We start from the raw sequence: 113,943 nt of genomic DNA on the forward strand, positions 1-113,943 counted from the left end.
CCATCCGCGGTCGAGGAGAATCGACGGTGGGCGGAGGAGATCCTGGGCCGCAAGATTCCGCGACACCCGCAGTTGCTGAGCATGCCCGCCGCGCCCTGCGACAGCGGCGCACCACAGGTTTCGAGCTCAAGAATCCACGGAATTCGTTTCCTTGTTGGTGGACGGCAACGTGGGCCGCTGGTCTGAGTCCGGACTCTGGTGCCTTGGCTGTGCTGCGTTGAGAAACATGACGGTATTGACCGTGACCAGCAGCAGGCAACCGCCGGCACGACCCCGATGATCGCCGATGTCGTATCAGCGAATGAAGGTTGTGGAGATCACGATGATGGCCCTTGACGACCATACTGGGCTGGTCCATGTCCACCAGTCGTTCAAGACAACGCCGTCCCGTGGCTGGCAGCTTTGTAGTGAGTGCCGCCCACCCGATGAAATCGGTCGTGCGGGGCGAGGTGAGGCCGCTGTTACCGCCACCGGATCCAGTCCGAGCTGCGCAAACGACCAAGCCAACCCTGTCGCCGCCAAATGCCTGGAAACTGCGGCCACCGCTCGGCGGGACGAGGCGTCGCGCTCGAGCCGCCTACCCCCATGCTTGATCACCTCCATCGTCGGAGTAGTTGTCGTCCTCAGGGGAACCACCCTGTCCATCGACCGAGCTGTCGCTGTCCGGTGGGCCGGCAGGTTCGTGGGTGAGGGCATCGTCGGTCGTCCCGGTCGCAACGGCCGATCGCGCGAATGTCGTTGCGGCCGCGACAGCTTCGCCCAGTTCGAGCGCGCCGACTGCGGCGATGGCTGGCGGGGCAGCCAGCACGACACCGATGCCAGCCGCAAGAGCCGCCGCGCCGATGGCTATGCCCGGTCCGGCTTCGTCCGTCATGCCGGAGCCGGTGTTCTGCTCGATGCCGGTTCCACCGGGTAGGAGGTTGTTCGCTCCCGGCTCGCTCGCTCCCCGTTCTCCGGTACCGGCGTTCGGATCCGCGTTCGGATCACTGGCCGACGGTGCGTTCGCCCCATCGGCACCCGCGTCTGCGTCTGCGTCCGGATAGTGGTGACGGAGCCCTGGTCGACGATAGTCGCTGGTCGGAGGGTGGGGTTGGCGAGGTTCGAAATCCGGGGGCAGCGGACTGGGCGGCCTGTCCGTCAGCGTATTCGGTTCGGTGTGGGGATCTTCGGTCGTCGGTGTGGTCGGCGCACCGTACTGCTCATTCCCGCCCCGGGGCTCGGGTGTGGTCTGGGGAGGTGAGTTCACCTCTCGGATCTTGTCTATGACGTTCTGCCACCACGTGGGCATTTCAGCCTCCTGGTCGTAGGAAATCGATGTGGCGCATCGGTCACATCCCGAGGTATTCGAGATCGCCGGGGCCGCTGTCGAGACCGTCATCGAGCACCGATGACGAATCATCGTCCCCGGACTCGCCGTCTTCATCGGGCGGCCCGGCAGGCTCTCGCCCCGGCTCGTCATCGGTCCCGGTGTCGGCGTCGTACATTCCGTCGTACCCGTCACCCGCAGTGGTGGTCGGCTTATGGTCGGTCCAGGGCTGGGCCGCGAAACTGAAGGCGACCATCGGACCCGATACGTGGTTGCTCGCGGGGCTGGCGTCGGCACCATCCGGGGCCGGATCGGCCGGAGTCCGAGACTGGAGATCTGCGGCGGAGTAGCCGGTTTCGGCGTGCGTTATCGCGGATGCCGGCTCGGCGCTGGGTACGTCCAGCGTCGAGCTGTGGCCGCCGCCGTGCGCCGGCGTGCTGTGAACGGGGGTGCCATCGGCGTTCGCGGGGGTCCACGTCGGGTCGTCCAGTCCCTTGACCCAGTGTCGATCGCTGACGTCCTGGTAGGACCGTCCGTCCGCGGTCCTTTCGATTCTGTCGGTGTGGACCGATTGGTGGAATTTCCCGTCCGCGGATTCCCACAGGGTGATTTCGGTGACTCTTTCGTGTTCGACACCGTTGTCCCGGTATGAGTTGACCGTCCCCTTCACATGAACGCGGTTGTCGGAGCCTGTCCACTGCTCGGTAGATTTGGCCTCGGTCACCCTGCCGACGGCGTCGTATTTGAAGGTCGCGTTGACGTCATGTCCCTTTTGGGTGTACTCGTAATGCTCCACCACGTCATGGATATTCGTCGCCAGGTCTCTGTGGACCGTCGATGTATGGGTTCCGCCTCGGATCTTCTCGGTCGACACCTCCACCGACCCGATGGTGTAGCCCTCGGAATCCTTCCAAGCTTTGACCGTCGTTTTGGACATCTGTTCCCTCCCTATGGGTTACCTCGAAGTCGTCGGGCCCGCCGACGCGGTTCGTTCGGGCCGCGACCGGGTGCTCACAGTGGCCCTGGTTTCGTCGCTGTGGGTTGTCTCGGCCGCCGTGGTTTCTCGGCGCTCGGTTTCGCGGTGGTGCGCCGAGCGGTCGGTGCCGTCGTTCTCGGCGGCACGTCCGTGGTGTACGTCCCTGCTGGATTGCTGTCGTTCTCGACGCTGGTGTCGGCGCTCGTCTGCCCAGTCCCGCGTCCACGGGGTCAGCGGCGGTGGCGCGGGCGATCAGGAACACGAGCACTGCCGAGACGACGGCTCCGGCCAGGAACATCGCCAATGAGCCTCGGTACCAAGGGATCGGCTGGTTTGCCACGGGCATTGGGCGCAGAGCCGATCCGGTGGGTTGTCCCATTCCGGAACGGACGGGCGACGACGGCGGCGCGAGCGAGAACGGGTCCCGGGTTGGGGAGCGCCCGGGTCGTCGGGCGGCGGAGTCCGGCGCGGTTGTCGGGGTCGGCGGGTGGGCCAGCGAGGGTCACGGTGGAGCTCCAATGTTTTCGGGTCAGCAGCCGGGCGGGTTGTCCCATCCGCCGTTCTGGGCGTCCTGGCACCACCATGACGGGGAGTTGTGTGTGGATGGGTCTGGTGATGCCACCGTCGAGTAGATGAAGCCGCCGACGATGAAGACGACGATGGCGAAGAACAGCAGGAAGAAGACGGTGTAGAACGCTTTCGTGAGTCGGCGGCCGTACATGGTCTCGGCGACCGCCATGGACCCTGTTACCCCTTTGCGCATCCGCACGAGAGATTCGGTACTGCGGTTGTAGAACTGATCCGCCTGTAGGAAGCTGCCGCGCATCCGTGTGGAGGGCACTTCGACGACGTCACCGTCGGCGAAGAATCCTTCCAGGAGGAATCCACGCATCTGCACGACCACTGGGGCGGACTCCAACGGTTCGAGCCGGAACTCGACGGTTTGCAGTGACCCGAAATCCGACAGTTGCTGCTGACGTTGGATACGCCGCGCGTACCCGACGATCGTGCCCGGCAGTGCGGGGTCCCGAAACTCCGCCGCCGCGGGGGCTTCGGCTGCTTGGGCTGCGGCGATACCCGCTGCAGCGGACTCCTGGCTGGAGGCTCCGCGGACGGCCGCCAGCATCGCTGCGTCGACTGCAGCCTGCCGCTGTGATTCGTTGCCGTCGATGTTGCGGCGTGCCCACGCCTCCCACTGTCGGCGCTTGTCGGTCGTCTGCTGCTGCGGGTTCATTTCGTCACCGCCCTGCGCACAGACCGAGCGGGCCTGCAGAAATTGCCGTTCATGGATCGACTCTCCTGTCCCATGGAAGTCGCCGCTGGTCAGCAGCGTGAAATTTCGACGCCTACCGCAGCCGCGCCGGAGCACAGCCACTCAGGCTTGTTCGAAGACGGAGCCCACACTGTGGCGTAAACGATCGCGCCGACGATTACCGCCATGACCAGGAATACGGCCCACAGGATGGCCCGCCGGACGACCATCAGGCCGCTGCTACCGTGATATCTCGTCTCGTTCAATCCGCCCTGGAACGTGTGGGGGCTGTTGAAACTACCGACGTCGTGGGGGACGAGAGCCCGATCGATGGTTCGGCTACGTCGCGGGGACACACCGGCACCGGGACGCCTGGATTGTTGCCTTCGCGACCGCTCCATCGTTTCCTGATGGCTTTTCATCGCACGAGCATGATGATTCACGGCGGATTTGTGGGTGGCCTGATGTGCATTGCGGACATGGGCGGCGTGCGCGTTCACTCCGGCTTGATGCCGGTGCTGCGACGCCTTGTGCGCGTTCATCGCGCCCTGATGCGCTGCTTGATTGTGTTTGTTCATGGCAGTCACGCTCCGTGTGCTCGGTGATTGAGTGCGTGTCCTTCGCGCTCGTCGTGTGTTGTGGGGTTTCCTGGTTTGACGTTAGGGCTGGATTGATCGGTGCCGCATCGGGCGATGTTTGTATCCCGGTTGCTCGAATCCCAGGAGCGCATGGGTGTTTCGCCCCATGGCCGGTGATCAAGCAGGTGGACTGTTTGTCGGATGTGACGTGCTCGGTTGGGTCAAGATGTCCTGGGTACGACCGCTGCGACGACTAACCAGTGCGCGGCCTACACCCGTCTGCCGGCAGCCGCGGCTTCGATCAGCTCGCGCAATGCCGCAATGTCGCGGTTGAGATTGCGTTGCAGCATCCGTGCCAGCAGCCGCCCTATCGGCCGCTGCATGCCGTGCGGTGTGATGCAGAGGTCGAGGCGAACAACGCAGTGGTTGGGCGATGACACGGTTACCGTCCGGGCGCCCTCGGCATCGGCACCGGCGACGGTGCGCCAGGTCATCCAGGCACCGGGTGTGACGGTGGTGACCTCGCCGAGGTTGTGCCAACTACGCCCGGCGAACCGGAGCTGCTCGGTGGTGCGGGCCCCGGCAGTGACGACGCCGGGCGGGTCGGCGGTCATCGCCACTACCCCGGTGCGCCACGACGTGTCGTTGGTGTAGTCGGCAAGTACCGCCCAAGCCTGCGGGGCGGGCCGGTCGACGGTGGTCTCTGCGGAAAGTTCGAAGACGGTCATCGCCCAGCCCCCAGTGTGGCCGGCATGGCGGGGGTATCGATGTAGGCGTCGAAACCGACTACCCGGCCCTCTCGCAGGCTCCAGACGTGGACCTCGGGGACGTCGAAAGCGGTCCCTGCGGTTCGGGTGGTACCCGAGGTGCGTCCGCTCTGTACCACGGCATCGCCAACGGCGAACAGGTGCTCGCAGGTCACCTTGCTGTCGATGTGGGCCAACAGGGTGGTGAAGAACTCGACTGCGCCCCGGTGGCCATGATGGTGGCCGCCCCAGGGCAGTTCGGCGGCCTGGTTGATCTCGATCTCGGGATCGAAAACACGGGGAATCACGCTGTAATCCCGGTCGTCGAAGGCCTGGTAGGCCCGTGCGATGAGATCGAGGTTGGGATGAGACGTATGAGACATGGTTCGGCCCTCGCAATGGAGTCGGCGGATACGGTTCGAGGAGCGGCTCTAGCCGACTATCGCGCGCCGGTGTTTCAGTCCTGCTACAGCGGCTGTGTTCCCGCCCCCAGCTCTGGCCGATCAGTTCGCGTGACCGCACCGACCAGCTCGATGATGGCGGTCCAGCTCATCTCGCGACCGGTCTGCGGTTCGGGTGAGCGCAATTCGGTGGCCAGCAGCCGATCCATCCGCGCGACGACGGCGGGGTGGGCGAACTGTGTGTAGCGGCGCGGGTCGGCGCCGACGCGCGCGGAGTGGTGCAGCGCTGCCGCGCGCAGCCGGATCGCCTGGTCTGGAGCACCCCGCACGAGTAAGGCATAGGTTGCGGCGTACACGGCGCCCAGCGCGTCGGAGATGTTCGACTGTCGGGCGAAGACGGCCAGCGCACGATCGATGGCGGTGAGGGCTTCGCTGGCGCCGTCGGTGTCGTCTGGGTCGGCCAGGATCGCCCAGGCCAGCACCACATCGGCCATGCCCTCGCACCACAGGTGACCACAGTCGGCGCTGAGTTCCCGCGCTGATCGCAGCCAGCGCAGGGCCTCGCTGCGGCGACCTTCCAGCAGCGACACTGTTCCCTGCCCGAACTGCGCACAGCCGCGGATCCAATCCGGCGTGGGTAGCCGGTCGACTTCGGCTACGAGCTCATCGACCGCTATCCGTGCGGTCGGCGGGTCGCCGAGCGCGGTCAGCGCCAACGCCCGGTACATCAATGCGTGCAGCCACAGTTCACGCTCGTCGGCCGGGCCACCGAGCAAAGTCATGGCGTCATCGGCGCACTCCAGCGCCTCGTCGGCATCACCGGCGTGGAACAACACGATCGACAAGCCGAGCAGCCCGAACGCCTGCTCGGCGGGGGTTGCGTCGGTCGCGGCATCCAGCGCGGCGCGGAGGAGGGCGCGACCGAGTGCAATGCTGCCGAGTACGCTCCACGCGAACTGCAGCGCCGCCACCGTACGCAATGCTGCGGCCGGATGGTGCGCGAGGTCGTAGGCGATGCCGGCGCGCAGGTTCGGCAGCTCCGCAGCCAGCGCACGATAGGCCTCTCCGGCGTGATGCCCAGTCAGCAACACCGACTTCTCGGCAACGAATGTACGCACCCACCGCGCATGGGCGGCCTGAGTCGCCTGCGGGTCGGTATCGACGTCGCGGCAGTAGCCACGGATGGTTTCCAGCAGGCGATACCGGGTGCCGGTCGCGGTGCGATCGATGGTGACCACGGACCGCTCGACCAGCGACGCCAGCGGCGCAAGCACACCCGCGCCCAGGTCGTCCGGTTGCGTGGCCGCAGCCGCCTGCCAGGTGAATCCGCCCTCGAACGGCCACAGCCGCAGCAGCAGGGCCCGACCTGTCACGCCAAGGTTGTCGATACTCCACCCAAGGGCCGCCTGCAGATCGGTGTGCCGCGACAGCGATCCGCGCGGCGTGGAGCCGAGCACATCGCGCCGGTCGCGAATATGGGCGGCGATCCCCGCCAACCCGAACGCTCGCTCCCGCGCGGCGGCCAGCTCGATGGCCAACGGAAGCCCGTCCAACATCGCGCAGATATCGTGCGCAGCAGCCCGCTCGGCCGCGCTGGGATGCCATCCCGGACGGCCCGCCCGCACCCGATCGAACAGCAGACGCACCGCAGCGCCGTCGTCGCCGTCGCTCTCGCCGTTGACCACCGGCAGCGGTTCGAGGATCAGCACATGCTCGCCATCGACACCCAGTGGCTGTCTGCTGGTGGCCAGGACTCGCAGTTCCGGGCAGGCGGCAAGCAACCTCATCACGAGGTGAGCCACCGGCTCGACCAGGTGTTCGCAGTTGTCGAGCACCAGCAGTCCGGGCTGCATCATCAGCGCCCGGCACACTAGAGTGAGGGGATCGCCGGAGTACTGGACCAGCGACAGCGCGGTCGCGATCGCGGTCACCGCGGCGTCGCCGTCGTTCACATCACCCAGACGCACGAACCACCAGTCGACTGGGGCGCCGACCGCTGCGCAGTACTCGACCGCCAGCCGGGTCTTGCCGACCCCGGCGGGACCCACCACGCACACCATGCGCTCGTTGGCGAGCAGCTCGCTCAACAGCCCAATGTCGTGATCGCGGCCGAGGAACCTGGACAGCGGCCGCCGCAGCGGCGGCCGCTGTCCAGGCGGGGAAACCGACTGCACGCGCGGCGATTCCGCCAGCAGCCCGGGATCGTGGTCGAGCATCCGGCGCTCGAGCAACCGCAACGCGGGCCCGGGTTCCACCCCCAGCTCCTCGACCAGTAGCTCGCGCACACGCCGCAGTTCGGCCAGCGCCTGGACTTGACGGCCGCTGCGATACAGCCCCAGCGCCAGCAGTTCCCAGCGCCGCTCCCGGAACGGTGCGGCGGTCACCGCCTCGCTCAGGTCGGCCACCGCGGTCGTGTGATCGCCGCACGACAGCCGGGCAGCCGCAAGCTCCTCGACCGCGACCTCGTGCAACTCCACTAGCCGGGTTCGTTCCACTACCGGACTGAGATCCTGATCCAGCTCCGGCCACGGCTCACCCCGCCACAGCGCGAGCGCCTCGCTCAGCAATCGCACAGCTGCCACGGGGGCGCCGGCGGTCAGCAGACGCACCCCGTCGGTAGTCAGGCCGGTGAACCGGCCGTGATCGGTCTGCTCCGGCGGCACCACGAGCAGATACCCGGTCCCGCTGCGCTGCAACAGCTCTCGCGCGGGACCCAACGCCGAACGCAGCCGCGAGGCGATGACCCGCAGCGTCCCCGATGCCTGCCGCGGCTGGTCTTCACCCCACACCAGCTCGGCAAGGACCCCGTCAGAGACCGGGGTAGCGCCCGCCATCGATAAGGCCGCAAGAAACCGCCGCGGCACCGGGCCGCCCAGATCCACGACACAGCCGTCCACCTCGACCGTGATCGATCCCAGTACCCGCAGGAAGAGCACGTCGAAAGCCTAACCGGATCCAGGCCGGGAACCTGGGAGTTCGCCGACGACGCCCGCAGGGATCGATGACAGGCGATGCGGAGAGTTCTGCGCTGAGGTGAGCCAGTTCTGTGAAGCCCGGTGGATGGAATCAAGGTGACACCGTACTGGTCATGGACGGCTGGTCCGTGTGCGGAATGGGGTGTGCCATCTCGGCGACACCCACAGCCGAATGATCGCGCGCGAGTTCCGCGCCCGACTACAAGGGGTCGCGATGCACCACCCCCGACCCCGGTACAGCCGCCCGGATGCATAGGTGATCGACGACTGGCGTTAGGCGAGCCCCTGCTGGTACGCGTACGCGGTGGCAGCGGCTCGAGACGACACGCCGATCTTGGTGAAGATGTTGCTCAGATGGCGCGAGACGGTCTTCTCGCTCAACGAAAGCGTCTGTGCGATAGCTTGATTCGTCATCCCTCCCGAAACGAGACGAAGCACTTCGACCTCACGAGCGGTGAGACCGTCCGGAAGGCGTGCAGGTTCGCGATTCCCGAGGAGTTCGTCGGTCGCCGTCACGTCCGGGATGGCACCCAGCCGGGCGAAAATCGCATGGCACGTTTCCAATTCCAGACGCGCACCATCCTCATCACCGATCGCGCGGCATGCCAGACCGATCAACCGGCGACTACGCGCGAGCTCGTACGGCACATCCAGCTCACCCCAGCTGCGCGCCGCGGCGCGCAGCTGGGGCAACGCCGCGGCCGGATCTCCTTCGGCCAGGCGCAGCGCACCGGTTGCGAACGCTGCGGCAGCGCGGACCCCTGTCCCGATGTCGGCCAGGGTGCAAAGTTCAGTCACCGTGGTGTGCGCGAGTTCCGAATCTCCCTTAGCGGTTGCCAGTTCCGCCCACGCGGGCAGCAGTTTCGCGCGCGCGATACGGTCAGAGGGCCGTTCCGCCAACGCTCGTGCCAGACCCGCCGAGGCCGAGTCGGTACGCCCCTGCGCCGCCCGCAACAGCGCCATACCGGGCTGAATCTCGTAGCCGTAGCGGCCCGCGTGGGCGAACGCCTCCTCAGCCGCAGCGAAATCGCCGACCAATCGGCGGACCTCGCCGATCTGGTACCAGGCTTGCCCCGTGTCCATCGCGACGGTGCCATTTTGCTCCTGGCACGCCAGCCGTGCCTCGCGTTCGGCTTCGGTCCACGCACCGTGCAGCAGCAGGATCGACGAGCGGTGCATTCGGCACGACCCAGAGATGGGTGTTCCACCGCGTTGGGTGCACAGCCACTGCTCGAACGCTGATGTCCACGCCTGCGCCCGACCCAACTCCGACATGCCTATACACGCGGTGATCGAGCTGCAATAGATCCACACACGGTACGTCGGATTCTGCACCTCGCCTGCCGCGACAGCGAGCATCGCCTCGTCGAGCAACGCGATCGCTTGCGATATCTGACCGAGCGAGGCAAGGGCACGACCTTCTTGATGCAATCCGAGGTTGAGCAGATCACGATCGCCGAACCGGTTACCGATATCGGTGACCCGCCGGGCGAGTTCGAGTGAACCGTCAAGGTTGCCACCGAAAAAATTCCCCGCGGCCTCGGCCAGGCACAGGTATCCGTGCACCACGCACTCAGGTTGCGCCTCCAGCAACCGCTGCGTGCGGGCCAACCAGCCCATCGCCGGGGGCATGTCGCCACGCAGCATCAACACGATGTGGATCCGATACGCACACAGTGCGGCGTCGCGATTCGCGCCGTCGCGCACATATGACGCATACAGCCGGCTGCGAACCTCGACGCTCTCCTCGGTTCGCCCCAGCAGGTGAGCGCACTCCGCCAGCACCTCCAGATCGGCCGCGTCGAGTGCCGCGACCCCAGACGCACGACCCAGCAGCGTGTACGCCTCATCCCAGGCACCTCGCCGGAACGCAACGCGGCTCAACCCGACATCATCGACCACACTCACTAACGCTCTCCCCTCATGCGTCCGCAAAGCTCGTGCGCGGGTGGCGGCTGCGACCCTATTACGTCATCGATGGTGCGCGCCGAGCCGCTCGTCTTCCACCGTGACCAAAGCGTCGACAGTAGTGGCCAACTCGCACACACTGATCGACTGCGCCCGGTGCACCACCGATGCGGTGACGCACGAGGTCTTTTACGGGTACGACGATCAGATGCAGCAGCTGACCCGCACCGACGATAAGGGTGTCACCGAGCTGCACATCACGGGTGCCTTCGACCAGGTTTTTCGCGAGATGCCGTGACGCGGAGGCCATCGCGGCTCACACTCCCGGTCGGTAGCCGAACACTCGAGCAAAAATGTCGTCGCCGTGGCTGGTCGACTCCGGAGCGCCGACGGTCAGGCGATATGTTCGGCGGCCGTCCGCGGCGCGCTGCGCGTGCAGGAACAGATCGACAAAGTGATCGGCGGCGTAGCGCTGCCGCACGAAATCGAACAGATGCGTCACCAGAACGATCTTCGTGCCTGCGTCGACCAGCGCGGAGAAGATCGGTTCGGCGATAAGCGATGCCTCTCGGTCGTTGGTGGAGGCGAAAGGTTCGTTGCACAGCAGCATTCCGCCGGGGCGCAGTTGGTCGGTGATCCCCCGCATCCGGGTGAGTTCCTCGTCGAGCCTGCCGTGTTTCATGGTGGCGTCCTCGCTGCGCACGAAATGCGTGAACACACCATCGCGCACATCCGCGGTGAAGTCATCGGCCACAACGAACATTCCCGCTTGCATCATCAGTTGCGCGAGACCGACACTACGCAGAAATGTCGACTTGCCACCGCTGTTAGCGCCCGTGACTACCACGAAGGAACTGCCGGCACCCTCGATATCGTTGCCGATCACCGTCTTCGCCGACAGGCACAAGGCCGCGTCGCGCAGATCGCTGCACCGCAACATCGCGTTGCCAGCTGGCACCGGCTCCGGCATGCACACTGGGGCACCCGCCCGGCTGAGCCGCTCGTGCAGGTTCAGGCAGCCGAGATAAAACGCCAGCTCAGCTCGCAGCTGGCGGAAGAAGTTCTGCACATTGTCGGTCGCGCGGGAGATCACCTCGGCGACCGAATCGAGCGCCGGTTCCACCACAGCTGCCAGTGGATCGTTCTGGATGTCGAAGTCGCTGGTCGCCTCGAACACCCGGCCGGACCGGCTACTGAACAGCGAGCGCTTCGAGTTCTTCGGCGGCTCGTGCAATATTATGCGGTCGGCCTTGTTGCCGGGCCCGAGTCCGGCGCTGAACAGCACGCCGTTATCGAAATACAGTGTTGCCAAATGGGTTTCGAGCTCGGCGAGATAGTCGTCGCGGAGCTTGTCGGCCAGCACCTCGCGCAACTGGCGCAATCCCTGCGAACGGCCGGAGCTTGCGTTGCTGTCGCAGGTCTCGCGCAGTCGGCGCAGATAGCCGACGAGCGCCTCGAGCGGTTGCAGCGCAAGCCCGAGCTTGGTTCGTGGCGTACGAGTGCGGCCCGCTGTCCAGCGGCGCACCGACGTCGCCTCGGCGGCGATGTCGTACAGCGAGCGGAGCATATCGGGGTTGTCGCGGCAGTCCGCGAACACGTCCTGCCGGTACCGGATCACCGCGATGTCGGTCAGACTGGCGGGGACAACGGATTTCACCACCGTCGCCACGAATTCGTCGTTCGCCGCCATCGCCGCATACAGCTCGGTAAGGCCGAGATCCTCGGCGATCGAGTCACCGTTGCGCGCGAGGTGCGGGGCGTGGCCCGGGGGGTGCAGCAGACCGACCGGGATCATCGGACCCTGGCCCGGATCGCGTCGTAGGTCAATCCATGCCGCTGCGCGACCACCGCGGCATGCGCCAGCCCGTCGGGAGGGCGCCGCGCGATCCGGAATGTCCGCAGCGCGTCGTCGCCCGGTTCGACACCCGCGACCATGCTCACCACCTCCGGTCCGAGATCGGCGAGCTCTTCGAGGAATGTGACGTAAACTGCTACCGCGCCGCGCTCGATGATCTGCCGTAGTACCTCACTACCGAGCCGGGTGGCGTCGCCGACGGTTGTCGTGCTCAGACTTTCGTTCAGCACCACCAGGCTGTGCTCGCTGATGCGTGCCAGGATGTCGTGCAGGCGGGCCAGTTCGCGCGCCAAGCCGCCGTCCGGATCACTGACGTCGTCTTCTCGAACGAAATGCGTGAAAACATTGTCGGTCAGCGGCACGCGGGCCCTGGCGGCGGGCACCGGGCACCCGAGCGCGGCCAGATACGCCAGCTGGCCGCACATTCGGGCGAAAGTACTCTTTCCACCCTGATTGGGACCGGTGACGACGAGTACGCGCTCCGCGCCGTCGAGCCGGAAGTCGTTGCGCACCAAGGGAGTTTGCTCCCGAATCAGCTGCGGTGCCAAGGCCGCATCGTAGGCGTCCTCGGCATACATTCCGCGGAAGCCGGTCGTGACCTCCGGAATGCAGAACGGGAGACCGTGCTCGTCCAAGTGCCGGACCAGCCACAGGTAGTCGAGATAGAACTGCAATTCGATCTGGAATCGGTCGATCACCGGATCAATGAAGTTCTGGTGTCGTCGCGCGTGCGCCTCGAGCTGCCCGAACACCTTCGGATGCTGCTCGGCAACCAAGGCGATGACCTGCTCCTCCACCTCGTTCATATCCGGCCACGGCTCGGTGAAGCGCTGGCGATCCAGATTGTCGTCCACGGCGAAGCGGGCGAAGGCCGCGGCGATGACATCGCTGTAGTCGGGCTGATCGTCGAACCGGTCGATAACCAGCTGACGGCCCGCCACTCGCACGGTGTACCGCACCGAATCCAGCCCTGCGCGAACCCGCGCCCCATCGGCCATGAGTGCGCGGAAATCCGTGCCGTCGACGTGGTCGGCCAGCCACCTCCGCCACTCCTGAAATCCGTTGGCGCTCAAGGGTAATTCACCCAGGGCCGTGTGCAGATCCAGCACGGTGCGGCAGTACAGCATCTCGGCATCGAGCTGACACCGGTCCCGCTGCTGCGGATTGCGCAATTTCTGCCAGCGCTCCCGATGTTTGCGCACCGAGTTCATTCCCGCCACGAACACCTCGAAAACAGCGCGTACGGCGTCGTCCCGAAGATCGATGAACACCTGCTGGCGGTAGTGCACAAGTTCCAGGTCACGCAGCGGACGGCGGTGCGCCGCTTCATGTTTCGTTGCGCCGGTAAGGACGAAGATCTGGTCCATATTCAGATCGGCAACCGTGTCGGCCCCGACAGCGACCGCGCTGTTCTGGCCGCCACCACCCCAAAGGATGCTTCCGAACCTACTCAAGTCGCATTCCTTCCCCAACCGTGCGCCGAAGATAACTACGGAACAATGTCGAAATAGATGATCAACTTATCGCCGGCATGCTTTTCGAGGTCAAGCTCTTACCTTGCCGGTCGTCGTGTCGGCCGATGGACCGTCAAATCGGTCTGCAGCATATCGAGGCTCGATCGCGGTCATTCGCAGCAGCTCATCGCTCCCGTTTCCGCAGGTCGATCCGTGTGGTTAGCGCATGTGTCCCCTCCGAGCACAACCAGCAGCTGGTGACCGCGGCCCACCAGTTCCCGACTGGTGCGGTGGCTTCGGCGCAGACGCGGGCGGGGTTGGTCGCGTGGGCCACGGAGCACGATGCTTTGGTCATCGAGGACAACTACGACGCGGAGTACCGGTACGACCGCGAGCCGATCGGCGCCATCCAGGGACGCTGGAACGCGGCCTCGGGGTCTACGGCCTGGCGCCTTACTGGGTGGGGAAGGCGGGATCCGAAGGTCTGGTCTTCGGGTATGGCAGCCTGACCGAACCGGCCGTCGTCGATGGCATCGACCGGCTCGCCGAGGCCATCGGCTCCCTCCGCCATCCGTAGCCGGCTACGCGAAATCGCCTATGGACCATGTGTGGCAGCAACCTATTCGAGCAGCAACAGAGCCCAGCAGTTGACATCAGGAGCCCGACACAGATACGGCGATCAGTAATACTGAATGGCCATCGCGACAAGGCCGTTCGGCCAGAGGCTTGGCGATGACGTGCCGGAACCCTTCGGGCCACCGACGACCACCCGTGGGTTGCGAGCAACGGCGAACCACGCCTTGCCGAACTCCGCGGTGAGTTCTTCGGGGTGCTCGAGCCAGCGACGGGTGATCTGCACTGTCGATCAGTGTGACGCGGGGGGGATGCTCTGCTCGTACTGAAAGACGTTGTGGGGGTCGTACTTCGCCTTGATCCTGCGCAGCCGCTCGAAGCGCTTGCTCCCCCAGTAGGCGGTCTCCCACTCTTGCATTCCGACGTTCGGCACGTTGACGTAGGCGCCGTCCGCGTAGGGCCGCAGCGCCTGGCTGAACTCAGCGGTCCAGGCCTGGGCCTGCGAGGTCAGCGCGTCGCTGACGCCTGGTTGTGTTGAACGAGTCCCCCAGGCCGCGCCGATCTCACCGTAGAAAAGCGCGTCGCGATGCGCGAACGCCGTGCCGCCGGGGGGCTCCCGCGTGATCGCCCCACCGAAGGCATCGACGAAGTAGTTGCTGTCCTCTGTGGGAGCATTTCGCATGAAGTCGCCGATGATGTCGATCGCCTGCTTCGGGAACGGCTCTTTGACGAACTGCGAGAAGAACTTCCAGTTCGCGCGCTCTTGCGCGAGCGGGACCTGGGCTCCGGCAAAGAAGTCGCCCCAGTTACCGACCTGCACCGTGACATCGGGCGTGCCGATCGACAGGATCGGAGCCAGCATCTCTGTGGCCTGTGCCGCTGCCCCGTCCGCAAGCCACGCGGACAGCAGGATCTGGGACTTGTGGATCTCGAGTTCGGATCCCAGACGGTCGGCGGCGGACGGTACCGTACGCTGCCATGCTTCGAAGACCCCGTACAGGTTCCCGAGTCCGTCCCATGTCGCCTGCACATAGGCGAGATGGGAGAGCGGATACACCTTGTAGGTGAGTTGTGTGACGATCCCGAAGTTGCCGTTTCCCGCCCCGCGCAGCGCCCAGAGCAGGTCCGAGTGGTGCCGCAAGTCCGCGTTGATCACCTCGGCGCAGTCGTGACCCGACGCGACGACGACCTCGGCCGCCATCAGGCTGTCGCAGGCCATGCCGAGCCAGCGGTTGAGGGGCCCGAGACCACCGCCGAGCGTCGCACCGCACAGGCTTACGCTGCCCTCGCTTCCGGTTGTGACCGCAAGGTTCTGCTTCGCGAGCGTCGTCACGGCTTCCAGTTGGTTCAGCCCGGCACCGACCGTCGCCATACGAGCGCCAGGGTTGATCTGGACCGATTTCAGCTGGCTGACGTCGATTACGATGCCGTTGTCGACGTTCGACCAGCCTTCGAGGGCGTGGCGGCCGCTGCGCACCCGCAGCGCGATGTCGTGCTGCCGCGCCCACGTGAGGGCGTTCACCACGTCCTTGGCTTCCTGTGCGAAGGCGATGACCAGTGGATAGTGAGAAAAGAGCTGGTCCCAGCCGAGTCGTGCATCCGTGTACGACTCGTCACCGGGGCAGACGATGTGGCCGGTCAGCATCGCGGCCACACTTCCCCGGGTGCTTGCGTCCGCAATATCCGGCGTGTCCGCGGCCGTCAGGCCCGCGACAACGACTGCTCCGACGCCAGCGGCCGCCGACGTCCTGAGCAGGTCACGGCGAGAAAAATCGCTCAAGGTCCAGATCCTCTCCGCGCGAGTATGCCAACACTTACATCTCCAGCTTCCTCGAAGCCTGTATCGCTCGATGCGCATGTAAAGGATTTGATCGTCCTGGTGCCGCAGTGGCCCCGTCGACTACTGAGCTGCGGCAGGCTCTCGATTCGGAGGAATCCGATATCGCAGCCCTGCTCTCAGCGGTCCGCCTGGGCGACGGAGTCGCCCAATTGCCGTGTGGCAGTAGGAAATCGACTGCGGGCGGCCCAAACCGCACGAGTGCCTCATAGGTCTCGACCGGGTCGTTCGCCGGGAGATCCTGCACAGCAGGCCCACTGTGCGGGAACCGCCTTCAGTTAGTCGCAAGTAGGGTGCAAGCCACTCCAGGCACTGTCTCAAGTATGCCGATACACACCACTGCGCCCGACCTGCTGGGTATGCGCCTGGCCCACCGCGCCATGCTCGCCGACACCGCCCGCCTGGCCGGCCTCACCGCCGACATCGCTGCCGGGCACACCGCCTGCCCACCTACCCGGGCCGCAGCCGTCACCGAATACCTGCTGCTGCTCTGCGACAGCATCCACCATCACCACGACATCGAGGACACGGTGCTGTGGCCACTGCTGCGCGATAATGCCGACAGCACGATCGACCTCCGCGAACTCGAAGACGACCACGCCCAGCTCGACCCGCTCCTCGACGGGCTGCGCGTCACCGCCCGCGCCTTCGCCCGCTGCGCGCCCGAGTCGGCCGCCGAACTCACCACCGGCCTCGGACACCTGCACACGCTGCTCACCGAACACATCGGTGACGAGGAGGCGACCATCTTCCCGGTCATCACGGCCCAGCTCAGCGCCGAGCAGTGGAATCGAGTCGAAGCCGCCGCTCGCCGGGGCGCGAGGATGAGTTTCGAACTACCCCGCATGTTCGGGATGTGCACGCCGGAGGAATGGGAACGCGCCAGCGCCGAAGGCGGGCTGATACTGAAACTCATGCTGCGCTGGTTCGGGCGCGCCCACCGCCGCCGCGAACGGCTCATCAACGGGCTGTGACCGCGCGACACTACTCGATTCGACGCGTCTTCGATGCGGATCGGCCGTTGCGGCCGACGAGTTCGATGACGAGGGCCTCCGCACGCACGCGGATCTCGTCGCGAATGCGCCGGAGCGCGTCGATGGCCTGGGTTCGCCGGGTCGTCGGGCCGCCGATCGTGATAGCAGGCGCGGTCGCCGATCAATCCTGCAGCTCGTCCAGCTGAGCGGCGATGTGAGCCGACAATGCGGCGGCGTGGGCGCGGTGGTCGGCGGCCTCGGCCGGGTCGCCAAGAGCGTCGGCGAGTTCGGCGAGCACCGTGTCCATGGGGCCGTAGACCACCGAACCGGTATCCAGGCCCGCCATGGTGCCCGCCCGCTGCAGCATGTCGCGGTAGCACTCGGTCATGGCCGCACAGTCGTTCAACCGGATCGCGGCCCGAGCGCGAAATACCACCATGACCGACCAGTAGTGGTCACGTTTGATCGGCGCGGCCTTGACGAAAACCTCACGGGCCCTGTCGATCTGACCCGCATCCCACAGCGCAAGCACATACGGGAACGCCATGGCCTTGGGCGCGACCGCGTACACCGTGGACATCGGCTCCACCAGTGCCGACAGGTCCCCGCGCGCCCAGCCCAGCACCATGGCGGACACGATCAAGAGTTCGGCGCCGTTCGCGGTGCCGGAGGCGACCATCGCCGCACTGCATTCGGCGTAGATTCGCTCGGCGGCGGCCAACTCGCCGCGCAGGAGCGACAGCACCGCCGAGAACGTCGACAGCACGGTCAGCATCTGACGCAACTGCCCACCGGTCGCGCACTCCAATCCGCGTTCGGCCTCCGCGCGCGCAGCCACCAAATCATTGGCGCTGCACGCGATCAGACAACCCAGGAAATGTGCGACCGCCTGGAACTCCACCAGCCCCGCCGCCGTGGACACCGCGAGCAACTCGGCCACCAGCGGAGCGCGCTCCCCCCACAGATCCGGCCCCAAGGCCAGGAAGGCCCGCGCATTCACCGCGGCACAAAGCAATTCGGCATCACCGAATTCCCGCGCCAGTGCCACCGCCTCCGCCGACGCCGCGAAAGCCAGCCGATTGTCGTCTCCCTCCACCTCGAACACCAGCGTCACCAGCAACCGCACCCGATCCGCCACCGCCAACGGGCGATCCAGCGTAGAGCGCAACGCACCGATCATGCGCTCATCCGGCAACCGCTTGTCCCGCGTTGCCCAGATCAGCGGTGCGCGCCAGCACCCGAGCGCGAACGCGACCGGATCCGCTGCGGCACTGGAACTCCGAGCGTCCGAGATATCGAGACCTGATGGGCTCACCGTGCCGAATCCAGCTTCGCCAGGAGTCGGTACGCTGGCGGAACCAAGGTTCCGTGCACCGGCGAAACCGATGTTCTGCGTGCCTTCGGCGACACCAAGGTTCTGCGCGCCTTCGGCACCGATGTTCTGCGCGCCCTCGGCACCGATGTTCTGCGCGGTTTCGGCATCGATGTTCTGTGTGCCGGCAATCTCGAGATTCTGTGCGCCGTCGAACTCGAGCCCATGTGCTTGCGCGATGCCGATAAGTGGCGACGCCGAGTCGCCGGAAGCTGGTGGCCTCACCATTCCCGCCGTAGGCCCAGCGGCGCGCAGGGGTGGGCCGGAGGGCCTTGCCAAGCGTTCGGCAAGGTCGAGGGCCTGGGCGCGCAACAGGCGGGCGGCGACGTCGTTTCCGCCGTAAGCGAGGGCGGCGACGCGGGCGCAGCGGGCTTCCAGGATGGCGATGCCGGCATCACGATGGGTGCCGTCGTCCGGGTGACCGGCCAGGGTGTGCAGGTCCAGCACGGCGCGCCAGAGCGGTTCGGATTCGGCGAACCCGCGGCGCGCGATGCGGTGACGGGCCGCAGCGAGCACATGCGCGAGCGCCTGTTCGGCATTGCCCGCGTGCGCGCCGACAAGGGCGTGATGGGCCAGTACGTCCAGGTCGGGTGCGGGTGCGCGCTCGGCCACTCCGAGAGCCGTCCAATGCATGCGGGCGCGTCGCAGCACGGGAATTCCGTCGTACACGGCATCACGAGTCAAGGCGTGTCCGAAGCGGATTCGCCCACCGGTTCCGTCGATCCGCAGTAGCCCCGCCACCACCGCCGTATCAACCAGGTCGATCAGCGTCTCCTCGCTCTCCCCCGCCAGTTGCAGCAGCGAATCGATATCGGCCTCGTCACCCCACACCGATAGCAGCCGCAGCAGTCGCGCCGCCTCGGCGGGCAATCGGGCGATCCGGCGGTGCAGCACATCGCGCACCCCCGCCGGCACCCCCAGCAGATTCCCTTCCGCCGCAGCCAGTTTCGCCAACTCGGTCACGAACAGCGGGTTTCCACCGGTCCGCTCCCGCACCGATTCCGCGGTACTATCCTCGATCCCGGCGACCCCGGCCGCCGCAAGCACAACCCGCACCGCCACCGCATCCAGCCCGCCGAGTTCCAACCGCCCCGCCGTCACCGCCGCCAGCGCCGCCGACGTGGCCCGCACCTCCTCCCCCGCCTCCGACCCGCGCAACGTCACCACGAACAACACCGGCTCCCCCGCCGTCCACGCCACCACCTGCCGCAGAATCTGCAAAGTCGCCCCCTCCGCCCGATGTGCGTCCTCCAGCACCACCAGCAGCGGCCCCACCCCGACACACCGCCGCGCCACGGCCCGCGCCAACTCGAAAGGGGTCGAATCCTCCTCTGCCCCCGGCGAAACCCGCGGCGCCGCAATTCGCACCACCACTGGCGTATCCGCCACACCCCTGCGTGAAATCCGCGGCAGCTCGGCCCCGACCGCCGCGGGCGAACCTGCTTCCACCTCCGGCAGCACGCTTGAAGCCACCGCACTCGCCGCCGTCGACACGGCCGTCTCGGCTACCGGCGGCACCCACCCGGCTCCGGCCTCCTCCGCCCGCCACTCCGCGAGATCATCGGATTCCCTTGCGACAGTGCCTAATTCCGCGTGCGCCTGCCGCCAGGCCCAGGCCGCGGGCGCGCCGTCCACCTCTGGGCATCGACCAGTGACCACGTTCCAGCCGCGCCCGGTCAGCTCTGCGGCAACTGCTGCGACCAGTGTCGATTTCCCGGCACCGGCTTCACCCTCGACCCACACCAGTCGCGCCCGGCCCGCCGACGCCTCCCGCGCCGCTGTCAGCAGTGTGGCCCGCTGCTCGGTGTAGCCGACGACCTCCGGCATCGCGCCCGGCGCTGTGCCCACAGGTGCCGAATCCGGTGGAGTCGGAGACGAATCGAGGTGCCCGGTAGTCGCATCGGTGATGGTCGTCACGACGTCGGGCGCGACCCCGGCCGGATTCGACCGTCCGCGCTCTGGTGAACCGGTCGTGGCGGGCAGCTCCGGAGCCGAGAGCACCGGAGCGCCTGGGGAATCGAGAGTGGTCCGTTCATCCGATTCCCACCGGTGTGCGGCATTCGCTGTCGCCGCGATCGGGTTGTCTCGCACCGGTGCGGAAGGAGTCGAGCCGCTGCCATGCGAATCGGTGCTGCCGACTTCGAGATGGGTACGGAGCGAAGGCATCTCGGCTGACTGTCGGGCTGATCCGAGGTCGGAAGTGAAGGTCAGGGCCGGGTCGTGGGTCAGGATAGCGGATTCCAGATCGCGCAGGGGCGGACTGGATTCGACGCCGAATTCGGTGGCGAGATGGGTGCGGATGCGGCGGAGGACGGCGAGAGCTTCGAGTGGGCGGCCCAAGCGGTAGAGGGCCAGGGCCAGCAGGCGGGCGGCGGTTTCGCGTTCGGGATGGTCGTCTACAAGGCGGTGTAGCGTGGTGGCGGCCTCGGCGGGGCGGTCCAGACGCAGGGCGGCGTCGGCGCGCTGTTCCATGGCGGTCCAGCGCATATCGGTGAGGCGGGTGATTTCCGGTGCGGCCCAGTCGGAGTCGGCGTAGGCGGCCAGGGCGGGTCCACGCCAGAGGGCCAGTGCGGTGTCCAGGACTCCGTAGCGGGTCGATGGGTCGATTTCGGTGGCGGCGGCGGCGAGCAGGCGCTCGAAATGCCAGGCGTCCACGTCGGTGAGGTCGGCGCGCAGGGCGTAGCCGGGGGCTTGGGATATCACCACGCGGGCCGGGGCGCGGGGCGGGCGGCGGGGTTCGAGGGCGCGGCGGAGGTAGGAGATATGGGCTTGCAGTGCGCCGGAGGCTTTGGGTGGCGGTTCGCCCTGCCACAGATCCTCGATCAGCCTATCGGCCGACACCACAGCGCCAGCGGCCACGACCAGCCGCGCCAGCACGGCGCCCTGCATGGGCCCCCGCAACGTCGCTGGGCGGCCGTCCACCGTCACACGCAGCGCGCCGAGTACGTCCACAGTCACCACAGGGGGTACATCGACTGCGACAACCGGTTCGGTAACTTCACGGCCGGATCGCATTGCTCCAGCCTAAGTCCCGACCGGCCGCCACACCCACCGAGCCGGGTCAGAGATACCCTCGAGAACAGCGCGACCGACGAACCGGTGACCGCATCGCACTCGGAGAACGCTGAAACGACGCGGACCGGGCCCGATGAGACGTGGTCGGTGAGGTTCAGTCGCGCAGGGCGCGCACTCCGGCGGCGGCGAGGACCAGGCCCATCACGATGGTGCCGGGAATGACCCACAGGCCCTGCGCACCAGGCAGACCTTCCGCCCCGGCCATGGCCAGGACCGCGAGCACGATCAGGGCTCCAGAGGCGCGGCCCATGCGGGGACGCGGCGCGAGCAGGGCGCAGACCGCGATCAACAACGCTCCCAGCAGGAAGGCGGCGGCGAGCGGACCGGTCACGGGCAGCGCGGCGTCCTCGATTCGATGTTGCTCGTGGTGCGAAAGCTGCGGGGCCACGTAGATCTCGTGGTAGGCGCCGATCGGAATGGCCAGGGTCAGACCGAGATACAACAGGACCCCGGCGGCGGTGGCGACCTTCGCGATCGCGCCGCGTGTCGGCGGCGGAGCGGTGGCACCCGATCCCACGCCTTCCGACACTCGCCGGTCGGTGGTTGATGCTCGATGGTCGGCGCCGGTCCAACCCGAGGTCACCACCCCGAGCCCGACCGCGAGCAGCACCGCACCGACAGTGAAGGTCAGGTGTGCGGCCGCCCAAGTGCTCGCTTGTTCGGCGGCTTCGGAATGTTCCAATGGGTGCAACCCATTGCCCACCGCGAACAGCACACCCCCGGCGATCAGTGCATAAGCTTGCCACCGGATGTATCGATCGGTCGCGGGCGGTACTTCGGTCCTAGTCATGGAACGCACTCTCCGCCACCGGCATTCACCACGACTTGCCACCGACTTGCGAACCCGGTGGCACCGCTTGCCGAGCGGCCTATGCGCCGACGACCCGGCACCCGCGACCGCGGTGACCGCCTGAGCGATCCGGATCAGCCGCGCGGGGATGCTCTCGCGGTCCGGCTGAGGCTTCTCCGTCTGGTGCCGCGCCGCCTTCGCGTCCGGTGGCGGCTCGATCCATTCCCATGCGACGTATCGTGGCTGCGAGTTCGCCAGCACGTATGTCACGGGTGCGCATCGAAGTATCTTCTAAAGGTTCGCGCTCCGCCCGGATCGCCTGGTAGCCAGCGGTAAGCTGTTGTTGACGCGTTCCGCAGTACCGAACGACGTCTTGTCCGGTCCGGTCGCTGCTACAGCTGTCGGTCGGCCCGAATGCGCGTTCCGATCGGGACGCATCATGTACTTCACCAAGTAACGAATCACGTGTCGCAAAGTCGATTCGGCACGTAACGCATTCGCAGCAGCCCCAGTCCGGTAGCTCGGCAGCGCGGCCCACTACGCGGACTCATAAAGTTCGTTGTAAGGAAGCAAAATGTCTAGCAAGATCGTGAAAACTCTAGCCGCGACTGTTATCGCCGCGCCCCTGTTCGTCCTCGCGGCACCGGCAGCCACTGCCGATTCGACTGCCGCGGCGCCTCCGGCGTCCTCCGTCGCTCCGGTCGACGGATCATTCGGATCGGCTACGTGGTGTTTCCCCCTCGGCAGTGTCGTCTGGTGCATCTGAGTGAGCCTCTGAGCTAGTCCGAGAACCCGGGCTGCCTTTCGTCGCGGGCCAGCATGCGACCGATGGCGACCCAGTGGATCGTGCCCCGGGCGGCCTGGGGCACTGGCATCTCAACGGTCAGCAGGCTGATCGGGTGGGTATTCGCAGTGGTTGTGTCGAGGTGACGGTTTTCAGGCCTGCGGGGGTGTCGAAGGTTATCGGCTCGCCGGAGGTGAGGGTGAGCGTCGTGGTGTCCGGGGTGATGCGGACGGTGACGGTGCCGGCGCCCACCGAGAGTCCGCGGATGGTTATGCCGTGTGGGAATCCGTTGGGCAGCATGGGGTGCAGTCGCGGATTCGTATCGGTCCAGCGCAGACCGGTCGGGGCGTAAAGCAGTCCCTGCAGGAAACCCGCCGCGCCGGTAACGAAGATCCAGGCCGCCTGGCCGACTACGTTGGCGCCGGAACGGTCACCGCGGGCTTCGGAGTGGAAATTGTAGGGACCGCGTACGTATGGCTGCACCGATCGGTCCAGGTAGTACTGGGTACGGCAGGGATCGTATTCGGCGCTGAGGATCGCGCCGACGGCATTACTCATGTTCGGGCCGTCGGGGTCGGTCCGGTCGAAGTAGTAGTGCAGGGTGTCGACCGGCGAGTACCCAGGTGTGGCGTAGGAGAACGGGTAGCTGAGCAGGACGGTATCCGCCTGCTTGATCGGTGCGCCCGCGTATCCGAGGTATTCGGCGGGTACGCCGGGAGCGATGTCGGGTGGCATAGCCATGTTGGCAGCGATGTCGGCCCAGCGTGGGTCGACCGGCAGCCCCGCCGACCCGGCGGCCTGGGCAGCGATGCGCATCGTATTCATCACGCCGCCGTTGGTGAGAGCATTGTCGATAGTGACGGCGACGTACTCGTCGGCGCCGGCGGCGGGCACGTAATGGTATTTGCCGTCGGGCATTTTCGGGCCTACTCGGGCGGTGAGATAGTCGGCGATCGCGGTGATCACCGGGGCACCGCTGCTGTGCAGCCATTGCCGATCGCCGGTAGCGGTGTAGTACTGCCACTGTGCCAGGGCGATTTCGTTGTGCAGGTGTTCTTCGGTGAGCCCGCACACCCACGGTGAGGCGCACCGCTGGGCAGGGCCGTCGTTCCACGGATACAGCGCACCTGGGAGCCCGTAACCGCGCGCGTTGGCTCGCGCCGCCGGCAGGGCCTGGCTACGGAAGTCGACTATCGTGCGGGCCAGGTCCGGGTACAGCGCCAGCAGTGTCGGGAAGATCCAGGTGTCGGCATCCCAGAACGTTAAGCCACCGTAGTCGTCGGAAGACAGTCCCGCGGGCTGCACGGCCCACCGATCGCCTGCACGGACGCTGGCCAGCACCGAATACATGGCCGCGTGAATCCAATGGGTGTAGTCGTCGCGCCCGGCGATCTCGATCCCTTTCTGCCACAACTGGTCCCACGCGGCCGCATGCGCGCCGTATGCGGTGTTGTAACCCTCCGCACGGCCGGACTCGGCCGCGGTCGTGGCAGCGGCCTGCGGATCGGGACCGTAGTTGGTCGACGAGATCCCCACATACTTGGTGAAGGTGTAACTGCCACCCTCGGTCACCGGCGTGGTGTAGCGGATCCCGCAGGTGGCGGGCAGCGCTGCAGCCGCGGTGTGCGGTGGTGTATCGACGGCCGAAACCACGAACGCGGTGTCCGGCGAGCCGTCCGCGCGCACCCCTGCGACACTTTGCTTGCGAGCCGGATCGGCGAAGGCGGTGACCGGGGACGCCCGCCGCGTGGCAGCGGTGTCGATCAGATCGGTGACATCGAGATCTCCCGAGAAGTCCGGGGCGACGGTCAACCGCTGCACCGCCAGATCGGGTCGCGAGCGGGACACGAACGTGTCGTAACGCAGCCGTACCCGATGCTCGGGGTCCGGGGTCCAGGTGACTTGCGTTGTCGCCGTGGCGGTCCGGTAATCCAGCGTCTGCCTGTAGTCGTGTACGTCCGCCGGATCCACATCGGCTCGATATTGCTGACCGGCGACCCCGACGGTGAGCCCAGACCAGGCCGGTAACGCCGCGATCACCTGCGTGTACTGCGGCGAGGGACCCCCTTGAGCGTAGAAACCCGCCAGATACGTGCCGGTATACCGAGGCTGCTGCAACGGAAACGCGGTACGTGCCGTGTCACCGTAATCGTGATACCCGCCGCCGCTGGGAGGTAGCATCGTGCCGATCCGCCCATTGCCCAGATATGGGGCGGCTCGAAAATCGTTCGGCGCGAACGTATCCGAAGTGGCCGACCACTCCGCATCCGCGCCGTCGTTCGCGCCTCCCGTACCGGGCACCAGCGTCACCGGGACTACCACACCGGCCAGTACGACCAACACCATCCACAGCCACCCACCCCGCGCCCGCACGGCGCTCCCGATCCAGGTCACGCCGCCCATCCTCAGAACCGGGCACGCGTCGGTCAACACGACACGCACAACTAGGTGTCGTGCGTCAACCTCTTGCCAGGATTTGGCTGCTCACGCGGTTGACGCCACGGTCGGCCCGGTCATCCGAGGATTGTGTTCTCTACCTTCACTTTTCGATGGCGGCGCGATGCCTGGCTGGTCCTACGGGCTCGGCCTTCAGCCGGTTTCGAGTGTGTTGCCGGGTCGATGCCGCGAGAGGGCGGCTGTCCGACTATTAGAATCACGATGTGCAGCGCGCTGCAGTGACCGATCCTTCGCGTGTCGTGGTTCTCGGGTCCGGGTTCGCGGGTCTGTGGGCGGCGCTCGCGGCAGCCCGGCGGCTCGACGAGCTCGGTGTGGCGGTCGGAACCGTCGATATCACGATGATCAGTTCCACGCCGTACCACGACATCCGCGTGCGCGACTATGAGACCGACCTGAGCACTTCCCGCATCCCACTGAGCGATCTTCTCGATCCGGTCGGAATCGAGCATATCCTCGGCGAAGTGACGGCGATCGACGCGTCGGCACGGGTCGTGGAATCCACCGCGGGCGCTCACCGCTACGACCGGCTCGTGCTCGCGGTGGGCAGCCAGGTGGTCAAGCCCGATATCCCTGGCCTGCGGGAGTTCGGTTTCGACATCGACACCCATGACGCGGCGACCAGACTGCAAGCCCACCTGTGCCGACTTGCCGAGGGCCCCGCTGACCCGGCGGCCGCGACAGTAGTCGTCGTCGGGGCAGGTTTGACGGGGATCGAAGAGGCGACTGGGCTGCCCGCGATGCTCGCGGCCGCCTTTACGACGCGTGCTGCCGCACCGCGGGTCATCCTGATCGACCGCAACCCGCTCGTCGGCTCGGACATGGGTGCATCGGCGCGGCCGGTCATCGAGGCGGCGCTGGCCTCCAGCGGGATCGAGACCAAGTTGGGTGTCGGGGTGGTCGCGATCGATGAGCGTGGGCTGACGCTGTCCTCGGGTGAAGTGGTGCCCGCCGCCACCGTCGTCTGGTGTGCCGGCATGCGGGCCAACCCGCTGACCGCGGATTTCGGGGTCGACCGTGACCGGCTGGGTCGACTTCCCGTCGACGATTATCTGCGGGTCCGCGGTGTGCCCGGGGTATTCGCCGCCGGTGACGTCGCCGCGGCAAAAATGGACGACGAGCATATGTCGGTGATGTCCTGCCAGCACAGCCGCCCGATGGGCCGTTGGGTCGGCTACAACGTCATCGGCGATCTTCTGGGCAAGCCCGTGATGCCGTTGCGGATCCCTTGGTATGTAACGGTTCTCGATCTGGGACCGGCAGGCGCGGTGTACACCGAGGGCTGGGATCGCCACGTGGTCGCGTCCGGCGAGGAGGCTAAAGACACCAAGCGTGCCATCAACACCCGGCGCATCTATCCTCCGTTGAGCCGCGACCGCGACGCATTACTGGCCGCCGCCGCGCCCGAACTGCAGGCCGCGCCCGAGCACGGACCCGAGTCCACCCAATGACTACCAACGATCTCGGTGGTGACGGGTATCTCCGAAATGAGTTGAAGGCAAACCGGTTTGTTCCTCAGCGGTCGCCCAAGACCTCGATGGCGGCCCGGAGTTTGGTGGCGGCCTCCGCCGCGATCGGTTCCATTCTCCCGATCCATACCCGCCATCGACTGCCACAACCCGGGTGGCAGCAGCCGCCCGCCCAGCTCGGACAGCAAGCTGGCCTGCGCGGGTGCCAGCGGCTCGACAGCGGGCCCCGATTTTCGGACGGGCCTCTGGTCACAGGGTTACCGGCCGTTTATCCGGCCATGCTCGGGGCAACCGGGAGACGACACGTCGTCTACCCCGGAGGAGTCGCCATGGTTGATGTACCTGCCACCGTCGTGCGAAGCGCATTCGCGGCCGGCGCCCGGCTCCGGCACGCGCGGGTCTTCCATCCCAACGGGGTGTACCTGTCGGGCCGGTTGCACGCCGAATACGAATTCGAGCACCTGTTCGGCAGCGGTGAACGAGCTGTCATCGCTCGCCTGTCCAAGGGCACCGGCCTGCCCGGACCGGTGCCGGACGTGCTTGGCTTCGCGTTCCGCGTGCTCGATCGCGACGACAACCCGTGGGACTTCGCGCTCGCGACCACGGGCCGCAGCACCCTCGGCCGGTTCGTGTTCACCGTCGCGACCGGCTGGTCGCGTGCCAGGTACGGCGGTCTCATGCCGTACCGCTTCGGCGATTCGATGCCGACCTGGGTGTTCGCCGAACCCGATGCGGCGCAACCGAAAACGGCGTCCATCGACGTACTCGAGGAGTACCTGCTCGCACACGAAGTGCACTTCGACCTGGTCGGCAGCCCCATCACGGGCCCGACCCGCAAACTCGCCGGGATCACCCTGCGCTCGGCTCAGGGTGCCGAACACCGGACCGACTACTTCGACCCGATGCTCAACCACCCCGCCGAAGTAGCGATGGTCCCGAAGGCGGTGCGGCAACTGCGCGAGTTCGCCTACGCGGGTAGCCGCCAGGGGCGTGGCGAGGCGGATTGACCGGCGTCAGTGGTGATCACCTCGTCGAGATCCGCGACCACATCATCCGCCCGCCCCGCGCAGCAGTCTGTCGATCTCGAACGGCGCCAAACGGGTAAGCTCTCCGAGCTGATCACAGTCGGCTCAGACCCCTCCACCGGAGGATTTCACCCCACCATCGGTCTCTGGTGGAGTGAATCCTACTGTGGTAGCCGATTCATGGAGGATTTCCGCTATAGCGGTGCGCTGGAATGACCGAGCTCGCCATGATCGCTACGTTGGCGAGCATGCGCACCGATGGAGACTCCTGGGACATCAATACCAGCGTGGGATCTACGGCGTTGTTCGTCGCGGCGGCTCGCGCGCTTGGCGGCCGCGCGGCCGACGCGCTGGCGGAAGACCCGTTCGCCGAGCTTTTCGTGCGGGCCGCGGGCGGCGAGTGGGCCGAGCTGCTCGATGGTCGAGTGCCCGCCCATCCGTTGCTGACCGCTGAGTTCGGCATTCAGTTCCAGCAGCACCAGGTCGCCCGCACCCGGTACTTCGACGATTACGCACACGCGGCCGCGGCCGCGGGCATCCGGCAGGTGGTCATCCTCGCGGCCGGCCTCGACGCCCGCGCGTACCGGTTGCCGTGGCCCGACGGCACAGTCGTCTACGAGCTGGACCGGCCGCAGGTACTGGATTTCAAGCGCGAAACTCTCGACCACGCTGGTCGAGAACCGATCGCCGAGCGCCACGAGGTGCCGGTGGACCTGCGTGAAGATTGGCCGAAAGCGTTGTGCGACAGCGGCTTCGATCCTGCCCTGCCGACAGCGTGGCTGGTGGAGGGTCTGCTGATCTATCTGTCGTCGGCTGCGCAGGATCAGCTGTTCGACGCCATCGTCTCGCTCAGCGCGCCCGGCAGCCGGGTCGCGATCGAGCAGATGGATCCGCTGCCCGCGGCGGCCGTCGCCGAGATGGCCGAGCACGATGACGCGGGCGCGGACTGGGTGCGGTTGATCTACAACGACCCCAGCGGTGAGGTCACCGAGTGGTTCACCGACCGCGGTTGGACCGGCGAGCGCGTCTACCTCACCGACTACATCCGCGGCATCGGCCGCACGCCCGCCGCCGATCGGTCATCGATCAGCCTGGCCACCGTCGTACGGCCCTGAGCTGGCTTATCGGCCGACCATTGCGCGCCACCGGACCGTCAGCGTCCGGGTTTCACCGACCGCAAGCGACCGAGTTACGCGAACCCGGATCCGATCGAGGAACGGTATCGGTTGTGCGACGGATCGGTGGAGATCCTGGTCGTCGGTGCCACGGCGCGCGCGTAACTACCGCATGCTGACGGACAGAGGTCGGCCCAGCACCCCAGAGAAGGGAGATGCACGGTGGCATTGGGACGTCGTCGGTTGCTGATCGGTTTCGGTGGTGCGGGTGGCCTCGCCCTGGCCGGATGCGGGTGGCTGCGAGAACCCGCGCCGCCACCCAAAGTCGCCACAATCGGATTCGATCCCCCGCCTGGCACCCGCGATGTCGATGCGCGCAGCCTCGGCACGATCACCGTCACGGACGGGACGCTGCGGTCGGTCGAATGGATCGATGAAACGGGCAGATCACTGCCGGGCGCATCGGCACCAGATCTTCGAACCTGGACCAGTGCCGAGCCACTCGGCTACGGACACACCTACACGGTGAAAGCCGTGGCTCACGGCGAATCCGGCGACGTCACCGCGACGACAACCTGCGCCACGGTGCGACCGCAACAGCTCGTCGACGTCTCTCTGCGCTCCGCCAATCTCGTCGATCTGGCCGAAAACGACACCTACGGAGTAGGTTTCGTGCTCGTCGCCCATTTCGACGAATCTGTCGATCGGGCAGCCGTGGAACGTCACCTGAAGGTCACCACCGAGCCCGCCGTCGCCGGCGCCTGGTACTGGCTCGACGATCAGAACGCGCACTGGCGGCCGGAGCACTATCACGCACCGGGAACCAGGATCACGATCGCGGCCGAACTGTTCGGCGTCGCGCTCGGCGAGGGCCGCTACGGCCTGCGCAATCAACGGGTTTCGGTGATCGTCGGGCCCGCGCACGTCGCGATCGCCGACGACGACACCAAACTGATCGAGGTCTTCGACAACGGAAACCTGGTGCGCACCATGCCCACATCGATGGGCAAGGGCGGTACCACCGTCGTCGGTGGCAGAGCCATGTCGTTCTGGACCCGCCCGGGCATCTACACCGTGCTGGACCGAAATGACCCGGTGATCATGGACTCCGCCAGTTACGGCCTGCCCGCCAGCTCCGGCGGCTATCGCACCAGCATCAACCATGCGGTGCGCATCAGCCACGACGGAATCTTCGTGCACGAATTGGCCGCAACCATGTGGGCCCAAGGCAACACCAACGTCTCACACGGCTGCCTCAACATCTCCCCTGACGACGCCGCATGGTTCTACGACTTCGTCATCCCCGGCGACGTAGTCGAGGTCCGCAACACCGGCGGCGACCCCCTCGACATCTGGCAGAACGGCGACTGGAGCATGTCCTGGTCCGACTGGCTTCTCGGCAGCGCCCACACATGACACGAACGAGAAAAGAGGGCTATCCCCCGCGGACCTGTCGTGACCTTTACAGGGGCGTCGCCGCGGGGTGGACCGGACTCCATCGGTGGAACCCACCCGAAGCCGATTCGAGCCGCCACCACGCCAACCGCTCGGCGAGTTCGGGTAACCAACTGGCCGGCGCATCGCAGAGATCGTGTCGTGCGCGTGCAGCCGCGGCGTGCAGAACGTCAGCGGCGACAGCGGGAAAGTCGTGTCGGAGGTGCTCGATCGCATCGGCGACAACGATGTCGTGTGTGGCTCTATCCGATCTCACCGATGTCATCTCGTACCCTTCGTACCGGCTCGTTCGTGGATGACTTTGTCGGCCGACAGTATTTGCTTCGATCGTGGCGGGCCAGGGCCACTGGTCCCACTCTCGTGGGCCGATAGGCACCGATGGCCCCCACCATCCGGTCCGACACCGTCACAATCGTGAACGAGACGATAGATCAGAACGAGACAACTTGCTGCAACACGCTGCTCAGCAGAAATCAGGATCTACGGTGGAGTCATGACCGCCTTGGAGTATCAGCATCTGCTGGTCGCGCGGGATGGCGACACGGTGCGCATCACCATGAACCGGCCCGAGCGACGCAATGCGCTGTCAGGCGAGCATCTGGCCGAACTGCTCGCCTGCTTCCGGGCCGCCGGCGAGACCGACGCCACCGGGATAGTGCTCGGAGCGCACGGTCCGGTGTTCTCCGCGGGACATGATTTCGCCGACGTGGCCGGACGCGACCTGCTCGGCGTGCGGGAACTGCTCACACTGTGCACCGAGCTCATGTCGACCATCGAGTCGGTGCCGCAGGTGGTGATCGCCCGGGTGCACGGTCTGGCCACGGCCGCCGGCTGCCAGCTGGTGGCCTCATGCGATCTGGCCGTCGCCGCCGAATCGGCCGGGTTCGCGCTCCCCGGCGGCAAGGGCGGCTGGTTCTGCCATACCCCCGCGGTGCCGGTGGCGCGCGCTGTCGGCCGTAAACGCCTGATGGAACTGGCTCTCACCGGCGATCCGATCGATGCCCGCACCGCCGAACAATGGGGCTTGATCAACCGCGCGGTGCCAGACGCCGAACTGGATACCGCCGTCGAAGAGTTGCTCGCCCGCGCCACCCGGGGCAGCCGGGCCAGCAAGGCACTCGGCAAACGCACTCTCTACAGCCAACTCGACCGCCCCGAAGCAGATGCCTATGCCCTCGCGCTGGAAGTCATGGCCGCCGCCGCCCAACTTCCCGGCGCCCGCGAAGGGATGGCGGCCTTCCTGGCGAAGCGCCCGCCCGTCTGGCGCGATTAGCGGGCGGGAGGGGCTGCCGGAGTCGATAGGGGTTGGTTCGATGTCCAGAATCGACGAGTGTGCGAGCCGAGTGGCCGCAGCCGCCCTGCGGTCGGGACGGACAGTGGCGGTCGCGGAGTCGTTGACCTGCGGGCAGTTGTCGTCGGCGTTGGGTGCTGCCCCGGACTCGGCACAGTGGTTGCGGGGTGCGGTGGTTGCCTACAGTGCGGATGTCAAACGGCAGGTGCTGGGCGTTCCCGAGGTTCCTGTGGTGTCGGAGACCGCGGCCCGAGCCATGGCGGTCGGCGCGCGGACACTACTCGGCGCGGACGTGGCTGTGGCGGTGACCGGAGTGGGCGGCCCCGATCCCCAGGACGGTGAACCGGCTGGATCGGTCTGGCTGGCGGTCCACGCCGAGGACGGGACTCGGGCACGGCATGAGCTCTTCGATGGCGACCCCGAAGACGTGCTGGGGCGAACGGTTGAAGTCGCGCTCGACATGGTGTGCGAGGCGATAGGCGAAACCCCGAGCTGACCGCTACCGATATCTACGCGGCAGACGGGTAGCCCATCGATATCCACCGCCGAGCGAAGGAGCGACAGTGACCCGATTCGGATACACACTGATGACCGAGCAGAGCGGCCCACGCGAACTCGTCCGCTATGCGGTCGCCGCCGAGAAGGCGGGATTCGACTTCCTGGTCAGCAGCGACCACTACGCGCCGTGGCTCGAGGAGCAGGGACACGCACCGAATGCCTGGACCACTCTCGGGGCCGTCGCACAGGCGACACGGCGCATCCCGTTGATGACCTACGTGACGTGCCCGACCATGCGCTACCACCCGGCGATTGTGGCGCAGCAGGCGGCGACGTTGCAGATCCTGGCAGAAGGACGGTTCACTCTCGGGCTCGGAAGCGGCGAGAGCCTGAACGAGCACGTCATCGGGGCGGGCTGGCCGGGCCTCGAGGAACGGCTGGAGCGACTCGCGGAGGCCATCGGCATCATTCGTGACTTGCACGCGGGCGGGACGGTCAGCCGACTCGGCCGGTGGTATCGAGTCGACGCCGCAAAGGTCTGGGACCTGCCGGATCAGCCGGTACCGATCGCGGTCGCGGTATCCGGACCACGATCGGTGCAGCGACTGGCCCCTCTGGCCGACGAAATGGTCAGCACAAGTCCCGACGCCGAACTTGTTCGGTCCTGGCATCGCATCCGCGCGAACGACTCCGCCGCAGCCCGGTCGCGCGTGACCGGACAACTGCCGATCAGCTGGGATACCAACCGCGACAAGGCAATTCAGCGCGCCCATGAACAGTTCCGGTGGTCGGCGGGCGGCTGGGATGTCAACTCGAACCTGCCGACGCCGGCGAGTTTCGCGGCCGCGACGCAGTTCGTGCGTCCGCAAGACGTCGCCGAGACGATCCAGTGCGGCCCCGATCTCGACGCCATCGCGGCGGCGGTGCGGCCCTACCAGGATGCCGGCTTCACCGACATCGCCGTCGTCGAGATCGGCGACGAGCAGCAGGACCGGTTCCTCGCCGAGGCCGCCGAACCGCTACTGGCGAAACTGCGTGCGGCCGATACCGGTTAGGCCGTCCACACTGGTTGCCGTCTTCTCGAGCGGTTGCGGCAATTGTACGGGTTGACCGGAGCCGAAGCCCGCGTCGCGGCGGCGGCATTACGCGGCGAAGGCCTGCGGTCGATCGCGGAAGAACTGGCGGTTTCGGCGAATACCGTGCGCACGCATCTGCGACGCGTCTTCGAGAAGACCGGCACGCATCGACAGGCCGAACCGGTTCGGGTACTGACGGGCTGTGTTTTCCGGAACCGGTCAGTTCGTCGAACACCGCGAGGATTAGGCCGCGCCGGTGGACCGACCGACCGTGTGCAGGTGACGCAGCGCTTGGCCGTATGAGCCCAGAAGGCTGGTGTGACAATAGGGAACACCGATTTCAGCGCAGAATGCGGCGACCATCGGTTGGGCCCGGCGCAGGTTGGGCCGGGGCATGGACGGGAAAAGATGGTGTTCGATCTGGTAGTTCAGGCCACCGAGGGCGGCATCGGTCAGCCACCCGCCACGGACATTGCGGGACGTGAGCACTTGACGGCGCAGGAAGTCGGTTGAACCGGGCGTCGGCAGTACCGCCATCCCCTTGTGGTTGGGTGCGAAGGTGCACCCCATGTAGAACCCGAACAGGCCTTGCTGCACGGCGATGAAGACAAGTGCCTTAGCCGGAGACAGCACGAGGAACACCGCGGACAGATACAAGGCCACGTGGGCGCCCAGCAGCACGGCCTCCCGGCCCCAGTACGGCGTCGACCGCCGCACCAGGGCTCGAACACTGGCGGTGTGCAGGCTGCCCGCCTCCAGGAACAGCATCGGGAAGAACAGCCATCCCTGGTAACGGAATATCAGCCGCCGGATGCCACGGCCGGCCCGCGCCCGCACACTGGAATGCGCGAGCACGCCCATGATGTCGGGGTCGGCGCCCTCGGTGTTGGGGTTCGCGTGGTGCCGATTGTGATTGCCGACCCACCAGCCGATGCTCAACCCGATGCCGAGATTTCCGCAGATCATGCCGAACAGTTGGTTGGCCCGCCGGGTGCGAAAGATCTGCTGATGCCCGGCATCATGGCCGAGGAAAGCGAACTGAGCGAAGATCACTGCCAGAAACATCGCAGTGCCCAGCTGCCACCACGAGTCGCCGATGAGAACGAACGCCGTCCATCCCGCGGCCAGCGCCGCCACCGTGACCGCGATCCGCCAGCCGTAGTACCGCAGCTGCCGGTTCAGTAGTCCTGCTTGTCGCACTCGGCGAGACAGCCTGGCATAGTCGCTGCCCCGGTCCGCCATCCGGTCGGGCTCGACACGCGGGTCGGTCTCGGTCAGTGTCACGCGTTGGGCCCCTATCGATATATCACCGGCTGCGAAGGTTGTCCGCAAACCTACCGGTGTCAACCGAACAACACCCGCACACAACCCGAACGCTCGGGGTCGATATCGTGGTCAGACTCCGGAACGGATCATACCTTTCGTGCGCATCAGGAATTCGGCGAGGTAGCTGTCGTGGGGTACGCCCGGACGCAGCCAGGTGGTCGGGTTGTCGCCGAGGTACAGGTTGGTGATGGTCGGCTCGTCGAGGAGCGCTTCGATCAACTGCCGTCGCTGCGTCATCGCGGTCAATACCAGTGAGTTCTTCAGCGGCGCAACGCCATCCGATGCCGACCAGGGGCCGACCCAGACGCAAGGGAACGGGAGTTCGACATCGAGTTGTGCTGCGGCGCTGTCCGCGACGAGGTGTACCGAGGGGCGCAGGACCGCGCCACCGGTATCGAGTTCGTCGACGATGGTGTCGCCGCCGAGGATCGGGTGCGCGTCGCCCGCCACCTTGTGCAGGTAGGCGTCGATCGCCACCACGGCATCGGTGGGCTGCACGGTCAGGATCGCGGCCGGATCGTCGGCGGGCAAGCTCGGAATCCGGTCGAGCACTTCGGCCAGCGCTCGAGCCAGGGGTGCCGGGTCGCCTTCGACGAGCACCGCGGTCGTGCACGTGCATGCGGTGCCGCCGAGGTGGCTCACCGAGTCGGCGATCAACTCGACATGGTCGCGCCAATCCACGTCCGAGGTGACCAGGATCTTGGATCGTCCGGGGCCCTGAGTCAGCACTCGCGGGTTGGTGCCGTACTTGTCGACCACATCGTCCCCGCCGTAGACGATAGCGAAGTCCGCTTCGGCCAAGATGACGTCGGCGGCCGCGTAGTCGGTCGGAAGCAACGTGACGACGTCCGGTGGGAACCCGGCCGCACGCAAGGCGCTGACCAAACGAAAGGCCGTGAACGGTTCACGGGTGGATGGTCGTACCGCGACCTTGTATCCGAGCGTGAGAGCCTCGGGCCAAAGTCCGTGTACCGCAGGCGTATTGCCCGCAGCGTGCACGGCGAACAGGTCTCCTTTGCGAGTCCAGACGGCCGAGCCCGCACTGGTCTGTTCATCGTGCCAGTCGCGCACGGCTCCTCTGGGCATGGCGAGTTCGACGGTTGCGGGCTGCTCGCGCAGCACGTCGGCGACCCAGTGCACTGCCTGATGCACGACGGCCAGCGGCACACCGGAGGTGACCGAGACCAGGCGTGTGTAATCGACAAGGTCCAGACCGTCGATGACGCCGTGCAGGAAGAGGTCGGCGGCGCGCAGCAGTGCCCGCGAGCGCTCGGTTGCGGGCATGATCGGTGCTCTGCGCATTGCCGCCATGGTGCGCCGCACGTAGAGGGGCGGGACCTGACTGATCTCACCGATCTGGTCGCCGGACACGGTGGTCAGCGGCTTGCGGGCGTGTGCGCGGTAGGGGCCGTCCGGGCCGAGCGCGTCGATCTGGATGAACTCGCTCATCAGTACACTCCCTCGATGACCTCGACGTCGTCGAAAGTTCGTACCGGTCCGACGTCGGCGACCGAACAACCGAGTGTGTCCGCGGGCGGCTCGACCTTCAATGCGATGTCGCGTTCCAGGTTGTTCGGCAGTAGTGCATATTTGGTGAGATGGTTCATCACGACCTGTCCGCGCTCGCCGTAGTTCACTTCGGCGCCGGTTGCCGCGTCGACGACACGGAACGCGATGTAGGGGCTGGGTGTGTCGAATACCGCCAGCCCGTCCGGCCGATCCTCGTCACGTTCGCGCGACATGCCCAGGATTGTGGTACTGCCGTAGAGACCTTTGAGTGGAATGCCGGGAAAGATGTCGTGGCGGAACATATTCCGGGAATCGGCGTCCATGTGGGCACCGCTCCAGCAGATGAACCGGATCTTCTCGCGTACGAGGTCGACCAATTCATCACGCTGCGCGATCCGTTCGAGGATCGGCGGTGTGGTGATGAGGATGCCGATCGATTGCGTCGCCAGCAGGTGGGCTGCCTGGTCGACGATGTGATCGGCGTAGCGTTCGGTGCCGGCCGTGTCGCCCCGGCCGATCATCTGCTTGATCCACCGTGGGTCGAGATCGACAGTGAACTTCACACCGTTGTGCCTGCGTGCCCGGCGCTCGGCGAACTCTCCGAACATATGCGGCCCACTCGGCGTCACCGCGAGCACATTCGCAGCGCCGATTCCGGTGTAGTGGTGCTCGTCCCAGCGCAGCGCGAAGTCCATCCACCGGTCGAACATCACGAAACGCTTCGGATCGCCCGTGGTGCCGCCACTTTCGTAGATCCCGGCGATGACTCGATCCGCACCGGTCAGCCCGCGCGGAATCATATCCTCGACGGGCACCTCGCGGAATTCGTTGACGACGTTGGGAAAAAGGCTCAGATCGGTGAATGTCCGCACATCGGAGAGCGGATCGAAATCGAGTGTCTTCGCACGCCGCAGCCAGAACGGGCTGGCCGTATCTTCGTTGAAATGCCAATGCATGAGGGCGCGGATATAGTCGTCCGGGTTGCTTGCCGCGAGTTCGCGGCGGGAGAGGTCCAAAATTTCAGGGAGCACTTAGCGGCCTCCAGATAACGCCCCGAATCGGGGCAATTCGCTCGAATGGGGCAATCTTCCCGCGCCTGACCGCGGTCAAACCGGCGACCGACCCGGTTCGATCCCCCGATCGAAACCGCCTGTCGGGCTTGCGGGAACCACTACGGATACCGCAGGAGCGACCGCGTGCGCCCCTAGCAGCATTCGCAGTCGGGGCTGCGGGGCTGGCGGGCGTCAATGCTGAATTGAGTTGTGGGACTGCAGGTGTCGCCGTGCCAGGCGTTGACGCCTTCCTTGACCGCGATGGATGACGAGGGCTGCGATGGGGTCGGCCCATGACCAGCCGAACAGGCTGTTGAGCAGCAACCCGACGAGCAGAACCGCCGAAAGGTAGGTGCAGAGCAAGGTCTGTTTCGAGCCTGCGACGGCGGAGGCGGAGCCGAGTTCGCGCCCCGCGCGGCACTGAGCCAAGGACAGCACCGGCATGACTACCGAACTTGTTGCGGCCAAACCGATTCCGATCGGGGAATGCTGGGTTTCGCCGATACCGAGCAGGCCGCGAACGGAGTCGGCGGTGACATACAGCGCGAGGCGAAGAAGGACAGCGCGATCATCCGCAGTGCGGTCTTCTCCCGCTTGTGCGGGTCGCGACCGGCGACTTGCCAAGCGAGCGGCGCGGCCAAGGACACCTCGATCACCGAGTCCAGGCCGAATCCGATCAGCGCGGTCGCGGAGACACGGGTGCCCTCGGTGAGGGCGATGCCCGCCTCGATCACGTTGTAGGAGATGGTCGCGGCGACGAACCAGCGGATGCGCCGCGACAGCACCGTTTTCCGCTGCGACGAACCCGAGAACACCGCCGACGGAACAGACGGCATGCCCAACGACTGCGACCGGTGCGCAGGCATGTATTCACAAGAGGCTGAACTGTTGTCTGCCGTGTCGCCAGCCGGTCGCGGGCGACGCGCACATGCCGAACCGATGGTGTCCGTGAACGCCCAATCGCCGAATCTGTCGAACTGGAGACAGTCCAGGGCGTGAGAAGTTCCGCCTGACCAGCCATTAACAGGATAGTTATCTTCTAAATGTTCTCGTTCCGGCTGATTTGTCGGATAGCCAGCGGTAAGCTGTGCTCGACGCCTTTCAGCGGTACCACAGGAGGTGTCCTGTCCGGTTCGGTCGATGGCGCAGCTGTCGGCCAGCCGGAATACGCACTCCGGTCGGGGGTAAATTGTGCGCGCTTCACCGAGCAACGAATCGGGTCACAGCAGCCGATTCGGCAGGTGACACATTCACAAGCGAATCCAGCGGCTCGGCAGCGTGGCCGAGCACGCGGACCTCACAAAGCTCGGTCCTGGCCGACATCACCGAATCCAGTGGCCCACGTCTGACAGACCGCGGGCACACATCAGCCCAACAGGGCTATTGCGGAGATGTCGAGAACAATTCCTCGATTCAGCATTTAGTTGGAGGATGCAAAATGTCCAAGAAAATAAAGACCGCTGCCGCGACGGTTATGGCCTTGCCCCTGCTCGTCCTCGCAGCTCCCGCAGCTTCTGCCGACTCGACTTCCGCAGCCACTCCGGCCGGCGGAGGATCTGTCGCAATATGCTTCCCTCTGGGTAGTGTCGTCTGGTGCATCTGATACCACTTCAGGCTTCCGGTGCGTCGCGCACGACGCACCGGAAGCCGATGTGGCAGGTAGCGGTGTCCTCGGTCTGACCCTGTCGGGCAGCGGGCCGGTATCTCAGGCAGTAGTCGGCCGCGCACAGATATGATCCGCCCTTGATGACGCGGCGTGGAAAACGTTGCGGCGCTGTTGGTTCGGGGGTGGCCACGCGTGGGTTGCGTGGAGCACAGCAGGTCGGTGTGGGATGCTGAGCGTGGAAGTAGTCCACGGTCCACTCCCACACGTTGCCGGTCATATCGTGCAGGCCGTAGCCGTTCGGTGAATAGGTGCCGACTTTCGTGGTGCCGGGTGTCCCGGCCTGCCCTCGCCCAGGGTGGAATTGCCACGGAAACGCGCCGCCCCAGATGTTGGCCATACGACGGCCGGTGGGTTCGAACTCGTCTCCCCAGGCGTAGGGGGCCCCATCCAGTCCGCCGCGGGCGGCGTACTCCCATTCGGCCTCGGTCGGCAGCTGTTTGCCGACCCAGGCCGCGTATGCCGCCGCATCCTCGTAAGCGACCTGGGTGACCGGGTGGCGGTCGAGTCCGTCGAGTGTGCTGCCGGGTCCGCGCGGATGGCGCCAGCACGCACCCGGCACATACCGCCACCATCGGCGCCAGTTGTCCAATGGCACCGGTCCCCCGGTGGGCCGGAATACCAGTGCGCCCGGAATCAGGTTCTCCGGCTCCGCATCCGGATAGTCCTCGGCTGCGGGACTACGTTCGGCGACGGTGACGTATCCGGTCTGCTTCACGAAGCCTCGGAACGCGGCGTTGGTCACCGGGTGCGGGTCGATCCAGAACTCATCGACCTGCACCCGGTGCACCGGACGCTCCTCGGGGAAGAAGTCCGGCGATCCCATAGCGAAGCTGCCGCCGGATATCCGGACCATGCCTCGCCGGATATCGTCACCGATCGAGGTCACCGGACCCTGCCTCAATCGCGCGAAAATGCCGCGGCCGCCGCCATTTCCAGATCCTGGTAGGGCTTTCCGCTCACGTCCTCGATGACCTGGTGCATGGTTCCCCCGGTGAACGGGAACGGTGAGCGGTAGCTCGCGGATACGGACTGGCCGCTGTCGCGGCCGACGCGGATTCCTTCTCCGACGCCGGAGAAGACGATGGGCTGGGTCCGCATGTCCTCCAGGGAGCCGACCGGGTTCTCATCGATGTACAGGACGGCCTCACCGGTGGGTGTGAAGTTGTCGGGGCGGGTGCCGCGGCGTTCGTACCGGATCCCGAGGATGTGGTCGCCCAGCGGTACCGTCCGATCCGAGACGATGGTCTGCTCTTCCTCACCGAGGAAGTTGTAGGTGTAATAGAGGTGGCCGTCCTTGACGTACAGGGTGTGTCCACCGAGTCGCCCGCCGTGGGCGAACAGCACCCCCTCGGCATCGGCACTGTCGATCGTCGCCTCCGCGAGCAGCGCGAACGAGCGTCCCTGAATCTCCAGCGCCGCACCGGGTCCCACCTCCGCGACGTCCGGATAGTAGACGGCACTGTCTCGCTGCGAGCCGTAAGTCGGGCGTTGGCGGGTCATCATGGAGACGACGTCGAGATCATTGAGCGGCATGCCGTTGTACTTCTCGGCCTCCGAGAACCACAGCGCCTTCATCTCCTCCAGCTTCTCGGGATGGACCTCGGCCAGGTCGTGCATCTGGCTGCGGTCCTGCTCGATATGGAACAGTTCCCAGCGGTCTTGGTCGAAATGCCCCCAGCCGGACGGGCATGCCGCGTGAATAGTGTCGGCGAACCACCCGCGATGCCAGATTCCGCGCGTTCCGAGCATCGAGTAGAACTGCGTGTGCTTGCCGACGTCCGCGTTCGCGTCATCGAACAGCGCACGGAAACTGATCCCTTCCAATGGACGCTGCTGCACGTTCTTGACCGTGTCCGGAGGTGTGATGTCGAGCAGGTCGTAGACGGTCGGGGTGATATCGCAGACGTTGAGGTACTGGTGGCGCACCTCGCCGCGGGCGGCCACCCCGGCGGGCCACGCCATGAGGCACGGGTCGGCGATGCCGCCTTCGTGCGAGGCATATCGCTTGTACAGCTTGTACGGGGTGTTGAACGCCATCGCCCAGCCGATGCTGTAGTGGCTGTAGGTGGTGGGCGAACCCAGCTCGTCGAGCTTGGCCAGACTGTCCTCGACCGTGTCGATGTAGCCGTTGAAGAACTTCATCTCGTTGGCGGTGCCGTTCGGGCCGCCCTCGCCGCTCGCACCGTTATCCGAAAAGGCGACGATGATGGTGTTGTCCAGTTGGCCGCTTTCTTCGAGATAGTCCAGCAGTCGGCCGATCTGGGCGTCGGTATAGGACAGGAACCCGGCGAAAACCTCCGCCTGTCGTCGGAACAGCCGTTTCTCGGCGTCAGACAGCGAATCCCACGCTCGCACCGTGTCCAGCATCGGCCACGGCTTGCCGTCGGCACTGGTGACATTCGCATACGGGTTCATCGACGACAGCTCGGTGTTCTCCGGCACCAGCCTCATGCGCTTCTGGTTCTCCAGCACGATCTCGCGATACTTCTCATAGCCCATGTCGAACCGGCCGCGGTACTTGTCGGCCCATTCCCGTGGCACGTGGTGCGGCGCATGCCCGGCCCCTGGGCACAGGTAGGTGAACCAGGGCTTGTCGGGGGCGACCACCTTCGAGTCGCGGATGAACTCGATCGCCTTGTCGGCCAGATCCTTCGACAGGTGATATCCGTCTTCCGGTGGGTACGGCTGTGAGATCGGGTGATTGTCGTACACCAGATTCGGATACCACTGGTCGGCCTCGCCGCCGAGGAAACCGTAGAACCGCTCGAACCCACGCCCCAGCGGCCAATGCCGCTTGGACGCGGCCAGATTCTCCTCTTCCAGTGGTGTCATATGCCATTTGCCGACCGCGTAGGTGTTCCACCCGCGCTCGGCGAGAACCTCCGAGCACAGCGCGGTTTCGGCCGGGATCCGACCACACATACTCGGGAAACCATCGGTGAATTCTTCGATGGTCGCCATACCGACCGAGGTCGCATTCCGGCCGGTCATCAGGGAGGCACGAGTCGGCGAGCACAGGGCGGTGGTGTGGAACTGTGTGAACTGCACACCGAGATCGGCGATGCGCTTCATGTTCGGCATCTCGACCAGACCGCCGTAGCAGTCCCAGGTTCCGATCCCGATGTCGTCCCACACCAGGTACAGCACATTCGGCGCGCCCCGTGGGGCCGTCGGCTCCGCGTAAGGGCCCCAATCGGGGACCGAGTCACGGATATCCAGCGCGACCTCCCCCTCGAACTTCCTGGCCATCATCCACCTCCGGTGCGAGAGCTGTTGGTTTGCCATTCGTCCTGTTTTCCGGGCTGCGGACCTCATGCCGAGTTCACGCGCGAACGCCGATCGGTGCGGCTGTCGTGTTGGGATGTGCCCTCCCAGCTCCGGCGATACCGCCGGAGACGGGCTCGGATATTCGATTCGACGTGTACTGGTCGTGCTCTCCCGGACATGATGTCGGGAAGTTCGCTGATCAACGCCTTCCGTACAGAGAGTACGGCGGCCTACCGCGATGTGTCACGAGTTCGGCGGCAGAGGCGGCCGAGTTCGGAAGAGGTTGCGTTCGTGCGTAATCACCAGCGGAGTCCAGCCGATGACCGCAAACCCATAGCGCTAGCGGCGCGGCCAGGTGCGGGCGACCGCGGCCCGGGGTATGGCGAGGTGCGCGATTCACGCAGGGGCATGTCGCCCGGATCAAGGGCTCTTCTGAAACGCGGATCTTGCGGCGATCACGGCTCGACTGCGCAGGACGGCGGATTCTTCGCCTGCCGATTGCGCCTCCCGTTCGCTGTCGGGTTCTGGTGCACGCTGCAGCAGCCGACTGTGCGGCCGAGGCGATTGAGCAGAAGTCCCGAGTAATCGAGGTCGAGAAAACTGTCGGTCGTGAAATGCGCCTGATAGCAACCCAGGTGGTGGTTGCGGCGGGATTACAGACCCTGCGAAATACGCCACGCGACATCCAGTTTGCCGACGGACTGGATCGACTGGTGGCGTCGCTGCGCTGACTCGGCCAGCGCAGTGCGGGTATCTCCAGGTGAGGCTCAGTCGACGCCGAGGGCGACTTCGGTTGATTTGATGAGAACGGTGACTCGGGAGCCGTCGCTGAGCTCGAGGTCGTCGGCGGCGTCGCGCGTGATGGAGGACGTGATTTCGTCGCCGCCGGCCAGCCGGACGCGCACGACGGCCATCGCTTCGCCGCGGGTGACCGAGACGACCGTTCCATCGAGTTGGTTACGTGTGGATAGTCGCATGTCAGTGATCCTACGCAGTCCCGGCGCCGATTCATCGGATGTTCGTCCACGCCGTAAGGCGTTGGTTAGCCCGCGCAAATGCCGCTGGTCGTGCCTATGCGCATTCTGCGCCGAGGTGGCAAATTCGACTGGGGTGTCGAGTGCGGCGCGGAGGCCGACGGTATTCGGAATGCTCATTGTCGCCGCGCCCTTCGTGCTGGCGATTCTCGACACCGTCAGGTTCTAGCCTCAGGTGGTGCCCGCGCTCATGCCGCCGGAGATGGTGATCGCTTCGCCGTTGAAGTGGCGTCCGGATTCGCCGACCAGAAGCAGGATGGCTTGGGAAACCTCTTGTGGCACAATCAGATCGCCATTCGGCGGACCGGCGGCGAACATCGCCTCGACATCCTCGAGGGTGGGATTCTCGATATCGGGCACCATCGCCGAATACATTGCCGGGTTCATGATCATATCGGTGCGCACACCTGCCGGTAGTACCGCGTTGACGGTGATGCCGTGCGGAATTACTTCGTGGGCAAGTGATTTCACCAAACCGATGACACCCCATTTCGCCGCCGCGTAGTGGCCGGAATTCGTCGCTCCCATGCGGCCGACAATGGACGAGGTGGCAACGATTCTGCCCCACCGGCGTTCGATCATATGTGGCAAGACCGCGCGGAAACTGTGGAAGACGCCGGTGAGATTGACATCGATCATGTCCTGCCACATCTGCTCGTCCATATCGGCGACCGCCGCGCCCGAGGCGATACCCGCGTTGGCGAGCAGGATGTCGATCCGTCCGAACTCGGCGATGGCTCGTTCGGCCAACCCGTCCATCGCCGAGCGGCTCCGCACATCGGCCTGCACCGCGACGCAATGCCGCCCGGTCTCCTCGACGAGCTTGACGGTCTGGGCGAGATCGTCTTCGGAACTCAGCGGATACGGCACGCTGCCGATAGGTTCGCTGATATCGCACAGCACGATATCGGCGCCTTCGGCCGCCAAAGTGACCGCATGCGAACGCCCTTGACCGCGAGCGCCGCCGGTGATCACCGCGACCCTGCCCTCCAACTGACCCACGCCCATCCCCTTTCGACTGGTCAGCCCATGCTGTCACGACCCGTATCATCCGTGCATTCGAAATAGGAGTTGCAACAGCCACGCGCCACACCGCGAGGATCAGCTCGCGGACCACCCCGACCAGCGGGTGACATCGATGGCGAGCACCGGACCGGGTGGCGGCTGGGTGCGGTACACGGGATAACGTGCGGTCAGCAGGTCCAGGGCCTGCTGGGCTTCGGCGTCGTCGAGGATTCGTGCGGTGCCGTCGGCCCTGGCCCACCACAGGTGCGTCCAGTCGTCGGTGTAGCGGTCGGCGAGTACGGCTACGGCCGGGTTCGCGGCGATATTCGCCAAGCGGCGTAAGGCGGTTGTCGTCTTGGGCTTCGCATCGACAGCGGTGTAGATGGTGTCATCGGTGACCGCGAATACGATCGGCACGATGTGTGGACGCAGGTCGTTGGATACGGTGGCGAGTCGGGCTACCGGTTCTGCCACGAACCGTTCCCGCGCCACTTTCGCATTCAGTCGCACCGCACCTCCGCATTACGATCGGCAACGGCCCCATTCTCGCCTGATCGGTGACTCTAGACGCGGACGAACAACGGCCGCGCGGGGTCCACGGGTATCGGTATGGCAGGACCGATTCCGAACAGGATGAAGACCGCGGGCTCAGGACTGTCGCGCAAAGTGCCGTCGTAGTGTGGCCTACCCGCTGTGCGCGTGGCGAATTCGCCCGGGTACATGGGCAGGGTGGTAGTCAGGTCGATGGTGGGTCCCGCGCCGACGGTCCAGATGCCGGAGAGCATGACCGCGTGGCGGTCGAAGGTGTAGGCATGCGGGGCGCTCATCCAGCCGGGGTACCAGCGGGCATAGCTCGCGTAGAAGCCGGGGGCTCGATAGGAACCGAGCACGTCGGCGGTTTCGAAGCTCTGCGGTGGTGCGCCGGGAGCAGGCTGCCAGTTCAGGTCGGCCATGCCGTGAATCGTGGTGCCCGGACCCGCGGACCGGTCTTGGACGGCCGGGAATTCGGCGGTCGACGGCTCCGCCGCGTCACCGTTCGAGCCCTTCCAGACCACGGGCAGCGCCAGCCCCAGTGCGGGCAGCGCCAGCGCGATTCTCCGGCGCATTTCGCGCGTCGTTTCGTCTTCGTCGTCGACCAGGTATCGGTTGTCTTCCACGCGCATGACCTCCTGGACGTCATCGCAGCAGGGCAAACCGAATTCTTGACGCATCATACGGTGGTGTGCCGATCACTTGCTGGATATCCGGCAAGATCAACTCGACCGGCCCCGCTCATCGCATGGGCTGCGATTGGTCCGCACGCTGTTCGACCGTACGATGCGAATTGATCCCGTCATTCGAGTTACGAAGGGGCGTCATCGATGCCGACCGACCAGCTCGTCCAGAAATTCCGGGCCGTCGATACGACGGCGATCTGCGATGCCGATAAGTCGATTCGAGTGCTGGACAGCGCCATTCGCCTGCGCTCGGCCGAACCGCGGATTCTCGGCCCCGCCTTCACCGTGCGCTGCCGGGGCGACTTCCTCGCCGTGCTGCGCGCCGTCGAGACCGCCGCGCCTGGCGACGTCATTGTCGTCGATGGCGCTGGTGCCGAAATCGCGCTGGCAGGAGAACTATTCGCCCGCGGCGCGCTGGTTCGCCATCTCGGCGGCATCGTCATCGACGGCGGGTATCGCGATATCGCCTATGTCCGAGGGTGTGCGCTGCCGGTGTACAGTCGCTTCGTCACGCCCATGGCGGGCACCACCGCACAGCTCGGTGAGCTGCAGATACCGGTGATCTGTGGTGGTGTCGAGGTATCCCCGGGTGACCTGATCCTCGCAGACGAGGAGGGCGTCATCGTTGTCGAACCCGACCGCATCGACTGGCTCCTCGATGCGGCGGCAGCGGTCAAAGACGCGGAGGCCGAACTGGTCGCTCTGCTCGATGCCGGGTCCACACTCAGCGAAGGTCTCAACCTCACCGAGCACACCGCAGCCCTGAATCGCGGTGAACCCTCGACCTTGCGGTTTCTGTCCTGATCCTGAAACACCTTGCACTGCAGGTAGATTCAGTGTTGACTGCGGCGCATGATCCGGCGCCACCAACGGGGTTCGGCAGGCGCGGGCCGAGGACTCGACACGCTCGACTCGGGCCGAGTCACTCGACGTGTGGCTGCACGGTCGGCCCGCCACTGCGTGACGACCTCCTCGGTATTCAGCGGTCCGACCGGCACAAACGGCCCGTGCGGCATTCGCAACCACTCGACGATGCGCTCGTTCAGCTCCGATACCGTTTTGCGGACCTCGCGTTCGGAGGTCATATACCGCACCGTTTCCGGAAGTTCCTCGATATCGCGGCGCAATATGAGGGACGGGGGCAGTAGGCCGTCGCCACGCACGCCCTCGCGGCGCAGGTAGTTCTGCAACCACCAGTTCTCGTCGTCGACGGAGTTCGGGATCGGTTTGCCTGTGCCACGGAGGTTCTCGAATTCGCCGCGTTCGGTGGCCTCGCGGACCTGTTTGTCGATCCACGATTCGAAGGTGACGCCGAGGGGTTTGCGCTCGGTCATGGCAACAGCTTCGACGGAACGTCCATAACTCCAGTCTACGGACGGTAAAGATATTCCCATGACCAGCCATGTCCTCGCGATCGATCTCGGCAAGACCGGATGTCGCGGTTCGCTGCGTATCGATGGAGGACAGGTGGGATATGCGGAAGCGCCCGGTGCGCCGGGGCTGGCGGACAGTGCGGGTGTCGATGCGGCTGAGCGAGCGATCCGCGGTGATCGATCAGATCGCGGCGCTACCGACAACGTTCACGCTCTCGGTGGGCGCGGCGGGCGCCGCATCGGCACCGGACGCGGCTGCGGCACTCGCCCGGAGGCTGGCCGAGATCCCCGGCGCGGACGCGGTCGCGGTGACTTCCGACGCCGTCTCCGCACATGCCGGGGCGCTGGGAGGATCGCCGGGAGTGGTGCTGGCCATCGGGACCGGAGCCGTTGCGACGGCCGTCGACGAAGCGGGCCGGTTCATTCGGGTCGACGGCTGGGGGCCGCAACTCGGCGATGAGGGCAGTGGTGGCTGGATCGGCCTCGAAGGTCTGCGTGCCGCACTGCGTGCCCATGACGGCCGCGGGCCACGCACCATCCTGACCGAGAAGGTCCGCGAACACTACGGCATCGAACTGGACGCACTGCCGAAATACCTTGGCGAACACGATAATCCAGCTCTTGTCGCCGCCGAATTCGCGCCCGTTGTTGCCGCTGCCGTCGACGATACCGCGGCCGCGATCATGGTGGCCGCCGCACGTGCGCTCGCCCGCACCGTCTTTGCCGTGATCGAACGATCCGGAATTCGCCCACCGGTCCCCTATGTCATCACCGGCGGCCTGGCCAAGCTCGGCGCACCACTCCTCGAGCCGCTCGACAACCAGATCGTGCACGCGATCGACGGTCGCGATCCGCTCGGCGACCCGATCGACGGTGCCGCGCTACTCGCCCTCGACCCGACTACCGTGCTCGAAGCGCTGGTCACTCGAATCTCTGGCATTTATTGACAGAGTCGTCGTTGAATCTGACACTTAGTTGCATTCACTCCATCGCGTCACCGGGGAGCTGCGTTGAACGCACTCGATCTCGCCGTCATCGTCGTTTATCTCGTCACCGTCGCGTGGATCGGCCTGCGGCTGTCCGGAAAACAGAAGTCCAGCAGCGACTATTTCGTCGGTGAGGGCCGAATGCCGTGGTGGACAGTATGTTTCTCGGTGGTGGCCACCGAAACCAGTGTGCTCACCGTCATCTCGATTCCGGGCGGAGCGTACACCGATCAGGCCTTCGGAAATGTCGAACTGGCCATCGGGTACATCATCGGACGCACGGTCGTGGCGATCGCGCTGATCCCGCTGTACAAGCGCGGTGGGTTCGTGAGCGCATATCAGTACCTCGAGCTGCGCTTCGGTCGCTACCTGCAGGGTGTGGCCGCGGTGACCTTCGTGTTCACCCGGCTGCTCGCCGAGGGCGTGCGACTGTTCGCCTCCGCCATTCCGATCAAGTTGTTGCTCAGCGAATTGGGACTCGACTTCGGCTACGACACGATCATCGTGGCGCTGACGCTGCTCACCGTCGTGTACACCTACCTGGGTGGCATCAAGGCGGTGATCTGGACCGATGCACTACAAATGGGCCTCTACCTCACCGGCGCGCTCATCGCGATCTGCGTGCTCACCGGCCATGTCGGCGCGTCCGGCTGGTCGGATGCGTTGCATGCGGGCAAGTTCGGTGTCTTCGATACCGATTTCGGTCTCGCCCACATTCTCACCAGCACCTTCGCCCTCCCGACCGCGATTATCGGTGGGGCGATCTTCGCGATGGCCTCGCACGGCTCGGATCAACTGATCGTGCAGCGCATTCTGGCGACGCGATCGCTGCGCGACAGCCAGAAGGCGATGATCGGTTCGGGCATCTTCGTGGCTATCCAGTTCGCCGCATTCTCCCTGGTCGGTGTGCTGCTGTGGTCCTACGACGGCGGCAAGACGGCCAAGGAACTCGGATTGGCCAGCGCGGACAGCTTGTATCCCAACTTCATTCTGCACGGGTTGCCGGTGGTGGTCTCCGGACTGCTGGTCGCCGGAATCCTCGGCGCGGCAATGGGTTCACTGTCCTCGGCATTGAATTCTATGGCTAATTCGACGGTCGCCGATATCATTCGCAGCTTCTCCCGGCACACGCTCGCCGACCACACGTTGCTGCGCCTGGCGCGCGTGATGACACTGGTGTGGGCGGCACTGATGGCGGTGTTCGCAATGGGTTTCAGCGCAACGACGGGCAATGTGTACCTGACGGCCCTCACTATCGCGGGGTACACCTACGGTGCACTGCTCGGTGCTTTCCTGCTCGGGCGACTGGTCGCGCGCGCCAACCAGTTCGACGCGATCGTCGCCTTCATCACCACGGTGATCATGATGACGTTTGTGGTGCGGGTGGTCAAGATCGATGTGACCGTCGCGGGGATGGTGGTGGAAAAGGGTATCGCGGCACAGTGGTTGGTGCCGATCGGCGTGCTCGTCACCTTGATCGTCGGCGGTATCGCAAGCCTGTTCCATCCCGCGTCCGCACCGGATGAGCCGGAACCCGTTGCGGCGGTGGCGTAGTGCGCGTCATCGGGCTGATGTCGGGGACCTCGCACGATGCCGTAGATATGGCCACCGTGCGCAGTCTGGATACCGGCGACAAGCCGGCCGCCTTCGATACCGGACCCGGCAACGCCCTCATTGTTGCGGCTGTCGAACTGTGCACCGGCGGTGCCGAGCATTTCGACCGCGCCGGAGTGCGGGCCGCCCGTGGCGGTATCGACACCGATCTGCTGGAAACCCTTGTCGCGGAAACTTATTACCGCGCTGCGGCACCCAAGAGCACCGGGAAAGAGCTGTTCAACCGCACCTACTCGGAGCGCGTGTTGGACGGCCGTTCGGCCTCCCCGACGATATTGTCGCCACTGTGACCGCGCTGACCGCCCGTACCATTGCCGATGCCCTCCCACCACTGTGCCCGACCGAGGTCATCGCATCGGGCGGCGGTACACACAATCCCAGCCTGATGGCAATGCTCGGTGCACATCTCGGTGTCACGAAGTTGCGCACGTCCGATGAACTCGGCCTACCGTCGGCGGCGAAGGAGGCAACCGCATTCGCGGTGCTCGGCTTCCTCACCGCACATGCTCTGGCGGGTAGCCATCCCGCCTGTACCGGAGCGAGTCGCGCGGCGGTGCTCGGTTCGACCACACCGGGTGCGGCCGGACTCGCGCTGCCCGATGTGCCGACTTCCGTGCCCCGACGACTCACGGTGACGAGGTGAACCATGCCCGAGGCTGATGACGTACGCACTCGCCTGCTGGGGGCACTGCCACGACTCACCCCGACCGGACTGCGCGTCGCGCAGGTGATCCGGCACGACCCGGCCGCCGCCGCACAGCTCACCGTGAGCCAACTCGCCGACCGGTCGGCGACCAGCACCTCCGCCGTCGTCCGCCTGGCGAAAACCCTTGGCTACGAAGGCTATCCGCAGCTGCGGCTCGCCATGGCCGCGGTCGGAGGTGATGACGGCTCGCCGGTATTCGCCACCGATATCGACGCCGACGACGCGTTGTCGAAGGTGCTGCACAAACTCACCGCCTTCGAAACCGAGGGCATGATGGCGACCGCCGAACTCGCCGATCCGGCGACCATGGAGGCCGTCGTCGACGCATTGGTGGGCGCGCGACGGGTGCACCTGGTGGGTATCGGCGCGTCCGGACTCGTCGCGATGGATATGGCGCAGAAGTTGACCCGCATCGGAATGTGGTGCGGCGCATGCACATCCGAGGATGACGCACTGGTTCAGGCCAGTCTGCTGCAGGCCGGTGATGTAACCGTCGCGTTTTCGCATTCGGGCGAAACCGCCGCGATCATCGAGGCCGTGCGCCGTGCGGCAGACGCGGGCGTGACCACGGTAGCCGTGACGGCGGGGGCGCGATCCGGACTCGCGAATGCCGCCGTGCACACGGTGCTCGTGGCCGGACGTGAGGACGGGTTCCGTTCCGCGGCCATGGCGAGTCGCATGAGTCAGCTCCTCATCGTCGACGCACTGTATGTCGGCGTCCTGCAACGCACGCCGTCGGCGGCCAGGGCGCTGCGGCGAACATACGACGCCGTTGCCGATCGCCGAACCAAGGAGACCGAATGAATCACCCGGTGCCGCCGTGACCGAAATCGGTTCGCTGACCACCGAAGCGTCGAATCCACGCACCACCACCCTGGATTCGATGCCGATCGACGAGTTGCTGCGCACCATGAACGCGGAGGATATGGGTGTGGCTTCCGCTGTGGCACAGGCGATTCCAGAGATCGCGCGGGCGGTCGAACTGATCGTCGCTGCGCGGCGGCGCGGCGGTCGACTGATCTACCTCGGCGCGGGCACCAGCGGCCGCCTCGGCATGCTCGACGCGGTCGAATGCCCACCGACCTTCGGCACCGATCCCGGCGAGGTTCTCGGCATAATCGCGGGCGGACCGGACGCCTTCCTGCGGGCTGTAGAAGGTGCCGAGGACGATCCCGTGCTGGCCGTCGCCGACCTGTCCGCCATCGCACTCACCGGCGACGATGTGGTGGTCGCGCTGGCCGCCAGTGGCCGAACCCCGTACGTCGTCAGTGCGCTGCGGTATGGCCGCTCAGTCGGTGCCGCGACGGTCGCAATTTCGTGCAACCGCAATGCCGAAGCCAGCGCACACGCCGACATCGGCATCGAAATCGATACGGGCCCAGAGGTTTTGACCGGCTCCACCCGGCTGAAGGCAGGCACCGCACAGAAGATGGTGTGCAATATGCTCTCCACCGCCGCCATGGTGCGGTCGGGCAAGGTCTACGGCAACCTGATGGTGGATGTGAAACCCACCAATGCCAAACTCGTCGACCGCGCATGCCGCATCATCGCCGAGGCGACCGGTGCCGATCCCGCCACCGCCGCGGCACTACTGGACGCGGCGGACGGTCACGTGAAAACCGCGATCGTCATGCGCCTGGCCGGAGTAGACGCGTCGGCGGCCCGCGCACTGCTCCACGATGCGGACGGACGGGTGCGCGACGCAGTGCGTCACTGATATTCCGATCGTCGAATCCGCGCGCGGCCAACCGCTACCCTGACCCATAGTTCCGCGCCCCGGCGGAACGCGCTGTGTCGGCAATTCGGAGGCGTCATGCTGTCCCTGCAGGAGATTTCCGACCGCCTGGAGATCGAGGACCTCATGGTCCGGTACTCACATGCGGTCGACACCCGACAGTGGGATCTGCTCGACGAGATATTCACCGCGGATGCGCATATCGACTATTCGGCCATGGGCGGCGCGGTCGGTGATCTCGAATCCACCAAGAAGTTCCTGGCCACCGTGATGCCGAACTTCCTTGCATTCCAACATCTGATCAGCAATTCGTCCATCACCGTCGACGGTGACAGCGCCACCGGGCGCACCATGTGTCACAACCCGATGCTGGTCTCGACCGGCGAAGGTCAGCAGAGTCTGATGCTGTGCGGGCTCTGGTATCACGACACATTCGTCCGCGTCGACGGCCGATGGCGGATCAAGCAGCGTGTCGAGGAGAAGAGCTTCATGTTCGTCGCGCCGAGCACCGCCTGAAGACGAATCGAGGCTCCCGGATTCGGGAGCCTCGATCGGTCATTGGTGTTGGCATTTGTCTCCGCACGAGCACGTGCCGCCCTCCTGGCAACCGCACCGACAGTCCGGACCGCAAGCACAGGGAAGAACGCTGGGAACCATCGCAAACCTCTCCGAAGTAGGGATTGCCGCCTGAGCTATAGCCGGGAAGTATAATCAGGCGCTCAGCTGGTCTTGTGTGCCACGGCGAAGACTCGTCGGAACGGCAGCCAGGCGGTGCCGTCGAGTTGGCGCGGGTAAGCCGCACGCAAGAGTGGCGCCAACTGTGCGGTGAACTCATGCCAGGCGGTGTCGTCGAGTGTGTTGCGGACAGGACGCAGCGCGGTTCCGGTGACCCATTCGAGTACTGGATCCTCCCCCGACAGCCGTTGCAGGTAAGTCGTTTCCCATGCGTCGACCGCACAGCCAGCGAGGGTGAGCACCTGGGCATACCCGCTGGGGTCGAGGACATCGCGCGGCTGCAGGATGCCCGCGGGTGCGAGCCGGTCGCGCCATTCGTCGCGGCCCGCGAGTTCGCGAATAGCGAGGTGCGACGGAGCGTCGAAATTGCCGGGCACCTGGAATGCGAGCCAGGCGCCCGCAGGTAGCGCAGCTACCCATTGGGGCAGCAGCGTCGTGTGCGTCGGCACCCAGTGCAGTACCGCGTTGCTGATCACGACATCGGTATTCGGTGTCGGTCGCCAATCCTGCACTGTGCCGAGTTGTGCGTCGATGCCGAGACTCCTTGCCGCGGCGACCATTTCAGGCGATGAATCCGAGGCTTCGACAACTGCTCCCGGCCAGCGCTCGGCCAGCGATGCGGTGAGATGTCCTGGGCCGCAGCCGAGATCTACGACGCGGCGCGGATCCTCGGCCCCGATTCGATCGAGTAGTTCGAAGAATGGACGCGAGCGGTGGTCATCGAAGGCCAGATACTTCTCGGGATCCCACATCGGCTGCTCCAAGTCGACTCAACCAAACCGTACGCATGTACTGTATTCCGCATCGACCGGTCCGACAAGAAGCGGCCGGAATTTCCGGCGCGCCGCGTGGGTTGGTGCGGAAAACAATCGATGGGAGTGCAGTGAACGACTTCAATGCGCAGGTGGTCAATGAGTTCCGCGCCAATGCGGGCAAGGTCGGCGGGATGTTCGACGGTGCGGCGATGGTGCTGATCACGACGACGGGCGCCAAATCCGGCCGCCAGGTCACCAGCCCGCTGGTCTACCTCCCGGACGGCGAGCGGATCGTGCTCATCGCCTCGAACGGTGGTGCCGATAAGCATCCGGCCTGGTACCACAACCTGCGCGCGAATCCGGAATTCACCGTGGAGTTGGGCACCGAGACCTATCCGGCGAAGGCCGAGGTGGTGACGGGATCCGAACGCGACGAACTGTATGCGCGGATGGTCGAGATCATGCCGGGATTCGGTGAATACCAAGCCAAGACTTCCCGAGTGATTCCGGTTGTCGCGGTGTATCGCCGAGAGGCCTGATACCGCCGGCCCGGTCGATGACGGCTGGGCCGGCACCAGCCCATCAGGATTGGTCGCCGAACCAGCGCCGTAGAGCCTCGGCAAGTCCATCGCGCTCGCCGGAATCCGCGGCCCAGGCCACGTAGCCGTCCGGTCGGATTAGCATCGCGGAGAGATCGCGTGGTGCAACAGGTTTCGCGGTCACCACGCGCACCCGATCCGACCACGGTGCGGCGATCGTCCTCAGCTCAGCGGAATCGGTCAGATCCAGCAGGATTGCCCGACCATCGGCGAAGTGCGCACCGAGGCGACTGCCATCGGACAGTTCGATATCCGGCGCGACCGCGCCGATCAGATCGTGGCCACCGCCGAGGTCGTAGCGATGCAGCACACCGGAGATCCTCTTGAAGATCGCGGTGCTGCCGTCGCGGGTGGCGAGCAGATCGGTCATAACTTCGCGTAACGCCTTGCTGCGCTGGTCGAGTCGCATCAGCGCGACCTGTGCGCGGGTCCACTCCAGTACCCATGCGCCGACCGGATGACGTTCTGCGGTATAAGTGTCGAGCAGCGCTTGGCTCGCATTCCCGCGCACGACGGCGGCCAATTTCCAGCCGAGGTTGACCGCATCGCCGATGCCCAGATTGAGGCCCTGCCCGCCGAGCGGTGAATGCACATGGGCGGCGTCGCCGGCCAGCAGCACCCGGCCCTTGCGATATTCGGTGACCTGACGGGTGTTATCGGTGAACCTTGTTGCCGAGTGCACGGCGGTGATCTCGACCTGCACACCCGACACCGCGCGCAGGCTGGCCTGCAATTCGGCCGCAGTGACCGGCGTCGTCCGGTCGGACGGCGGGCCGTCGAGTTCCATCGTGACGATTCGGCCCGGTGTCGGGCCATTGGTGTAGATCCCGGACTCAGTGGTGTTCCAGCCCGGCCGTAAACCCTCCGCACCGGTCATGTCGACAACTGCCTGATGGCCGGTGATCTCCGGATCCAACCCCGGAAAATCGAATTCGGCCAGCTTACGAACGGTGCTGCGGCCGCCGTCGCAGCCGACGAGCCAGTCCGTGCGGACGCTGTTGTTACCGAGCTGCACGGTGACACCGGTGTCGTCATCGTCGAATTCGGTCAATTCCACACCGCGGCGAACCTCGATGCCGAGGCCGGTGGCGCGTTGAGCCAGGATCGCCTCGATGGCCTGCTGCGGCACCAGCACCACGCCGGCGCTGGGCCCGAGGTCGGCGAAAACCGGATCGCCGAAATCGATTTCGTCCATGCGGAGCACGATGCCCGCGAAATGACCGGCCATCGGCAGGCGCTGGTTTCCGGCATTCGGGAATAGACCCGCCGCGCGAATGCGCTGCAACGTCGCATTCTGCTGTTCGCGCAGGTCGGGCAGCATGCCGCGACGGTAGAACGCCTGTACGGTCGGCACATTGATCCCACCGGCCTTGATGGTCATATCGGGTTCGGTCAACCGCTCGACTACCAGCACCTCGGCGCCGCCGAGGCGAAGTTCGCAGGCCAGCATGAGCCCGACCGGTCCGGCACCGACGACGATCACATCGAATGTCTCGTTCATGAACTCGACTCTGCCGATGGGCGATTGCGGCGGACTTACGTCGCCTTACACGCGCCTTGCGTCGCGCCGGAACTCACCGATGTCAGTCGAGCTGATTGCTCCACGACCTGCACGCCACCCCACTGCTGGCCCTCGGCGCTCCCGGCGCGATCCTCGCGAGCGCCCACCTGGCCACCTCTGCCCCCGACATTCTTGCTGGCCTCATGGTTGATTCGGCGCGGGCTCGGACGGGGATTCGCGCCAGGCGGGACGGTGGCCGTTGGTGATCCAGCGGAGGATCCATTCGGCGGGGCCGTAGCGGAACCAGTGCAGCCAGAGTGCGCTCAGGGCTAGTTGGAGGGTGAAGACGAGCACGGCGGTGGACATGGTGGCGAGCGGGGAGAAGGTGCCGGCGGCGGCCAGGCCTATGCCGGTGAAGATCAGTAGGCCGATTGCTGACTGAGCGAGGTAGTTGGTGAGGGCGATGCGGCCCGCGGGGGCCAGGGCTGTGCGGATGAAGGACGTGCGGGGGCTGTGCATCGCTCGGAGCAGGGTTGCGACATAGGCGGCGGTGAGGAATGGGGCGGTGGCGACGCTGATCGCTACCGGGAGGGTGTGACCGGTGCCGCCGCCGATGGCGAAGAGGATGCTGCCCGCGAGGCCGATGGGGAAACCGATGAGTTGGATTCGGCGCAGGACGGGTTCGTCGCCGTGAACATGGGTGAGCAGTTTGCGTCGACCCGCGACCAAGCCGAGTAGGAACATGGCCAGAGCGGTCGGTCCCTGCAGCGTAAGAGCTTGCAGGACAAGGAGTCCGAGGCCGTCGAGGTGTTCGCCGATAATGTCGCCCCAGCCGCCGAGCATAGCCTGGGTGGCGTGTTCGGCATTGGCTCGAGCCTCGGCGGTGGAGGGCAGCAGGGCCGACGCATCCATGAATACAGTGCCGAGCAGCAGGCTCGCTACGACCAAGCCGTACAGAATCGCCGCGACGCGCAATGCGGTTCGGTCGCTCACCCGCCGCATACAGAACAACACCGAGCACGCCACCGCGTAGGTGGTGAGTACGTCGCCCGCGTACAGGAACACGATGTGCAGCACACCGAGGACGAACAGGCCGCCGATGCGACGCAGCATCCGCGGTTCGAAGGCGGCTCGCGCGGCGGCCGCCGATTCCATCTGCAGCGTGAAGCTGTAACCGAACAGGAATGAGAACAGCAGGTAGAACTTCATATCGACGAAGACCTCGGACAGTGCGCGCACGGCATCGTCGAGGGACGAAGTGTAGTCGGGGTCGATCACCAGGTTGCCGGGATAACCCGAGGCCATGAAGGTGATATTGACGATGAAGATGCCCAACAGGGCGAAGCCGCGCAGGGCGTCGACGTCGTGCACCCGGGATCTGGAGGCGACCAGCTGATCGGTCATTAGCGTTCTCCGAAAGTCGATAGTATCCAAGGGATACTATCCAAGATATACTATATCTCGGGCTAATATCCGCCAAAGGCATCGGCAATCCTGAGGAGGTAAGGACATGGCCGACGAGGCGGTGCCCGCCGACCTGGGCAGGCTCTGGCGACTCCCGACACCCGCACGGTTGGGCCGACCGGCGGAACTGGACGTCGACCGGGTCGTGCGCGCCGCAGTGGATCTCGCCGATCGCTCGGGGCTGGGCGCGGTCACGTTGCTGCAGGTCGCGCAGACACTGGGTTTCACGAAAATGGCGCTGTACCGCCACGTCGGTTCCAAAGACGAACTCTTCGAGCTGATGGCCGATTTCGCGATCGGCCCGGCACCGGATCTCGGTACCGCACCCATCGAGTGGCGGGCCGGGCTACGGCAGTGGGCGCATGCGATGCGCGCGGTCTATGCCGAGCATCCGTGGTTGCCGCAAGTACCGATCGCCGGGCCGCCCCGCGGTCCGAACACGATCGGCTGGATGGATGCCGTGCTGCGCGCACTCGCCGACACCGAACTCACCTGGGCCACCAAGGCGGGCATCCTGATGCTGGTGAGCGGGCATGTGCGGCAAGCGAGTCTGCTCACCCAGCAGCTCACCGAGGCACGACGCGAGACGGGGCTCGACGAGGTGCAGGCCAATCGGAACTACCGCCGCACTCTCGCCATCCTGGTCGATCCGGACCGCTTCCCCGAGGCGGCCGCACTATTCGCCGGCCCGCTGTTCGAATCACCGCCGGATGGGGATATCGATGCCGCCGACCAGGACTTCGTATTCGCGCTGGAGTTGATCCTCGACGGGGTGGCCGCCGCGATAGACGGCGCATAGAACTCAGTCGAGCAGACGCCAGGCCCAGGTGGTGGACAGTTCCAACGGATCACTCGCGGTGACCGGCCGCGGGTGGGTGTTGATGCCGTTGGGCGGACCGGATTGTGGCTCGACACAGGCGGCTTCGGGTTGCTGATCGAAGACGACGACCCATTCGGCGGGACTGGTGATGGTCAGCTGCAGGGCGTGAGGCCAGGTCAGTGTGACAGTGGTGCCATCGGGCATGCCGAAACAGTCGTCCCAGGGTCCGGGTTGCGGGGCAATGCGGCGTCCGGTCGGGAGGTAGTCGGGGCCGCGCTCCTCCTGCCAAGCCGGGGTGACGTCGAGCTCGATGTCCTTGCCGGAGCCCAGATTTCGCATAAACCACGGATGCCAACCGACCTGCGCGGGAAACGGCTCGCCCGCTGTTTCGACCCGCATGGTCAGGGTTATCGAGTGCTCGGAGAGCTGGAACTCCTGGGTGACTCGTCCACGATACGGCCACGGGTCGGTGAGCTCGCAGCTCAGCGCGGCAGTGGATTCCGTGGTGCTGAGGACGTGCCAGGCCCTATCGCGCGCGGTGCCGTGAATAGCGTGTGGATCGGCGTTGATCGGCATCTGATGCAACGCGCCGCCATACCGGAACTGTCCCGATCCCATTCGACCACACCAGGGCGCCATCGGAAACGCGCCGTACCGTGCGCCCTGCCGCAACAGCTCCAGCTCACCGATCCGCAAACTGGTCAGCCGCCCGCCATTCTCCGGTGCGATGCTCACCTGCGCGTTCCCTGCGGTCAGCACAACACTGGAATTGCCTGCATCGGTCATGAGCGCTCCTCTTCCGACTATGGGTCCGGTACGACACAGTGCCATGACCAGCCCGGGGCGGGCACGCCGACCGACGCGGCGCGTCCGAAACACCGGAGGTGACTTACCTGGCGTGACGGGCGAGGGCATGCTTGGGTTAGGGCGGCATCGGCGGTCGGAAACGTGAGGTGACAGATTTGCTGGATATAGTGCGGGGCGTGTCCTTCGTCCAGCTTGCGCTCGACCGGATTCCGGAGCCGTACCGGTCGTATCTGATCCAGCGGCGTGAGCTGCTCAAGTTCGCCGTCGTAGGTGGGATCACCTGGTTCATCGATACCGGGATCGTCTATGCGCTGAAGTTGACGGTGCTCGGCGAGAAGCCGCTCACCGCGCGCGTGCTCGGTGTGTTGATCGCGACGATCGTGTCGTATGTGCTCAATCGGGAGTGGTCGTTCCGGACCAGAGGCGGCCGGGAGCGGCACCACGAGGCCGCGCTGTTCTTCGCGATCAGTGCGCTCGGGATCGGTGTCACGCTGTTGCCGCAGGCGGTCGCGCTGTATGTGCTCGATATCCGGGTGCCGGACGTCAGTCCGGTCACCCAGGCCGTCTCGAACTTCATCACCGGTCAGATTCTGGGTGTGCTGCTCGCGATGGCGTTCCGGTACTGGGCATTTCGGCGGTACGCCTTCCCTGACGATCTGGTCCAATCAGAGCTCGAACCGCGGTAGGTCGCTTGCCTGCGAGGTTATTGCCCGGTATCGGCGACCGGGGCGACGATCGCCGGTATGACACAGATCGGCCTGCTGCTCCCCAGCCGCGAAACCTCGATGACCGGCGAACACGATGCCGCCGGCTTGGTCCGGTTCGCGCGGCCGCCGAGAATGCCGGGTTCGATTCGGTGTGGATCGGCGATTCCCCGTCGGCGCGAATCCGAGTCGATCCGCTGCCACTGCTCGCCGCCGTCGGTGTGCCCTTCGACCAGCGCGTCGGCCGTCTCGACGAAACGGTCGCCATCTGGCGTCGGAGTTGGTCCGGCGGAACCGAATTCGACGGCCGCACTACTCCAAACGGCTCGAGCCTCAGCTCTTCATCTGGGCGATCTGAATCAGGTTGCCGCAGGTGTCGTCGAGTACCGCGGTGACAACAGGCCCCTGATCGAGCGGTTCCTGAGTGAATCGCACGCCGAGCCCGCGCAACCGCTCGTACTCGGCGTACAGATCGTCCACCGCGAACGACGTGAACGGAATTCCGTCCTCGACCAGCGCCTCCTTGAACGGCCGGACCGCCGGATGCCCATCGGGCTCCAACAGCAGTTCGATGCCGTCCGGTTCCTGTTGCGACACGACCGTCAGCCAGCGCGCCTCGCCGAGCGGAACCTCGGTCTTCTTCACGAAGCCGAGCACCTCGGTGTAGAAGCGCAATGCTTTGTCCTGATCATCGACCAGAACGCTGGTGATATTGATGCGGATCATCGGTCCTCCGTAAGCCAGCGGTGGGTGAGCCGCCGAAGCGGTTCTCGGTTCAGATGGTGGAATTTGTACCGGCCGTCCCGGCGCGTGGTCACCAGACCGGCGGCCGCCAGCACATCCAGATGCTGCGAAATCGCCTGCCTGCTCGACGTTAGTTGGTGGCCCATGGTGAGCCGGGTGCAGAGCTCGAACAAGGTCTGACCGTCGCGATCGGCCAGTTCGTCGAGGATCGCCCGACGTGTGGGGTCGGCCAGCGCCTTGAAGACATCGCCGCTCACACCCCTCACTATAGGCAAGTAGCCACTTGCCTATCAAGTGGAGTTCGGATCGGAAAGCAGGGCGGGCGAATGTGTCGGGGGCCGAGTTAGATTGGGTTGATGAGCTATGAGTTCGTGGTGCTGCCCGCGGGCGCGGCGGCATCGCCGGGGGACGTACTTCCTTATTTTCGATCCAGACGCGGGCAACCCGCCGATGACCACCTCTACCAGACCGTCATCGCCGGACTGCACGGCTGGAACAGCCGAATTCCGGCCGCCGCCCGGCATGCCAGGCTGCGGATCGAGGCGGCCGGAGATTCGGTGCGGGTGACCGCCGCCGACAGTGTGGATCGCCGCAGGACTCGCGGCTCCGCGATGGACTACGCCGCACCGCGGGTACGCGAACTCATCGAAGCCCTCATCGCGGGTTTCGCATATGAAATCTACGATGCGCGGACCAACACCTTGACCGGCTCCGAAATTCGCCGCTACGCCTCGATCGATATCGGCGGTGAACGCAAGTTTTCCTCACTCACCCAGCGCGAAGTTTTCGACTGGATCCGCCAACTTCATCTGCTGGCCGCCGCCCCGTATCTGATCGCCGAAAAGCGAAACGACGCAAAGAGTTTCATCCGGGCCCACCGCAACTTTCCGATCGACTACACCCTCGAAATCCACCACCCGATCCGGGACCAACGCCTCCGCGCCACAATGACCGACGGCGCTACCGTCGCCCAACTCATCTGGGACTGGGCCTGCGACGAGTGGAGCCGGCTGGACGGCATCGATTGGGCAGCGTTGGACTGAATCCGTCAGCACCACTGGGTAATTCGCGCTAAAGGCCACTTGCCGGACGATCCGTTCGATACGCGGACATGCCGGCCGCCACTCGAGCCGCAGGGACGCACACAGATCGTGGTCCAACCGGGCGCGCAGGTCAGCTACGTGTCAGCGGCTACTTCGAGTACATCGTCGAGCGAGCCGTCCGCTCAGTGTCGGCCCCGCGAAAGGCAGCACGCGCGCGAGAGTCCGGTCGAGATCGCGACCCGAGCGCAGGTAGTGGCGCAATTCGGTCACCGCGGCCACGCTGGAAAGTTATTTATCTCTGGGACAAAGACATTCGCCTACGACGAATGCCCGGGCAATACACATACCGTGTCCAGCCCGAGCACGTGGTTGAGCCGACCGAAGGCCAGCCACGATCCGATGCTCATACTCAATTCGACGATTTCGGTCTGGCTGTACTGCGCGCGCATCCGATCCCAGAACTCGTCATCGAGATTGTGGTGATCGGTGGCGTAGCGTTCGGCGTATTCGGCGGCCAGCCGGGTGCGTTCGTCGAACAACTCGGTGGTGCGCCAATTGGTCACCGCGTCCGCGAACCCCGGTTCCACCTGCTGACCGTCGCGTTCGGTGCGCCAATCCAGGCAGAAGATGCAGCCGTTGACCTGGGCGATCTTCAGTCGTGCCGCCTCGAATTCGCGCAGTCCGAGGGTCGACTGCGAATACACCGACAGCGAGAAGTTCGAGGCGGCCACGCCGATACCGGGCACCATCTCGCCCCATACGTAACCGATCGGGTCCTTGCCCTCGGGAATGTCGATGATCATGGATGCTTCCTTCCGAGCTTGCCGACTGCGGGACGCAGTGGGATATCGAGCGCGTCATAGAGTCCGGGTTCGGCGGCGACGAGCCAGTCGATGGCATTCACCAATCGGCCGACCGCGGTGGCATTGCCGCCCGCGGAACGGTTTCCGTCCTCGTCGGCGGCCTCGATGGTGATTTCGATGCGCGGGTGGCCCTCGATGAGCACACGGTGCGCGCCCTCGCCGTCCGGCGGCGTCGGCCAGTCGGGGGCGCAGGACGGGTGGATCCGGGTGACGTGCTCGATGACGATGCGCGGCTCGCCCTCGACGATCCCCTGCACCTCGAACCGCAAGGCGCCCTGCGTACCCGACGCGAACTCACCCATGCGCTCGGTGGTCACGGTGGCGTCCAGCGCGCGGCGGTCCAGGGTTTCGCGGATCTCCTCGAGCTCGACGCCGAGCGCCCGCGCCATCAACCGAATCTGCCCGCCCCACACCATGGTCGGGATGCCCGGCGCCACCATGGGCGGCAGATAGTCCATCGGCTGGCCCATACCGACCAGATAGCGCACCGAATCGGGCTGGTCGTAGGTGGTGTAGTCGAAGATCTCCTGACAGCGGATCACATCAACGGTGCTGCCGAGTCCGCTCATCAGCAGCGGCAGCACATCATTGCCCCAGCCGGGATCGACACCGGAGACGAACAATGACCCGCCGCCCCGCGCGATCGCCGCCAGCACCGGATCACACATTTCGGGTGGGGCGCTGCGCGGATCGTAGAGCGCGTACAGCGCCGGGGTGACGACGACCGCGCCGGACTCGATGGCCTGGACGATGTCGGCGAGCGCGTCGTCAGGGCGGATATCACCGGATGCCGCGTACACCACAGCCCGAGGTCTGGCGGCCAGGGCCGCGTCGATATCGGCGGTCGCCGGGACGCCGAGGTCGTAGTCGAGTCCCGCGAGCCGCCCCGCATCGCGGCCGACCTTATCCGGATTGTGGACGAGCACGCCCGTGAGTTCCAGCGCCGGGTGTGCGTCGACGGCGCGGATGGCAGCGCGGCCGACATTGCCGGTGCCCCAGACAATCGTGGGGATCATCGAGCGAGCGTAGCAAGCGCTTGGTTCGGGGTAACTGGGATTTTGGGAATTACGCAGTGGAGCTATGTAATTCGCAGCGTCGCCGCGCGATAGGTGCGTCGGGTGCCGGACTGTCCGCGGTGATCGGCCTGGCGACCGCGCTGGTGGTCAGCATCATCGGAATCGTGGTGGCCGCGCCGGTCGTCCATATCGTCGACCACGATTCGAACTGGTCCGGTATTGGCCGAACTGCGCACCGATCACCAACTGGTCGCCGATATCCTGCGCCGGCTGACCGAACTGCTCGACTCGATCGGGCCGGACAATGCCGATACCGTGCGGCGGGAACTCGATGTATTGGCCGCCATCCTGGAATCGCACTTCCACTGGGAGGAACGCAGGCTCGTGCAGGCTTTCGACGAACTCGAAATGGGTACCAGGACGGGCGAGGAACTTCTCGGCGTCACGGTCGCGGTGGATCGCATGCGCTCCGCTCGGGACTGAAGCAGCCACCGCATCAGGGGCGGGTACGGTATTACCGGCCGGACCGCGTAGACAGGGGCGAGGAAGCATCGGTGAAAGGTCGGGGCGCGGTATGAATCAACAGTATTCGCAGTGGTATGCCCAGAATTCGCCGGAGAACCTACCGCTGGCCGCGCGCTACCACTCTGCCGACCCGATCACCTGGAACGGCGGCCTGATCTACCCGATGTACACCGAACAGGTCGGATCCGCGCCGATCATGGTCACCATGAAGCTGCTGTCCGCGGCACCGCCCGCGGGTCTGCGCGGACACGGAATCGGGCTGTCGGTGATCGGCGGGCACATCGGCATCGATGGCAACCGCCTGGCCGGGTTCGACGTATGGAGCGACGCCCTGGCCGTCGGCGTCACCTTCGAGGTGGTCCCGACCGATGCGGGCGCACTGTTCTCGTTGACCCCGGTCTGGGTCGACGGGTTCGGCGTGCAGAAATCCTGGTCGGGTAACTACGGCATCCTCATCGAACAACCACCGACCGGCCGAATCATCCTCTGGTGCAGCGTCGGCGAGGGCCCACCGAATTTCGCCAACTTGGTGGTCGAGGTGGAAACCGCGAGTCTGCCCGCCGTCTCCGCCGCGCACCAAGGTTCACAGCCTGCGCAACTCCCACCAGACAGATCCGTCCAGCCGACGCCACCGACTCAGCCGCAGCGCGCCGCCTCCGTCTCCGCTGAGCAGCCTCGACTCCATGAGCCGCAGCCGATACCTCCTGACCTCGAATTGGTGCGGTTCCCGGAACCACTGCAAGCGACATCCGCACGCCCCGAACTCCCGGCGGCCGAACAGACCACACCGTTGCAACCCGCGCGCGCCCGGTTGCCGGAACCGTCAGTAGCCGAGCAGGTTCCGGCAATACAGGAGCGGACAGCGGATACCCACCACACCCCGCTCCCGGAACCACCGAAGCCCGAGCAATCCAAATCGCAGGAGCGCACCAAGGACGGCGACCGCGGCTATCGCGCCGCCCTCTACGATCTCGGCGTCGCCATGTTCGGCCGCGGCGAGGAGGAACAAGCTTGCGGTCTGTGGGCACAGGCCGCCGAGGCCGGGCACGCCGGCGCGGCCTATGACCTCGGCGTCGTTCTGTTCAATCGTGGTGAACTCGGCGATGCCGAGCGCTGGTGGCGCACCGCGGCCGAGCGCCGCGAATCACGCGCCATGACCGGACTCGCCGAGCTCCTCGAACGCCAGGGCAATCACGCCGAAGCCGAGATCTGGCGCGCCCGCATTGCCGAGGAAAAGACCGACGAACACGATCAATCGGTGAATTCCGACTGAGTCGCAGCAGGATTCGCCGCCAGTTGGGCCCTGGCGGCCATCAGCGCGAAGCCGAGCAGGTTGAGTCCACGCCAGGCGGCGGGATTCTCGGCGCGTGGATCGTCGGCGGCCAGTCCGATCCCCCACACCCGGTCGACCGGACTGGCCTCGACGAGCACTCGGCTTCCTGTGCCGAGTAAGTACTGCCTCAGCTCTTCGTGCTGACCGAATTTCGCCAAATTGCCGGCCACCACGATGTCGAAACGACGTGCGTCCCAGATGATCTCGTTGAACCCGCGCACCCCGCGGCCGAGATCCTTCGCCTGCTTGGGATGCCCGGCTGCCAGAACCTGCTCGGCCACCTCGGTATCACCGAACGCCATCGCCTTGCCCCACATCATATAGTGCTCGGCCGTGGCATAGGTCAGACCGCCGACAACGAACGGTGCGCGCCACCATTGGCTCAGGCATCCCGGGCCGATACTGCCGTCGCGCTGCGGCTGGTGTCCCCAGAATCGCAGATATTTCACCTGGTCCCCGCTTTCGGCGAGGGTGATCAGATCGGGAACCGAGCGCACCAGCATGAGCAAAATTGTGCCGGATAGCACCGACATGTTCGCCTCGATTTTCGCAGCACCCCGCCCCTGGCGACGGGCGCGATAAATCAGTCGCGGACAACTCCTGCGTGCTCTAGGTTTGCCCGTATGGCAGGTAGTCCTGGCCGATGGCTCACCCTCTACGAGGCATTGAGCTAGCGAATCAGTTGCCCAACTCGGCCGCCATCAGGGTATCGGCGGAGCTACGATGCGCAGATGGCGCATCCCGCTCCGCCGGTTCCGGGGGCGACGGTCGCTCCGGACCGCTCGCCGGGCGGTCCGCGCGGCACCGGGGTCGCCGAGGTCGTCGAGCGATTCACGCAGGCCTGGCAGACGGCCGAAAGGCCCCCGGATCTGCCTGCCTACCTACCGGACTCCCCAGCCATCCGCCGCGTGTCGCTGATCGAGCTGATCAAGGTCGACTTGGCGAACCGGTGGATGCGCGGCACCGAGCCGAAGCGTCTCGCCGAGTACGTCGAGGACCTGCCGGAATTGCGCACCTGGCCGCTGCCGCCCGATCTCATCTACGAAGAGTTCCACGTCCGCAGGCGCGCGGGCAGTTCGGTAGATGTCGAGGAATACACCGCCGCCTATCCCGAACAGGCCGAGCAACTCTCGGAGATGCTGGCCACCGACGACTACCGCAGCACTCTGCTGGCCGTCTACACCGACCCGGTGAACCTCGACGAGATCGATGTCGGCCAGAAGATCGACGACTTCGACCTGATGACCGGGCTGGGGCGTGGCGCGTTCGCGCGGGTGTTCCTGGCCAGACAGCGCTCCATGCAGCGGCTCGTCGCGGTGAAGATCTCCCAGGACAAGAGCGCCGAACCACAGACCTTGGCCCAGCTCGATCACGACTACATCGTGCGGGTCTTCGACCAGCGGGTGCTGGAGAGTCGCCGCCTGCGCCTGCTGTATATGCAGTACGTGCCGGGCGGGACGCTGTTCACGGTGCTCGAGCGGGTGCGCAACACACCGGCGGCCGAACGCTCGGGCGCACTGCTGGTCGATGTCATCGACTCCGTACTCGCCGACAAGGGCGAGATCCGCCCCAGCGAATCCCCTGTGCGCGCCGAACTGGTCGAACTGTCCTGGCCGGAGACCATTGCCTGGCTCGGGCGCAGACTGGCCCAGGCACTGGACTACGCCGGACGCTGCGGAGTGCTGCACCGCGATATCAAACCGGCCAATGTACTGCTGACCGCCGAGGGCATTCCGAAACTCGCCGATTTCAATATAAGTTTCAGCGGCAATGTCTCCGGGGACAGCCCCGTCGCCTACTTCGGTGGCTCGCTGGCCTACATGTCGCCGGAGCAGCTTGCCGCTGTGCACCCGGACAAAACGACGACAGCCGCCGACCTCGATACCCGCAGCGATCTCTACGCGTTGGCCGTCATGCTGTGGGAATTGCTCACCGGCCGTAAGCCTTTCGATGACGACAAGACGAACGGCGGTGATCGCACCGCACTCGATGGCATGTTGGAGCGCCGCTCGGGCAGTCCGCAATCGCTGCCCTATCAGGATCTTCCGGCCGATTGCCCGGCCGCGCTGCGCCGCGCACTGGTCCGCGCCCTCGACCCTGATCCGGATAAGCGGTGGGCGCGCGGGGCGGATATGGCCCAGCAGTTCGATGTCTGCCTGGACGTGCGCGCCCGCGACCTGGTCGACCCGCCGCCGCACAGTTGGCGGTTGCGGGCCCGAGTGCTCATGCACCTCATCATGGCGCTGGCCATCGGCGGTCCGAATGCGCTGGCAATCCTGTACAGCTACAACCACAATCGCACGCTCATCATCGCCAAACTGGACGAGCAGGCGCAGCTCCGCTTCGACCAGATCGCACTGGCCACCTACGGCATCTGCTTCCTGATCGGGATTGTCGTCACCAATGTGCTGGTGGTCGATCTGTGGTCCATTTCGCGCGGGCTACGCAAGGGCAGGTCCTACGACGCGCCGACCCTGGCGCGCGCCCGCAGCGAGGCCCTGCAACTGGGTCGCCGAAATGTGTTGACCTGCTTCGCATTATGGGTATCGGCCGGTGTCGTCGTCCCGGTGTCGGTGCAGGTCTCGGGCAATCACCTCACCGCCCAGGCCTATGTGCACTTCTTCATCACCCAGATCGTTTGCGGCGCGATCGCCATGGCCTACCCGTATTTCCTGGTCAGCTTCTATGCGGTGCGCAGCATCTACCCGATGTTCCTGCCGCACGGCGGACTCGGCGCCGCCGACGGCGTCCAACTGCGCCGGCTCGACCGCAGCAGCACCTACTTCCTCGCCATCGCCGCCGCGGTACCGCTGCTCGGCGTCGCGGGCGCGACGTTCATTCCCGCCGAGGATATTCCGGCGGTCATCGTGCCGCTGCGTGTGCTGTGCGTGGGCAGCGCGCTTGCTTTCGTCGCCATCTACTGGTTGTTCCGGATGCTCGAACAAGACCTCGCCGCTCTGGAACGTATTGTCACCCGCTGATCAGCCGGGCTGTATGAGCATGCGAGACGACGCTGTCCTCGCCGGCTCCACCGCGCTGCGCTGGCGGCGGTATCGGTCTTCGCCCGCTGCGACGAGCACGTGATCGAGGCGCTCATGTCAACTTCTTCGGCGCGATCGAGGTCGACATCGACGCCGAACTGGCCCAGCTCGGACCCACCGGGTATCGGCCCCTACGGATGCGCGACACTCTTTTCTGACGTGAGAGCGGTCAGATCGGCCCAGGGGGCGGCAAGTTCGGCGTCGAGCTGGGGTTGTTCGATGCCGAGTTCGTGCGCCATCCAACCGGCGGCCGCATCGGGGTCGTCGCGCACGTTAGGCGGTGGTGGCGAACCACCGGCGGGATCCGCGCCAGCCTCGCCGCCGCTCCCAGCGCAGTGTGTGCCCGCAAGCCGGATCCGAGATCCATTTTCACTACAGTGTAGATATGGTCTACGATGTAGATGGCAATTGGAGGAGTGGTGCTCGTGGCTCGTAGCGATGCTTCGCGAATGGTCGAGGTGCCCGGCGCCCGGCTGTACACCGAATCGGCCGGGACGGGTCCGGTCTTGGTGCTCATCTCCGGTGGCGGGGGTGATGCGGGGATGTACGAGGAAGTGGTGCCGTTGCTGGCCGATCGGTACACCGTCATCACGTTCGACCGGCGCGGGAATTCGCGTAGTCCGTTCACGGCGCCCGATGCCGCGATCGATCCCGCGACCCAGGCCGACGATGTCGTCGCTGTCCTGGATGCTTACGGGATCGACCGCGCGTCTCTGTTCGGCAATAGTGGCGGCGGCATTGTCGCACTGGAAGTGCTTGCCCGGCATGGTAATCGGCTGGTGGCCGCGGTCGTGCACGAACCGCCGGTGATCCAGCTGCTGCCGGAGGACAGTCCCGCTCGGCAGGAGCTGTTAAACATCAACCGGCTCGCCGTGGAGAAGAGCCTCATGCGCGGCTATGCCGCGTTCGGCGCTCTGACAGCGCCGAACATGCCCGCAGTGTTGCGAACGACCGCGGGTCAGACCGTGCTTGCCGGTGCGAGCCGGGCGGCGCTGACGGTGGGATCGATGATTCGGCGGATCAGCGGCCGTCGGCCGTCCACGATGACTCGCCAAATGCTCAATGCGAATCTGCTGCTGACGCGGGAAATGCCGGCGCTGTGCTTCGATTATCGGCCCGATGTCGATGCGCTGCGAAAGGTTGAGGTGCCCTGGCGCCTGGCTACCGGCTGGGACAGCGTCGGCCGGTCGTACTACCTATCGACCGAGGCTCTTGCCGACGAACTGGGGATGGTGTGCGAGGAGTTCCCGGGCGGGCACGTGGCATATCTATTGCAGCCCGAGGAGTTCAGTGCGCGGCTGAGCGGGCTGCTCGGGGAGTTGACATCGTGACTGCGGATAGGCGGCTCGCTCCGCCGACCCGGACGGTGTTGAACCGCGAATTCATTGCGATGCGTGCGCTGGCGCTCGTCGATGAGATCGGCATGGATAAGTTTTCGATGCGCAAACTGGGAACCGCCCTGGGTACGGACCCGATGGCGGTCTACCGGCACTTCACCGACCAGCAGGACCTGTTCGACGGTATGGCCGCAGCGATGTTCGACGAGCTGGAACTGGAAAAGCTGCCCTGGCAAGCGGATTGGCGCGAGATGATGCGGGCCTACGCGCATCGGCTGCGTTCCATCCTGGCCCGGCACCCGGATGCGGTACCCATCTTCGCCACCCGTCCGGTGCGCAGCGCGACGGCCATCGACGTCGGCAATCGGATGATCATGCAGTTGACGGCGGCCGGCTTCGCGCCCGCGGCAGCACTGCAATTGTCCCGTTGTCTCCGCGAATTCGCGATAGGCCATATCCTCAGCCGGGTAGCAGCGGGAGGGCGTGGCCACAAGCCGGCGCGCGATTCGCCCGAATACAACGAACTCGCCGCTGCGGCCGACGCTGCGGCCGGCGACTACTTCGACATCGGGCTGACCGCCATGTTCGATGGATTCGACCGGAATATCGGCTAGGGTTCCGATCGTTTCGTTCATCGCGAACGGCGCTGCCCGCGCACCGGCAATGTGCACGGGCAGTGGTCACGGGGCAGTGGGGCGTCAGCGCGAAGAAGGTCCCGATCGGCGGCCTGCCCCAGTCGCCGTTGACACTCTGGGTGACGATCCGGCCGCCGTCCCCGGGGCGTCGGCACGTCAGCCAGTGACGAGGAAAATTCACGCTCAGCGGTGCGGTCAGATCGACCCAGGGGGCGGCAAGTTTGGCGTCGAGCCGCGCCACGTTCGGCAACAGGCGATCGGGGTCCTCGAGGCTCTCACAAATCAGATACGAGAGTTCTGCGACAGGCCCTCGAGCCTGTCGTGTTCACCGTTCACGAGCTCAAGCGCCTGGCCCGCAACGCCGCCGAACTGATGGCCCTGTCGGCCGAACTCCAGACCGGCGGCATCCCGCCTGCATCCTGCGACCCGGCGACCAACTCACACCCGAGGAAGCCGAGCTCCGCGACCGTCTCCAGGCTCAGGTTCTCGAGCAGTACGAAGACCAGTAGCCAGCCGGAACCCTCAGCGCCGTACCCGTCCCTGACCAGGGACTACGCCATATTCGTTGCTTTTCGGCGAAAGCTACCGAGACCCCAAAGGGCCGGTTGTGGTCGACACTGCTGCGAGTCCTCTCCGAGGCTGATGTCGATACTCAGGCCCGCCTCGGCAAGCTGTGGGCCAAGCTGCCCGCTGACGAACGCACGGATATCGGGGAAGGGCCCGCGATCTCGGACTCGCGACGCGCATGGCGACACTGACAGTCACACTGGACATCTACGGCTGACACCCGGTGCGCATTCCCGTTAGTGCACCCAAATGCATACGCGCGCAGCCGGTCTCGGGGGAGGTGCCCCGAGACCGGCTGCGTCGCAGGCGATTACACCGGCGTGAAGTCCCGGCTCGCGATATACGTCGGTCGCGGGGCCGGGGCGGCGAACGGCTCCACCAGCGTGTTCTCCACGCTGTTGAAGACCAGGAAGATGTTCGACCGCGGGAACGGCGTGATGTTGTTCGACGAACCGTGCATGATATTCGAATCGAACAGCAGGGCCGATCCGGCGCTGCCGGTGAACTGGGTAATGCCGTACCGGTTCGCCAGCGCATTGATATCCGCGTGCGTCGGTACGCCGATCTCCTGCTCCTGCAACGATTCCCGATAGTGCTCGGCCGGCGTGCTGCCGGTGCACGGCACGAAGGTACGGTGCGAGCCGGGCATCACCATCAGGCTGCCGTTGATCGGATAGTTGTTGGTCAGCGCGATGGACAGGCTGACCGCGCGCGGTGCGGGCATGCCGTCCTCGGCATGCCAGGTCTCGAAATCCGAATGCCAGTAGAAGCCGGTGCCGCGGAAGCCGGGCATGTAGTTCACTCGGCTCTGATGGATATAGACATTCGAGCAGAGCACCTGCCTGGCCAATCCGGCTACCCGGGATTCGCGCACCAGATCGGCGATCGCGCCGCTGAGCCGGTGCACCTCGAAGACCGAGCGCACCCGGTTCGAGGACTTCTCAACGATCACCCGGTCGTCGCCCTGCAGCGCAGGATCACCGGCGAGACGGTCGATTTCGGCGCTGAACTCCGCGACCTCGGCGGGTGTCAACAGCTCTTCGACGATCCCGAAACCATTGGCATCGAAGGAGGCCAATTCCTCGGAATCGACCGCGCCCCACACGGTGGGATCGGTCCGGTCCCGGTGCTCGCCTGCCGTGACGAGCCGAGTCGGGTAGCGATCGTCGGTCTGCACCAACGTCATTGCGCCTCCTATCCGCTTACCTGGGCCGCGACGAGCGGGTAGACGCCGTCGCTGTCGTGGACCTCCTGCCCGGTGACCGGCGGATTGAACACGCACATCATCCGCATATCGGTGCGTACCTCGAGACGGTGGCGCTCGTGTCCGTCGAGCAGATACATCGAGCCCGGTGCCAATTCGTAGCTGACGCCGTGGTCCAGATCCGTCAGCGTGCCCTCACCTTCGATGAGCCACACCGCCTCCACGTGGTAGCGGTAGTGGAACTCGTGCACGGTCCCGGCTTCGATGCTGGTCTCGTGGAAGGAGAATCCGACGCCGTCGCCACCGAGCACAATGCGCTTACTGCGCCAGCCCTGCCCCGCGACATCGCGTTCGGTGCCGGTGATCTCCGCGGTGCTGCGCACGATCATCTCAACGCTCCTGTCCGCAAACGGTGCCGATCGCGCCGGTCAGCACTCGCAGACCATACTCGACCTCGTCGTCGGTGACCGTCAATGGCGGCAGCAACTTCACCACTTCGTCCAGCGAACCGGAGGTCTCGACCAGCAGACCACGCTCGAAGGCGACCTGGCAGACCTTGCCGGCCTGGGACGGATCGTCGAAGACCACACCATGCACCAGTCCGCGACCGCGCGTCGAAATGCCCGGGAAGTACTCGGCCGCCTGGGCCAGGGCCGCACCGATGCGCTGTCCCTTGGCCTCGGTCGAGGCCTGCAGGGTGCCGTCGGACCAGAAGTGCTCGAGCGCGGCCTGTGCGGTGATGAAGGCCGGGTTGTTACCGCGGAAGGTGCCGTTGTGCTCACCCGGGGCCCACACGTCGTGCTCCGGCTTGAACAGCACCAGCGCCAGCGGCAAACCATAGCCGCCGATGGATTTCGAGAGCGTCACGATATCGGGGGTGATACCGGCGATCTCGAAGGAGAAGAACGGTCCGGTCCGGCCACAGCCCATCTGCACATCGTCGACGATCAGCAGAATGCCGCGCGCAGTGCACAATTCGGACAGATGCCGCAACCACTCCGGCCGCGCGATATTCACCCCACCCTCACCCTGCACCGTCTCCACGATCACCGCCGCGGGCCGGTCGAAACCGGACGAAGTGTCGTCGAGCACCCGCTCCATCCACTGGAAGTCGGCAGTCGTGTTGTCGAAATAGCCGTCATAGGGCATATGCGCGGCATGCACCAGCGGCACACCGGCGCCCGCCCGCTTGGCGGCGTTGCCGGTCACCGACAACGCACCCAGAGACATGCCGTGGAAGGCGTTGGTGAAGCTGATGATCGTCTCGCGTCCGGTGACCTTGCGGGCCAACTTCAGCGCGGCTTCGACGGCATTCGCGCCGGTCGGGCCGGGGAACTGGACCTTGTAATCCAGGCCGCGGGGTGCGAAGACGGTGTCGCGCAAGGTTTCCAGCAGTCCGCGCTTGGCCACGGTCGACATATCGAGACCGTGGGTGATCCCGTCACCTGCGATGTAGTCCAGCAGCGGCTGCTTGAGCACCGGATTGTTGTGGCCGTAATTCAACGCACCTGCTCCGGCGAAGAAGTCGAGGTAGTCCTTCCCGTCCTCGGCGCGCAACCAGCTCCCGGACGCGGTGGTGAACACCGTGGGCCAGGCGCGGCAATAGCCACGGACATTGGATTCGAGCTCCTCGAAAATGGTCGTCTCGGCGGTAATCATCGTCGATCCTCCTGCTTTCGGGCGGTGGGGGCGATCAAATAGAGGTCTTCGGCAGCGTGGCTGCCCGGGAAGAGTTCGGAATCGAACAAGGGGTGTTTGGTCAGCTCGGCCGACCGGCGACGCGCCACCGAGGCGAACATCGCGATCGAGGCCGGGTTGTCCGGGGCGATCGTGGTCTCCAGTGCCGAAACACCGGCGCCGGCCACGGTATCGAGCAACGTGTCCAGCAGCGCCGCGCCGAGGCCCTGCCCCCGCTGTTCGCGCTCGACCGCGACCTGCCACACGAACACCGTCTCCGGCGCCTGCGGACGCAGGTAGCCGATCACGAATCCGACAACCCGGCCACCGACTTCGGCAACCACCGAGGTGCTCGCGAAATCACGACACCACAGCAGGTAGGCGTAGCTGGAGTTGGTGTCGAGAACCTGCGAATCCCTGGCGATACGCCAGATCTGGGCCGCGTCACCGACTCTCGGCGGGCGCAGCACCGGCTGCGCGTGCGGTCCGGAAATCGGTACGGCCGAAGGGTATTCGGTGACCGACGGTTCGATCGTCTTGGTGGACAAGGTGTGCAGTGACATACGTCTCCCTGGTCGGGTCTGCAGTACTTATCCAGGCTTACGAAGCAACTTTGAGGTGAACCTGTCGAACTCTTTGCGGTTGTATTACGAAAAGATCACAACCGCAGGCAGCGTCATACTTCGGTGCCACTGCGGCATTGGTCACAGGCTCAGCGCTGTAGATCGAGTCGGTAGCCGAGACCTCGCACGGTGACCACGATGCGCGGCTCGGAGGCGTCGAGCTCGATTTTGGTGCGCAGGCGGCGCATATGGACATCGACGATCCGCTCATCACCGAAAAAGCCGTCGTCCCATACTCTTTCGAGCAGGACGGTGCGGCTGAGCACCCGTCCCGGCGATTCCGCGAGTTCGCAGAGCAATTTGAATTCGGTGATGGTGAGCCGGATTTCGTCTTCGCCGCGGCGTACCGCGCCGCCATCGCGATCCAGCACCAGCTGTCCGTCGGGGTGCGCGTCGAGTACGGCCTCGCGCGGCGCTTCGCGCTCCATGGTCAGGCGCGCGCGACGGCGCAACGCCCGCATGCGCGCGGAGATCTCCTTGATCTCGAACGGCTTGGTGACGTAGTCGTCGGCTCCCGCCTCCAGCGCGGCCACCACATCGTGGGTGTCATCGCGCGAACTCACCACGATGATCGGCACGTCGTGCTCGCGGCGGATCTCCCTGATGCAATCGAAACCGTCCATATCGCCGAGCATCAGCTCGACGATCATCACGTCGGGAGCGCCGTTGTTGCGCAGATACGTCAGAGCGTCCTCGGCCTCATGTGCCTCGGCAACGTCGTAACCCTCGTCTTCCATGGCCGTGCGCAGTGCGCCACGCACCACTTCGTCGTCGTCAACGATCATCAGGTTTGCGGTCAAGCCCTCATCCCTTGCAGCCACGCGGATGCGACGCGACGCGGAGACTCGCGTACCCGGAACCGACGCGAAAGTCCGCACTTCGAGCACCTTTGCCAACTGCTTGAATACCCGGACCGACCAATTGGTAAACGGCAGGTCACGGGCAGCCGGTTAGCGTCCAGCTACTCCACCCTGCGCATGAAGACCCGATTTGTGCAAATTGCACGTGACATGCGACACATTTCGGCCAGTGTCACCATTCGTCCCGATGGGACTGTTCCAACCGGTTGAAGTTGCTCGGTCCGCCGTCGGCCCTGCGCTCCTGATAGCGGAACATCAGCTGCCGCGCGTCGAAGGTGGCGAACCATTCGTCCCAGCCCACCGCGCGCAGCACCGCGCCGCCGTACCCCGGGAAATCGAAGCGCAGGACGCCGAGGCGCCCGTCGTATTCACTGCCCGGCATGGTGGCCGGGCGCGCACCACGCTGCTCGGCCCACCGCCGGATCACTTCGTGATTGCGGGTGACGAGGAAGCGGCCGGGCTGCTGCGGGCCCTCGCCGCGAACGACTGATTCCGGCGGTTTTTTCAGCGACCTGAAAGCCCCCGGTCCGGCGTACGGATCTCGGGTGGCCGGTCGTCGCTGATCGTTCATGACGACCTCCTTGCGCGTCGGCATCAATAGTCCGGTTCCTCTTCGCGTACCCGCGTGCAACGCCGGGCAAACAGTGGATCCGATCACTATGAAAACCATTGCGCCACAATGTGTTCACCCCGCCGATCAGTCGCGTAGCGCGGCGTCGCGCAACTTGCCGAGCGTTCTGGACAGTATGCGAGAGACATGCATCTGCGAAACGCCGAGCTGTTCGGCGATCTGAGACTGGGTCATGGACTCGAAGAAGCGCATGACCAGCACCTCGCGTTCCCGGTCGGGCAGCTCCTCGATCAGCGGCCGGACCGCCAGATAGTCCTCTACATACTGGTAGCTGGGCTCGTCTTCACCGAGACTGTCCAGCAGCGGTTGCGGCGCATTCTCGATGTCGTCGCCGGCCACCGCGTCGATCGAACTGGACTGATATGCATTGCCCGCGATGAGTGCCTGGGTGACCTCGACCAGATCGACATCCAACTCGGCGGCGATCTCGCGCGCCTTGGGCAACCGGCCCAGCCGCTGCGATAGCGCCTCGATGGTCGGACCGATGCTGAGCTGGATCTCCTTGGTGCGCCGGGGCACCCGCACCGCCCAGGTGTTGTCCCGGAAATGCCTTCGCACCTCGCCCATGATCGTCGGCACCGCGAACGACAGGAACGAGGAACCGCGCGACACATCGAAGCGGTCGACGGCCTGCACCAGACCCAATCGGGCCACCTGCAACAGATCGTCGAAGTTCTCGCCGCGCCCGGAGAATTTGCGCGCAATATGTTCGGCCAGCGGCAGGCACCGGCCGATCAGCTCCTCGCGCAACAGTTCTCGACGGTGATCGGCCGGGTCGATGGCGGCGATCTTTTCGAAGAGCGGCTCGATATTGTCGTAACTGTCGCGGTGCGCTCTCGAATCAGCCGCCATCACCACTCCGTGCCCAGCTGAAGTCGACGACAGTCGGGTATCCGGAAACCACGCTGTCGAACGGCTCCTGCGCCGCCGAGATCGACTGTGTCAGCGTGCGGACGATATGCCAGCCGAATCCGGCTTGGCCGACCACCTTCTCCGACACCGCGACCGCGGCCACGCGCACGAACATCTCGTGATCGTTGTAGGTGAAATCACAGTCCAAGGTCGAGCCCGGTGTCGCCTCCAGGATCAACGAGGTGGCTACCTCATCGAGCGCAAGCCGGATGTCGACCACTTCATCGATCGCGAAATCCGCGATGAGCGCGACTGTTTCGGCGAGCGCGCGCAGCATGGTCAGCTGCTCCAACTCGGCGGGGATGCGAACCCCTATCGTCGTCGTCGTCTCCGCCGCGGACTGGGAACTCCACTCCCCCATGCCCATCACCACCTCTTTTCCTCCGAGCCGACCGGAACCTGCCTTCGAGTCGGGGGCCATTCGCGACTTACCCGGCCGGTCATCATCGAAACATCGCAACCGGTGTGGATTCGACTCAGTCGGCCTCGATCCGTTCATGCGCAGTCAACAGCAGATGGTCGAACCGCGTACGCAATTCGGCCGTCGAATCGGTCAACGCGCCGAGATCGGCGATCAACCGGGCGGCCAGCGCCCGCAGTTTGATGTTGGTCTCCTGCGAGCGCCAGCTCAGCACCCGGAACGCCTGTTCGGCGTTGATGCCGTAGACCAGCATCAACGCGCCCTTCGCCTGCTCGATCACCGCGCGGGCCGCATACAGTTCGGGCAGTGCGTCGTCGAGGGTCTCCTGTTGGCGTTCCTCGAGTGCGTCGGTGACATCGATGTAGTAGCCCGACGTCCCGATCACCGTTTCCTCCTCGTCGAGCATCTGATCGGCCACCACGATCACGTGGTGCACACGACCGGTCGTATCGATGATCCGGTGCCGGCTGGAGAACGGCTGCGCGTTTTCGATGGAGTTGGCGAGGGTGTCGGCAACCTGCGCGCGATCCTCGGGGTGCTTATGCGATAACAGCAGCTCGGTGGTCGGTGTCACTGTTCCCGGCTCGTATCCATGCAACACCGCGACCTCGTCGGACCACTCCCACCGCTGGTCGGCAAACCAGAAGTAGAACGTGCCGACGTTCTGCGCCTTACCCATGCCGATAACCCGACCCAACACCTGCGCCTGCTCAGGCGAAACAGATCCACTCTCCGTCACAGCGCAAGTATGGGGCGCGATCATGCTCGGTGCCGGGATATCGGCCCGACCAGGGACTTAAGGCCTCATTATGTGTCCAGCGCGGCGCGCATCGTCGGGAAATCACAACACACGGCGCGTACTCCGGTAATGGCGAGCACCCGGTCGATCTCGCGGCGACCCGAGACGATGCGCACATCGGGGCCGCCGTGCGCGGCCCGCTGGGTGATCGCTCCGATGGTGGCCGCGACCCGAATACTCAGGAATTTGGTGGCGCGCAGATCGAGGACGACCGCATGGCATCGGGTCGTGACGGCGTGTTCGAGCATCGCGCGGAACTCCGGGAGTGCGGCCGCATCGAGTTCACCTTCGGCGCGCACCACCACACACTGTTTACGGCGATCGACGCGTTGCGCCCAGAACCGGTTGCGTGGTCGTTCACCGGCCGGGTGCTGCCCGTTTGAACGGTGCTGAAGAACGGCAGACATTTAAACCTCCCAGAGGGGATTCCGGTCCTGCACGGCAGGATCGGATCGGCGGGAGGGCGGCGGTATCGGCGGTAGGTAGGACACTTAGGTTGTGGCCACGCTGGGTCAGGTGTCGCTACGCGCTCCCGCTGGCCGAGTCCTGCGTAGTCTGTCGCCACGTCGGACCCAGGGTCGGCTGTAGTCTCAACCTTTTCCTAGTCTGGCACGTGGGCTCGGTCCGATTCAACTGTCGGAACCGTCACGGCCGTCGCGCCACCGCCACGGCGCCACGACCCAGGCCGCCGCGAACAGCAGCGCGACCACCACACCCGCCACCGCACCGGCGATGGTCCCAGCGACGGCAGCCATCACCAGAGTCGTCGCACCGGTCAGCGCGAGACCGAGCAGCGCGATCCCTGCTATCGCGCAGCGATGTGCCGCCGCCACGACACTGCCCAACCGATGGCGCCGGAACAGGATCCGATGCCACGACACCGGCGCGACCAGGAACACCGTGGCACCCATCGCCGCGGAGACGGTACCCAGATACAACACCCGCATCAGCTGCGACAAGGTGGTGAATCCGGCCTGGAACGGGAGGATCAGCAGCGCGCTGATCAAGAACTGCACACCGGTCTGCACGACCCGCAGTTCCTGCACAAGATTGGACCAATTGCGGTCCAGCCGTTGGGTTTCGGTCTCGTGCCTGGCGTGGCGATCCCATTCCTGATCATCTTTGGTCACGGCTGGGTCATCGCCTTTCGATGTCGTCGCCATGGTTGCTCCTGGGTTCGCGCTCCGTGTTGGCGGCGTACCCGCGCCGGGCCTACGTACACCCGCGATCGTTGATCGCAGCGCCGCTGATTCGGTGTTCGACGGGCGGGTACGCGGGTGATGACGCCGATGCGCTCGGCGGCATCGTTTCGAGGAGGAGCGATCCATCATGAGAAACACCGGAGCCTGCCGAGGTCGCATCGCCGTGGTGGCCGTCGCGGTCGCGCTGGCGGTCGTGGCGGGCGGCTGCGAGGAGGCCCAGAAGGCGGTGAACAAGGGCGGTGACACGCCCTGTAGCGAATTCGTCGCGCAGGACAAGGATAAACAGCGCATCACGGTGACCAAATTCCTCGAGCAGGAACGCAACGGCAATGCGCCGGCGACCAATGATCAGACCGTCGACGCCTCGATCGCCGCAATTGAATTGATGTGCCGGGCACAGGCCAATCCGGACACCCCTATCCGCAAAGCCGACTTGACCGGCATCCTGGTGCCGAAGTAATCACGGTACCGAAAATAATGGGTTGCCGGACAATATTGTCCGGCAACCCATTACCTGTCATACGCAGCGATTGTCGATAATCACTGCCCCTGCTGGTAAGCGCGCTGGCGCTGTTCGTCGAGCTTGGCTTCGGCACGCTGCTTCTCGGCGGCCGCTTCCTTGCTGGCTGCTTCACGCTGTGATTCCGCCTTGTCCTGCTGGGCTTTGCCTTCATCCCGCAGGTCGTCGTTTCCGAAGACTGCGCCGGCGGCCTCCTTGATCTTGCCCTTCGCGTCTTCGACGACGCCTTCGACACCTTCGCGGGGACCACTCTTGTGCTCGGACACGATATCTACCTCCGAATTATCGGTTTCAGGTGGACATTCGCCGCATACCCGGGATCTGCCAGTTGAACCAGAATTCCGAATTTTTCGTCGTGGATTCCGTGAATTCCTGCCGCATATCGGAATGTTTCGGTGGTGCGGCAGCGGTTATCGCCGGAGCATGAGGTCCCTGTGGTTGAACGATGCCGAGGTGCCGGCGCGACTACGACTCATGCCGGGGCTGCGGTTCGACACGGTTGTGATCGGCGCCGGGCTCACCGGCCTGGTGACCGCCCTGCTGCTGGCCGAGAGCGGTGTCGACGTGGCCGTGCTGGAGAGTAGGCGAGTCGGGGCGGGTACCACCGGTGCCAGTACCGCGAAGGTCAGTCTGCTGCAAGGGATTCGAGCGCAGCGGATCCGCGGTCGTCACGGCGATCGAGCGGTGACCGACTATGTCGAGGCCAATCGCGAGGGGCAGCAGTGGCTGTTGCGCTACTGCGCGGAGCATTCGGTGCCCGTCCAGCGCGTCCCGGCACTCACTTACGCTCAGTCCGAGTCTGAAATATACGCTGTGCGAAGGGAATACGAGGCGACACGGGCCGCCGGGCTGGCCACCACGCTCGTCGAGGACCTGGACGCGCGGTTCCCGGCGCACGGTGCGGTCCGGCTCGATAACCAGGCTCAACTCGATCCGATGGCACTGCTTGCCAGTTTGGCCGCCGATATCGAATCGCGCGGCGCGTCGATCTTCGAATCCACCCGGGCCAAGGGCGTGCACAGTGGCGAACACGACCAGTTGGTCATCGAGACCGAGCACGGCGATCTGGTCGCGCGCACGATCATTCTGGCAACCGGCACACCGATACTCGACCGCGGCGGCTTCTTCGCCCGGCTCACCGCCGAACGCTCCTATCTGGGCGCCTTCCGGGTCGCCGAGCCGATCCCGCACGAAATGTTCATCAGCGCGGGCGCGCCCACTCGGTCGCTGCGGTATACACCGGGACCCGATGGCACGGAGCTACTGCTGGTCGGCGGCAACGGCCACGTGGTCGGGCGCACGAATGCCGCGAGCCGCCGGGTCGAGGAGTTGATCGCCTGGACACGGCGGTGTTTCCCCACCGCCGAACCGCTGCAGAGCTGGTCCGCGCAGGATTACCACCCCGTCGACGAACTGCCCTACGTCGGTCCGCTGCTGCCCGGGAATCGCATCCTGCTCGCCACCGGCTACGCCAAATGGGGCTTGACCAACGGCATCGCCGCAGCCTTGGCGCTCGTCGGCCGGATCAATGGGAAACCACCCCGGTGGGCCGCTACCTTCGCCAGCTGGCGCCCGCGCGAACTGAAGTCCATACCTGCCGCCGTATTCGCCAATAGCTCTGTGGCCCAACAACTTTCCTTCGGTTGGCTGCGCATGCTCGGCACCGGTCTCGGTGCAGCGCCTGCCGAGGGCAGCGGCCGCGTCGAACGCCATGGGCTGCGACCGACCGCTGTATGCACTGTCGACGGCGCCACCACCGAGGTTTCCGCGGTCTGCCCGCATCTGGGCGGCGTGGTGCGCTGGAACGATGCAGAGCGATCCTGGGACTGCCCGCTACACGGCTCCCGATTCGCCGCCGACGGCACGCTGCTGGAGGGTCCGGCAACGGACTCGCTGACGCCGATTTCCGGTCCGTTCCCCGGTCCCGGATCCCGTGAGTTGTGACGTGAGGGGTTCTGTGTTGCCCTATGATTGCTTCGTGGCGCCATTCAGCCTGCCGGATCTAGCTGACAATGTCGAACAATCTGATCGCCTGACGATTTAACGTCGACCCGTATTGCTTGCTGTCTGTTTGCCGTTATTGGGGCACAACTTCGGGAGGTTCTCATGCACGATGAGCGCGACCAGTTCGCTGATCTGTCCGAGGCCACGATGTCCGGCGGTCACGATCCGTCGTCCGTATCGCGGTGAGCGCGGCTAGGAATTTGATCGATGGCGGGGCACAATATTTGCAGGGATGTTGCATGGTGCCCTTTCGTGTTCGACAAACCACTTCGCCCCACCGATTGAGCGGCGAAAACTGACGACATGCACCGAAACGGCGAACGCCCGAAAGGGCTCAGTGTTTCCGCGCTGGCGGCGGTAGCGAACCCGTCGTACTCGCGAATCGACACATGGAATCTGCTCGACGACGCGTGCCGTCGGCTCGCCGATGTCAACCGTGCCGGGCTGGACACCACCCACGAAGCCGCCGGGGTGCGGCGCCTCCTCGAGCGTCTCGGCGCCTACGAGCGGTACTGGCTGTACCCGGGTGCGGCGAGACTGGCGGCATTTCGCGGATATCTCGCCGATCTTGCAACTGTGCGGCTCACCGAGGAGGTGTCGCTGGCGGTGCGTCTGCTCTCCGAGTACGGCGACGGTGCAGCTCTGTTCGACACGTCCGCGCCGTTGGCCGATCAGGAACTCGTGGCGCGGACCAGACAGCGGCAGTTCTTCACCGTCCTACTCGGCGACGATTCTCCGCCCGAGGCTCCCGAGAGCCTGGCGCAGAGCGTGCGCGCGCTTCGCGACCCCGCCGACGATGTGCAATTCGAGCTGCTTGTCGTGTCGAGCATCGAGGACGCCATCACCGCGGTCGCGTTGAACGGCGAGATTCAGGCGGCGATCATCCGGCATGACCTGCCGCTTCGTTCACACGAGCGGGTGCCGTTGATGACCACATTGCTCGGCGTCAACGACGACGTCGTCGTGACCGAGCGCACCCAGAACTGGGTCGAATGTGGCGAGTGGATCAGGCAGTTGCGGCCTCATATCGATCTGTACCTGCTCACCGACGAATCGATCGCCGCGGAGAGCGAAGACGAGCCGAACGTCTACGACCGCACGTTCTATCGGCTCAACGATGTCACCGACCTGTACAGCACGGTGCTCGCCGGCTTCCGGAGCCGGTTCGCCACACCGTTTTTCGACGCCCTGCGTGCCTATGCGGCCGCGCCGGTCGGCCAATTCCACGCCCTTCCCGTCGCGCGTGGCGCAAGCATCTTCAACTCCAAGTCGCTGCAGGATATGGGCGAGTTCTACGGCCGCAACATCTTCATGGCCGAGACGTCGTCCACCTCCGGCGGCCTGGACTCGCTGCTGGACCCGCACGGCACGATCAGGGTGGCGATGGACAAAGCCGCCAAGACATGGTGTGCCAATCAGACGTACTTCGTCACCAACGGAACTTCCACCGCGAACAAGATTGTCGTGCAGGCCCTGACCCGGCCGGGCGATATCGTTCTGATCGACCGCAATTGCCATAAGTCGCACCACTACGGCCTGGTGCTCGCCGGGGCGTACCCGAGGTACCTGGACGCCTACCCGCTCGAGCCGTTCGCGATCTATGGAGCCGTGTCCCTGCACACCATCAAGAAGGCCCTACTGGACCTCGAGGCGGCCGGACAATTGGATCGAGTGCGCATGCTGCTGCTCACCAATTGCACTTTCGACGGTGTCGTCTACAACCCACGGCGCGTGATGGAGGAGGTCCTGGCGATCAAGCCGGACATTTGCTTCCTGTGGGACGAGGCGTGGTATGCGTTCGCCACCGCGGTGCCTTGGGCACGGCAGCGGACCGCCATGGTTGCCGCCGAGCAACTCGAATCGACATTGTCCTCACCCGGGTACGCCGCGGAGTACCGCACGTGGCGCGCGTCGATGCAGGGAGTCGACCGCGCCGAGTGGAGCAACCACCGGCTGCTTCCTGACCCCGGGCGCGCGCGTGTACGCGTGTACGCGACGCATTCCACGCACAAGTCGCTGTCGGCGCTTCGGCAGGCGTCGATGATCCATGTTCGCGACCAGGATTTCAAAGCTCTCGTTCGAGAGTCGTTCGGTGAGGCGTTTTTGACCCACACCTCGACGTCGCCGAACCAGCAACTGCTGGCGTCGTTGGACTTGGCGCGTCGGCAGGTCGATATCGAGGGCTTCCAGCTGGTCCGCAATGTCTACGACATGGCGCTGGTCTTCCGTCACCGCGTTCGCAAAGACCGGCTGATCGGCAAGTGGTTCCGCATCCTCGACGAGGACGACCTGGTGCCCGACGAGTTCCGGCCCTCTGAAGTCAGCTCGTACCGGCAGGTCAGGCAGGGTGGACTGGCAGAGTGGAACGAGGCGTGGCGGTCCGATCAGTTCGTGCTCGACCCGACTCGGGTCACCCTGTTCATCGGCAAGACCGGCATGAACGGCTTCGATTTCCGCGAGAAGATCCTGATGGACCGGTTCGGTATCCAGATCAACAAGACCTCGATCAACAGTGTGCTCTTGATCTTCACGATCGGCGTGACCTGGTCGAGCGTGCACTATCTGCTCGACGTGCTGCGTCGGGTGGCCACCGACTTCGAGCGCAGCCGGGGCGCGGGCGGCAGGGCCGATCACGCCCTGCAACAGCGCCGGGTCGACGAGATCACCAAGGATCTGCCGGCACTGCCCGACTTCAGCGAGTTCGACAGCGTGTTTCGGCCCGACGGCACCAGCGTGTTCGGCGACATGCGATCGGCCTTCTATGCCGGATATGAGGAGTCCGACCGCGAACACATCCTGCTCGGCGACGCCGGGCGACGGATCGCCAAGGGAAAGACCCTGGTGTCCACCACCTTCGTCGTCCCCTACCCGCCCGGCTTCCCGGTGTTGGTACCGGGTCAGGTGATCTCGACCGAAATCCTGTATTTCCTGGCCGAGCTCGACGTCAAGGAAATTCACGGATACAACCCCGACCTCGGGTTGTCGGTCTTCACCGAATCCGCGCTGGCACGGCTGGCCGCAACTCGGCACGCGATTGCCACGGCGTCCGACGATGCGCCGCATGCAGCGACGGCGCTGGAGTCAGCTCACGCGCTGGATCGGATGCGGTTCACCGCGCAGTGACTTCGGCGTCGAGTGGCCGCGCCTGCTCGAGAATCTCGTCGACGGTCTGCTCCACGGTGAGATCGGAAGTGTCCAACCACAATCCGATGCGTGGGGTCTGCGCCCGCAGCACTTCGTCCAGGATGTCGACGGTGAAGCCGTCGTAGGCGACCTTGTCCCGGGCCGCCTCGCGTGCGGCGACCGCGGCCGGTTTCGGCGCGAGCACCACCACATACCGCGGCCGCGTCCGGATGCGGTCGAGGGTGTAGGGCAGGAACTCCCCGAGCACGACATCCTGGATGATCGCGGTGAATCCGGCCGCGGCGTACGTATCGGCGGTATGCGCGGCCAGCGCGTGTCGCAGCCGCAATTGGTCGAGTGCCTCGGTCGACGGTTCCGGACTCATGTCCGCCCGGCCACCAATGATGAAGCGCCGGAACGCGTCTCCGCGCACATGCGCCGAGCGCGGCAACCGCTCCGCCAATGCCTGCGCGACCGTGGACTTCCCGGCGGCCTGGATACCGGTGATCAGATATACGGCGGATTCCATATACGGCATGATCGCAGCCGAGCGCCACGCATTTCGCCGCCGTTCGCCCGAGTCAGCTCGCGCGATGGATCGGATGCAGTCGCGACAGCGCGCGCACCGCATCGGCGCGCGAAATGAGCTGGTCGCCATCGAGTTCGGCGATGGCCGCCTCCATCCATTCCCGGATCAGCGTCGACAGGCCGATACCGCGGTTGTCGGCGAGTTGCTTGACCCGGGTGTGCAGCTCCAGCGGCATGCGAATGGAGCTGGTCACCATGATGTCGTCACCGGGGGCGAGTGGCGGCGGCGCCTTGTCCGGCGGGACCGGTTCGTCGCTGAAGGTCAGCCGATCCATGAACGACGCCACTTCGTCCGGGGTGGACGGGAAATCCTTTTCACGCATCACCGGTTCTCCTGTTCCCACTCCTCGAACATTTTCAGTTCGTCGGCGCGCATTTCCCGAGCGCCGATGATCAGCCAGGTCCACTGGTCCTGTTGGCGCGTCGCCACGATCAGCGGCCGCCCGGTACCCGTGCGACCCCAGACCGACAACACCGTCACGTGCCCGTCATCGGCAGTCCGCGGCCAGCGCCGTGCGCCTTCGAGGACTTGGCGTACCTCCCGGGGTCCGATGCCGATCAGGTGCGCGAACGCCCAGTCCGGCCACTCGTACCCCATGACCACATACTACGCGCATAGTAACCGACCGATCGGTGCAGTTTGCTACTTGACGCGTAGGATTTTTCCTACGTATAGTCGGGATCGTGAACATCACCGAAGGGCGGGTCTTCGCGGCACTGGCCAGTCCGGTTCGGCGCGAGGTATTGCGACTGCTGCGCGAGGGCGGACCGCAGCCGGTGACCGATCTGGCCGCGCATTTCGAGATGGCGCGGCCGAGCTTCTCCGAACATCTGCGGGTGCTGCGGGAGGCCGAGTTGGTCAGTGAGAACAAGGTGGGGCGGCAACGGCTGTACCGGCTCGAGGCGGCCCCACTGTACGAGATCCAGGAATGGTTGCACCCGTTCGAGCAGTTCTGGCGCGAGAAGTTGGCCGGGCTGCGTGAACTGCTGGACACCATGGAAGAGGAGTGACGATGACCGATGATCCGACCACCATTCACGTGGACGAATTCCTGGCGCACCCACCGGCGAAGGTGTGGCGCGCGTTGACCGAACCGGAGTTGCTCGCGCGGTGGTTCATGCCGTCCGACTTCCGGCTCGAGGTCGGGCATCGTTACACCATCGATGCGAAAGCCGTTCCGGCGACCGGCTTTTCCGGTGTGATCGCGGCCGAGGTACTGGCCTTCGAATCGGAGCGGATGCTGCGCGTCGGCTGGCGCGACGTCGACCTGGATGCCGAACATGGCGCCGACTGGACGATCACCTGGACGCTCGAGCCCGAGGGCAAGGGCACCCGATTGTTCTTGGAACACGCCGGATTCGATCCAGACCATCCGCTCCAGCAGAAAGCTCGCACGATCATGGACGCCGGCTGGCGCGCCCATGTCATGCGGCGCATCGATGAGGTGTTGCGGGAGCTGGAGTCATCGCCGAACCTCGGGCGCTGAGTCGCACCGCATTTCCCAGCGACAACGGCCGAGATGGTATCGGCGACCGTCATCGAACCGGTCGCCGATACCACGGCCATCAAGACAGCGACGGCGATTCGGTCGTGTCCTGGTCCTGGGCTACGTCCTGTACCGGAACAGGATTCGACCGCGGGTGAGGTCATACGGGCTGAGCTCGACCAGCACCCGATCCTGCGGCAAGATCTTGATGCAGTTCTTCCGTGCTCGAAGGCCGTGTCGTGCCACGAGTCGATGCTGAGGAAGACCCGACCGTCGGGCCGACGCGAAGCGTCGCCGCGGCCGACCACTCGGTCGTCGGCTACCGCGTGCCATTGCGTATCCGCAACCCGTGTGATCACTGTGGTGGGCTCACCCATACCCGAAGTGAAATTCATAGAATTCATTGGTTGTCGCCTTTCGGGATTGCCTTGTTGCTCAGGCGCTCCCGGCGACACCTACATCGTTCGCCCGACCGTGACGACGAGAGGGAGCCCCCACATCGATACAGTGTTCATGGGTCTCACCTCCTCGCTTGATGCCACGGTGCCCCGGACGCTATCAGCTCGAACATCATGTTGCCCAACTCTTTCGCCAACCGACTCGACTGGCTATCGGTGCACTGCTCGAGCAGGTATCAACACCACTACCCCCGGCCGGGCGGTTCCTGTTCCACGTCATCGCCCCGATGGACGAGACGACTGCGGAAACCCCTGTCGGGGTGAGCTTGTAATGGGCGGTGCGGTATTCGCTCAGAGGTTTTCCGCGGTCACGATGATTGTGGTCCAGCCGCCGAGGTGAATGCGGTCTCCGCTCTGGAGCGGGACGGGCACCTTGCCGGGGATCAGGTCTTCGCTGCCATTGAGGCTCGTGCCGTTGGTGGAGCCGAGATCGGTGATGGTTATGCCGGTTTCGGTGAGGCGGAGGATCGCGTGGGCGCGGGAGACCCCCGCGTCGGCGGGGGCGATGCCCAGATCGATCTCGGGTTGCAGGCCCTGGGAGACGCTGTGTTTGCCGATCAGGATGTCGGTGCCGCGCAGGGTGATTCGGCGCTCGGGATAGAACGCCGGGAACTCGACCTGATCTGCGTCGGGGCCCTTGCGGGCCTGCACGCGGTCGTAGAACACGCGATCGGCGGTGATCGTGGCGACCCATGTCACCGCACCGGCCGCGCTCGCGACCTCGGCGGCGGAAACCGCTGTGGCGGTGACGATTTCGGTCGGCGCGGCCGCACGCGGCTCCGGCGTCGGCAGTGCCGAATCAGCGCCGCAGACTTCACAGAAGCGGCCGGTGCTCGGCGACCCACATGACGGGCACAGCGCGGCCGCGATCGTCGGCGCGGGCGCGCCGATCGGTGAACCGCAGACATCGCAGTAATCCGTCGCGACGGACTGATGCCCGTCCGGACAGGTGGCAATCGCCATCACCCCTCCTTGCGTACCCGCGCCGTCTTGGTCGAGCGTGCGTCCAAAGCCATTTCGTCCGCGGCCTCGACCCTGGCGCGCAACCGCACCGTGCCATTGCGCTCGTCCACCTCGACCACACCGCGCAACAGCTTCGCGGTGCCCTCGTTCCCGGATTCGGCGGCGAGCTCGACCGCACGCCGCAGTTTCGCCGTCGCGGTCTCCACATCACCGTTTTTACGCGCGCTCAACCCCTCCTGCACGACCTGGGCGAGTTCAGCCTGTCCGGTGTAATGCGCGACCCGCCTGCTGATCCGGGCCGAGAGCTCGGTCTCGGTGGTCCACACCGCGCGCACCAATCCCTGCCCGACCACCTCGTCGCCTGCGACCACACTGATACGGGCCGCGAGCTTCTCCCGTCCGGGTGCGGCGGGCTCGACCCGCACCTGCACGTGATAGTCGCGGTCCTCCGCGCCCCAGGCGCCGAGCGGGTACTCCCCCAGCTGTGGTCCGGCATCGGTGCGTCGCGTCGTGAGGTCCTCGATGGTCGGCGCGACCTGCTTGACGAACTGAACGGTGGCGCCCGCCGGTGTCCACACCCGCAGGGTCAGTTCCGGGATCGCCTTGGCCATCGACGTCTGCGTCATGGCGGCGAAGTCCGCGGCCAGATTCGCCGGATCCGCGACGATATCCACCGTGCCGTGCAGCGCCGAGGCGATGGTGCGCAATTCGTCCACCTGCCAGTCGGTTCCGACCCCGCGACAGTCGCAGGTGAAGATCCCCTCGGACTGTTCGATCTCGGCCGCCAGCACCGCGGGTTCCTCGTGTTCGTTCTTGCCGTCGGTGAGCAGAATGGCGTGCACCATGGCACCCGGATGTTTCTTGGCCAGTTGCCGAGTGAGCCCGAGCCAGGTGCCCATCGCGGTGCCGCCGTTGGGACGCAACTTGTCCAGTGCACGCCGGGCCGCGGCCCTGGTGTCGCGGTTGACGGGCACCGACGGTTTATCGCTCGGATAGGTCAGCCGCGCCATCGATGTGCCCTCGATGATCGCGAACCGGGTGCCGTCCTTCAATACATCGAGTGCGGCAAGGGTGGCTCGGCGCGCCCCCTCGAACTTCTTACCGGTGGCCATCGATCCGGAGCAGTCGATGATCAACACCTCCAGTCGGTCCGGCTCCGGTCCGGCCGCCACGAAATCCGCGCCGGTCTCCACGGTCACTACCGCGTCGACCGTGCCCGCGCCCTCGGCCAGGTATTCGTTCTGATCTATCGCTACCGAAATACCGTTATTCGCAATGGAACTCACTGTGCTACTCCTGCGTCGACCGATGGTCCGATCGGCACCAGCGCGACGGTGATGTTGTCGCTCCCCCCGGACCGTAGTGCAAATTCGACAAGTGCCCGCGCTGCCTCCTCGCGCGGTAACCCGCTGACCATCCGCGCCAGCGCCGTCGGATCCGACACGTAGTTCCAGAGTCCGTCGCTGCACAGCAACAGCACCCCGGGACCCGTCGTGTGAAAGGTTTTCACACAGCGGTCCGACCACGCTTTGTCCTCGCTGTCGGCACCGAGCCAGCGCAGCAAGGTATGCGCCCGCGGATCCTGCATCGCGGACTGCTCGTCCATGGCGTCGGCATCGACGAGCGCCTGCGCCCACGAGTCGTCCACGGTCAGCCGCGTCGACGACAGATTCCCGCCCGCGATCGGCTCGACGCCGACGCCCTGCAACCAATATGCCCGGCTGTCACCGACATTCGCGACGGTGATCTCCACGCCGTCGCCGCCGTATCCGCGCACGATGGCCGAAACATAGGTGCACGAGGGAGCGTGACCCTCGTGCGTCGCGATATCGCGGACGGCCTGCGACGCGGCCGTGAGACCGGCCATGACCACGGCCGTGCCCGAGCGCGCTTCGGCCAATGCGGTGAGGCAGGCATCGACGCCCGCACGCGCCGCCGCGCCCGAGGCCGCCTGCGGATCGTCGGAGGTGGAAACGCCGTCGCTGACCGCGATCACCGTGACGACCGGGCGCTTGGCCCCGTCTTCCAGTACCGCGGCAGCGACCGCATCCTCGTTGCGCGCGTGCGCGATACCGCGATCGGTCATGACATAGACCGTGCCGAGATCGGCCTCGAATCGATCCGGCTGCGGCCGCAATTGACCGCAGCCGTCGCAGTAACCATCGGCGTCGTAGCGGGTGCCGCCACAGCCCTCACACGTCGGTGCCGCATCCGGATCCGGCCGCGGCAGCGCGATTCTGCGCGCGCCGAGTTCACGGCCGCAGGCCTCACAGAACCGGTCGGCCACCCCGACCCGCGCCGAGCATTCCGGGCACCGCTGCTGCACCGTGGTATCAGGTCCGGTCACAGGTTCGTCCTCGGCCGGATCGCATTGGCACGATCCACCAGCTCGAATCGAGCCCACATATCTTCGGTTTCGCGGGCGAGGTCGCGATAGCAGCGCTCCAAACCGGTTCGTACTCCGTCCTGATCGAGGTTGGCGCCGAGCAGCGCCCCATGTGTCGTCGGTGCTTTACCCGCGCGCAGCCAGTTCAATGCGGCATCCAGCACGCGCATCCGCACCTGTGCGCCACGGCTTTTCGACTCGATCCGCAACGCTTCGACCCGTCCGGCCGCATCACGCAGCAGTGGTTCCGACAGTTCGTCGGTTCTACGGTCGGCCAGCATGGTCTCCACGGCCGTCAGCCGCGCCTCGGTGTAGAGCGCCGAGGCCGAGTCCACCTGGTCGAGTACGGCCACCGCGCCGTCACGATCGCCGTCCGCATTGCGCAGCCGGGCCAGTCCGAAGGCGGCGCTGACGAAGCCGTGGTCCGTGCGCCAGACCGTGTCGTAGTAGCGCGCGGCCTGATGCCGATCCGACTGCGCGCCCGCGAGTTCGGCGACGGCCGCCTGTGCGACCTTCGGTGCGGCCTCACCGGGCAATGCGGCGTACACCGCATCGAATTCGGCATATGCCGCATCCGTATTGCCCGCGAGCAGCTCGGCTTGACCGCGATACCAGGCCAGCCGCCAGTCGCCGGGCATGGTGTCGGCGAGTTCGTCGAGTCGGCGCAGTGCGTCGGCCGGATCGCCGACCTCCAACGCGGCGCGCACCAGCCGCAAAGGTATCTCCACGGACGCGCCGCGGGTCGTGAGCACCGAGCGCAGTCCCGCCTCGAAGGCCGGTTCCAGTTCGGCGGGTGACGTTCCGCCGGTGGTGGCGAGCAGAGCGGCACCACTGTCATTCGGATCGACCAGCGGAACCGGTAGTGCCGCAACGATACTCGTCGGCGCAGGTGCTTCCTGGATGCCGAATACGCCACGCGCCGGCCCGAAGTAGGCCGACATTCCGGGACGCGGCACGCCGTCACCGATGCTCAGCACCTCGCGCAGCACGCCGGTCAGCTGATCGGCCATCTCCTCCATCGAAGAGAAGCGTGCCTCCGGATCGGCGTCGGTGGCGCGCAGGATGAATCGGTGCAGCGAATCGTATTTCGCCAGTAGCGGTTCGGCATTCGGATCGGGCAGCGCGCCGAAGTGTCCGCCCTCCTGCGGCACATTCATCAGCAACACGGCCAGGGTGCGACCGACGGTGTAGACCTCGGTAGCGACGGTCGGTCCGGTTTCGGAGATTTCGGGCGCCTGATAGCCGATGGTGCCGTAGATGGGGCTGTCCTGATCGTCCATCGCGATCACCGCGCCCATATCGATGAGCTTGAGCTGCTCATCGGTCTGCATCACATTGTCCGGCTTGAAATCGCAGTAGGCCAGACCGAGCGAATGCAGATAGCCGAGCGCGGGCAGCATCTCCAGAATGTAGGCGATGGCCTGCGGTGGCGGCAGATAGCTGCCGTCGGCATCGCGGCGGGCGCGCAAAATCTGTTTGAGCGACGTCCCGCCGACGTACTCCATGACGATGTAGCCGACCGCGACACCGTCGGCGCCGCGGTGCTCGACGAAGTTGTAGATCTTGACGATGCTGGGATGTTCGACTTCGGCGAGGAATCGCTTTTCGGCGACCGCTGCGGCCATCGCGTCCAGATCCCCGGAATTGAGCAGACCTTTCAGCACCACCCAGCGGTTGGCGACATTGCGGTCGGTGGCCAGATAGATCCAGCCGAGCCCGCCGTGCGCCAAACAGCCGACCACGTCGTACTGTCCGCCGACCAGATCGCCCTTGCTCAGCTTGGGCGTGAACGAGAACCGGGTGCCGCAGTTGGGGCAGAAGCCCTCGGTGCGGCCGGGCGCACCGTCATGGCCGCGGCCGACCGGTCGTTCGCATTTGCCGCAGAAGCGCTTTCCCTCGGCGACCTGCGGATCGGCCAGGACCGCGGTGGCCGGGTCGATGCGCGGCATCCGCGGCACTTCCACCATGCCCGCGCCGAGGCGGCCGCGCGCGCTGGATTTCGACGAGGACCGGCCGGTACGAACCGAACGTCCCGAGGCGCGGGTGCTTCCGGAGCGCACCGACAGTGCGGAAGTTCCGGAGTTTCCGGCCGGAGCCGTGCCGCAAGCATCGCAGTAGCCGTCGACGACTGTTCCGCCACAGCCCGGCTCGGCACAGGTAACCTGCTGCGATTCAGCTGGAGCCGTACCGCATGCGTCGCAATATCCACCGACAACGGTTCCGGTGCAGCCGGGTTCGGCGCAGGCGCGACTCTCCGTCGAAACCCCATGCGAGATGGGCATTTCCGCGGCGACCGTGGTCGCCTCGGCGGGTGCGGTGCCGCACACCACGCAGTATCCGTCTTCGATCGTGCCGTCGCATCCCGGCTCATTACAGGTCATCTGCCCCGCCCCGATTTCTCCCCGATGATCTGCTGGAAGTCGGCGACCGCCCGGGTGACGGCCGCCAGATCGCACGGTCGCCGCGCGAGCAGACCTGCCGCGATCTGGTTGGAGGCCAGCACATCTCGGTCCTCGCTGACGCCGAGACGAGCCGCCTTCGCCTGATAGGCAGCCAGTCGTCCGCGCAATTCGCCCCGCCGATCGAGCAGGCCCTGAGCCAATTCCTCCACGGTGGCCGCTCCCGCGTCCGCGTCCGCGATCCGCGTGCGCAACCGGACCAACTCCGCCGCCGTACCCGATTTCGCGGATAACGCATCGAGTTCGGCTTCGAGCGCGTCGGTGTTGTCCTCGTCCACCGGCAGCGGGCCGGCCAGGATCTTCGCCTCGACCTGCGTCCGTGCCCGCGTCGCGCGGGCTCGGGTGGCTCGCAGCAGTGCCAAGCGCCTGCGCGTTTCGGCGACCGCCTCGGCCCAATCCGCGGCGACCGCATCGAGTTCGGCGAGGATGGTGGCCACCTGCCGCAACTCCCCCGACAACTCCGCGACGCGCGCATCGATCTCCGGCACCGTCAACGCGAGCGGATCGGTCGCCGACCGGCTCAGCAATGCGGCGATGCCGTCGCCGATCGCGCGCAGCTGCGTTGTCTCGCCCCCGGCCGCACCTGCCTTGTCCAGGGTGTCCTGCAGTGGCGCAAGGCCCGACATCACCCTCGTGTTCACCGCATCTATCGCGTCGAGGAATTCGGCGATTTCCGGGAAGGTGGCCCGCATGCGATCAACGGTATCGGCGAGTCCGACGAACAGAACCTCTTCGGCGGGTCCGGTGAGCGAACGTTGCGCCATCGGTATCGGCGTGCGCGCGGCCTCGTAGGGACGCCCACGCAGCAGCCGGGTGAGTTCGGTGCGCTCAGCGTCGTCGAGGCGAGCCCGAGTGCCGCGCACCTTGCGCGCCGATTCCAAGATGATCTGCAGGCGGCTGTAGTCCTCCCACATCAGCGCGAGTGCAGCGCGGACCGGCAGCCAGCGCTGTTCGGTCACCCCGGTCGGCGGATACCGCTGCAGCAGCGTGTGGCCCGGATGTTTGTCCAGTTCCAGCAGGGTGGCCGTGATGGCATCGAATTCGATTGTGCGGGTGGTCAATTCAGCGTCGATTTCGGCGAGAGTGAGTAGCTGCATGGTTTCACTCTTTGTAGCGGAGGTCTGGTGGACCCGGCGACGGGCCGAGGGCGCTGAGTCTGGCGTTGTAGAGCTGCTGCCAGGTGCCGTCGCTGCGGATGCGTTCCAGCACGCCGTTGACGAAGCGGACCAGATCCGGATGCCCCTGCGCGATGCCGACCGCGTACGCCCCGGTGCCGATCACCTCGCCGACGATCTCCAGATTCCGGTCCTGGGCCACCAGGCCGACCAGGATCGGATCGTCACCGCTGATCGCGTCCACGTGCCCCTGTTGCAGCGCGGCCAGACAGTCGGTCCAGTTCGAGGCGCCCAAGACGACGGGCCGCTTGGGCAGGCTGAACAGCGGGCCCGGTGAGGTGGTGCCCCGGGTGACGCACACTCGCTTACCGCCCAGATCAGCGCCCGTCCGGATGCCGGAGTTGCGGGTGGCCAGAAGGCGTTGGGTCGCACGGTAATACACGCCCGAGAAGTCGACATCGCGGCGCCGCTCACAGGTCGCCGAGAAGGTGCGCACGATCAGGTCGACCTGTTTGTTCTGCAGGGCGGGTATCCGCTCGGCCGCGGTGACCGAACGCAATTCGATCCGGTCCGGATCACCGAAGAGGGATCGGGCGATCTCGCGAGCGATATCGATGTCGAAGCCCTCGAGCTGTCCGGTGCTGGGATTGCGGAAGCCGAACAGGTAGGTGTTCTGATCCACCCCGACCCGCAGTTCGCCATTGGCGACGATGGCCGCCATGGCCGAACCCGACGGCATCGCACCGGGACTCGGCAACGGCCCCGGACGCAGGGTGGCCTCCGGGTCGCAATTGCCGCCGGATTCGGTCTGCGGTGGCGTGGTGATCTCGACGAGATCGGGCTTGGGGTTGACCGCGGCCACATTCGTGGCGGCGGGGGCATGGATGCCGGAACCGCATGCGGTCACCAGCGCACTCACCGCGATCAGCGCCATCCATCCGAAGCCGTACTGCCGCAGGGGGTTTCGCTGTCTCACAGAAACTCCTTCAGCCGTGGCCACAGGCCGGTGACGGTCGAGGCCGCAGCGCCGAAAAGCAGCACCAGTGTCCCCGCGGGGCTGAGCGTCAGTGTCGCACCCGCCGAGTCGACGCCGTCGCGCAACGCACCGCGTTCCTGGATGAGGTTGTCGCGCAACAGCTGATCGAGATGGGCGAACAACGTCGCCGAGGTGTCCGGACCGGTTCCGATGGCCTGCGCTACGGCAGTGGGATAGTTCGCCGCCTCGTAGGCCTCACGCTGTTTGGCATGTCCGGCGGTCCAGCCGAGCACGCTCCGCGAGGCCGCCGAATCGGGTCCGGTTACCGTTGCCAACCGATCCGCAAGTTCGGTGGTGTGCTTGCGGTAATCGGTTTCGCTCGTGGTGATATCGCCGCGGGTGATCAACTCCAGGGTTTCGTCGGTGCGCGCTTGCTGGGCCAGGATCCTGGCCTGGGTCAGGGTTTCGAAGCGACTGGTCGCCCCGGATCTGCCGGTATCGAGTGCGGCCGTGGCGATGATCGTCGCGGCGACCACCCAGAACAGCGCGAGGGCGGTTGCGCCCGCGGCGACCGCGAGACCGAGATTCATCCGGCGATTGGTGCGACGCAGCAGGACGAAAGTGCCACCGCCACAACCGATGAGCACCAGCATCAGCAGCACGATGGTCGTCCACGGCAGCGTGCCGATATCGTGCTGATCCTGGCGCACCGCGGCCATGCGGTCCTTGCTCAGCATTTCGGCGTTGGGCAGCAAGGAATTCTGCATCAGCAGTGAGGCTTCGCGCAGATACGACGAACCGACGGGGAAGCCCTGCCGGTTGTTCGCCCGTGCGGTTTCGACCAGGCCGGTGTAGGCGGGCAGGTCGGCGGCGATCTTGGCGACGATATTCCTGGTCTGCTGATCGGCGGCCCCGGCGGTCGCCTCCGCGAGCGCGGACGCCGCTTCGGCGAGCGCCTGCTGATACTGCCCCCGCACCTCTGGTGATTCGATGCCGCCGGACAGGAAGGCCGTGGCCGCGGACGCGTCTGCGGCCGACAGTGCGACGTACAGGGTCTGGGCGGCGTAGGCCAGCGGTTCGGTGTGCTCCAGCACGGTATCGCGCCGAGCGATCTTGCCGCTCAATTGATCGGCCGAGGTCAACCCGGCGAGCAGACACAACACCACCGTGACGACAGCGACCGCGCCGATGGCACCCGGAGTCGTCCCGGCGAAGCGTCGTAACCACGCACCCCCGTTGCGCACGGTCGCCGGTAGGCGAATCTCCAACACCGTCCCCCTTCATCTACCCGGCCGGTGTTCCCGATCGCGATAGTACGGGAGGGAATTGGGGTTTGCTGCCCATCGCCCCAGTGGCATCGAAATCCGAGGTCACATCGAGCAGCGGTACGAGGTTCGGCGTCCAGCGCGGGTACTGGGTGAAGATCTCCCCGAAGGAGGTCAAGGGATCACATGCGGCGGTGGCGGCATCGGTCGACCGCCAACACCAGCGGATGGTGATAATCGTTCCAACTACTCCCCCGGAGGGCGGCGGTTCCCACTGGGCCGGGTCGGTCGTATCCGCTTACACCTCGGTCGGCGTGGGTGCCTTGTCGATATAGCGGCTCATCGCCCAGTTCAGCCCGCGCATCGCGAGGTTGTAGGACGGCGGGAAGTAGCGCTGCGCGAGATAGCCGACTCGGATATCCGGGGAGGTGAAGACCATGTACTTATCGCGCTCGACCCCGCGCACGATCGATCGGGCCGCCTGCTCCGGCGTGACCGCATGCCGCATGAACAGCGAAACCGCCTGCTGCACCGCCGCGCCCTGCCGGTCGACGCCGGCGATATCGACGCTGTCCACCATCGGCGTCGCCATCGCGCCGGGGCAGACCAGGCTGACTCCGATCCGGTGCTGGCGCAGATCGAAGCGCAGCACCTCCGAAACGCCACGCAATCCGAACTTGCCCGCACTGTAGGGCGCATGCCAGGGGAGTCCGAAGAGGCCTGCGGCCGAGGCCACATTGACCAGATGTCCACCTCGCCCGGCCTCGATCATGCGCGGCACGAACTCCTCGATCACATGGATCGGACCCATCAGATCGATATCGATGGTGCGCCGCCACTGCGTGTGCGTGAGCCGATCGACGGTTCCCCAGGTGGCAATGCCTGCCACATTCATCACGATGTCGACACTGTCCACCTCGGCGTGCGCCTTCGCGGCCAACGCCACCACAGCGTCGTAGTCGCTGAGATCGGCGGGCGCGGCCAAGTGCACGGCGCCACCCCGCGCGCGCACGTCATCGGCGGTGTTCTGCAGTCCGGAATCATCGATATCGGTCAGGATGACCGATGCGCCCTTGGCGACAACCGCCAGCGCCGTACTGCGCCCCAATCCACTCGCCGCTCCGGTGATCAGGCAGCTCTTACCGTGGAATTTCGTCATGAACCAAACGATAGACAATTACGAACACTATTGTCTATAGATCTCGCTGTCCGTCTCGGACGTCATCTTCACCCACCGGTCGGCAAATACCGAGATGCGATTGATACCCGCTCGCTGGACGATAGCTGTCGACCGTGAATCCTGCTCGTGGCGACCCGCTGCCGTTCACACAGACCGGCACGGAGGCGATACACAGGCGATGACGATACAAGCGATGAAGCCGATCTCATGGCGGCGATACCCGGGTCGATGGCCGGGAATGCGGCCACGGAAAAGCCCTTGTCCGGGCGAACTGTGGTGGCATACTCGATGGGAGCGGCCAGCGGCGCGCTCGCCCCGGTCCGATCGAGGCCGACGCACCAGCTTCAGCCTGGCGCGGTTGCCGGGCGAACACTCGCGGACTCCAACGATCTTGGTGCGCCAGGAATGTTCGAGCACTCATCCCATGTTCCCAATATTGTTGCGTGTACAGGATTATCGGGAGGACCACATGGGGAACCTGCTCGGACCCACCGGCCCAGTGGGGGGCAGACGTGGCTGAGGGACGCGAAACGACGGCACGGAATTCCACGCTCGCCGGGTATCGCGATGCCTCGATCACCACCACACCGGCCGTCCGCCCGGTGATCTCCATCGCCCTGTTGCTGATGAGTGTCGCGCTGGTCTACGAGGCCGGTCGCGCCGCCCCCGGGCAAGACCACGGCTGGTTCGTCGCCGTGTCGATCGCCGGACTCTTCGTGGTGCGCGGCCTGCATCTGCGCCGCCCGATCACCCTGCCGCATTTCACCATCGCGGTTTTCGTGCTTGCGGCGGCCAATGCCGCCTATCGCGCCTCGCATCCGGGCTTCGGCTTCGTCTTCCTGGCCGCGACCGGGTTCATCCTGATGCTGCCGCAGTCGAGTCGGCCGCAGCCCGAGCATTTGTACCGGGTCGCCGAACTCGTCGGCCGATCCCACCGCGATCCACTCGCCGCCTTCGCGCTGCATTCATCGAAGTCCTACTACTTCAACGCGAATTCGACCGCGGCGATCGGCTATCGGGCCCGCTTCGGGATCGCGGTGGTAGCAGGTGATCCGATCGGCGATCGCGTCGACTATCCGGCACTGCTCACGGACTTCTCCGAATTCGCGGCGAATCACGGCTGGCGGGTCGCAGTGCTCGGTGCCAGTCCGGATATGGCCGAGATGTGGCGGCATCGGGCGATCGAGCATCGGGGGTTGCGCGCGATTCCGGTCGGCCGCGATGTGATCATCGATGTCGCGACATTCGCCATGGTCGGGCGTTCCTTCCGCAATCTGCGCCAGGGCGTGAGCCGCACCCGGAATTTCGGGGTGACCACCGAGGTCATCAACGAGACCGACCTGACCGAACCGTTGCGAGCAGAACTGCTGGATATTGTCGACGAGTGGCGTACCGGTCGGCAGAATCGCGGCTTCTCGATGATCCTCGACCACCTGCTGGACGGGCGGAATCCGGGCATGCTGCTGGTGCTGGCCCGCGATGAGGAGGGGCGCGTGGCGGGCTTCCAGCGCTATGGCGTCTCAGGGCGGGGCCGCGAACTCAGCCTGGATGTGCCGTGGCGGCGCAAGGATGCCCCGAACGGGCTGGACGAGCGGATGATCATCGATCTCGTCGACCACGCCCGTACCGAGGGGATCGAACGGATCTCACTGGCATTCGCCCCTTTCCCGGAATTGTTCGCCGAGAAGAAGCGGACGCGGACCGGGAAGCTGATCTATGCGCTCGTGCACCTGGGCGATCCGTTGATCCGGCTGGAATCGCTGTACCGATTCTTGCGCAAATTCCAAGCGATGTCGGATCAGCGCTTCGTGCTGATCCGCTGGCGCGAGGTGCTGCTGGCTGCCGCGGCGCTGCTCACCTTGGAGTTCGTGCCGCACCGCAAGCAGTACTAGTCGCGGACGGTAATGCCGATCGCCTTGGCGAATTCGGGTGCCAGATCTATCAGTTGCAGCGGGGCGATGGTTGCCCCGCGCAAGGCATCGAGGCCCTCGGCGACATCGAGGTGCGCCGCACCGCGCAGGTCGACCTGTTGCAGTCGGGCACGGTTGATCAGCAGGCCTTCCACGGTGGTGCCGGGAAAGGTGACCTTGGTCAGCTCGGCATCACCGAAGTCGGTGTGGCGCAGCACGCAATCGACGAATTGCACCTCGCGCAGTGTGGTCTTGCGGAAGTTCACGGAGTCGAATTTGCAGCCCTCGAAGCGCACTCGACGCAAGTTGGCACTGCCCGCATCGACGCCCGACAGCGCACCGGCGATCAATTCGACGTCCTGCCAGGAGGTATCGGACAGGTCGGTGCCGACCCAGCGCACATTGCGCTGCCAGACATCGGTGAAGCGGGAGAACCGCAGGCTGCCGCGGTTGATCGCGAGCGAAGTGAAGGCCGTTTCGGAGAACCGCGAGTTGGCTGCCTCGATGTCATCGAGGTCGTCGCCGGTGATGTGCACACAGTCGTAGTCGCTCTCGGGTTCGAGATCGCTCTCCAGCGGCGTGAGATAGCGCGCGTAGGGCAATTCCTCGAGCTCATTGGGCACAGTTGACCTCCGGGTTCGGCGACGGTCCTCCTTGTCTACCAGTCGGATCCGACAGGTCAGACGTCGATGCGGTCCAGCAGCCAGCTTGGGCCGACCGATTCGGCGCCGAGGGCTTGGATTCGCTCGCGGAGTCCACGATCGGCGGTTACGACGGTGATCCTGTTCTCCGCGATGGCCGCGGCTACGACGTCGACGATCGCGTCGTCTCCCGAACCGTCCGCGAGCACCACCCGCACGCCTTCGAATTCCTCCGATCCAGCGGCCTTCGCCGCACCCTCCAGTACGACGACCACTTGGGCGGATTGTGTCAGGTCCAGCGTGCCCAACCGCATGAGCAGTCGCCGAGCCGCACCCGCACGATCGCGCCACCAGCCATCGGGACGCGAGCCCACGACATTCGCGGCATCGACGACGATCAGCATCGCTTCCTTTCTACTCTGTGGTGCTGAGGCGGGCGGCGCGGGTGTGCAGGTAGCGCTGTTGCGGGATGCTCATCGTCTGCTGTGCGGCAAGCAGATATGCCTCGCGGGCACCGGCCCGGTCCCCCATCGATTCCAACAGATGGGCACGGACCGCTGCCAGGCGGTGATCCCCCGCCAGCTTGCCGCCGTCGGCCAGATCGTCGACGAGCTTCAAACCGGCCAGTGGTCCGCGAGCCATGGCGACGGCCACGGCGTGGTTGAGGGCAATGATCGGATTGTCGACCAAGGCCAGCAGCCGTTCATAGAGCAACATGATCTGCGGCCAATCGGTGGCCTCGTATGTCTGCGCCTCATCGTGCAGCGCCGCAATGGCGGCTTGCAGCTGATACGGACCTGGTACGCCGTTGGGGAGTGCCTCGGTAATCAGCGCGATGCCTTCGGTGATGCCTTCGGTCTGCCAGAGTGCGCGGTTCTGGTCTTCCATGGGAACGAGCTCGCCGGTGGGTCCGGTGCGGGCGGGTCGGCGGGCATCGGTGAGCAGCATCAGCGCGAGCAGGCCGGTGACCTCGGCATCGTCGGGCAGCAGGCGATGCACCAGACGGGTCAGGCGGATGGCCTCGGCGGCGAGTTCGACGCGGTACAGGCTCGGTCCCGAAGTGCTGGCATAGCCCTCGGTGAAGATCAGATACAGCACATGCAGCACGGCGGCCAGGCGCGCGTCGCGGTGGGCGCCGACGGGTGGGGCGAAGCCGATACCACTGTCCTTGATCATCTTCTTGGCGCGGCCGATGCGCTTGGTCATGGTCGCCTCGGACACCAGGAAAGCGCGAGCTATTTCGGTGGTGGTCAAGCCGCCGACCGCACGCAGCGTCAGTGCCACCTGTGCGGTGGGCAAGAGTGACGGGTGACAGCACAGGAACAGCAGGACGAGAGTGTCGTCGGAGTCGGTGGGGTCGCGGTCGGCGGGCGGGGTCAGCCAGTCCTCGGGCAGTGCCCAGCGGGCCACAGTGTCCTCGCGCCTGCGGCGGGCCTGTTCGTTGCGGAGCAGGTCGGTCAGACGGCGCGAGGCGACGGTGATCAGCCAGGCGCGCGGGTTGTCCGGAATGCCGGCTTCGGGCCACTGGGTCGCGGCGGTGAGCAGTGCCTCCTGCACCGCGTCCTCCGCGGTGTCGAAATGACCGTAGCGCCGAACCAGCGTGCCGAGGACCTGCGGTGCGCAGGCGCGCAGCAGGTCCTCGACCTCGTAATCCGACATCGGAAGGGGCTCAGCCGAATTCGGAAGCGGACTCCGCGATGGGCCGGACATCAGCGTAGGCCGTATCGGCGATATGCGGCGGAGCCGGGCATTTGCTGAGTTCGGCCGCGATTTCGGTGGCGCGGTCGAAGCTCTCGCATTCGACGATCCAGTATCCGGCGAGCACCTCCTGCGTCTCGGCGTAGGGACCGTCGGTCACGAACGGTGCGCCGTTCTTGGTGGTGATGCGGCGGGTGTGTACCGGTTCGACCAGACCGCGCGTCTCGACCAGTTCCCCGGATTCCGCCAGCTTCTTGTTGAGGTTGCCCATGAACTCGGCCATGGCCGCGAAATCCTCGGGACTCCATGTGGGTTTGCCGGTGTCCTTGCCGACCATGCCGTCGTAGTCCTGTTGCGAGCCGTAGCTCAGGATCATGTATTTCACGACAACTCCTCCGCTCCGGCGGCTCCGTGGTGGCGCCGCTCATCAGATACGTCGCAGCCGCTGACCATTCTCGGACATGTCCGCGGAAAAAACCCTCCGACCGCCGCAGTTGGGTGTGCGGGGGCCAGGGGTAGGTCCAGGGCCGCCGTAGCGGGCGCGGCGCGTGACATGCTGGGGGACATGGTGATCGATGGAGATGTCGCGTCCGGGTTCGAGGCGGTGCGAAAGGTATTCGCGGCGAATTTCGCCGAGCAGGGGGATGTCGGAGCGGCGGTCGCGGTGTATCGGGACGGGCAGCCGGTGGTGGATTTGTGGGGTGGGCTCGCCGATCCGGCGGGTGAACGGGCGTGGGAGCGCGACACACTGCAGCTGGTCTACTCGGCGACCAAGGGCGTCACCGCGACCGTCGCGCATCTGCTAGCCCAGCGTGGCGAGCTCGACCTGGACGCGCCGGTGGCGCAGTACTGGCCGGAATTCGCGGCGGCGGGTAAGGGCGATATCCCGGTGCGCTGGTTGCTGTCCCATCAGGCGGGGCTGGCGGCGCTGGATAAGCCGGTACCCCTGGCGGATGCACTGGCCTGGGGGCCGATGGTGGAGGCGCTCGCCGCGCAGACACCGAACTGGCCGCCCGGCACCGCGCACGGATACCACGGGCGGACCTTCGCCTGGCTCGTCGGTGAGGTCATCCAGCGCGCGACGGGGCGAACCGTCGGGCGGATTCTGGCCGAGGATGTCGCCGGCCCGTTCGGTATCGACTTCTTCATCGGTTTGCCCGAGCCCGAACGGCATCGCGTCAGCCGACTTGTGTTCGCGCCCAAGATCGATCTGGCGGCGGTTCCGGACGAGGTCGTTCCGGAGGAGTTCCGGCCGATGGTCATCGCGATGCGCGATCCGGAGGCGTTGGTCAACCGCGCCTTCGAGGTCACCGATCCCGCCGATATCGATTTCAACGATCCCGCGGTGCATGCCGCCGAGATTCCGTCGAGCAACGGCATCGGAACCGCGCGCAGCCTCGCCCGGCTCTACGCGGCAACCATCGGCGAGGTCGACGGCGCCCGCCTGCTGACTCCCGAAACTCTTACCGCGGCAACCAGCGAACAAGCCGCAGGTATCGACCGCGTCATGATGTTGCCCAACCGCTACGCCTCTGGATACATGCTCCCCACCGAAGCTTTCGCACTGGGAGGCCCCGAGTCCTTCGGGCATCCAGGCCGTGGCGGCTCCCTCGCATTCGCCGATCCGGACACCGGCATCGCGTTTGCCTACGTCACCAACTACATCATCGAAGGAGCTCCGGACCTGCGTGCCCGCAATCTGGTCGACGCGGTGACCAACGCCATCGCCTAGCACCGGACCGACGCGGGCTTCAGCGCAGGGTGCGGATCCACTGGTGTTCGCTGCGCGCGCCCAACAGCACCTGCGCCACGGCCAGGCACACCAGCTCGGCGTCGATGAGCCGTTTCGGCCGACCCGGCCGCCGCTGGACAGCAGAGATGACATGGTCGTCGATCAGCACATAGAGTGCAGTCAGGAGGGTGTCCAGATCAGTCTTCACAAACCGAACTCGATACCCTCCGCCTCACACTTCTCCCAGCGGCCACGCTGTCGATGACGCGAATCACACACAGCCGCAACGTAATCCACCACAACACCAACTTCCTAATGCTGTGGCGGCACACCGTGCCGCCTCACCATCATTTTCGGATCAGGCGATCCGCTTGCGCGCCTGGCCTCTCGGCTTGCGGCCGGGCCGGGTGGCACCTGCTGCGCCGTCGAAGGTGAGTACCCCGTCCTCCAACGGCGCCTTGCGTAGTAGCGCGCGGTCGCGGAAGTAGTTGTTGATGACCTGCCAGGGCCCGCGGGCGCCTTGGCGGGGCATGACGCCGTCGCCGCGTTGGATGTAGCCGGAGGTCAGGGCGGCGCCCATCAGTGATTGATCGGAGCGGTCGGCGTCCTCGGCGATGGCGACGACCTTGGTGTAGCCGTTGGCCTTCATGTAGTTGAGGAGGCGGCAGAAGTATTCGGCGGCCAGATCCGCCTTCAGCGTCCACGATGCGTTCGTGTAGCCGAGGACCAGCATTGCGTTGGGGATGCCATCGAGCAGGGTGCCCTTGTAGACCACGTGTTCGCGGGTCGACACCGGCTCGCCGTCCACCTCGAGTGCGGCGCCGCCGAGGATCTGCACGGTGAGACCGGTTGCGCTGATGACGATATCGGCGGGTAGTTCTTCCCCGGATGCGAGCCGAATGCCGGTTTCGGTGAAGCGGTCGATGTGATCGGTGACGATCGATGCCTTGCCGCTGCGCAGCACCTTGAACAGGTCACCGTTCGGGACGATGCAGAGTCGCTGGTCCCACGGGTTGTACGACGGCGTGAAATGCCGCATGTCGATCTGCTTGCCGAGTTGCATCCGCACCGCGGCGAGCAGCAGCTTCTTCGACAACTCGGGATTGGTGCGCGAGAGCTGGAAGCTGGCCCGCTGCAAGGCGATATTGCGTGCCCTTCCGGTCCGATAGGCGATCTTCTCCGGCACCCGCGCGTACTTCATGCCGACCGCGACCGGGTCATCGGCGGGCAGTGCGGTGATGTAGGTGGGCGAGCGCTGCAGCATGGTGATGTGCGCGGTGTCGTCGGCCATCGCCGGAACCAGCGTGATCGCGGTCGCGCCGCTGCCGATCACCACGACGCGTTTGCCGCGGTAGTCCAGATCTTCCGGCCAGTGCTGTGGGTGCACGATCTGCCCGCCGAAGTCCGCCTCGCCCGGGAAGTTCGGGCGGTGTCCGTTGTCGTAGTCGTAGTAGCCGGTGCAGCCGACGAGGAAGTTGCTGGTGTAGATCTCGGTCTCGCCGGTCTGCTCGTCGAGTGCCTCGACAGTCCACAGCTCGGCTTCGCTCGACCAGCTGGCCTTTGTCATCTTGCGCCCGAACCGAATGTGCTCGGTGACGCCGTATTCCGCCGCCGTGTCCTCGATGTATTGGCGGATGTGCGGTCCGTCGGCGAGTACCTTGGTGCCGATCCACGGACGGAAGCCGAAGCCGAAGGTCAACATGTCGGAATCGGAGCGGATGCCCGGGTACCGGAACAGATCCCAGGTCCCGCCGATGGCGGTACGGCGTTCCAGGATCGTATAGCTGCGTCCGGTCTGCTCGCGGGTGAGATGGCACGCCATCCCGATGCCGGACAGGCCCGCGCCGATGATCAGTACGTCGACATGCCGCGTCATTGAGGTAATCCGTCTCATTCTGCTCTCACCCGAGCACCCTTGCCCGACCCTCCCACATTACCTGTTATCCCCAGTAACGTCTAGCCGCCCGCCTTCGAGAATGTGCTGGCGGTGGGCCTCTCTCGACGTCTGCCGCGACCATTGCATGGTGATCAACCGTCCAAGTGTCGCTTGCCGAATGATTGCGGTGGGGCGGGTTGCGGGCGTAGTAGCAGTTGCAGACGGCGCTGAGCTGCACGCCACGCATTCGCGGGGATGGGTTGCGTGCTGATCGCCCGGGCGTCAACCGCGCCAAGTATGCCGACCACAATGGGTAGCCGACTCCACCGGTCGGCCGGAGCATGCAGCGGTCTCGCCGAAACCGGTAAGCGCGCCACTCCGGTCCGGCTGACGCTGCTGCTCGGCGTCGTCTGCGCGACCATTTCCGGTCTGCTGCCGATCGATATCGCCGTGGAGTCGGTGAATATCGGCGCGCTGTCGGCTTTCGCGGTTGTTTGTGTCGGAGTGCTGGTGCTGCGAAAGCTCGAGCCGAACCGGGAACGGCCGTTCCGCACCCCGTTGGTGCCGCTGGTGCCGATTTTCGCGTTGATCGGCTGCGTACTGCTGGCAACCCCTTTGGATGGGCTGACCTGAGTGCGTTTCGCGGTTTGGGTGCACGTCGGCATTGCGGTCTACCAGGGCTACGGCCGTAAACGCGCCACCATCGCCGCGCCGACCGTAACTAACTCAACGGTTCCTGCCGATCGGTAACCGGCGCGAAATTCGCCATTGGGATCTTGACGAATGCATTCCGAGTCATTGCGTCTCAGAGGCGAATTCGGCACGCTCTCTGGGTAAGAGCCACGGCGCACACCCCGGCGGCCGGGCCGGAGAGGATGACGACCCGATATGTCCGATGACGAGAAGCAGATCCGAATACTGATCGAGCGATGGGCAGCGGCGGTGCATACCGGCGACTTGGCCGGTGTAGTCACCGATCATGCCGACGATATCGTGATGTTCGATGTGCCCCCGCCGAATGAAGGTGTGCGCGGCATCGACGCCTATCGGGATACCTGGCCCGGCTTCTTCGAATGGCAGGCATCGGGTGCGACATTCGACATCGTTTCGCTGGAGGTAGAGGCGAGCGCAGAAGTGGCATTCGCGCATGCGCTGCTGCTGTGCGGCACCGCGGAGGAGTTCGCCCGTGATCCGGCCAAGCGCCTGCGGATCACCTTCGGCCTGCGCAAGCAGTACGGCCGCTGGGTCGTGGTGCACGAGCACCACTCCTTCCCCGACAACACTGCGGCACCCGAGGCTTGAGCTCGAGCCGGTTCGCTACGGTGGCATCGAGCGCAACGATGCAGCGACCGCCGGTGGCGTGGTGCACCGTTGCCGCGAATCGGCATCGAGTGCACCGGGAGTTCCACGTGAATCAGCCTGATAGCGAAGCCTTTTCGAACCATGCGGGCACCCGCCCCGCGGCCTGGTACGAGAACTGGACGGAGGTACCCGATTCGCCGTGGCGGGATCGGCCCGAGCCCGCCGGCGAACGCGAGTACCGCACGCTCACCTACGAGCGCGACGGGCGTATCGCGCGCATTACCTTCAACCGCCCGGAGAAGGGCAATACGATCACCCCGGACACCCCGGTCGATCTCGCGCACGCGATCGAGCGGGCCGATCTGGATCCGCGGGTGCACGTGATCCTGGTATCTGGGCGCGGCAAGGGTTTCTGCGGCGGCTACGACTTGGATATGTTCGCCGAACAGGGCAGCCACGGTGTCGACGGCTCGATCGACACCACCGGCACCGTGGCCGATCCGGTGGTGCAGGCGGTGAATCACAATCCCTGGGGGACTTGGGATCCGATGATCGACTACGCGATGATGAGCCGGTTCAACCGTGGTTTCGCCAGCCTGATGAATGCGAATAAGCCGACCGTGGCGAAACTGCATGGCTTCGCCATCGCGGGCGGCACCGATATCGCGCTCTACTCCGACCAGATCATCTGCGCCGACGACACCAAAATCGGCTATCCGCCCACCCGCGTATGGGGTATTCCGGCGGCGGGCATGTGGGCGCATCGCCTGGGCGATCAGCGCGCCAAGCGGCTGCTGTTCACCGGTGACTGCATCAGCGGGAAGCAAGCCGAGGAATGGGGGCTCGCGGTCGAATCGTGTCCGGCCGATGAACTCGACGAACGCGCCGAGGCATTGGTGGCACGTATCGCGCGCATGCCGATCAACCAGCTGATGATGGCCAAACTGGCGCTGAATTCGGCGCTGAATTCGCAGGGCGTGACGAATTCCGCGATGATCAGCACGGTATTCGACGGGATCTCCCGGCACACGCGCGAGGGTTACGCCTTCCAACTGCGTTCGGCCACCGTCGGTTTCCGTGAGGCCGTCCGCGAACGCGACGAGCCGTATGGCGACTACAAGCGCGCCCAGTTCCGCGCCGAGGAATAACGCTCAGCGTGTACAGCGGTGCTTCACCCCGATCGGGAAGTAGTCCGGATCACCGGTGGGGCGCAGTTCGACGTGCGGCAGCTGACGTTCGAGCGGAACGTAATGCGCGTATTCGCTATTGCGGCGCACAAATTCGTCACGAATCGATTCGGCGACGCGTCGGGTGCGTTCGGGGGTATTCGGTTCGTCGGGGACCAGTTCCACCGTGACGCGCAGTGTCCGGTCGTGATCGGCGTTGTCCCACACCTCCAGCACGAATTCCCGGTCACCCATTCGCTGACGCCGGGCTGTTCCAGTCCGATCGTCACCGTCTCCGGAAAGACGTTCGCCCCGAACATCGGTACCGCGTGCAGCGACCGCTCGAAGACGTAGACGAACGGCAGTTCGGGTCCGGTTTCGGCACCGAGATCGACGCTCACCCCGCCCGCCGATGCCGTCGCCTCGGCACTGCGCGCTGCCACCGTCGTCGACCTGATAGCGCCCGGATCCCAAGCGCACCTGCGGGATTCGACCAGACAGACGTTTCCGATCACAGGTCCTTTCACCCGCATCGGCCCACTGCCCGATAACGACATCGTGCTCGACGACGGCAAGGTCAGCCGCCACCACGCGGTGATCGTCAGCAATGGGGTTACGTGCGTGCTGAATGATCTGTTGTCCTGCAACGGTGTGTTCGTCGGTGGGGATCGGGTCATCGGCGGCGCCGCGCTCACCGATGGTGTGACGATTCGCATCGGCGATACCCGAATTCACCTTCGGCGTCCGGCCGCACAACTAGGTGATGTGCTTGTCGAACCAGTCCCGCAGTTGGGCTTCGGTTTTCGGCCCGGGGAGCGGGTTTTCCGGCACCAGTGTGCAGAACTGGGCGATCAGGTGGGCGTCGGAGTGCACGGCGATCAGGCAGGTCCGGGTGCCGATATCCGGATCGTTGTCCAGGTAGCAGAAGAATCGGCCGATGTCCTTGCCCCGACTGCGCAATATCTCGTCGGCGCCCCCGTCACCGCAGGCGTGTCCGCGGAGCACCCCGACGTCGGCCCGGTACAAGGCGTCTGCCGACGGGGCGTCCGGGAATCCGAAGAACTGTGCGGACGGATAGTCGGACGGGGTACTGCATGCGATGGCGGCGTTCACCGTGCCGCCGGGCGGCGGCTCGTGCCGGCAGTTCGCCGGACCGAAAGCATCGCCGAGATGACCGAGAACGACGCGGTCCTCGGGGGTGAAAAAGTCCGGGTCACGGGCGGCTTCGGCGGTCAGGAACTGGCTGGCGGCGAACTTGGACAGGTAGTCGCGCAGCGGCTGGTCGCTGGGCGACGGCCAGATGAAGAAGGCCAGTGCGAGCTGGGGCTCGTCGGTCAGCAGCAGGGATGGCTTCGGCGCGTCGGGGTCATCGGCGCGGTTGGCGAGGCATGCCTTGCGGCCGATCTCCTTGCCCTCGTACATCACCGGGCCGTCCGGCCCGGCGGGATCGCCCGGACAGTTGGTGGCCTGGAAGGTGCGGATCAGCAGGTTGTAATAGTTGCGCAGTGCGTCGAGATTGCGGAACCGCATGTATCGGGCCGCCGACTCACTGGCCGCGGGGTGGTCCGGGCAGAAGATGACCGCGACGGTGGTGGAGGTATCGGGCTGCTCGTGCTGGCAGGTGGATCGTTTACGGCCGGTCTGGGCGACGATCTTCAGCAGATCGATATCGGCGTCGCGCAATGCGGTGGCGTCGGCGACCGCGGTGCCCTTGCGATCGCCGAGCAAGGTCCAGGCTCCGAATCCGGCCCCGGCGGCGATCACGGCGGCGAGTGCCAGGACGAGCGCGGTCAGCCTGTGGCGTCTGCGGCGCGGTTCGGCCACCGGGACACCCTGCGCGTCGCGTGTCTCGGCTTCGGGCTGTTCGGTATCGGGTTTCCGAGCAACGGATAACAGCTCGTCACTGGTCCCGGAATCGGGCGAGCTGCCTTGTCGGGCTTCATGTTTCGAGGTCCGTTCATCGCGCATCCCGATCGCGGACACCGCCGTGCGCCCCTCGGTGACCGCACCTGCACTCGTCAGCGCCGCCTCCGCCGCATGCGCGAGGTCCCCCGCCGCCCGGTAACGTTCGCGCACGTTTTTGGCCATACCGCGCTCGATGACGGTATCGAGTGCCGGCGACACATCCGGCCGGTTCTTGCTCGGTCGCGGCACCGGCCCGAACAGATGCGCGCTGATGATCTCGGCGTCGGTGGTGCCGGCATACGGCCGTGCGCCCGTGAGGCATTCGTAGAGCACGCACGCCAGCGAGTAGACATCGACCGCGGGCGTGGTGTGCTCGGCACGGAACCGTTCCGGCGCCATATAGCTGAACGAACCGATCACCGCACCGTGGGTCGTCAGCCCCTGATCGGCATCGGAATGCGCGATACCGAAGTCGACCAGATAGGCGAAACCCTCCGACGTGAGCAGGATGTTGTCCGGTTTCACGTCACGATGGACCAGTCCTTCGGCGTGCGCGGCATCCAATGCCGACGCTATCTGGCGAATCACCGCCACCGCCTGCTGCGCAGGCATCGGCCCGTTGCTCCGCAGCACCGACGGCAGGCTGACACCGTCCACCAGGCGCATATCGATGTAGAGGTGGCCGTCGATCTCGCCGTAATCATGGATCGGGATGACGTGCGGTTCGCGCAGTCGCGCGGCGGCGTCGGCCTCCCGCTGGAACCGCTCGCGGTACCCCTCGTCCTGCGCAAGCCGTTCGAGGAGCACCTTGATCGCCACACTGCGGCGCTTGCGCAAGTCGTAGGCCTCGAAGACCTCGCCCATGCCTCCGCGCCCGAGCAGCCGATCCAACCGGTAGTGCCCGAATACCGAGCCCACGGTCGGTGGCTGGCGCTGGCTCGTCATCTCGTCCTCCGCGATGCAGACCGGAGCCCTTCGCTGTCGGTCAACTGTAAGCTCGGCGACCTGCTTTTCGCGCCGCCTGCGGAAATGTTCCCCTGTTTGATCTTCGCCGTGCCCTGTTCGGTTAACGGCTGCCGCCGCGCGCTGGTCTGATTCGATGAAGCGGTTGTCGATGTTCTCGTCGAGGAGTGGACCCTGAACACGTCGTTGTCCGAGGCCCTGTCGGTTGGTCTGCTGCTGGTGGTGTTGGCCTGCGCGGTGATCCGCCCATGGGGGTTGCCGGAAGCAGTGCTCGCGGTCCCGGCCGCCGTCATCGTGATCGTCACCGGCGCGATCGCACCCGGTCACGCGGTGGCCGAGGCCGCACGGCTGGGCCCGGTGATCGGTTTCCTGGCGGCGGTGCTGGTGCTGGCTCAGCTATGCGCCGAAGAGGGCCTGTTCCAGGCGTGCGGGGCCTGGATGGCCCGCAGCGCGGTGGGACGCTCGCGCCGGCTGCTGCTGCAGGTGTTCGCGATCGCGTCGGTGGTCACGGCGGTCCTGAGCCTGGACGCCACGGTGGTCCTACTCACCCCGGTGGTGTTCGCCACCGCCGCCCGACTCGGTGCCCGCCCGAAGCCGCACGTCTACGCCTGCACCCACCTGTCGAACACCGCCTCGCTGCTACTGCCGGTGTCCAACCTCACCAACCTGCTCGCCTTCGCGGCCAGCGGGCTGAGCTTCACCCGGTTCGCGACGCTGATGGCGCTGCCCTGGCTCGCGGCCATCGTCGTCGAATATGTAGTGCTGCGCCGGTTCTTCTCCACCGACCTGGCCGCGGGCGCCCAGGCCCCGCCGGACGAGGGGGCGCCGGATGGGGTGGCGCTGTTCGCGGTGGCCACCGTCGCCAGCACGCTCGCCGGGTTCGTGGCGACCTCGGCGCTCGGGGTGAACCCGGCTTGGGCGGCACTGGCCGGGGCCACGGTGCTTGCCGTCCGAGCCATGATCCAGCAACGCACCACCTTGGTCGGGATCCTGCGTTCGGCCTCACCGAGCTTTCTGGTGTTCGTGCTGGCGCTGGGCATCGTGGTGCGCGCGGTGGTCGACAACGGGCTCGCCGCCGCGCTCGCGCACCTCGTCCCGCACGGCACGACACTGCCGACCCTGTTCGGTATCGCGGCGGTCGCCGCGGTCCTGGCGAACGTCATCAACAACGTGCCCGCCACCCTGGTCCTGCTTCCGCTCACCACAGCGGCCGGACCGGGTGCGGTGCTGGCGGTGTTGATCGGGGTGAACATCGGTCCCAACCTCACCTACGCCGGATCGCTGGCCACCTTGCTGTGGCGGCGCATCGTCCACGACCACGACACCGACGTGAGCCTGGGCGAATTCACCCGGCTGGGATTACTTGTTGTGCCCGCCGCGATCACGCTGGCCGTGATAGCACTGTGGGCATCGCTACACGTCGTCGAAGGGTGAGGTCGTGGCCGTCGTAGTCTGGATCGCCGAGGGCACCTGGCCCGCCTGTGTCGATGCCGCCCGCGCCCACACCCCCGCCGACGCCGAGATCGTCCTGCTGCACGTCATCGACCGCGAAGTCCCCGCCACAGCGCACGCCGCGTTCGCCGGGCTGCTCGGACGCGGCCACCCCGAACGCGATCCCGGCGCTCGTATGGCGACCCTGGCCGCCGACTCCGCTCGTCGGCTCCTTGCCGCCGCCGCCGACCGGCTGGGGCGACCCTGCGCCCGGCTCGCGCGGACCGGGCGCATCGAGCGTGAGGTTGTCGCTGCTGCCGACGGGGCCGACCTGCTCATCGTTGCCCGCGACGGCGACCGCACCCATCTGGGACCCCGCAGCCTCGGCCCCGCCAGTCGCTTCGTCGTCGACCACGCCCCCTGCCCGGTGTTGCTGGTCTGGCCCGCATCGACACCCGGCATCGACACCATCCCCTCCCCGCCACCGCACCCACCTCACCACGAGTAGCTCTCACAACCGGTTTCCGCACTCGCCGCGCCGGCACGGTGGCCTCGCGTACGGCGGGGGTGAACTGCATCGACCACAGGTGCTGTCGCGCGGCCGATCGAGTGCCGACGATAGAGTCCTGGGATGACCTGGACTGTCGGTTTCGACCTCGACATGACGCTGATCGATTCCCGGCCGGGTGTTTGTAAGGTGATCGAGCAGTTGGCAACCGAGTTCGGTCTGCCGTTGCGCGCTGCCGAACTGGCCGACCGGCTCGGGCCGCCACTGGCGATGCTGCTGGCAGACGCCGGTGCGCCCGAGGAACTCATTCCGGCACTCGTGACCCGCTACCGCGAGATCTATCCGTCGATCGTGCCCTACATTCCGGCCATGCCCGGTGCCGATGCCGCATTGGATGCCGTCCGTGCGCGCGGCGGACGGGTGCTCATCGTGACCGGTAAGCACGAACCGCTGGCTCGGCTGCACGTCGCCGAACTGGGCTGGCGGATCGATGAGGTGGTCGGCGATCTGTGGTCGGACGGGAAGGCGGCGGCATTGCGCGAGCACGGCGCGGATCTGTTCGTCGGCGATCACGAGGGCGATATGCGCGGGGCGCGGGCGGCGGACGTCTTTGCGCTCGGGGTCACCACCGGACCCTGCGACGCCGACGAATTGCGCACGGCGGGAGCGGATTTCGTCCTCGGCGAGCTGACCGAGTTCCCGGACTGGCTGGCCGCGCGCTAGCGTCCGCCCGCCGCACCCTCCAGTATCGCGAACCGCAACGACAACCCGTCCAGCAACGCACGCAACCCGATCTCGAAGGCGGCGTCATCGATATCGCGCTGCCGCCCCGACAGCAGATGCGCCTCGTCCAGATGCGGATAATTTCCGCGATAGACCGCCGCGTCCTCCGGGAACCCGCCCGCGAACGACCCCAGCGTCGACCCGGTGACGAAGAACCGCATGAGCGCACCCACCTGGGTGGCCTCGCGGCGCGGCCAGCCCGCCGCCACCAGACCACCGAAGACCGCGTCGGCCTGCCGCAACGCATTCGGCCGTCGACCCATGCCCAGATTCAAGGCGGGCACCACCCTCGGATGCGCCGCCAGGGCCGCCCGATACGACCTGGCCCAATCGCGCAGGGCCACCCGCCAATCCGAGATATCGGTGAACATCGACAGATCGATCTTGCCGAGTACGGCATCGACCATCGCGTCCAGCAGATCGTCCTTGGTCGCCACATGGTTGTAGAGCGATGGTCCCTGCACGCCGAGTTCGGTGGCGAGTCGACGCATCGAAACCGCTTCCAGTCCTTCGGCATCCACCAGATCCAGCGCGGTCGACACGATGCGATCACGGCTGAGCAAGGGGTGGCGCGGCCTTCCCACGAAAACCTCCTGGTCGATCGATCCAGTGTCACACCGGCGGGTACCCACAACATCAAACTTGCATCGCTAGTTTATCGGTGGTTAGCATACGGGAAACTTCCGCCGTTAGTTTTTCCTCGGAGTCGCGATGAACCTGGAACTGTCCGATGAGCAGGCCGCCGCCATGCGCCTCGCCGCCGAATTCGTCGACCGCGAGATTGCGCCGCGTGCGGCGGAGTGGGACCGGGCCGAATCCGTCGATACCGCGATCGTGGCCGAACTGGGTGAAGTCGGTTTCCTGGGTCTGACCATTCCCGAGCAATACGGCGGCAGCGGCGGTGATCATCTCACCTACTGTCTGGTACTCGAGGAACTCGGGCGCGGCGACTCCGCA

At 65.7% G+C, this 113,943-nt stretch carries 108 protein-coding genes and 5 pseudogenes (1 of these 113 running past the window's edge); 43 read left to right on the plus strand and 70 right to left on the minus strand.

Going from position 1 to position 113,943, the window contains the following annotated elements:
* Positions 1-577 precede the first annotated feature (577 nt).
* The 8 genes from ACQPXH_RS15805 to ACQPXH_RS15840 all read right to left on the minus strand — a co-directional run bounded on the left by ACQPXH_RS15805 (position 578) and on the right by ACQPXH_RS15840 (position 10,142).
* Positions 578-874 (minus strand): hypothetical protein, encoded by a 297-nt coding sequence (locus ACQPXH_RS15805; protein WP_433603077.1) that lies wholly within the window; start codon positions 872-874, stop codon positions 578-580.
* 454 nt (positions 875-1,328) lie between these two features.
* The gene (locus ACQPXH_RS15810; protein WP_433603078.1) at positions 1,329-2,243 is read right to left on the minus strand and encodes a hypothetical protein; all 915 of its coding nucleotides are present in this window, start codon (positions 2,241-2,243) and stop codon (positions 1,329-1,331) included.
* Between the two features lie 568 nt (positions 2,244-2,811).
* A complete protein-coding gene (locus ACQPXH_RS15815) occupies positions 2,812-3,657 on the minus strand; it encodes a hypothetical protein (protein WP_433603079.1) in 846 nt (281 codons plus the stop codon).
* The gene (locus ACQPXH_RS15820) at positions 3,606-4,121 is read right to left on the minus strand and encodes a hypothetical protein (protein ID WP_433603080.1); all 516 of its coding nucleotides are present in this window, start codon (positions 4,119-4,121) and stop codon (positions 3,606-3,608) included. Before ACQPXH_RS15820 ends, ACQPXH_RS15815 begins: the two co-directional genes overlap by 52 nt.
* A gap of 260 nt (positions 4,122-4,381) precedes the next feature.
* Positions 4,382-4,840, minus strand: a complete 459-nt coding sequence (locus ACQPXH_RS15825; protein WP_433603081.1) for an SRPBCC family protein — start codon at positions 4,838-4,840, stop codon at positions 4,382-4,384.
* On the minus strand, positions 4,837-5,241 hold the full coding sequence (locus tag ACQPXH_RS15830) for a nuclear transport factor 2 family protein (RefSeq protein ID WP_433603082.1): 405 nt from the start codon (positions 5,239-5,241) through the stop codon (positions 4,837-4,839). Before ACQPXH_RS15830 ends, ACQPXH_RS15825 begins: the two co-directional genes overlap by 4 nt.
* 83 nt (positions 5,242-5,324) lie before the next feature.
* On the minus strand, positions 5,325-8,195 hold the full coding sequence (locus tag ACQPXH_RS15835) for an ATP-binding protein (protein ID WP_433603083.1): 2,871 nt from the start codon (positions 8,193-8,195) through the stop codon (positions 5,325-5,327).
* Between the two features lie 312 nt (positions 8,196-8,507).
* A complete protein-coding gene (locus tag ACQPXH_RS15840; RefSeq protein WP_433603084.1) occupies positions 8,508-10,142 on the minus strand; it encodes a helix-turn-helix transcriptional regulator in 1,635 nt (544 codons plus the stop codon).
* A gap of 121 nt (positions 10,143-10,263) precedes the next feature.
* On the opposite strand from ACQPXH_RS15840, the gene ACQPXH_RS15845 reads away from it, so the two are divergent.
* Complete coding sequence (locus tag ACQPXH_RS15845) at positions 10,264-10,440, plus strand: hypothetical protein (protein ID WP_433603085.1); 177 nt, start codon at positions 10,264-10,266, stop codon at positions 10,438-10,440.
* An 18-nt stretch (positions 10,441-10,458) separates the two neighbouring features.
* Here ACQPXH_RS15845 and ACQPXH_RS15850 read toward each other — a convergent pair whose 3' ends face one another.
* On the minus strand, positions 10,459-11,937 hold the full coding sequence (locus ACQPXH_RS15850) for a MutS-related protein (protein WP_433598131.1): 1,479 nt from the start codon (positions 11,935-11,937) through the stop codon (positions 10,459-10,461).
* Positions 11,934-13,451, minus strand: coding sequence for a MutS-related protein (locus ACQPXH_RS15855; protein ID WP_433598132.1), 1,518 nt, complete (start codon positions 13,449-13,451; stop codon positions 11,934-11,936). The genes ACQPXH_RS15850 and ACQPXH_RS15855 overlap by 4 nt, the downstream gene beginning before the upstream one ends.
* Positions 13,452-13,708: 257 nt before the next feature.
* Here ACQPXH_RS15855 and ACQPXH_RS15860 point away from each other — a divergent pair, with 257 nt between their 5' ends.
* Positions 13,709-13,960: a hypothetical protein gene (locus tag ACQPXH_RS15860; protein WP_433603086.1), complete on the plus strand. Its 252-nt coding sequence runs from the start codon at positions 13,709-13,711 to the stop codon at positions 13,958-13,960.
* A 170-nt stretch (positions 13,961-14,130) separates the two neighbouring features.
* Here ACQPXH_RS15860 and ACQPXH_RS15865 read toward each other — a convergent pair whose 3' ends face one another.
* Together ACQPXH_RS15865 and ACQPXH_RS15870 are read right to left on the minus strand one after the other, a co-directional pair.
* Positions 14,131-14,310, minus strand: coding sequence for a hypothetical protein (locus ACQPXH_RS15865; RefSeq protein ID WP_433603087.1), 180 nt, complete (start codon positions 14,308-14,310; stop codon positions 14,131-14,133).
* 6 nt (positions 14,311-14,316) lie between these two features.
* Complete coding sequence (locus ACQPXH_RS15870; protein WP_433603088.1) at positions 14,317-15,804, minus strand: FAD-binding oxidoreductase; 1,488 nt, start codon at positions 15,802-15,804, stop codon at positions 14,317-14,319.
* Positions 15,805-16,184: 380 nt separating this feature from the next.
* Here ACQPXH_RS15870 and ACQPXH_RS15875 point away from each other — a divergent pair, with 380 nt between their 5' ends.
* Positions 16,185-16,835 carry a hemerythrin domain-containing protein gene (locus tag ACQPXH_RS15875; protein WP_433603089.1) on the plus strand — a complete coding sequence of 217 codons (651 nt, stop codon included), beginning with the start codon at positions 16,185-16,187 and terminating at the stop codon, positions 16,833-16,835.
* Positions 16,836-17,016: 181 nt separating this feature from the next.
* Here the strand turns inward: ACQPXH_RS15875 and ACQPXH_RS15880 are convergent, their stop codons facing one another.
* From ACQPXH_RS15880 to ACQPXH_RS15890, 3 genes are all read right to left on the minus strand, one after another.
* Positions 17,017-21,222, minus strand: a complete 4,206-nt coding sequence (locus tag ACQPXH_RS15880) for a BTAD domain-containing putative transcriptional regulator (protein WP_433603090.1) — start codon at positions 21,220-21,222, stop codon at positions 17,017-17,019.
* 154 nt (positions 21,223-21,376) lie between these two features.
* Positions 21,377-22,072, minus strand: a complete 696-nt coding sequence (locus ACQPXH_RS15885) for a hypothetical protein (RefSeq protein WP_433603091.1) — start codon at positions 22,070-22,072, stop codon at positions 21,377-21,379.
* An 883-nt stretch (positions 22,073-22,955) separates the two neighbouring features.
* A complete protein-coding gene (locus ACQPXH_RS15890; RefSeq protein ID WP_433603092.1) occupies positions 22,956-25,250 on the minus strand; it encodes a hypothetical protein in 2,295 nt (764 codons plus the stop codon).
* Positions 25,251-25,531: 281 nt separating this feature from the next.
* Between ACQPXH_RS15890 and ACQPXH_RS15895 the strand changes: the two genes are divergently transcribed.
* From ACQPXH_RS15895 to ACQPXH_RS15930, 8 genes are all read left to right on the plus strand, one after another.
* Positions 25,532-26,761, plus strand: coding sequence for an NAD(P)/FAD-dependent oxidoreductase (locus tag ACQPXH_RS15895; protein WP_433603476.1), 1,230 nt, complete (start codon positions 25,532-25,534; stop codon positions 26,759-26,761).
* Positions 26,762-27,108: 347 nt separating this feature from the next.
* Positions 27,109-27,786 carry a phosphodiesterase gene (locus ACQPXH_RS15900; RefSeq protein ID WP_433603093.1) on the plus strand — a complete coding sequence of 226 codons (678 nt, stop codon included), beginning with the start codon at positions 27,109-27,111 and terminating at the stop codon, positions 27,784-27,786.
* Positions 27,787-28,052: 266 nt separating this feature from the next.
* Positions 28,053-28,919, plus strand: a complete 867-nt coding sequence (locus ACQPXH_RS15905; protein ID WP_433603094.1) for an SAM-dependent methyltransferase — start codon at positions 28,053-28,055, stop codon at positions 28,917-28,919.
* Positions 28,920-29,141: 222 nt separating this feature from the next.
* Positions 29,142-30,335, plus strand: a complete 1,194-nt coding sequence (locus tag ACQPXH_RS15910) for an Ig-like domain-containing protein (protein WP_433603095.1) — start codon at positions 29,142-29,144, stop codon at positions 30,333-30,335.
* 532 nt (positions 30,336-30,867) lie between these two features.
* Positions 30,868-31,647, plus strand: a complete 780-nt coding sequence (locus ACQPXH_RS15915) for an enoyl-CoA hydratase-related protein (protein ID WP_433603096.1) — start codon at positions 30,868-30,870, stop codon at positions 31,645-31,647.
* Positions 31,648-31,687: 40 nt separating this feature from the next.
* A complete protein-coding gene (locus tag ACQPXH_RS15920) occupies positions 31,688-32,161 on the plus strand; it encodes a CinA family protein (RefSeq protein WP_433603097.1) in 474 nt (157 codons plus the stop codon).
* 67 nt (positions 32,162-32,228) lie between these two features.
* Complete coding sequence (locus ACQPXH_RS15925; protein WP_433603098.1) at positions 32,229-33,218, plus strand: TIGR03557 family F420-dependent LLM class oxidoreductase; 990 nt, start codon at positions 32,229-32,231, stop codon at positions 33,216-33,218.
* A gap of 51 nt (positions 33,219-33,269) precedes the next feature.
* The gene (locus ACQPXH_RS15930; RefSeq protein ID WP_433603099.1) at positions 33,270-33,542 is read left to right on the plus strand and encodes a LuxR C-terminal-related transcriptional regulator; all 273 of its coding nucleotides are present in this window, start codon (positions 33,270-33,272) and stop codon (positions 33,540-33,542) included.
* Here ACQPXH_RS15930 and ACQPXH_RS15935 read toward each other — a convergent pair.
* The 11 genes and pseudogenes from ACQPXH_RS15935 to ACQPXH_RS15985 all read right to left on the minus strand — a co-directional run bounded on the left by ACQPXH_RS15935 (position 33,483) and on the right by ACQPXH_RS15985 (position 45,255).
* Positions 33,483-34,523, minus strand: a complete 1,041-nt coding sequence (locus tag ACQPXH_RS15935; protein ID WP_433603100.1) for a fatty acid desaturase family protein — start codon at positions 34,521-34,523, stop codon at positions 33,483-33,485. The two genes, ACQPXH_RS15930 and ACQPXH_RS15935, sit on opposite strands and share 60 nt — an antisense overlap.
* A 111-nt stretch (positions 34,524-34,634) precedes the next feature.
* Positions 34,635-36,014, minus strand: a complete 1,380-nt coding sequence (locus ACQPXH_RS15940; protein WP_433603101.1) for an aldehyde dehydrogenase family protein — start codon at positions 36,012-36,014, stop codon at positions 34,635-34,637.
* Entirely contained in the window at positions 36,014-37,105 is a 1,092-nt protein-coding gene (locus tag ACQPXH_RS15945) for a phenazine antibiotic biosynthesis protein (RefSeq protein WP_433603102.1), read from the minus strand. The genes ACQPXH_RS15940 and ACQPXH_RS15945 overlap by 1 nt, the downstream gene beginning before the upstream one ends.
* Positions 37,106-37,278: 173 nt before the next feature.
* A pseudogene (locus ACQPXH_RS15950) lies at positions 37,279-37,962 on the minus strand (cation transporter).
* A 774-nt stretch (positions 37,963-38,736) separates the two neighbouring features.
* The gene (locus ACQPXH_RS15955) at positions 38,737-39,645 is read right to left on the minus strand and encodes a formylglycine-generating enzyme family protein (RefSeq protein WP_433603477.1); all 909 of its coding nucleotides are present in this window, start codon (positions 39,643-39,645) and stop codon (positions 38,737-38,739) included.
* A gap of 44 nt (positions 39,646-39,689) precedes the next feature.
* Entirely contained in the window at positions 39,690-42,041 is a 2,352-nt protein-coding gene (locus ACQPXH_RS15960) for a sulfatase-like hydrolase/transferase (protein ID WP_433603478.1), read from the minus strand.
* Positions 42,042-42,580: 539 nt separating this feature from the next.
* A pseudogene (locus ACQPXH_RS15965) lies at positions 42,581-42,697 on the minus strand (FAD-dependent monooxygenase); the annotation flags it as partial.
* A 129-nt stretch (positions 42,698-42,826) separates the two neighbouring features.
* Positions 42,827-43,036: a TOBE domain-containing protein gene (locus tag ACQPXH_RS15970; RefSeq protein WP_040690806.1), complete on the minus strand. Its 210-nt coding sequence runs from the start codon at positions 43,034-43,036 to the stop codon at positions 42,827-42,829.
* A gap of 228 nt (positions 43,037-43,264) precedes the next feature.
* Entirely contained in the window at positions 43,265-44,101 is an 837-nt protein-coding gene (locus ACQPXH_RS15975) for a mycofactocin-coupled SDR family oxidoreductase (RefSeq protein ID WP_433603103.1), read from the minus strand.
* 93 nt (positions 44,102-44,194) lie between these two features.
* Positions 44,195-44,602, minus strand: a complete 408-nt coding sequence (locus tag ACQPXH_RS15980) for a TIGR03668 family PPOX class F420-dependent oxidoreductase (protein WP_433603479.1) — start codon at positions 44,600-44,602, stop codon at positions 44,195-44,197.
* A gap of 59 nt (positions 44,603-44,661) precedes the next feature.
* Positions 44,662-45,255, minus strand: coding sequence for a hypothetical protein (locus ACQPXH_RS15985; RefSeq protein WP_433603104.1), 594 nt, complete (start codon positions 45,253-45,255; stop codon positions 44,662-44,664).
* Between the two features lie 204 nt (positions 45,256-45,459).
* Between ACQPXH_RS15985 and ACQPXH_RS15990 the strand changes: the two genes are divergently transcribed.
* Positions 45,460-46,119, plus strand: a complete 660-nt coding sequence (locus tag ACQPXH_RS15990) for an RraA family protein (protein ID WP_433603105.1) — start codon at positions 45,460-45,462, stop codon at positions 46,117-46,119.
* 29 nt (positions 46,120-46,148) lie between these two features.
* On the opposite strand, the gene ACQPXH_RS15995 is transcribed toward ACQPXH_RS15990, so the two are convergent.
* Entirely contained in the window at positions 46,149-46,649 is a 501-nt protein-coding gene (locus ACQPXH_RS15995) for a DUF1992 domain-containing protein (protein WP_433603106.1), read from the minus strand.
* A 140-nt stretch (positions 46,650-46,789) separates the two neighbouring features.
* Here ACQPXH_RS15995 and ACQPXH_RS16000 point away from each other — a divergent pair, with 140 nt between their 5' ends.
* The 7 genes from ACQPXH_RS16000 to ACQPXH_RS16030 all read left to right on the plus strand — a co-directional run bounded on the left by ACQPXH_RS16000 (position 46,790) and on the right by ACQPXH_RS16030 (position 52,245).
* Positions 46,790-47,635, plus strand: a complete 846-nt coding sequence (locus ACQPXH_RS16000; RefSeq protein WP_433603107.1) for an N-acetylglucosamine kinase — start codon at positions 46,790-46,792, stop codon at positions 47,633-47,635.
* Positions 47,636-47,698: 63 nt separating this feature from the next.
* Positions 47,699-49,228, plus strand: a complete 1,530-nt coding sequence (locus ACQPXH_RS16005; protein ID WP_433603108.1) for a sodium:solute symporter — start codon at positions 47,699-47,701, stop codon at positions 49,226-49,228.
* On the plus strand, positions 49,228-49,578 hold the full coding sequence (locus ACQPXH_RS16010; protein WP_433603109.1) for an anhydro-N-acetylmuramic acid kinase: 351 nt from the start codon (positions 49,228-49,230) through the stop codon (positions 49,576-49,578). The genes ACQPXH_RS16005 and ACQPXH_RS16010 overlap by 1 nt, the downstream gene beginning before the upstream one ends.
* Positions 49,575-49,931: an anhydro-N-acetylmuramic acid kinase gene (locus ACQPXH_RS16015; RefSeq protein ID WP_433603110.1), complete on the plus strand. Its 357-nt coding sequence runs from the start codon at positions 49,575-49,577 to the stop codon at positions 49,929-49,931. Before ACQPXH_RS16010 ends, ACQPXH_RS16015 begins: the two co-directional genes overlap by 4 nt.
* Before the next feature lie 3 nt (positions 49,932-49,934).
* On the plus strand, positions 49,935-50,798 hold the full coding sequence (locus tag ACQPXH_RS16020) for a MurR/RpiR family transcriptional regulator (protein WP_433603111.1): 864 nt from the start codon (positions 49,935-49,937) through the stop codon (positions 50,796-50,798).
* Between the two features lie 16 nt (positions 50,799-50,814).
* Positions 50,815-51,711, plus strand: a complete 897-nt coding sequence (gene murQ / locus ACQPXH_RS16025; protein WP_433603112.1) for an N-acetylmuramic acid 6-phosphate etherase — start codon at positions 50,815-50,817, stop codon at positions 51,709-51,711.
* 96 nt (positions 51,712-51,807) lie between these two features.
* Positions 51,808-52,245, plus strand: coding sequence for a nuclear transport factor 2 family protein (locus ACQPXH_RS16030; protein WP_433603113.1), 438 nt, complete (start codon positions 51,808-51,810; stop codon positions 52,243-52,245).
* 203 nt (positions 52,246-52,448) lie between these two features.
* Here ACQPXH_RS16030 and ACQPXH_RS16035 read toward each other — a convergent pair whose 3' ends face one another.
* Positions 52,449-53,216: a trans-aconitate 2-methyltransferase gene (locus ACQPXH_RS16035; protein ID WP_433603114.1), complete on the minus strand. Its 768-nt coding sequence runs from the start codon at positions 53,214-53,216 to the stop codon at positions 52,449-52,451.
* Between the two features lie 131 nt (positions 53,217-53,347).
* Between ACQPXH_RS16035 and ACQPXH_RS16040 the strand changes: the two genes are divergently transcribed.
* Positions 53,348-53,758 (plus strand): nitroreductase family deazaflavin-dependent oxidoreductase, encoded by a 411-nt coding sequence (locus ACQPXH_RS16040; RefSeq protein WP_433603115.1) that lies wholly within the window; start codon positions 53,348-53,350, stop codon positions 53,756-53,758.
* 43 nt (positions 53,759-53,801) lie between these two features.
* On the opposite strand, the gene ACQPXH_RS16045 is transcribed toward ACQPXH_RS16040, so the two are convergent.
* Both ACQPXH_RS16045 and ACQPXH_RS16050 read right to left on the minus strand, forming a co-directional pair.
* Positions 53,802-55,319: an FAD-dependent monooxygenase gene (locus ACQPXH_RS16045; protein WP_433603116.1), complete on the minus strand. Its 1,518-nt coding sequence runs from the start codon at positions 55,317-55,319 to the stop codon at positions 53,802-53,804.
* Positions 55,320-55,520: 201 nt separating this feature from the next.
* Positions 55,521-56,723 carry a DUF418 domain-containing protein gene (locus tag ACQPXH_RS16050; protein ID WP_433603117.1) on the minus strand — a complete coding sequence of 401 codons (1,203 nt, stop codon included), beginning with the start codon at positions 56,721-56,723 and terminating at the stop codon, positions 55,521-55,523.
* A 106-nt stretch (positions 56,724-56,829) separates the two neighbouring features.
* On the opposite strand from ACQPXH_RS16050, the gene ACQPXH_RS16055 reads away from it, so the two are divergent.
* Positions 56,830-57,582: a TetR/AcrR family transcriptional regulator gene (locus ACQPXH_RS16055; protein ID WP_433603118.1), complete on the plus strand. Its 753-nt coding sequence runs from the start codon at positions 56,830-56,832 to the stop codon at positions 57,580-57,582.
* Between the two features lie 3 nt (positions 57,583-57,585).
* Here ACQPXH_RS16055 and ACQPXH_RS16060 read toward each other — a convergent pair whose 3' ends face one another.
* Entirely contained in the window at positions 57,586-58,389 is an 804-nt protein-coding gene (locus ACQPXH_RS16060) for an aldose 1-epimerase (protein ID WP_433603119.1), read from the minus strand.
* Between the two features lie 167 nt (positions 58,390-58,556).
* Between ACQPXH_RS16060 and ACQPXH_RS16065 the strand changes: the two genes are divergently transcribed.
* On the plus strand, positions 58,557-59,096 hold the full coding sequence (locus tag ACQPXH_RS16065; RefSeq protein WP_433603120.1) for a GtrA family protein: 540 nt from the start codon (positions 58,557-58,559) through the stop codon (positions 59,094-59,096).
* A gap of 351 nt (positions 59,097-59,447) precedes the next feature.
* Here ACQPXH_RS16065 and ACQPXH_RS16070 read toward each other — a convergent pair whose 3' ends face one another.
* Together ACQPXH_RS16070 and ACQPXH_RS16075 are read right to left on the minus strand one after the other, a co-directional pair.
* The gene (locus ACQPXH_RS16070) at positions 59,448-59,837 is read right to left on the minus strand and encodes a VOC family protein (RefSeq protein ID WP_433603480.1); all 390 of its coding nucleotides are present in this window, start codon (positions 59,835-59,837) and stop codon (positions 59,448-59,450) included.
* Positions 59,837-60,127, minus strand: coding sequence for an ArsR/SmtB family transcription factor (locus ACQPXH_RS16075; RefSeq protein ID WP_433603481.1), 291 nt, complete (start codon positions 60,125-60,127; stop codon positions 59,837-59,839). Before ACQPXH_RS16075 ends, ACQPXH_RS16070 begins: the two co-directional genes overlap by 1 nt.
* Before the next feature lie 87 nt (positions 60,128-60,214).
* On the opposite strand from ACQPXH_RS16075, the gene ACQPXH_RS16080 reads away from it, so the two are divergent.
* On the plus strand, positions 60,215-60,901 hold the full coding sequence (locus tag ACQPXH_RS16080; RefSeq protein ID WP_433603121.1) for a hypothetical protein: 687 nt from the start codon (positions 60,215-60,217) through the stop codon (positions 60,899-60,901).
* A 317-nt stretch (positions 60,902-61,218) separates the two neighbouring features.
* Here ACQPXH_RS16080 and ACQPXH_RS16085 read toward each other — a convergent pair whose 3' ends face one another.
* A complete protein-coding gene (locus ACQPXH_RS16085) occupies positions 61,219-61,704 on the minus strand; it encodes a carboxymuconolactone decarboxylase family protein (RefSeq protein WP_433603122.1) in 486 nt (161 codons plus the stop codon).
* Positions 61,701-62,780, minus strand: a complete 1,080-nt coding sequence (locus ACQPXH_RS16090) for an NAD(P)H-dependent amine dehydrogenase family protein (RefSeq protein ID WP_433603123.1) — start codon at positions 62,778-62,780, stop codon at positions 61,701-61,703. Before ACQPXH_RS16090 ends, ACQPXH_RS16085 begins: the two co-directional genes overlap by 4 nt.
* Positions 62,781-62,999: 219 nt before the next feature.
* On the opposite strand from ACQPXH_RS16090, the gene ACQPXH_RS16095 reads away from it, so the two are divergent.
* Positions 63,000-63,263, plus strand: a complete 264-nt coding sequence (locus ACQPXH_RS16095) for a hemerythrin domain-containing protein (RefSeq protein WP_433603124.1) — start codon at positions 63,000-63,002, stop codon at positions 63,261-63,263.
* Between the two features lie 91 nt (positions 63,264-63,354).
* A complete protein-coding gene (locus tag ACQPXH_RS16100) occupies positions 63,355-64,578 on the plus strand; it encodes a hypothetical protein (RefSeq protein ID WP_433603125.1) in 1,224 nt (407 codons plus the stop codon).
* Here the strand turns inward: ACQPXH_RS16100 and ACQPXH_RS16105 are convergent.
* A complete protein-coding gene (locus tag ACQPXH_RS16105; RefSeq protein ID WP_433603126.1) occupies positions 64,557-65,171 on the minus strand; it encodes an NADAR family protein in 615 nt (204 codons plus the stop codon). The two genes, ACQPXH_RS16100 and ACQPXH_RS16105, sit on opposite strands and share 22 nt — an antisense overlap.
* A 198-nt stretch (positions 65,172-65,369) precedes the next feature.
* On the opposite strand from ACQPXH_RS16105, the gene ACQPXH_RS16110 reads away from it, so the two are divergent.
* On the plus strand, positions 65,370-67,619 hold the full coding sequence (locus ACQPXH_RS16110; protein WP_433603127.1) for a serine/threonine-protein kinase: 2,250 nt from the start codon (positions 65,370-65,372) through the stop codon (positions 67,617-67,619).
* A 191-nt stretch (positions 67,620-67,810) separates the two neighbouring features.
* On the opposite strand, the gene ACQPXH_RS16115 is transcribed toward ACQPXH_RS16110, so the two are convergent.
* The gene (locus ACQPXH_RS16115; RefSeq protein ID WP_433603128.1) at positions 67,811-67,951 is read right to left on the minus strand and encodes a hypothetical protein; all 141 of its coding nucleotides are present in this window, start codon (positions 67,949-67,951) and stop codon (positions 67,811-67,813) included.
* Between the two features lie 129 nt (positions 67,952-68,080).
* On the opposite strand from ACQPXH_RS16115, the gene ACQPXH_RS16120 reads away from it, so the two are divergent.
* Together ACQPXH_RS16120 and ACQPXH_RS16125 are read left to right on the plus strand one after the other, a co-directional pair.
* A complete protein-coding gene (locus tag ACQPXH_RS16120) occupies positions 68,081-69,010 on the plus strand; it encodes an alpha/beta fold hydrolase (RefSeq protein WP_433603129.1) in 930 nt (309 codons plus the stop codon).
* Positions 69,007-69,630: a TetR/AcrR family transcriptional regulator gene (locus ACQPXH_RS16125; RefSeq protein ID WP_433603130.1), complete on the plus strand. Its 624-nt coding sequence runs from the start codon at positions 69,007-69,009 to the stop codon at positions 69,628-69,630. The genes ACQPXH_RS16120 and ACQPXH_RS16125 overlap by 4 nt, the downstream gene beginning before the upstream one ends.
* A gap of 898 nt (positions 69,631-70,528) precedes the next feature.
* Here ACQPXH_RS16125 and thpD read toward each other — a convergent pair.
* The 11 genes from thpD to ACQPXH_RS16180 all read right to left on the minus strand — a co-directional run bounded on the left by thpD (position 70,529) and on the right by ACQPXH_RS16180 (position 78,508).
* Complete coding sequence (thpD, locus tag ACQPXH_RS16130; protein WP_433603131.1) at positions 70,529-71,404, minus strand: ectoine hydroxylase; 876 nt, start codon at positions 71,402-71,404, stop codon at positions 70,529-70,531.
* An 8-nt stretch (positions 71,405-71,412) separates the two neighbouring features.
* Positions 71,413-71,811, minus strand: coding sequence for an ectoine synthase (locus tag ACQPXH_RS16135; RefSeq protein WP_040690649.1), 399 nt, complete (start codon positions 71,809-71,811; stop codon positions 71,413-71,415).
* 1 nt (position 71,812) lies between these two features.
* A complete protein-coding gene (ectB, locus tag ACQPXH_RS16140) occupies positions 71,813-73,081 on the minus strand; it encodes a diaminobutyrate--2-oxoglutarate transaminase (protein WP_433603132.1) in 1,269 nt (422 codons plus the stop codon).
* Positions 73,078-73,662: a diaminobutyrate acetyltransferase gene (gene ectA, locus ACQPXH_RS16145; RefSeq protein WP_433603133.1), complete on the minus strand. Its 585-nt coding sequence runs from the start codon at positions 73,660-73,662 to the stop codon at positions 73,078-73,080. Before ectA ends, ectB begins: the two co-directional genes overlap by 4 nt.
* A gap of 149 nt (positions 73,663-73,811) precedes the next feature.
* Positions 73,812-74,522, minus strand: coding sequence for a response regulator (locus ACQPXH_RS16150; RefSeq protein ID WP_433603134.1), 711 nt, complete (start codon positions 74,520-74,522; stop codon positions 73,812-73,814).
* Positions 74,523-74,754: 232 nt separating this feature from the next.
* Entirely contained in the window at positions 74,755-75,153 is a 399-nt protein-coding gene (locus ACQPXH_RS16155; RefSeq protein ID WP_433603135.1) for a hypothetical protein, read from the minus strand.
* A 126-nt stretch (positions 75,154-75,279) separates the two neighbouring features.
* Positions 75,280-76,065, minus strand: a complete 786-nt coding sequence (locus ACQPXH_RS16160; protein ID WP_327099227.1) for an RNA polymerase sigma factor SigF — start codon at positions 76,063-76,065, stop codon at positions 75,280-75,282.
* The gene (locus ACQPXH_RS16165; RefSeq protein ID WP_387283209.1) at positions 76,055-76,546 is read right to left on the minus strand and encodes an ATP-binding protein; all 492 of its coding nucleotides are present in this window, start codon (positions 76,544-76,546) and stop codon (positions 76,055-76,057) included. Before ACQPXH_RS16165 ends, ACQPXH_RS16160 begins: the two co-directional genes overlap by 11 nt.
* A 55-nt stretch (positions 76,547-76,601) precedes the next feature.
* Positions 76,602-77,225: a PAS and ANTAR domain-containing protein gene (locus tag ACQPXH_RS16170; RefSeq protein WP_433603482.1), complete on the minus strand. Its 624-nt coding sequence runs from the start codon at positions 77,223-77,225 to the stop codon at positions 76,602-76,604.
* Between the two features lie 128 nt (positions 77,226-77,353).
* Positions 77,354-77,752: an STAS domain-containing protein gene (locus ACQPXH_RS16175; RefSeq protein WP_063045702.1), complete on the minus strand. Its 399-nt coding sequence runs from the start codon at positions 77,750-77,752 to the stop codon at positions 77,354-77,356.
* Positions 77,753-77,974: 222 nt separating this feature from the next.
* On the minus strand, positions 77,975-78,508 hold the full coding sequence (locus ACQPXH_RS16180) for a DUF6328 family protein (protein WP_433603136.1): 534 nt from the start codon (positions 78,506-78,508) through the stop codon (positions 77,975-77,977).
* A 166-nt stretch (positions 78,509-78,674) separates the two neighbouring features.
* Here ACQPXH_RS16180 and ACQPXH_RS16185 point away from each other — a divergent pair, with 166 nt between their 5' ends.
* A complete protein-coding gene (locus ACQPXH_RS16185; protein WP_433603137.1) occupies positions 78,675-79,007 on the plus strand; it encodes a hypothetical protein in 333 nt (110 codons plus the stop codon).
* Between the two features lie 80 nt (positions 79,008-79,087).
* Here the strand turns inward: ACQPXH_RS16185 and mbp1 are convergent, their stop codons facing one another.
* A complete protein-coding gene (gene mbp1, locus ACQPXH_RS16190; RefSeq protein WP_433603138.1) occupies positions 79,088-79,333 on the minus strand; it encodes a microaggregate-binding protein 1 in 246 nt (81 codons plus the stop codon).
* Positions 79,334-79,490: 157 nt separating this feature from the next.
* On the opposite strand from mbp1, the gene ACQPXH_RS16195 reads away from it, so the two are divergent.
* Positions 79,491-81,011 (plus strand): FAD-dependent oxidoreductase, encoded by a 1,521-nt coding sequence (locus ACQPXH_RS16195; protein WP_433603139.1) that lies wholly within the window; start codon positions 79,491-79,493, stop codon positions 81,009-81,011.
* A 363-nt stretch (positions 81,012-81,374) separates the two neighbouring features.
* Positions 81,375-84,194, plus strand: coding sequence for an aminotransferase class I/II-fold pyridoxal phosphate-dependent enzyme (locus ACQPXH_RS16200; protein ID WP_433603140.1), 2,820 nt, complete (start codon positions 81,375-81,377; stop codon positions 84,192-84,194).
* On the opposite strand, the gene ACQPXH_RS16205 is transcribed toward ACQPXH_RS16200, so the two are convergent.
* From ACQPXH_RS16205 to ACQPXH_RS16215, 3 genes are read right to left on the minus strand one after another with little or no spacing between them, the layout of a single operon-like run.
* Positions 84,181-84,732, minus strand: a complete 552-nt coding sequence (locus ACQPXH_RS16205; RefSeq protein ID WP_433603141.1) for an AAA family ATPase — start codon at positions 84,730-84,732, stop codon at positions 84,181-84,183. The two genes, ACQPXH_RS16200 and ACQPXH_RS16205, sit on opposite strands and share 14 nt — an antisense overlap.
* A gap of 43 nt (positions 84,733-84,775) precedes the next feature.
* Positions 84,776-85,105, minus strand: a complete 330-nt coding sequence (locus tag ACQPXH_RS16210) for a hypothetical protein (RefSeq protein WP_433603142.1) — start codon at positions 85,103-85,105, stop codon at positions 84,776-84,778.
* Positions 85,105-85,380, minus strand: a complete 276-nt coding sequence (locus ACQPXH_RS16215; protein WP_433603143.1) for a hypothetical protein — start codon at positions 85,378-85,380, stop codon at positions 85,105-85,107. The genes ACQPXH_RS16210 and ACQPXH_RS16215 overlap by 1 nt, the downstream gene beginning before the upstream one ends.
* Before the next feature lie 86 nt (positions 85,381-85,466).
* Here ACQPXH_RS16215 and ACQPXH_RS16220 point away from each other — a divergent pair, with 86 nt between their 5' ends.
* Positions 85,467-85,793: an ArsR/SmtB family transcription factor gene (locus ACQPXH_RS16220; protein ID WP_433603144.1), complete on the plus strand. Its 327-nt coding sequence runs from the start codon at positions 85,467-85,469 to the stop codon at positions 85,791-85,793.
* A 2-nt stretch (positions 85,794-85,795) separates the two neighbouring features.
* Positions 85,796-86,269 carry an SRPBCC family protein gene (locus tag ACQPXH_RS16225; protein WP_433603145.1) on the plus strand — a complete coding sequence of 158 codons (474 nt, stop codon included), beginning with the start codon at positions 85,796-85,798 and terminating at the stop codon, positions 86,267-86,269.
* 120 nt (positions 86,270-86,389) lie between these two features.
* Here the strand turns inward: ACQPXH_RS16225 and ACQPXH_RS16230 are convergent.
* The 9 genes and pseudogenes from ACQPXH_RS16230 to ACQPXH_RS16270 all read right to left on the minus strand — a co-directional run.
* A pseudogene (locus tag ACQPXH_RS16230) lies at positions 86,390-86,482 on the minus strand (translation initiation factor IF-1); the annotation flags it as partial.
* A 536-nt stretch (positions 86,483-87,018) separates the two neighbouring features.
* A complete protein-coding gene (locus tag ACQPXH_RS16235) occupies positions 87,019-87,690 on the minus strand; it encodes an FHA domain-containing protein (RefSeq protein ID WP_433603146.1) in 672 nt (223 codons plus the stop codon).
* Positions 87,690-88,976 (minus strand): vWA domain-containing protein, encoded by a 1,287-nt coding sequence (locus ACQPXH_RS16240; RefSeq protein WP_433603147.1) that lies wholly within the window; start codon positions 88,974-88,976, stop codon positions 87,690-87,692. Before ACQPXH_RS16240 ends, ACQPXH_RS16235 begins: the two co-directional genes overlap by 1 nt.
* Positions 88,973-90,037, minus strand: a complete 1,065-nt coding sequence (locus tag ACQPXH_RS16245) for a PP2C family protein-serine/threonine phosphatase (RefSeq protein ID WP_433603148.1) — start codon at positions 90,035-90,037, stop codon at positions 88,973-88,975. Before ACQPXH_RS16245 ends, ACQPXH_RS16240 begins: the two co-directional genes overlap by 4 nt.
* On the minus strand, positions 90,034-92,457 hold the full coding sequence (locus ACQPXH_RS16250) for a tetratricopeptide repeat protein (RefSeq protein WP_433603149.1): 2,424 nt from the start codon (positions 92,455-92,457) through the stop codon (positions 90,034-90,036). Before ACQPXH_RS16250 ends, ACQPXH_RS16245 begins: the two co-directional genes overlap by 4 nt.
* Complete coding sequence (locus ACQPXH_RS16255) at positions 92,454-93,632, minus strand: hypothetical protein (protein WP_433603150.1); 1,179 nt, start codon at positions 93,630-93,632, stop codon at positions 92,454-92,456. Before ACQPXH_RS16255 ends, ACQPXH_RS16250 begins: the two co-directional genes overlap by 4 nt.
* A 4-nt stretch (positions 93,633-93,636) precedes the next feature.
* Positions 93,637-94,626: a glutamate ABC transporter substrate-binding protein gene (locus ACQPXH_RS16260; RefSeq protein WP_433603151.1), complete on the minus strand. Its 990-nt coding sequence runs from the start codon at positions 94,624-94,626 to the stop codon at positions 93,637-93,639.
* A complete protein-coding gene (locus ACQPXH_RS16265) occupies positions 94,623-95,894 on the minus strand; it encodes a hypothetical protein (RefSeq protein ID WP_433603152.1) in 1,272 nt (423 codons plus the stop codon). Before ACQPXH_RS16265 ends, ACQPXH_RS16260 begins: the two co-directional genes overlap by 4 nt.
* Before the next feature lie 295 nt (positions 95,895-96,189).
* Complete coding sequence (locus ACQPXH_RS16270) at positions 96,190-97,050, minus strand: SDR family oxidoreductase (protein ID WP_433603153.1); 861 nt, start codon at positions 97,048-97,050, stop codon at positions 96,190-96,192.
* 533 nt (positions 97,051-97,583) lie between these two features.
* Here ACQPXH_RS16270 and ACQPXH_RS16275 point away from each other — a divergent pair.
* Positions 97,584-98,963 carry a bifunctional lysylphosphatidylglycerol flippase/synthetase MprF gene (locus tag ACQPXH_RS16275; RefSeq protein ID WP_433603154.1) on the plus strand — a complete coding sequence of 460 codons (1,380 nt, stop codon included), beginning with the start codon at positions 97,584-97,586 and terminating at the stop codon, positions 98,961-98,963.
* Here the strand turns inward: ACQPXH_RS16275 and ACQPXH_RS16280 are convergent.
* Genes ACQPXH_RS16280 through ACQPXH_RS16295 form a run of 4 tightly spaced genes read right to left on the minus strand, consistent with a single transcriptional unit; the run spans position 98,960 to position 101,696 of the window.
* On the minus strand, positions 98,960-99,604 hold the full coding sequence (locus ACQPXH_RS16280) for a pentapeptide repeat-containing protein (RefSeq protein ID WP_433603155.1): 645 nt from the start codon (positions 99,602-99,604) through the stop codon (positions 98,960-98,962). The two genes, ACQPXH_RS16275 and ACQPXH_RS16280, sit on opposite strands and share 4 nt — an antisense overlap.
* Before the next feature lie 56 nt (positions 99,605-99,660).
* Positions 99,661-100,026 carry an NYN domain-containing protein gene (locus ACQPXH_RS16285; RefSeq protein ID WP_433603156.1) on the minus strand — a complete coding sequence of 122 codons (366 nt, stop codon included), beginning with the start codon at positions 100,024-100,026 and terminating at the stop codon, positions 99,661-99,663.
* Between the two features lie 10 nt (positions 100,027-100,036).
* The gene (locus ACQPXH_RS16290) at positions 100,037-101,281 is read right to left on the minus strand and encodes an RNA polymerase sigma factor (RefSeq protein WP_433603157.1); all 1,245 of its coding nucleotides are present in this window, start codon (positions 101,279-101,281) and stop codon (positions 100,037-100,039) included.
* Between the two features lie 10 nt (positions 101,282-101,291).
* Positions 101,292-101,696, minus strand: a complete 405-nt coding sequence (locus ACQPXH_RS16295) for a YciI family protein (protein WP_433603483.1) — start codon at positions 101,694-101,696, stop codon at positions 101,292-101,294.
* 189 nt (positions 101,697-101,885) lie between these two features.
* Between ACQPXH_RS16295 and ACQPXH_RS16300 the strand changes: the two genes are divergently transcribed.
* Positions 101,886-103,052: a serine hydrolase domain-containing protein gene (locus ACQPXH_RS16300; protein ID WP_433603158.1), complete on the plus strand. Its 1,167-nt coding sequence runs from the start codon at positions 101,886-101,888 to the stop codon at positions 103,050-103,052.
* Between the two features lie 31 nt (positions 103,053-103,083).
* Here ACQPXH_RS16300 and ACQPXH_RS16305 read toward each other — a convergent pair.
* Both ACQPXH_RS16305 and ACQPXH_RS16310 read right to left on the minus strand, forming a co-directional pair.
* Positions 103,084-103,260 (minus strand): annotated as a pseudogene (locus tag ACQPXH_RS16305) (IS982 family transposase); the annotation flags it as partial.
* 150 nt (positions 103,261-103,410) lie between these two features.
* Positions 103,411-104,928, minus strand: a complete 1,518-nt coding sequence (locus ACQPXH_RS16310; RefSeq protein WP_433603159.1) for a flavin-containing monooxygenase — start codon at positions 104,926-104,928, stop codon at positions 103,411-103,413.
* Positions 104,929-105,237: 309 nt separating this feature from the next.
* Here ACQPXH_RS16310 and ACQPXH_RS16315 point away from each other — a divergent pair, with 309 nt between their 5' ends.
* The 3 genes from ACQPXH_RS16315 to ACQPXH_RS16325 all read left to right on the plus strand — a co-directional run bounded on the left by ACQPXH_RS16315 (position 105,238) and on the right by ACQPXH_RS16325 (position 107,378).
* Positions 105,238-105,561, plus strand: coding sequence for an amino acid permease (locus ACQPXH_RS16315; RefSeq protein WP_433603160.1), 324 nt, complete (start codon positions 105,238-105,240; stop codon positions 105,559-105,561).
* A 255-nt stretch (positions 105,562-105,816) separates the two neighbouring features.
* Entirely contained in the window at positions 105,817-106,230 is a 414-nt protein-coding gene (locus tag ACQPXH_RS16320; RefSeq protein ID WP_433603161.1) for a YybH family protein, read from the plus strand.
* A 107-nt stretch (positions 106,231-106,337) separates the two neighbouring features.
* Positions 106,338-107,378 (plus strand): crotonase/enoyl-CoA hydratase family protein, encoded by a 1,041-nt coding sequence (locus ACQPXH_RS16325; RefSeq protein WP_433603162.1) that lies wholly within the window; start codon positions 106,338-106,340, stop codon positions 107,376-107,378.
* A 3-nt stretch (positions 107,379-107,381) separates the two neighbouring features.
* Here ACQPXH_RS16325 and ACQPXH_RS16330 read toward each other — a convergent pair whose 3' ends face one another.
* Entirely contained in the window at positions 107,382-107,651 is a 270-nt protein-coding gene (locus ACQPXH_RS16330) for a hypothetical protein (RefSeq protein WP_433603163.1), read from the minus strand.
* A gap of 255 nt (positions 107,652-107,906) precedes the next feature.
* Between ACQPXH_RS16330 and ACQPXH_RS16335 the strand changes: the two are divergent.
* Positions 107,907-108,128, plus strand: a pseudogene (locus ACQPXH_RS16335) (FHA domain-containing protein); the annotation flags it as partial.
* A gap of 24 nt (positions 108,129-108,152) precedes the next feature.
* Here the strand turns inward: ACQPXH_RS16335 and ACQPXH_RS16340 are convergent.
* Positions 108,153-110,246 (minus strand): serine/threonine-protein kinase, encoded by a 2,094-nt coding sequence (locus tag ACQPXH_RS16340; RefSeq protein WP_433603164.1) that lies wholly within the window; start codon positions 110,244-110,246, stop codon positions 108,153-108,155.
* A gap of 204 nt (positions 110,247-110,450) precedes the next feature.
* On the opposite strand from ACQPXH_RS16340, the gene ACQPXH_RS16345 reads away from it, so the two are divergent.
* From ACQPXH_RS16345 to ACQPXH_RS16355, 3 genes are all read left to right on the plus strand, one after another.
* Positions 110,451-111,698 carry an arsenic transporter gene (locus ACQPXH_RS16345; protein ID WP_433603165.1) on the plus strand — a complete coding sequence of 416 codons (1,248 nt, stop codon included), beginning with the start codon at positions 110,451-110,453 and terminating at the stop codon, positions 111,696-111,698.
* Positions 111,699-111,702: 4 nt separating this feature from the next.
* Positions 111,703-112,203, plus strand: a complete 501-nt coding sequence (locus ACQPXH_RS16350; protein ID WP_433603166.1) for a universal stress protein — start codon at positions 111,703-111,705, stop codon at positions 112,201-112,203.
* A gap of 123 nt (positions 112,204-112,326) precedes the next feature.
* A complete protein-coding gene (locus tag ACQPXH_RS16355) occupies positions 112,327-112,926 on the plus strand; it encodes an HAD family hydrolase (protein WP_433603167.1) in 600 nt (199 codons plus the stop codon).
* On the opposite strand, the gene ACQPXH_RS16360 is transcribed toward ACQPXH_RS16355, so the two are convergent.
* On the minus strand, positions 112,923-113,570 hold the full coding sequence (locus tag ACQPXH_RS16360) for a TetR/AcrR family transcriptional regulator (RefSeq protein WP_433603168.1): 648 nt from the start codon (positions 113,568-113,570) through the stop codon (positions 112,923-112,925). The genes ACQPXH_RS16355 and ACQPXH_RS16360 overlap by 4 nt on opposite strands.
* Before the next feature lie 127 nt (positions 113,571-113,697).
* Here ACQPXH_RS16360 and ACQPXH_RS16365 point away from each other — a divergent pair, with 127 nt between their 5' ends.
* A protein-coding gene (locus ACQPXH_RS16365; RefSeq protein WP_433603169.1) for an acyl-CoA dehydrogenase family protein crosses the window boundary here: on the plus strand, positions 113,698-113,943 show its start. 906 nt of this gene lie beyond the right edge of the window; the window shows 246 of its 1,152 coding nt (coding positions 1-246); its start codon is at positions 113,698-113,700; its stop codon lies off the right edge, out of view.

The sequence above is a fragment of the Nocardia sp. CA-135953 genome (assembly GCF_050955735.1).
Classification (GTDB): domain Bacteria; phylum Actinomycetota; class Actinomycetes; order Mycobacteriales; family Mycobacteriaceae; genus Nocardia.

Coding starts and splice junctions, on each gene's coding strand:
- ACQPXH_RS15805 (WP_433603077.1), bottom strand. CDS start 874: ATGACGGACGAAGCCGGACCGGGCATAGCCATCGGCGCGGCGGCTCTT.
- ACQPXH_RS15810 (WP_433603078.1), bottom strand. CDS start 2,243: ATGTCCAAAACGACGGTCAAAGCTTGGAAGGATTCCGAGGGCTACACC.
- ACQPXH_RS15825 (WP_433603081.1), bottom strand. CDS start 4,840: ATGACCGTCTTCGAACTTTCCGCAGAGACCACCGTCGACCGGCCCGCC.
- ACQPXH_RS15830 (WP_433603082.1), bottom strand. CDS start 5,241: ATGTCTCATACGTCTCATCCCAACCTCGATCTCATCGCACGGGCCTAC.
- ACQPXH_RS15850 (WP_433598131.1), bottom strand. CDS start 11,937: ATGATCCCGGTCGGTCTGCTGCACCCCCCGGGCCACGCCCCGCACCTC.
- ACQPXH_RS15875 (WP_433603089.1), top strand. CDS start 16,185: ATGCCGATACACACCACTGCGCCCGACCTGCTGGGTATGCGCCTGGCC.
- ACQPXH_RS15880 (WP_433603090.1), bottom strand. CDS start 21,222: ATGCGATCCGGCCGTGAAGTTACCGAACCGGTTGTCGCAGTCGATGTA.
- ACQPXH_RS15885 (WP_433603091.1), bottom strand. CDS start 22,072: ATGACTAGGACCGAAGTACCGCCCGCGACCGATCGATACATCCGGTGG.
- ACQPXH_RS15900 (WP_433603093.1), top strand. CDS start 27,109: ATGGTTGATGTACCTGCCACCGTCGTGCGAAGCGCATTCGCGGCCGGC.
- ACQPXH_RS15905 (WP_433603094.1), top strand. CDS start 28,053: ATGCGCACCGATGGAGACTCCTGGGACATCAATACCAGCGTGGGATCT.
- ACQPXH_RS15915 (WP_433603096.1), top strand. CDS start 30,868: ATGACCGCCTTGGAGTATCAGCATCTGCTGGTCGCGCGGGATGGCGAC.
- ACQPXH_RS15920 (WP_433603097.1), top strand. CDS start 31,688: ATGTCCAGAATCGACGAGTGTGCGAGCCGAGTGGCCGCAGCCGCCCTG.
- ACQPXH_RS15940 (WP_433603101.1), bottom strand. CDS start 36,014: ATGAGCGAGTTCATCCAGATCGACGCGCTCGGCCCGGACGGCCCCTAC.
- ACQPXH_RS15955 (WP_433603477.1), bottom strand. CDS start 39,645: ATGGTCCGGATATCCGGCGGCAGCTTCGCTATGGGATCGCCGGACTTC.
- ACQPXH_RS15960 (WP_433603478.1), bottom strand. CDS start 42,041: ATGGCCAGGAAGTTCGAGGGGGAGGTCGCGCTGGATATCCGTGACTCG.
- ACQPXH_RS15970 (WP_040690806.1), bottom strand. CDS start 43,036: ATGCGACTATCCACACGTAACCAACTCGATGGAACGGTCGTCTCGGTC.
- ACQPXH_RS15975 (WP_433603103.1), bottom strand. CDS start 44,101: ATGGGCGTGGGTCAGTTGGAGGGCAGGGTCGCGGTGATCACCGGCGGC.
- ACQPXH_RS15990 (WP_433603105.1), top strand. CDS start 45,460: ATGCCGACCGACCAGCTCGTCCAGAAATTCCGGGCCGTCGATACGACG.
- ACQPXH_RS15995 (WP_433603106.1), bottom strand. CDS start 46,649: ATGACCGAGCGCAAACCCCTCGGCGTCACCTTCGAATCGTGGATCGAC.
- ACQPXH_RS16000 (WP_433603107.1), top strand. CDS start 46,790: ATGCGGAAGCGCCCGGTGCGCCGGGGCTGGCGGACAGTGCGGGTGTCG.
- ACQPXH_RS16020 (WP_433603111.1), top strand. CDS start 49,935: ATGCCCGAGGCTGATGACGTACGCACTCGCCTGCTGGGGGCACTGCCA.
- ACQPXH_RS16030 (WP_433603113.1), top strand. CDS start 51,808: ATGCTGTCCCTGCAGGAGATTTCCGACCGCCTGGAGATCGAGGACCTC.
- ACQPXH_RS16035 (WP_433603114.1), bottom strand. CDS start 53,216: ATGTGGGATCCCGAGAAGTATCTGGCCTTCGATGACCACCGCTCGCGT.
- ACQPXH_RS16045 (WP_433603116.1), bottom strand. CDS start 55,319: ATGAACGAGACATTCGATGTGATCGTCGTCGGTGCCGGACCGGTCGGG.
- ACQPXH_RS16050 (WP_433603117.1), bottom strand. CDS start 56,723: ATGACCGATCAGCTGGTCGCCTCCAGATCCCGGGTGCACGACGTCGAC.
- ACQPXH_RS16055 (WP_433603118.1), top strand. CDS start 56,830: ATGGCCGACGAGGCGGTGCCCGCCGACCTGGGCAGGCTCTGGCGACTC.
- ACQPXH_RS16060 (WP_433603119.1), bottom strand. CDS start 58,389: ATGACCGATGCAGGCAATTCCAGTGTTGTGCTGACCGCAGGGAACGCG.
- ACQPXH_RS16080 (WP_433603121.1), top strand. CDS start 60,215: ATGAGCTATGAGTTCGTGGTGCTGCCCGCGGGCGCGGCGGCATCGCCG.
- ACQPXH_RS16085 (WP_433603122.1), bottom strand. CDS start 61,704: ATGATCATCGACATTCCCGAGGGCAAGGACCCGATCGGTTACGTATGG.
- ACQPXH_RS16090 (WP_433603123.1), bottom strand. CDS start 62,780: ATGATCCCCACGATTGTCTGGGGCACCGGCAATGTCGGCCGCGCTGCC.
- ACQPXH_RS16100 (WP_433603125.1), top strand. CDS start 63,355: ATGAATCAACAGTATTCGCAGTGGTATGCCCAGAATTCGCCGGAGAAC.
- ACQPXH_RS16105 (WP_433603126.1), bottom strand. CDS start 65,171: ATGTCGGTGCTATCCGGCACAATTTTGCTCATGCTGGTGCGCTCGGTT.
- ACQPXH_RS16110 (WP_433603127.1), top strand. CDS start 65,370: ATGGCGCATCCCGCTCCGCCGGTTCCGGGGGCGACGGTCGCTCCGGAC.
- ACQPXH_RS16120 (WP_433603129.1), top strand. CDS start 68,081: ATGGCAATTGGAGGAGTGGTGCTCGTGGCTCGTAGCGATGCTTCGCGA.
- thpD (WP_433603131.1), bottom strand. CDS start 71,404: ATGACGTTGGTGCAGACCGACGATCGCTACCCGACTCGGCTCGTCACG.
- ACQPXH_RS16135 (WP_040690649.1), bottom strand. CDS start 71,811: ATGATCGTGCGCAGCACCGCGGAGATCACCGGCACCGAACGCGATGTC.
- ectB (WP_433603132.1), bottom strand. CDS start 73,081: ATGATTACCGCCGAGACGACCATTTTCGAGGAGCTCGAATCCAATGTC.
- ectA (WP_433603133.1), bottom strand. CDS start 73,662: ATGTCACTGCACACCTTGTCCACCAAGACGATCGAACCGTCGGTCACC.
- ACQPXH_RS16155 (WP_433603135.1), bottom strand. CDS start 75,153: ATGAACGATCAGCGACGACCGGCCACCCGAGATCCGTACGCCGGACCG.
- ACQPXH_RS16160 (WP_327099227.1), bottom strand. CDS start 76,065: ATGGCGGCTGATTCGAGAGCGCACCGCGACAGTTACGACAATATCGAG.
- ACQPXH_RS16165 (WP_387283209.1), bottom strand. CDS start 76,546: ATGGCCCCCGACTCGAAGGCAGGTTCCGGTCGGCTCGGAGGAAAAGAG.
- ACQPXH_RS16170 (WP_433603482.1), bottom strand. CDS start 77,225: ATGGGTAAGGCGCAGAACGTCGGCACGTTCTACTTCTGGTTTGCCGAC.
- ACQPXH_RS16175 (WP_063045702.1), bottom strand. CDS start 77,752: ATGTCTGCCGTTCTTCAGCACCGTTCAAACGGGCAGCACCCGGCCGGT.
- ACQPXH_RS16180 (WP_433603136.1), bottom strand. CDS start 78,508: ATGGCGACGACATCGAAAGGCGATGACCCAGCCGTGACCAAAGATGAT.
- ACQPXH_RS16185 (WP_433603137.1), top strand. CDS start 78,675: ATGAGAAACACCGGAGCCTGCCGAGGTCGCATCGCCGTGGTGGCCGTC.
- ACQPXH_RS16195 (WP_433603139.1), top strand. CDS start 79,491: ATGAGGTCCCTGTGGTTGAACGATGCCGAGGTGCCGGCGCGACTACGA.
- ACQPXH_RS16200 (WP_433603140.1), top strand. CDS start 81,375: ATGCACCGAAACGGCGAACGCCCGAAAGGGCTCAGTGTTTCCGCGCTG.
- ACQPXH_RS16205 (WP_433603141.1), bottom strand. CDS start 84,732: ATGCCGTATATGGAATCCGCCGTATATCTGATCACCGGTATCCAGGCC.
- ACQPXH_RS16210 (WP_433603142.1), bottom strand. CDS start 85,105: ATGCGTGAAAAGGATTTCCCGTCCACCCCGGACGAAGTGGCGTCGTTC.
- ACQPXH_RS16215 (WP_433603143.1), bottom strand. CDS start 85,380: ATGGGGTACGAGTGGCCGGACTGGGCGTTCGCGCACCTGATCGGCATC.
- ACQPXH_RS16225 (WP_433603145.1), top strand. CDS start 85,796: ATGACCGATGATCCGACCACCATTCACGTGGACGAATTCCTGGCGCAC.
- ACQPXH_RS16235 (WP_433603146.1), bottom strand. CDS start 87,690: ATGGCGATTGCCACCTGTCCGGACGGGCATCAGTCCGTCGCGACGGAT.
- ACQPXH_RS16250 (WP_433603149.1), bottom strand. CDS start 92,457: ATGACCTGTAATGAGCCGGGATGCGACGGCACGATCGAAGACGGATAC.
- ACQPXH_RS16255 (WP_433603150.1), bottom strand. CDS start 93,632: ATGCAGCTACTCACTCTCGCCGAAATCGACGCTGAATTGACCACCCGC.
- ACQPXH_RS16270 (WP_433603153.1), bottom strand. CDS start 97,050: ATGACGAAATTCCACGGTAAGAGCTGCCTGATCACCGGAGCGGCGAGT.
- ACQPXH_RS16285 (WP_433603156.1), bottom strand. CDS start 100,026: ATGCTGATCGTCGTCGATGCCGCGAATGTCGTGGGCTCGCGTCCCGAT.
- ACQPXH_RS16290 (WP_433603157.1), bottom strand. CDS start 101,281: ATGTCGGATTACGAGGTCGAGGACCTGCTGCGCGCCTGCGCACCGCAG.
- ACQPXH_RS16295 (WP_433603483.1), bottom strand. CDS start 101,696: ATGATCCTGAGCTACGGCTCGCAACAGGACTACGACGGCATGGTCGGC.
- ACQPXH_RS16300 (WP_433603158.1), top strand. CDS start 101,886: ATGGTGATCGATGGAGATGTCGCGTCCGGGTTCGAGGCGGTGCGAAAG.
- ACQPXH_RS16310 (WP_433603159.1), bottom strand. CDS start 104,928: ATGACGCGGCATGTCGACGTACTGATCATCGGCGCGGGCCTGTCCGGC.
- ACQPXH_RS16315 (WP_433603160.1), top strand. CDS start 105,238: ATGGGTAGCCGACTCCACCGGTCGGCCGGAGCATGCAGCGGTCTCGCC.
- ACQPXH_RS16320 (WP_433603161.1), top strand. CDS start 105,817: ATGTCCGATGACGAGAAGCAGATCCGAATACTGATCGAGCGATGGGCA.
- ACQPXH_RS16330 (WP_433603163.1), bottom strand. CDS start 107,651: ATGGGTGACCGGGAATTCGTGCTGGAGGTGTGGGACAACGCCGATCAC.
- ACQPXH_RS16340 (WP_433603164.1), bottom strand. CDS start 110,246: ATGACGAGCCAGCGCCAGCCACCGACCGTGGGCTCGGTATTCGGGCAC.
- ACQPXH_RS16355 (WP_433603167.1), top strand. CDS start 112,327: ATGACCTGGACTGTCGGTTTCGACCTCGACATGACGCTGATCGATTCC.